Origin of the sequence: Dickeya sp. ws52 (assembly GCF_007210685.1) — a bacterium.
Taxonomy (GTDB): domain Bacteria; phylum Pseudomonadota; class Gammaproteobacteria; order Enterobacterales; family Enterobacteriaceae; genus Dickeya; species Dickeya chrysanthemi.
The window spans coordinates 1-114,183 of record NZ_SZVX01000008.1 but is presented as its reverse complement, the minus strand read 5'-3'; the positions used below and the strand labels follow the sequence as shown (position 1 = coordinate 114,183).

General features: G+C 55.3%; 109 protein-coding genes and 1 other RNA gene. 67 read left to right on the top strand and 43 right to left on the bottom strand.

The window, feature by feature from the left end; translation table 11 throughout:
• Positions 1-11: 11 nt before the first annotated feature.
• Positions 12-413, bottom strand: a complete 402-nt coding sequence (locus tag FDP13_RS09705; protein ID WP_033576625.1) for a hypothetical protein — start codon at positions 411-413, stop codon at positions 12-14.
• A gap of 122 nt (positions 414-535) precedes the next feature.
• Positions 536-1,132 carry a hypothetical protein gene (locus FDP13_RS09700; protein WP_050516127.1) on the bottom strand — a complete coding sequence of 199 codons (597 nt, stop codon included), beginning with the start codon at positions 1,130-1,132 and terminating at the stop codon, positions 536-538.
• Positions 1,133-1,441: 309 nt separating this feature from the next.
• On the opposite strand from FDP13_RS09700, the gene FDP13_RS09695 reads away from it, so the two are divergent.
• Positions 1,442-2,200 carry a hypothetical protein gene (locus FDP13_RS09695; protein WP_231578105.1) on the top strand — a complete coding sequence of 253 codons (759 nt, stop codon included), beginning with the start codon at positions 1,442-1,444 and terminating at the stop codon, positions 2,198-2,200.
• A gap of 89 nt (positions 2,201-2,289) precedes the next feature.
• Here FDP13_RS09695 and FDP13_RS09690 read toward each other — a convergent pair whose 3' ends face one another.
• Together FDP13_RS09690 and FDP13_RS09685 are read right to left on the bottom strand one after the other, a co-directional pair.
• Complete coding sequence (locus FDP13_RS09690; protein WP_033576623.1) at positions 2,290-2,913, bottom strand: LysE/ArgO family amino acid transporter; 624 nt, start codon at positions 2,911-2,913, stop codon at positions 2,290-2,292.
• A 408-nt stretch (positions 2,914-3,321) separates the two neighbouring features.
• Complete coding sequence (locus FDP13_RS09685; protein ID WP_015847971.1) at positions 3,322-4,119, bottom strand: HNH endonuclease; 798 nt, start codon at positions 4,117-4,119, stop codon at positions 3,322-3,324.
• Between the two features lie 208 nt (positions 4,120-4,327).
• On the opposite strand from FDP13_RS09685, the gene FDP13_RS09680 reads away from it, so the two are divergent.
• Positions 4,328-5,725, top strand: coding sequence for an MFS transporter (locus tag FDP13_RS09680; RefSeq protein ID WP_050516126.1), 1,398 nt, complete (start codon positions 4,328-4,330; stop codon positions 5,723-5,725).
• Here the strand turns inward: FDP13_RS09680 and FDP13_RS09675 are convergent.
• A complete protein-coding gene (locus FDP13_RS09675; RefSeq protein WP_033576622.1) occupies positions 5,688-7,151 on the bottom strand; it encodes a PLP-dependent aminotransferase family protein in 1,464 nt (487 codons plus the stop codon). The genes FDP13_RS09680 and FDP13_RS09675 overlap by 38 nt on opposite strands.
• Before the next feature lie 106 nt (positions 7,152-7,257).
• Here FDP13_RS09675 and FDP13_RS09670 point away from each other — a divergent pair, with 106 nt between their 5' ends.
• The 3 genes from FDP13_RS09670 to FDP13_RS09660 all read left to right on the top strand — a co-directional run bounded on the left by FDP13_RS09670 (position 7,258) and on the right by FDP13_RS09660 (position 8,742).
• Complete coding sequence (locus FDP13_RS09670; RefSeq protein WP_143839371.1) at positions 7,258-7,707, top strand: GNAT family N-acetyltransferase; 450 nt, start codon at positions 7,258-7,260, stop codon at positions 7,705-7,707.
• A complete protein-coding gene (locus tag FDP13_RS09665) occupies positions 7,704-8,135 on the top strand; it encodes a carboxymuconolactone decarboxylase family protein (protein ID WP_143839323.1) in 432 nt (143 codons plus the stop codon). Before FDP13_RS09670 ends, FDP13_RS09665 begins: the two co-directional genes overlap by 4 nt.
• 229 nt (positions 8,136-8,364) lie before the next feature.
• Positions 8,365-8,742, top strand: a complete 378-nt coding sequence (locus tag FDP13_RS09660; RefSeq protein ID WP_027713266.1) for an HNH endonuclease — start codon at positions 8,365-8,367, stop codon at positions 8,740-8,742.
• A gap of 66 nt (positions 8,743-8,808) precedes the next feature.
• Here FDP13_RS09660 and FDP13_RS09655 read toward each other — a convergent pair whose 3' ends face one another.
• Complete coding sequence (locus tag FDP13_RS09655; RefSeq protein WP_015847967.1) at positions 8,809-9,600, bottom strand: DeoR/GlpR family DNA-binding transcription regulator; 792 nt, start codon at positions 9,598-9,600, stop codon at positions 8,809-8,811.
• A gap of 345 nt (positions 9,601-9,945) precedes the next feature.
• On the opposite strand from FDP13_RS09655, the gene FDP13_RS09650 reads away from it, so the two are divergent.
• The 9 genes from FDP13_RS09650 (at position 9,946) to FDP13_RS09610 (ending at position 19,179) form a co-directional block, all read left to right on the top strand.
• Positions 9,946-10,749: a transketolase gene (locus FDP13_RS09650; RefSeq protein WP_143839322.1), complete on the top strand. Its 804-nt coding sequence runs from the start codon at positions 9,946-9,948 to the stop codon at positions 10,747-10,749.
• Positions 10,749-11,672, top strand: a complete 924-nt coding sequence (locus FDP13_RS09645) for a transketolase family protein (protein WP_199886318.1) — start codon at positions 10,749-10,751, stop codon at positions 11,670-11,672. Before FDP13_RS09650 ends, FDP13_RS09645 begins: the two co-directional genes overlap by 1 nt.
• Before the next feature lie 13 nt (positions 11,673-11,685).
• A complete protein-coding gene (locus tag FDP13_RS09640) occupies positions 11,686-12,489 on the top strand; it encodes a GolD/DthD family dehydrogenase (RefSeq protein WP_143839321.1) in 804 nt (267 codons plus the stop codon).
• Between the two features lie 92 nt (positions 12,490-12,581).
• A complete protein-coding gene (locus FDP13_RS09635; RefSeq protein WP_033576617.1) occupies positions 12,582-13,517 on the top strand; it encodes a D-ribose ABC transporter substrate-binding protein in 936 nt (311 codons plus the stop codon).
• A gap of 44 nt (positions 13,518-13,561) precedes the next feature.
• Positions 13,562-14,185 (top strand): DUF2291 family protein, encoded by a 624-nt coding sequence (locus FDP13_RS09630; RefSeq protein WP_143839320.1) that lies wholly within the window; start codon positions 13,562-13,564, stop codon positions 14,183-14,185.
• The gene (locus FDP13_RS09625) at positions 14,185-15,783 is read left to right on the top strand and encodes a sugar ABC transporter ATP-binding protein (RefSeq protein ID WP_143839369.1); all 1,599 of its coding nucleotides are present in this window, start codon (positions 14,185-14,187) and stop codon (positions 15,781-15,783) included. Before FDP13_RS09630 ends, FDP13_RS09625 begins: the two co-directional genes overlap by 1 nt.
• Before the next feature lie 16 nt (positions 15,784-15,799).
• Complete coding sequence (locus FDP13_RS09620; protein ID WP_143839319.1) at positions 15,800-16,867, top strand: ABC transporter permease; 1,068 nt, start codon at positions 15,800-15,802, stop codon at positions 16,865-16,867.
• Positions 16,860-18,371 (top strand): FGGY family carbohydrate kinase, encoded by a 1,512-nt coding sequence (locus tag FDP13_RS09615; protein ID WP_143839318.1) that lies wholly within the window; start codon positions 16,860-16,862, stop codon positions 18,369-18,371. The genes FDP13_RS09620 and FDP13_RS09615 overlap by 8 nt, the downstream gene beginning before the upstream one ends.
• A gap of 10 nt (positions 18,372-18,381) precedes the next feature.
• Complete coding sequence (locus tag FDP13_RS09610; RefSeq protein ID WP_143839317.1) at positions 18,382-19,179, top strand: SDR family oxidoreductase; 798 nt, start codon at positions 18,382-18,384, stop codon at positions 19,177-19,179.
• An 84-nt stretch (positions 19,180-19,263) separates the two neighbouring features.
• On the opposite strand, the gene FDP13_RS09605 is transcribed toward FDP13_RS09610, so the two are convergent.
• From FDP13_RS09605 to FDP13_RS09590, 4 genes are all read right to left on the bottom strand, one after another.
• The gene (locus tag FDP13_RS09605; RefSeq protein WP_143839316.1) at positions 19,264-19,926 is read right to left on the bottom strand and encodes a cytolytic delta-endotoxin; all 663 of its coding nucleotides are present in this window, start codon (positions 19,924-19,926) and stop codon (positions 19,264-19,266) included.
• 279 nt (positions 19,927-20,205) lie between these two features.
• The gene (locus FDP13_RS09600; protein WP_143839315.1) at positions 20,206-20,817 is read right to left on the bottom strand and encodes a type-1Ba cytolytic delta-endotoxin; all 612 of its coding nucleotides are present in this window, start codon (positions 20,815-20,817) and stop codon (positions 20,206-20,208) included.
• Between the two features lie 34 nt (positions 20,818-20,851).
• A complete protein-coding gene (locus FDP13_RS09595) occupies positions 20,852-21,451 on the bottom strand; it encodes a type-2Aa cytolytic delta-endotoxin (protein WP_027713253.1) in 600 nt (199 codons plus the stop codon).
• A gap of 70 nt (positions 21,452-21,521) precedes the next feature.
• The gene (locus tag FDP13_RS09590) at positions 21,522-22,157 is read right to left on the bottom strand and encodes a delta-endotoxin CytB (RefSeq protein WP_015847954.1); all 636 of its coding nucleotides are present in this window, start codon (positions 22,155-22,157) and stop codon (positions 21,522-21,524) included.
• A gap of 721 nt (positions 22,158-22,878) precedes the next feature.
• On the opposite strand from FDP13_RS09590, the gene FDP13_RS09585 reads away from it, so the two are divergent.
• From FDP13_RS09585 to FDP13_RS09530, 11 genes are all read left to right on the top strand, one after another.
• Entirely contained in the window at positions 22,879-24,423 is a 1,545-nt protein-coding gene (locus tag FDP13_RS09585) for an ABC transporter substrate-binding protein (protein ID WP_143839314.1), read from the top strand.
• Between the two features lie 45 nt (positions 24,424-24,468).
• A complete protein-coding gene (locus FDP13_RS09580; RefSeq protein WP_143839313.1) occupies positions 24,469-25,386 on the top strand; it encodes an ABC transporter permease in 918 nt (305 codons plus the stop codon).
• A gap of 9 nt (positions 25,387-25,395) precedes the next feature.
• A complete protein-coding gene (locus FDP13_RS09575; RefSeq protein ID WP_015847951.1) occupies positions 25,396-26,322 on the top strand; it encodes an ABC transporter permease in 927 nt (308 codons plus the stop codon).
• Between the two features lie 26 nt (positions 26,323-26,348).
• Positions 26,349-27,398 carry an ABC transporter ATP-binding protein gene (locus FDP13_RS09570; RefSeq protein ID WP_033576609.1) on the top strand — a complete coding sequence of 350 codons (1,050 nt, stop codon included), beginning with the start codon at positions 26,349-26,351 and terminating at the stop codon, positions 27,396-27,398.
• Positions 27,395-28,258: an ATP-binding cassette domain-containing protein gene (locus tag FDP13_RS09565; protein ID WP_143839312.1), complete on the top strand. Its 864-nt coding sequence runs from the start codon at positions 27,395-27,397 to the stop codon at positions 28,256-28,258. Before FDP13_RS09570 ends, FDP13_RS09565 begins: the two co-directional genes overlap by 4 nt.
• Before the next feature lie 35 nt (positions 28,259-28,293).
• Positions 28,294-29,712: a M20 family metallopeptidase gene (locus FDP13_RS09560; protein WP_143839311.1), complete on the top strand. Its 1,419-nt coding sequence runs from the start codon at positions 28,294-28,296 to the stop codon at positions 29,710-29,712.
• A 397-nt stretch (positions 29,713-30,109) separates the two neighbouring features.
• Entirely contained in the window at positions 30,110-31,042 is a 933-nt protein-coding gene (locus FDP13_RS09550) for a LysR family transcriptional regulator (RefSeq protein WP_143839310.1), read from the top strand.
• A gap of 245 nt (positions 31,043-31,287) precedes the next feature.
• Entirely contained in the window at positions 31,288-32,304 is a 1,017-nt protein-coding gene (locus FDP13_RS09545) for a 1-aminocyclopropane-1-carboxylate deaminase (protein WP_027713244.1), read from the top strand.
• Positions 32,305-32,500: 196 nt separating this feature from the next.
• Entirely contained in the window at positions 32,501-32,722 is a 222-nt protein-coding gene (locus FDP13_RS21975; RefSeq protein WP_143839309.1) for a ribbon-helix-helix domain-containing protein, read from the top strand.
• A 170-nt stretch (positions 32,723-32,892) separates the two neighbouring features.
• Complete coding sequence (locus tag FDP13_RS09535) at positions 32,893-33,984, top strand: AAA family ATPase (protein WP_015847945.1); 1,092 nt, start codon at positions 32,893-32,895, stop codon at positions 33,982-33,984.
• A complete protein-coding gene (locus FDP13_RS09530) occupies positions 33,981-34,634 on the top strand; it encodes a DUF4276 family protein (RefSeq protein ID WP_015847944.1) in 654 nt (217 codons plus the stop codon). The genes FDP13_RS09535 and FDP13_RS09530 overlap by 4 nt, the downstream gene beginning before the upstream one ends.
• Before the next feature lie 144 nt (positions 34,635-34,778).
• On the opposite strand, the gene FDP13_RS09525 is transcribed toward FDP13_RS09530, so the two are convergent.
• Together FDP13_RS09525 and FDP13_RS09520 are read right to left on the bottom strand one after the other, a co-directional pair.
• The gene (locus tag FDP13_RS09525) at positions 34,779-35,282 is read right to left on the bottom strand and encodes an Lrp/AsnC family transcriptional regulator (RefSeq protein ID WP_081642349.1); all 504 of its coding nucleotides are present in this window, start codon (positions 35,280-35,282) and stop codon (positions 34,779-34,781) included.
• 190 nt (positions 35,283-35,472) lie between these two features.
• Entirely contained in the window at positions 35,473-36,003 is a 531-nt protein-coding gene (locus tag FDP13_RS09520) for a chorismate mutase (RefSeq protein WP_199886317.1), read from the bottom strand.
• Positions 36,004-36,585: 582 nt separating this feature from the next.
• Between FDP13_RS09520 and FDP13_RS09515 the strand changes: the two genes are divergently transcribed.
• On the top strand, positions 36,586-38,046 hold the full coding sequence (locus FDP13_RS09515) for a TrkH family potassium uptake protein (RefSeq protein ID WP_143839308.1): 1,461 nt from the start codon (positions 36,586-36,588) through the stop codon (positions 38,044-38,046).
• Positions 38,047-38,160: 114 nt separating this feature from the next.
• On the opposite strand, the gene FDP13_RS09510 is transcribed toward FDP13_RS09515, so the two are convergent.
• On the bottom strand, positions 38,161-39,390 hold the full coding sequence (locus tag FDP13_RS09510; RefSeq protein WP_143839307.1) for an MFS transporter: 1,230 nt from the start codon (positions 39,388-39,390) through the stop codon (positions 38,161-38,163).
• A gap of 545 nt (positions 39,391-39,935) precedes the next feature.
• On the opposite strand from FDP13_RS09510, the gene FDP13_RS09505 reads away from it, so the two are divergent.
• Together FDP13_RS09505 and FDP13_RS09500 are read left to right on the top strand one after the other, a co-directional pair.
• Positions 39,936-40,646, top strand: a complete 711-nt coding sequence (locus FDP13_RS09505; RefSeq protein WP_015847938.1) for a phosphohydrolase — start codon at positions 39,936-39,938, stop codon at positions 40,644-40,646.
• 146 nt (positions 40,647-40,792) lie between these two features.
• Positions 40,793-41,599, top strand: a complete 807-nt coding sequence (locus tag FDP13_RS09500) for an IclR family transcriptional regulator (protein WP_015847937.1) — start codon at positions 40,793-40,795, stop codon at positions 41,597-41,599.
• 96 nt (positions 41,600-41,695) lie between these two features.
• Here the strand turns inward: FDP13_RS09500 and FDP13_RS09495 are convergent, their stop codons facing one another.
• The 5 genes from FDP13_RS09495 to rhaB all read right to left on the bottom strand — a co-directional run bounded on the left by FDP13_RS09495 (position 41,696) and on the right by rhaB (position 47,845).
• Positions 41,696-43,285, bottom strand: a complete 1,590-nt coding sequence (locus FDP13_RS09495) for a methyl-accepting chemotaxis protein (RefSeq protein ID WP_033576605.1) — start codon at positions 43,283-43,285, stop codon at positions 41,696-41,698.
• A gap of 449 nt (positions 43,286-43,734) precedes the next feature.
• Positions 43,735-44,049, bottom strand: a complete 315-nt coding sequence (gene rhaM / locus FDP13_RS09490; RefSeq protein WP_015847935.1) for an L-rhamnose mutarotase — start codon at positions 44,047-44,049, stop codon at positions 43,735-43,737.
• Positions 44,050-44,265: 216 nt separating this feature from the next.
• Complete coding sequence (rhaD, locus tag FDP13_RS09485; protein WP_143839306.1) at positions 44,266-45,096, bottom strand: rhamnulose-1-phosphate aldolase; 831 nt, start codon at positions 45,094-45,096, stop codon at positions 44,266-44,268.
• Positions 45,097-45,119: 23 nt separating this feature from the next.
• Positions 45,120-46,376: an L-rhamnose isomerase gene (locus FDP13_RS09480; protein WP_015847933.1), complete on the bottom strand. Its 1,257-nt coding sequence runs from the start codon at positions 46,374-46,376 to the stop codon at positions 45,120-45,122.
• A complete protein-coding gene (rhaB, locus tag FDP13_RS09475; RefSeq protein ID WP_143839305.1) occupies positions 46,373-47,845 on the bottom strand; it encodes a rhamnulokinase in 1,473 nt (490 codons plus the stop codon). The genes FDP13_RS09480 and rhaB overlap by 4 nt, the downstream gene beginning before the upstream one ends.
• 349 nt (positions 47,846-48,194) lie before the next feature.
• Here rhaB and rhaS point away from each other — a divergent pair, with 349 nt between their 5' ends.
• Both rhaS and rhaR read left to right on the top strand, forming a co-directional pair.
• Positions 48,195-49,031, top strand: coding sequence for an HTH-type transcriptional activator RhaS (gene rhaS / locus FDP13_RS09470; protein ID WP_015847931.1), 837 nt, complete (start codon positions 48,195-48,197; stop codon positions 49,029-49,031).
• Between the two features lie 170 nt (positions 49,032-49,201).
• Positions 49,202-50,056: an HTH-type transcriptional activator RhaR gene (gene rhaR / locus FDP13_RS09465; RefSeq protein WP_027713235.1), complete on the top strand. Its 855-nt coding sequence runs from the start codon at positions 49,202-49,204 to the stop codon at positions 50,054-50,056.
• Positions 50,057-50,075: 19 nt separating this feature from the next.
• Here the strand turns inward: rhaR and FDP13_RS09460 are convergent, their stop codons facing one another.
• The 13 genes from FDP13_RS09460 to FDP13_RS09395 all read right to left on the bottom strand — a co-directional run bounded on the left by FDP13_RS09460 (position 50,076) and on the right by FDP13_RS09395 (position 63,163).
• Positions 50,076-50,414 (bottom strand): hypothetical protein, encoded by a 339-nt coding sequence (locus tag FDP13_RS09460; protein ID WP_143839304.1) that lies wholly within the window; start codon positions 50,412-50,414, stop codon positions 50,076-50,078.
• A 295-nt stretch (positions 50,415-50,709) separates the two neighbouring features.
• On the bottom strand, positions 50,710-50,973 hold the full coding sequence (locus FDP13_RS09450; protein WP_143839302.1) for a hypothetical protein: 264 nt from the start codon (positions 50,971-50,973) through the stop codon (positions 50,710-50,712).
• Positions 50,954-51,472 carry a DUF2778 domain-containing protein gene (locus tag FDP13_RS09445; protein ID WP_143839301.1) on the bottom strand — a complete coding sequence of 173 codons (519 nt, stop codon included), beginning with the start codon at positions 51,470-51,472 and terminating at the stop codon, positions 50,954-50,956. Before FDP13_RS09445 ends, FDP13_RS09450 begins: the two co-directional genes overlap by 20 nt.
• Before the next feature lie 67 nt (positions 51,473-51,539).
• A complete protein-coding gene (locus tag FDP13_RS09440) occupies positions 51,540-52,019 on the bottom strand; it encodes an Hcp family type VI secretion system effector (protein WP_040002618.1) in 480 nt (159 codons plus the stop codon).
• Between the two features lie 209 nt (positions 52,020-52,228).
• Positions 52,229-53,929, bottom strand: a complete 1,701-nt coding sequence (locus tag FDP13_RS09435; protein WP_143839300.1) for an ABC transporter ATP-binding protein — start codon at positions 53,927-53,929, stop codon at positions 52,229-52,231.
• Positions 53,926-54,837 (bottom strand): ABC transporter permease, encoded by a 912-nt coding sequence (locus tag FDP13_RS09430; RefSeq protein WP_370512554.1) that lies wholly within the window; start codon positions 54,835-54,837, stop codon positions 53,926-53,928. The genes FDP13_RS09435 and FDP13_RS09430 overlap by 4 nt, the downstream gene beginning before the upstream one ends.
• Positions 54,827-55,792 (bottom strand): ABC transporter permease, encoded by a 966-nt coding sequence (locus FDP13_RS09425; protein ID WP_143839298.1) that lies wholly within the window; start codon positions 55,790-55,792, stop codon positions 54,827-54,829. Before FDP13_RS09425 ends, FDP13_RS09430 begins: the two co-directional genes overlap by 11 nt.
• Positions 55,770-57,398: an ABC transporter substrate-binding protein gene (locus FDP13_RS09420; protein WP_143839297.1), complete on the bottom strand. Its 1,629-nt coding sequence runs from the start codon at positions 57,396-57,398 to the stop codon at positions 55,770-55,772. The genes FDP13_RS09425 and FDP13_RS09420 overlap by 23 nt, the downstream gene beginning before the upstream one ends.
• A gap of 243 nt (positions 57,399-57,641) precedes the next feature.
• Complete coding sequence (locus tag FDP13_RS09415) at positions 57,642-58,184, bottom strand: DUF1440 domain-containing protein (RefSeq protein ID WP_143839296.1); 543 nt, start codon at positions 58,182-58,184, stop codon at positions 57,642-57,644.
• A 620-nt stretch (positions 58,185-58,804) separates the two neighbouring features.
• Positions 58,805-60,016 carry an FAD-dependent 2-octaprenylphenol hydroxylase gene (gene ubiI, locus FDP13_RS09410; RefSeq protein WP_143839295.1) on the bottom strand — a complete coding sequence of 404 codons (1,212 nt, stop codon included), beginning with the start codon at positions 60,014-60,016 and terminating at the stop codon, positions 58,805-58,807.
• Positions 60,017-60,037: 21 nt separating this feature from the next.
• Positions 60,038-61,216, bottom strand: a complete 1,179-nt coding sequence (gene ubiH, locus FDP13_RS09405) for a 2-octaprenyl-6-methoxyphenyl hydroxylase (protein WP_143839294.1) — start codon at positions 61,214-61,216, stop codon at positions 60,038-60,040.
• A complete protein-coding gene (gene pepP / locus FDP13_RS09400) occupies positions 61,213-62,541 on the bottom strand; it encodes a Xaa-Pro aminopeptidase (protein WP_143839293.1) in 1,329 nt (442 codons plus the stop codon). The genes ubiH and pepP overlap by 4 nt, the downstream gene beginning before the upstream one ends.
• A gap of 37 nt (positions 62,542-62,578) precedes the next feature.
• Positions 62,579-63,163 carry a YecA family protein gene (locus FDP13_RS09395; RefSeq protein ID WP_027713219.1) on the bottom strand — a complete coding sequence of 195 codons (585 nt, stop codon included), beginning with the start codon at positions 63,161-63,163 and terminating at the stop codon, positions 62,579-62,581.
• Between the two features lie 290 nt (positions 63,164-63,453).
• Here FDP13_RS09395 and zapA point away from each other — a divergent pair, with 290 nt between their 5' ends.
• From zapA to FDP13_RS09380, 3 genes are all read left to right on the top strand, one after another.
• Entirely contained in the window at positions 63,454-63,783 is a 330-nt protein-coding gene (gene zapA / locus FDP13_RS09390) for a cell division protein ZapA (RefSeq protein ID WP_012883229.1), read from the top strand.
• A gap of 82 nt (positions 63,784-63,865) precedes the next feature.
• A non-coding RNA gene (gene ssrS, locus FDP13_RS09385) (6S RNA) lies at positions 63,866-64,048 on the top strand.
• A 41-nt stretch (positions 64,049-64,089) separates the two neighbouring features.
• Complete coding sequence (locus tag FDP13_RS09380; protein ID WP_033575838.1) at positions 64,090-64,704, top strand: 5-formyltetrahydrofolate cyclo-ligase; 615 nt, start codon at positions 64,090-64,092, stop codon at positions 64,702-64,704.
• A 32-nt stretch (positions 64,705-64,736) separates the two neighbouring features.
• Here the strand turns inward: FDP13_RS09380 and nadR are convergent, their stop codons facing one another.
• The 3 genes from nadR to serB form a co-directional block, all read right to left on the bottom strand.
• Positions 64,737-65,993 carry a multifunctional transcriptional regulator/nicotinamide-nucleotide adenylyltransferase/ribosylnicotinamide kinase NadR gene (gene nadR, locus FDP13_RS09375; RefSeq protein WP_015847915.1) on the bottom strand — a complete coding sequence of 419 codons (1,257 nt, stop codon included), beginning with the start codon at positions 65,991-65,993 and terminating at the stop codon, positions 64,737-64,739.
• A gap of 71 nt (positions 65,994-66,064) precedes the next feature.
• Positions 66,065-67,450, bottom strand: a complete 1,386-nt coding sequence (gene radA, locus FDP13_RS09370) for a DNA repair protein RadA (RefSeq protein ID WP_015847914.1) — start codon at positions 67,448-67,450, stop codon at positions 66,065-66,067.
• A gap of 65 nt (positions 67,451-67,515) precedes the next feature.
• Entirely contained in the window at positions 67,516-68,493 is a 978-nt protein-coding gene (gene serB, locus FDP13_RS09365) for a phosphoserine phosphatase (protein WP_015847913.1), read from the bottom strand.
• Positions 68,494-68,619: 126 nt separating this feature from the next.
• Here serB and FDP13_RS09360 point away from each other — a divergent pair, with 126 nt between their 5' ends.
• From FDP13_RS09360 to FDP13_RS09315, 9 genes are all read left to right on the top strand, one after another.
• On the top strand, positions 68,620-69,300 hold the full coding sequence (locus tag FDP13_RS09360) for a YtjB family periplasmic protein (RefSeq protein ID WP_015847912.1): 681 nt from the start codon (positions 68,620-68,622) through the stop codon (positions 69,298-69,300).
• 376 nt (positions 69,301-69,676) lie between these two features.
• Positions 69,677-71,266 carry a peptide chain release factor 3 gene (prfC, locus tag FDP13_RS09355; RefSeq protein WP_143839292.1) on the top strand — a complete coding sequence of 530 codons (1,590 nt, stop codon included), beginning with the start codon at positions 69,677-69,679 and terminating at the stop codon, positions 71,264-71,266.
• A 357-nt stretch (positions 71,267-71,623) separates the two neighbouring features.
• Positions 71,624-72,280: a molecular chaperone OsmY gene (gene osmY, locus FDP13_RS09350; RefSeq protein ID WP_143839291.1), complete on the top strand. Its 657-nt coding sequence runs from the start codon at positions 71,624-71,626 to the stop codon at positions 72,278-72,280.
• 139 nt (positions 72,281-72,419) lie between these two features.
• A complete protein-coding gene (locus FDP13_RS09345) occupies positions 72,420-72,608 on the top strand; it encodes a stress response protein (protein WP_027713212.1) in 189 nt (62 codons plus the stop codon).
• Between the two features lie 99 nt (positions 72,609-72,707).
• A complete protein-coding gene (locus FDP13_RS09340; RefSeq protein WP_033575861.1) occupies positions 72,708-73,490 on the top strand; it encodes a TatD family hydrolase in 783 nt (260 codons plus the stop codon).
• A 444-nt stretch (positions 73,491-73,934) separates the two neighbouring features.
• Positions 73,935-74,654 (top strand): 4'-phosphopantetheinyl transferase, encoded by a 720-nt coding sequence (locus FDP13_RS09335; protein ID WP_143839290.1) that lies wholly within the window; start codon positions 73,935-73,937, stop codon positions 74,652-74,654.
• 33 nt (positions 74,655-74,687) lie between these two features.
• The gene (locus tag FDP13_RS09330; RefSeq protein WP_143839289.1) at positions 74,688-75,440 is read left to right on the top strand and encodes an SDR family oxidoreductase; all 753 of its coding nucleotides are present in this window, start codon (positions 74,688-74,690) and stop codon (positions 75,438-75,440) included.
• 366 nt (positions 75,441-75,806) lie between these two features.
• Positions 75,807-77,525 carry a methyl-accepting chemotaxis protein gene (locus FDP13_RS09320; protein WP_015847905.1) on the top strand — a complete coding sequence of 573 codons (1,719 nt, stop codon included), beginning with the start codon at positions 75,807-75,809 and terminating at the stop codon, positions 77,523-77,525.
• A 506-nt stretch (positions 77,526-78,031) separates the two neighbouring features.
• Positions 78,032-78,655 (top strand): HD domain-containing protein, encoded by a 624-nt coding sequence (locus FDP13_RS09315; RefSeq protein ID WP_033575834.1) that lies wholly within the window; start codon positions 78,032-78,034, stop codon positions 78,653-78,655.
• Between the two features lie 18 nt (positions 78,656-78,673).
• Here FDP13_RS09315 and FDP13_RS09310 read toward each other — a convergent pair whose 3' ends face one another.
• Complete coding sequence (locus FDP13_RS09310) at positions 78,674-78,916, bottom strand: hypothetical protein (protein ID WP_143839367.1); 243 nt, start codon at positions 78,914-78,916, stop codon at positions 78,674-78,676.
• 244 nt (positions 78,917-79,160) lie between these two features.
• Here FDP13_RS09310 and FDP13_RS09305 point away from each other — a divergent pair, with 244 nt between their 5' ends.
• From FDP13_RS09305 to ahpF, 5 genes are all read left to right on the top strand, one after another.
• Positions 79,161-79,976: an ABC transporter ATP-binding protein gene (locus FDP13_RS09305; RefSeq protein WP_143839287.1), complete on the top strand. Its 816-nt coding sequence runs from the start codon at positions 79,161-79,163 to the stop codon at positions 79,974-79,976.
• A 47-nt stretch (positions 79,977-80,023) separates the two neighbouring features.
• Positions 80,024-80,965, top strand: a complete 942-nt coding sequence (locus tag FDP13_RS09300) for an ABC transporter substrate-binding protein (protein WP_143839366.1) — start codon at positions 80,024-80,026, stop codon at positions 80,963-80,965.
• Positions 80,965-81,963 (top strand): iron ABC transporter permease, encoded by a 999-nt coding sequence (locus tag FDP13_RS09295; RefSeq protein WP_143839286.1) that lies wholly within the window; start codon positions 80,965-80,967, stop codon positions 81,961-81,963. Before FDP13_RS09300 ends, FDP13_RS09295 begins: the two co-directional genes overlap by 1 nt.
• A 104-nt stretch (positions 81,964-82,067) precedes the next feature.
• Complete coding sequence (ahpC, locus tag FDP13_RS09290) at positions 82,068-82,631, top strand: alkyl hydroperoxide reductase subunit C (protein WP_015847899.1); 564 nt, start codon at positions 82,068-82,070, stop codon at positions 82,629-82,631.
• Between the two features lie 73 nt (positions 82,632-82,704).
• Positions 82,705-84,267, top strand: coding sequence for an alkyl hydroperoxide reductase subunit F (gene ahpF / locus FDP13_RS09285; RefSeq protein WP_143839285.1), 1,563 nt, complete (start codon positions 82,705-82,707; stop codon positions 84,265-84,267).
• A gap of 193 nt (positions 84,268-84,460) precedes the next feature.
• Here the strand turns inward: ahpF and FDP13_RS09280 are convergent, their stop codons facing one another.
• Complete coding sequence (locus FDP13_RS09280; RefSeq protein ID WP_027713201.1) at positions 84,461-85,285, bottom strand: DUF1868 domain-containing protein; 825 nt, start codon at positions 85,283-85,285, stop codon at positions 84,461-84,463.
• A 226-nt stretch (positions 85,286-85,511) separates the two neighbouring features.
• Here FDP13_RS09280 and FDP13_RS09275 point away from each other — a divergent pair, with 226 nt between their 5' ends.
• Entirely contained in the window at positions 85,512-86,174 is a 663-nt protein-coding gene (locus FDP13_RS09275) for a DapH/DapD/GlmU-related protein (protein WP_033575830.1), read from the top strand.
• Positions 86,175-86,186: 12 nt separating this feature from the next.
• On the opposite strand, the gene uraH is transcribed toward FDP13_RS09275, so the two are convergent.
• The 3 genes from uraH to FDP13_RS09260 form a co-directional block, all read right to left on the bottom strand.
• Positions 86,187-86,519, bottom strand: coding sequence for a hydroxyisourate hydrolase (gene uraH / locus FDP13_RS09270; protein ID WP_143839284.1), 333 nt, complete (start codon positions 86,517-86,519; stop codon positions 86,187-86,189).
• Positions 86,516-87,016: a 2-oxo-4-hydroxy-4-carboxy-5-ureidoimidazoline decarboxylase gene (gene uraD, locus FDP13_RS09265; protein WP_015847894.1), complete on the bottom strand. Its 501-nt coding sequence runs from the start codon at positions 87,014-87,016 to the stop codon at positions 86,516-86,518. The genes uraH and uraD overlap by 4 nt, the downstream gene beginning before the upstream one ends.
• Before the next feature lie 230 nt (positions 87,017-87,246).
• Positions 87,247-88,185, bottom strand: coding sequence for a LysR family transcriptional regulator (locus FDP13_RS09260; protein WP_143839283.1), 939 nt, complete (start codon positions 88,183-88,185; stop codon positions 87,247-87,249).
• Positions 88,186-88,338: 153 nt separating this feature from the next.
• Between FDP13_RS09260 and FDP13_RS09255 the strand changes: the two genes are divergently transcribed.
• The 3 genes from FDP13_RS09255 (at position 88,339) to hpxO (ending at position 91,586) form a co-directional block, all read left to right on the top strand.
• Complete coding sequence (locus tag FDP13_RS09255) at positions 88,339-89,373, top strand: aromatic ring-hydroxylating dioxygenase subunit alpha (RefSeq protein WP_027713196.1); 1,035 nt, start codon at positions 88,339-88,341, stop codon at positions 89,371-89,373.
• A gap of 14 nt (positions 89,374-89,387) precedes the next feature.
• Positions 89,388-90,356 carry a PDR/VanB family oxidoreductase gene (locus FDP13_RS09250; protein WP_143839282.1) on the top strand — a complete coding sequence of 323 codons (969 nt, stop codon included), beginning with the start codon at positions 89,388-89,390 and terminating at the stop codon, positions 90,354-90,356.
• A 75-nt stretch (positions 90,357-90,431) separates the two neighbouring features.
• On the top strand, positions 90,432-91,586 hold the full coding sequence (gene hpxO, locus FDP13_RS09245) for an FAD-dependent urate hydroxylase HpxO (protein WP_143839281.1): 1,155 nt from the start codon (positions 90,432-90,434) through the stop codon (positions 91,584-91,586).
• A gap of 93 nt (positions 91,587-91,679) precedes the next feature.
• Here the strand turns inward: hpxO and FDP13_RS09240 are convergent, their stop codons facing one another.
• The gene (locus FDP13_RS09240) at positions 91,680-94,037 is read right to left on the bottom strand and encodes a heavy metal translocating P-type ATPase (RefSeq protein WP_234424398.1); all 2,358 of its coding nucleotides are present in this window, start codon (positions 94,035-94,037) and stop codon (positions 91,680-91,682) included.
• 69 nt (positions 94,038-94,106) lie between these two features.
• On the opposite strand from FDP13_RS09240, the gene cadR reads away from it, so the two are divergent.
• Entirely contained in the window at positions 94,107-94,538 is a 432-nt protein-coding gene (gene cadR, locus FDP13_RS09235; protein ID WP_015847888.1) for a Cd(II)/Pb(II)-responsive transcriptional regulator, read from the top strand.
• 16 nt (positions 94,539-94,554) lie between these two features.
• On the opposite strand, the gene FDP13_RS09230 is transcribed toward cadR, so the two are convergent.
• Positions 94,555-95,577 (bottom strand): LacI family DNA-binding transcriptional regulator, encoded by a 1,023-nt coding sequence (locus FDP13_RS09230; RefSeq protein WP_143839279.1) that lies wholly within the window; start codon positions 95,575-95,577, stop codon positions 94,555-94,557.
• 276 nt (positions 95,578-95,853) lie between these two features.
• Between FDP13_RS09230 and FDP13_RS09225 the strand changes: the two genes are divergently transcribed.
• The 13 genes from FDP13_RS09225 to FDP13_RS09165 all read left to right on the top strand — a co-directional run bounded on the left by FDP13_RS09225 (position 95,854) and on the right by FDP13_RS09165 (position 111,203).
• Positions 95,854-97,044, top strand: a complete 1,191-nt coding sequence (locus FDP13_RS09225) for an L-talarate/galactarate dehydratase (protein ID WP_015847886.1) — start codon at positions 95,854-95,856, stop codon at positions 97,042-97,044.
• 492 nt (positions 97,045-97,536) lie between these two features.
• Entirely contained in the window at positions 97,537-98,943 is a 1,407-nt protein-coding gene (locus FDP13_RS09220; protein WP_143839278.1) for an undecaprenyl-phosphate glucose phosphotransferase, read from the top strand.
• Entirely contained in the window at positions 98,933-100,219 is a 1,287-nt protein-coding gene (locus FDP13_RS09215; protein WP_143839277.1) for an outer membrane beta-barrel protein, read from the top strand. The genes FDP13_RS09220 and FDP13_RS09215 overlap by 11 nt, the downstream gene beginning before the upstream one ends.
• Before the next feature lies 1 nt (position 100,220).
• On the top strand, positions 100,221-100,778 hold the full coding sequence (locus tag FDP13_RS09210; protein ID WP_143839276.1) for a polysaccharide biosynthesis/export family protein: 558 nt from the start codon (positions 100,221-100,223) through the stop codon (positions 100,776-100,778).
• Positions 100,779-100,780: 2 nt separating this feature from the next.
• Complete coding sequence (locus tag FDP13_RS09205; RefSeq protein WP_143839275.1) at positions 100,781-102,913, top strand: exopolysaccharide transport family protein; 2,133 nt, start codon at positions 100,781-100,783, stop codon at positions 102,911-102,913.
• On the top strand, positions 102,910-104,121 hold the full coding sequence (locus FDP13_RS09200) for a lipopolysaccharide biosynthesis protein (RefSeq protein WP_143839274.1): 1,212 nt from the start codon (positions 102,910-102,912) through the stop codon (positions 104,119-104,121). The genes FDP13_RS09205 and FDP13_RS09200 overlap by 4 nt, the downstream gene beginning before the upstream one ends.
• Positions 104,118-105,500 carry a hypothetical protein gene (locus tag FDP13_RS09195; RefSeq protein ID WP_033575819.1) on the top strand — a complete coding sequence of 461 codons (1,383 nt, stop codon included), beginning with the start codon at positions 104,118-104,120 and terminating at the stop codon, positions 105,498-105,500. The genes FDP13_RS09200 and FDP13_RS09195 overlap by 4 nt, the downstream gene beginning before the upstream one ends.
• A complete protein-coding gene (locus FDP13_RS09190; RefSeq protein ID WP_143839273.1) occupies positions 105,493-106,482 on the top strand; it encodes a glycosyltransferase family 2 protein in 990 nt (329 codons plus the stop codon). The genes FDP13_RS09195 and FDP13_RS09190 overlap by 8 nt, the downstream gene beginning before the upstream one ends.
• 9 nt (positions 106,483-106,491) lie before the next feature.
• Positions 106,492-107,703 carry a glycosyltransferase family 4 protein gene (locus FDP13_RS09185; protein ID WP_027713183.1) on the top strand — a complete coding sequence of 404 codons (1,212 nt, stop codon included), beginning with the start codon at positions 106,492-106,494 and terminating at the stop codon, positions 107,701-107,703.
• 1 nt (position 107,704) lies between these two features.
• Positions 107,705-108,817 (top strand): glycosyltransferase family 4 protein, encoded by a 1,113-nt coding sequence (locus FDP13_RS09180; protein WP_143839272.1) that lies wholly within the window; start codon positions 107,705-107,707, stop codon positions 108,815-108,817.
• Positions 108,818-108,835: 18 nt separating this feature from the next.
• Positions 108,836-109,243: a membrane protein gene (locus FDP13_RS09175; RefSeq protein WP_033575816.1), complete on the top strand. Its 408-nt coding sequence runs from the start codon at positions 108,836-108,838 to the stop codon at positions 109,241-109,243.
• Positions 109,244-109,281: 38 nt separating this feature from the next.
• Positions 109,282-110,676: a DUF4832 domain-containing protein gene (locus FDP13_RS09170; protein ID WP_143839271.1), complete on the top strand. Its 1,395-nt coding sequence runs from the start codon at positions 109,282-109,284 to the stop codon at positions 110,674-110,676.
• 26 nt (positions 110,677-110,702) lie between these two features.
• Entirely contained in the window at positions 110,703-111,203 is a 501-nt protein-coding gene (locus tag FDP13_RS09165) for a serine acetyltransferase (protein ID WP_015847874.1), read from the top strand.
• A 489-nt stretch (positions 111,204-111,692) separates the two neighbouring features.
• Here FDP13_RS09165 and FDP13_RS09160 read toward each other — a convergent pair whose 3' ends face one another.
• Both FDP13_RS09160 and FDP13_RS09155 read right to left on the bottom strand, forming a co-directional pair.
• On the bottom strand, positions 111,693-112,346 hold the full coding sequence (locus FDP13_RS09160; RefSeq protein ID WP_143839270.1) for an RES family NAD+ phosphorylase: 654 nt from the start codon (positions 112,344-112,346) through the stop codon (positions 111,693-111,695).
• The gene (locus FDP13_RS09155) at positions 112,339-113,058 is read right to left on the bottom strand and encodes a hypothetical protein (RefSeq protein ID WP_143839269.1); all 720 of its coding nucleotides are present in this window, start codon (positions 113,056-113,058) and stop codon (positions 112,339-112,341) included. The genes FDP13_RS09160 and FDP13_RS09155 overlap by 8 nt, the downstream gene beginning before the upstream one ends.
• A gap of 274 nt (positions 113,059-113,332) precedes the next feature.
• Between FDP13_RS09155 and FDP13_RS09150 the strand changes: the two genes are divergently transcribed.
• Both FDP13_RS09150 and FDP13_RS09145 read left to right on the top strand, forming a co-directional pair.
• Positions 113,333-113,626, top strand: a complete 294-nt coding sequence (locus FDP13_RS09150) for a DUF1778 domain-containing protein (protein WP_143839365.1) — start codon at positions 113,333-113,335, stop codon at positions 113,624-113,626.
• Positions 113,623-114,111 (top strand): GNAT family N-acetyltransferase, encoded by a 489-nt coding sequence (locus FDP13_RS09145; RefSeq protein ID WP_143839268.1) that lies wholly within the window; start codon positions 113,623-113,625, stop codon positions 114,109-114,111. Before FDP13_RS09150 ends, FDP13_RS09145 begins: the two co-directional genes overlap by 4 nt.
• The last annotated feature ends 72 nt before the right edge of the window (positions 114,112-114,183 follow it).

Below are 114,183 nucleotides of genomic sequence, written 5' to 3'. Positions count from 1 at the left end.
CTTATATATTTCTATGAAATACTTGTGATACCAAGATGCTTAGGGAATTTAGGTGGTGCGGCAGGTTTATCAACCATCAGACTATTTCCTAGGTGATAGTAAATAAATTTTGGTGTGGTTGTTTCTAACCCTAAGCCATGCTCTGCTGAATAGCAGCCATTATTGCCGACTATTTTAAAGATGATGCTTTTTTTGCCATCTTGGGTTTCTTTTTTGAAATACTCATGGCAGTCGGCACAAGGAAATGCATCTTGAACGATCAGGAATAATGAGCCTTTTGCCTTCTTATCTTCAAAAAGTGCTCGTTCACTGTGGCTGAAAATAGATTTATTAACCTTAGTGACGGCGTTACTCCCCTGACTGCGCCAGCTTCCTGATTCTGTTGGACAGTATATTTCTGTATTAATCGCCATGTCATTATCCTGTTCATGTTGGGGTTTGCAGCACAAACATCTCACAACGTGCAGAGAGCCGCTGTGGCGAAAAAAGGGAATATACCGTGATAATTGAGGAGTGACGGCGGTGAGCAATATCTCTACTTAAATGCAAATTCATAATGTTGAATATGGCTGCCGTAGCGATTAACCTGTGCAACGACATACATGCCATCCATTCCCTGCCTGCGGTTTTCACCGAGTTTGAGTTGTTCTTTGGAGGAGCACAATTCCAGCCAGCGCCCGGTATATTGCTCTTTTATCCAAAGGCCAGCTTCACAGCGGTGTTTACCATTAGATGGACCGGGAAAAGTAACTTTATAGTCGGTGACGTAATCAATAACCTTTTCCGGGTAGAGATAGATATAAACCTCAAATACGTTAATCGTTAATGCGAATCCGAAAGCGGCGCTGAACGTAAAAGAAAAACTCCATTGTTTGAGCATCCCTCTGGCTGGGCGAAAAACATTGGCTATAAAGGTTATGCTGATGCCTGCGGCCAGAGCGACCTTTAATGCGATGCTTTCTTTCGGTAAACCTGTGACTAGAATAGTATTTTGGGTGAGAGTGGAGGACCAGAGGAAATAATATCCGAGAGATAGCGTGCAAGCATTGACAGCTATTATGTACAACGTGCGCATGGAAAAAATGAGATGAGTAATATCTTTTATCGTCAATTCACGTATGGATTTCATCATGAGGAATGCTGGCTATGCCGTGATGGCAACTATTATGTGTATCGACAGAGAGGCTGAAGCGTACTGGTATTCTTTTATGTGTGCAATATTTATGTCTTGTTCGCTGCGATAGCCGAGTGATCAGCTCTCCATTCCCCGCTTGATTGCCGTGTAGCGATGACTCTCTAACTCCCCATTTCACTCCCATTTTTCCCTATTTGTCGCCGGAGGGATTTTCTCGTGCCGAATTATGGTGTGAAGACATCTATCTGTCGGGGAAACACCATGAAAGGCTACCATTTAAAAGAGCAACACCGCCGGAAATCTTGGGTGCGTGATACGAATACGGATGCAGAGGCGGCGTTATTGAACTATCTGCCCGAGCTATTGAACACATTGAGGCTGACAATGCCGGTGTCGCCGTCGGTGATGACTCGCGACATTGAGGGGGAAACCTTTTTCGATATTCTCTATCGGTGCGATTTTAATGCCCGGCAAAACATTCATCAGATTGAGAAGATCTTCTCCGTCAAAGAAGCGTTTACGCCGGAGTGGGTGCCAGGGGCCGATCTGGCGCTGCCGGTGATCGCTAAAGAAAACCACGTATTACCGGATAGCCATTACCTTCTGCTGGGGCTGGATTTATTTGCCGCCGTCGAACAGGGCGAGCTTCGCATTTCGCCGCAAGGCTGGGGAGATAATCACCTGACGGGTAAGGATATGTCGGCAAGCGAGTTTCTGGAACTGAAACCGCGGCCTGCCTGCCTTTATGCCGGCGTGTTGCACGGGCACGCCGGGCAGCCGTTGTCGCCGCCGCAACTGCTGGGATGGCTGGAACTGATGCGTCAGGCGCACGGCCAGCCGTCCTCGACGATGATGCTACTTGCGCCGGTGGCTGAAGCGTCCGGCTTTATCGGTTGGTTCGGTTTGTATCAGCGTAACGGGGGGACGGGAAAGGTGCTGCAGTGGCAAAGCCTGCCTTCATTGGTACAAGACGAACATTTCTGGGAAGCAATGAAGGAAACCGGGCTGGCGCACAACGTGTATGTCAGCAATATGGGTGCCGATACCGATTATCGGGGTAACTAGTTTTCCTGCCTGGCGGGCTCTTTTAGGTTGTGTAGGTCAGCACTGGAGATTGAATAGCGACGCGGCGGGGTGGCCGCGTCAGAATACCTTTATATCTGATACAAAAAACGACACAACTGCAACGCCATAAAAATCATGTAGCAGCCGATCAGGCTGTCGATGATGCGCCAGGTGAGTGGTCTGGCGAAATAGCGCGAGCAGGCGGCGGCCGTGTAACCGATGGTGTAGAACCAGATAAACGACGCGCTGATGGAGCCGGCCAGATAAAACAGTTTCAGGTCGGCGGCGATGCCGGAAGAAATACCGCCGATGATGGCGACCGTATCCAGATAGACATGCGGATTCAGCAGACTGACCGCCAGACTGGAGCCGATCACCGTGCGCCGGCGGCGCAGGCCGTCGCCCTCAGGCAGCGTCAACTGGTTGTTGCCGCGCCAGGCGCTTTTCAGCGCGTTGTAACCGTACCACAGCAAAAACAGCACCCCAGCCAGCGTCAGCGCAGTGATCGCCGGTTTACTGTCGTTGATGATTTTCCCCAGGCCCAGCACGCCAAGCGTCATCAGCGCCATATCACATAAAAAGCACACCGAACTGACCCAGAACACATGCTCCCGTCGCATCCCCTGACGCAACACGAAGGAATTTTGCGCACCGATCGCGACGATCAAACCGGCACTGGTCATAAAACCGGTAATAAAAATAGGTAACGGCATGGGCTCTCTTTTACCCGTCATACTTCAAGTTGCAGGTGCGTTGGCTTTATTACTCGGCCCATCCCTGGGCCTCGCCCTTTCAGGGCCGCAGCACGCTGCGTTCAAATCTGCTCCCGGCAGATTTGTCGCTCACCCCGGTCACTTACTTGAGTAAGCTCCCGGGGATTCGCTGCGTCGCCGCGTTACAAGGCTCTAATGAGCCTTGCCCTGACGGGCCAACGCGTTGCGTTGTTCAACACGCGAGCGTGTTGTCCTGCAACTCGAATTATTTTGGGTATATCAGGAATAAATTTGAGAAAATAAATAATAACAATGGGTTGAGCGGTTTTTTGCCCGTTCCTTTGTTGGGGGTGGATAATGGATAAATTTCGGCGATAAGGCCAATGAATAGATTTAATCTGTAATTAGTCAGGCTAATACAGCAATCGACTCATGTTTGCCGAAGAGATTCTCGCGATGGTGACGAATATGCGCGAGATTGGGCGCATGATGGGGTTCTTTCGGCAAGCGGAGTTGCTTGCCTTCGTATTGTTCAAACTGACTTTGCACTATGTCGCTGGTCAGTGCGTTGAGGCGCGGCGAGAGCAATAACTCCAGATGATCGTTAAACCCGATCAACCCTTGGTCAAAGGCTTTATCGTGCAGCGCAGATAAGCACAGCCCGTTACTCGGGTCTAAGCGGTGCTCGGCGATGTCTTTCCACGGGCGAATATGACTGGCGATCAATAAGATCGGTTCTTCCAATCCGGTAATACAGCAGCGTTCGTCGTATGCCTTCAACACCCGCTTGCGAAACTGTTGCTGACCAACGCGGACGGTAGTGATGGCCATACGCTCGTGCCCGTAGTAGTCGGGCGGCGTGTCTTCCTGCGCATGTAATGGGGCCTCATCCGGCGCGGTTAACGTTGCGATGGCCTGCTGACATTGTTGATTGAAGGCTTGCGGATCGCGTTCCAGCTCTTGCCACAGTTGCCTGTCGGCCTTGGAAGCCTGGCTTAATCCAGTGCGTCCGGAGTCGATGATGACCGGGTCCAGACTGGCGATATTCACCAGTTTCATCGCCAACGCGGAGGGCGTTCTGCCAATCAGCTTGGCGTAGTAGATAATCTCGGGATTACGCGAATGGAGCTTGCCGAACGAAAGCCGGCTGTACAGCGTAAACGCAACCAATAATTGGTCGCGTGTCCAAAGCGTGGGGGCGGCCATGCGTTTTCCCGAAAGTGAATAGATAGTGTTAGTCGAAGCGTTAACTATGCCAGGCGGCGAGGTAAAAATCATGGGGTTCATCAACAGGATGGCGCACGATTTGCCGAGCGTATCAATTGCACCCCCCAACTAAACCCAGTAGGGTAACGGGTACAAAAAACGTGCGGCGTGTGGCCTGCCGTACATTCCACATCTTTCATCTTCGGACATGATTTTGAACGCTGCTGTTACCTCTCAGAGTGCGGGGTCCGCTGTCGACGGATTACCGATGCCGGCGCGTCTCGGCGCCATTTTCGCGATTGCATTCGGCATTGCCATGGCGGTGTTGGACGGGACGTTGGTCAACGTGGCGCTGCCTACCATCGCCGCAGATTTCAACACCAGCCCGGCGTCTTCCATCTGGATCGTCAATGCGTATCAACTGGCGATCACCATGGCGTTGCTGTCGCTGTCGTCGCTGGGCGATATCGTCGGTTACCGCCGGGTCTATTTGGTGGGGCTGGTGCTGTTTACCCTGATGTCGTTTGTCTGCGCATTGTCGGATTCACTGACGACGCTGACGCTGGCGCGCATTCTGCAAGGGCTGGCGGCGGCGGCGCTGATGAGCGTCAACACCGCGTTGATTCGGCTGATTTACCCCAAAGACCGGCTGGGGCGCGGTATGGCGATCAACTCGCTGGTGGTGGCGGTGTCCACCGCCGCCGGGCCGACCATCGCCGCCGGGATTCTGGGCGTAGCGTCATGGCAGTGGCTATTTGCCATCAATGTGCCGTTCGGCTTGGCCGCGATGGCTCTGGGCTGGCGTTTCCTGCCGCATAACGACGGGGTGAGGGCACAGCGCTTCGACGCGCCGAGTGCGCTGCTGAATGCGCTGACCTTCGGGTTGTTCTTTATCGCGCTGGGCGGCGTCGCTCATGGTCAAAGCGTGTGGATGGTGCTGGGCGAACTGGCGCTCACCGTGCTGATCGGCGGCTATTTTTTCCGGCGGCAGTTGAATCAGCCTTATCCGCTGTTGCCGGTGGATCTGCTGCGTATTCCGGTGTTTGCGCTGTCGGTTGGGACTTCGGTCAGTTCGTTCTGCGCGCAGATGCTGGCGATGGTGTCGCTGCCGTTCTATTTCCAAAGCGTATTGGGGATGAATGAAATCGAAACCGGCCTGCTGCTGACGCCCTGGCCGCTGGCGATCATGGCGGTAGCTCCGCTGGCCGGGCGCTGGCTGGAACGCGTCAACGCCGGAGTCTTGTGCACCATCGGGTTGTCGTTGTTCGCGCTGGGGCTGTTCTCGCTGGCTTGGCTGCCGGCTTCGCCGGGTTATCTGGATATTTGCCTGCGTATGGTGTTGTGCGGCATCGGTTTTGGGCTGTTTCAGTCGCCGAACAATCACACCATTATCAGTGCTGCGCCCCGTCATCGCAGCGGCGGGGCCAGCGGTATGCTGGGCACCGCCCGGTTGGTGGGGCAGACCGCCGGCGCGGCGCTGGTGGCGCTGATGTTCAACCTGTTCGGCGGGCAAGGCACCCATGCCGCGCTGATTACCGCCGGGGTCTTTGCTGCGCTGGCGGCGGTGGTCAGCGGTCAGCGGATTTCGCGGTTGAATGTCGACTAGTCAGGGTGCGCTGAAGCGACGGTAAGGCGCAGAGGCGCTGCGTAAGCTGATACGCCTGCTGCGCACTCACCAGATTGGTGAACCCGAGAAGTAATCCTTCCTCGTGGTCCGGCTGTTGCCGCCATTGGCTCAGTGCCTGAATGAATAACCCGGCGCAGGCCGCTTCTGCCGCGATATCTGCATCGTGCGCGCTTCCCGGCGGCAGGCGGGCCAGCAGTTGCATACCGCCCGCACTGGCGTGAAGCTGCAATCGGTGGTCGGCAAGGGTGGTGAGCGCATCTTGCAGATAACGGCGACGCTCGGCGTAGAGCACCCGCATTTTTCTGATATGTCGGGCAAAATATCCCCGTTCCATAAAGTCGGCTGCGGTGGCTTGCGGCAGGATGAACCCGTTACTGTGCAGGAGATGCGCCGTTTGCCGAAATACCCCGAGCTGCGCCTGCGGCACCACCAGATAAGCCAGCCTGAGACCGGGGAAAAACACCTTACTGAAGGTGCCGGTGTAAATAACCCGTTCGTCGTTATCCAGACTTTTTAGTGCCGGCAATGGCCGACCGTGATAGCGGAATTCACTGTCGTAATCATCTTCGATAATCCACGCTTCCCGGCGCGCCGCCCACGTCAGCAACGCCAAACGCCGCGGCAACGAGAGCGCGACGCCAAGCGGGCTTTGGTGGGTTGGCGTGACAACGGCGAAGCGGGCGTGCCCTGCATATTGCTCGCCTGCGGCCACATCAAGACCTTCTTCATCCACCGATACCGGGGCCAGTTGCATACCGGCGTGCAGCAGAAAGCGCCGCGCCAACGGGTAGCCGGGGTCCTCATACCAGCCCAGATCGCCGGGGGTGAGCAGCGATCGACAGATCAAATCCAGCGAGCAGTGATAACCGGCGGTGATGAAAACCTGTTGCTCTGAGCAGGCGATACCCCGAGAGACACCGAGATAGGCGGCAATCGCGCGGCGTAACGGCAGGTATCCCTGCGGGTCAGGGTAGGCCAGCGTCTCACCGGCCAGTGTTCGCAGGCATTGTGCCGTCAGTCGGTTCCAGGTTTTGCGTGGAAAGGCATCCAGCGCCGGTAAGCCCAACTGGAACGGCAGAATCGCCGGAGGTTGCGGTTCGGCTTGCTGGCGGGACAGCGACGGGGCGACGGGGGGATGGCCCGGCGTCAGGTTGGTCAAACCGGGGGAGACGATCGTCCCTGCCGGACCCCGCGGCAACAGGTAACCTTCGCTGGTGAGTCGCTGATAGGCGGTTTCTACCGTGCCGCGCGCCAGATTCAGCTCGCTGGCCAGGCTGCGAACCGAAGGAACACGCTCGCCGGGGCGTAATTGCCCGCAGGCGATAGCATCGCGGATCCGCAGATAAAGCTGTTGATTGAGTGGTGTGGAAGGCGCCGGCAAAAACGGTCTGGTCAGAAAATCCATCGCTATGTCCTTATCAAAATGACAGATCTTGCCTCTGTTGAGTAGGCCATTGTTGGCCTACAGTAGCCCGCATTGCAACCATGTTGAGGGCGTAAGGCTCGAAATGATGGCTGATATTCATCTGGCATCGGCCGGTAGGCAGGCTGAGCAACGGGCGTGTTTTAGTCTGATGCAGGTCTTGCGGCCGCATTTAACCGACCGCGAGCAATTTGTTCGCCAGGTGCAACGGCAGGCGCAGCATGGCTACCAGTTGTTGGTCGCCTGGCAGGCCGATGTTGCGCTTGGGCTGGCCGGCTATCGGGTGCAGGAAAATCTGGTGTATGGGCGCTTTCTGTACGTTGATGATCTGGTATGCCGGGATGAGGTGCGCGGGCACAGCATCGGCGATCGGCTGATGCAGGCGATGTATCAGGAAGCGGCCCGCGCGCAGTGTGCTCAACGGGTGTTGGACTCTGCGTTATCCAATGCGTTAGCCCATCGTTTCTACTTTCGCCAGGGGCTGTTGGCGCGAGCCCTACGTTTTAACGCGCCGATCCACAGTGGAGAAACACTTTGAATACATTACGTTTTCCGTATGCCACGCTGTCGCCGGAGGCCTATCAGGGGCTGTTGACGACCAAAAACGCACTGGAGAAAAGTACGCTTGGCCTTGAACTGATCGAACTGGTTTATTTACGCATTTCCCAAATCAACGGCTGTGCCTTTTGTTTAAACCTGCACGCAGGATGGTTGCGGCGTGCAGGCGTCAGCAATGAAAAAGTGGATAGTCTGGCAGGGTGGCGGGTGTGTTCGTTATACAGCCCACGTGAGCAGGCAGCGCTGGCGTGGACGGAATCACTGGCCGACGTGGCGCAGACCCATGCACCGGATGCGGATTTCGCACCGCTGCGCGACCACTTCACCGAGGCGGAGATCGCCGATCTGTGTTTTGCCATTGCCCTGATGAGCGCGTTCAATCGTCTGGCTATCGGGGCTCGCCAGTAACTAGCTGATACCGGGGGGCTTTGCTGCGCTGGCGGCGGTGGTCAGCGGTCAGCGGATTTCGCGGTTGGCGGTGTCTTGAGGCATGTGTGCGGTAGATCATCGCGCTGGATTATGCAGTTAACGGTATAACCGCTACTTTCATCGAACAGTTAATGCGTTACGCCGATTAACGGATAGTGGGTTTTGACGACAATCCTCCTGCCACTATGTGCAACGAGGAGATCAAACTATGTATGGCAATAATCCAGAGATCGCGTGGGATCAAAGTAATGCAACCAACAAAGGCAAAGTGATCGACCGGGCGATAAGAAATAATCAGTGCCGGGTTATAGATTTCCCGGACGGTGGGCGACGGATCGTGTTCCAGTGTGTTCATTGTAAGAACTGGATAACGGAAGAGGCGGTTGAGGCCGACCATTATCCGGAACCTTCCAACCCTGCCCTGGCGAATAATGATGATATTAGCCGGCTGGTGCTGGCCTGTCGGCCGTGTAATGCGGCGAATATTCAGAACACCCAACAGATGAAGACCAGAGGGCAACTGAAACTGGCGGGAGAAAACCGCAAGTATACGGAAGTCCGCGTTAATGGCCAACGCGTCGGCTAACGGCCAGAGAGCTGGCCGTGTCCCGCAAGGGCGCGGCCATCTCATGGTAATTCCGGGGGGCGGCGCTCATGACGCCACCATCACCGTGACCCCCAGCGCTTCGAACGCGTTGACCGCCTCCTGGCTGATGCCGGCGTCGGTAATCAGGTAGTGGATGTTGCTCCAGTCGCACGGCAGGGCAAACATCGACACCTTGCCTATCTTGCTGGAGTCCGCCACCACATACACCGTCTTGGCGGAGCGGATCATCGCGCTTTTGACTTTGATGTCGGTCTCACTGGGGAAGCTCAGCCCCATGCGCGGGGAGATGGCGGCGGTGGCGAGGAACAGTTTTTCGGCCAGCACGTTTTCGAAAAAGCTGGCGGCCTTTTCACCCGAAGTGGAGAGGGTAGGAAACTTGAAGGTGCCGCCGGTCAGCAGAATGTTGATGCCGGGTTCGCCGCCCAGTTTGAGCGCGATATTGACCGCGGTGGTGATAACCGACAGCCGGTGAATATCCGTCAGGTGTTCGACGATAGCGGTAGTGGTGGTGCCGGAATCGAAAATCACCGTGTCGCCGTTTTCTATCTGCGTGGCAGCCAGCCGACCAATGGCATCTTTCTCTGCCAGATTGATCTGCCGTTCCAGCAGCAAGGCACCGGTATTTTGCTTGCCGGTCACCAGCGTTGCACCGCCGTAATAACGCTGAACGTAACCCTCTTTTTGTAATTCGCGCAGATCGGTGCGGATCGTGGCTTCGGTCAGCCCGAAGGTTTCGGTCAACATTTTCACGGTGACGGTGCCGTCTTCGCGCACCATCTCCAGAATTTTTTCCCTGCGTTGCTGCATATCCGCCAGTTGTTCACTTTTGCTTTTCAATCGAAACTCTCCTGTACCCAAACTGGTGACGATGTTCCGCCGTCAACCCGCTAATTGACAGCAAGTTTACCCTTCACCTGCGCGGAATGCGAGGTGAAGGCGGCGAAAAAGCATGGACATTTTCGCTGATCCTGCGAGGCGATCCCCCCTCTTCTTCCACCGTTCACGCCGGCCGTTCGCGCCTTTTTGCCGGATCACGCCGTTCTCTTCGTGGTGTTATTTTGATCTGCTTTTGTTTGATATTTGATCTCGTCCACAGAATAGGCTAAACAGAGCGTGTATGTTTTCGATCGAAAATCAATTGAAAGTGATCGGGAGCGATTCGTCAGCGATCAGGAGGTAAGGGTGGACGTACAGACAATCAGACAGACAGCGCGACAAGCCCGGCGCTATGTGTTGCAGATGAATCATCGGGCGGGCAAAGGGCACACCGGCGCGGACCTGTCGGAGGTGGATATTATCTGCACCCTGTTTATGGCGGTGATGGATCGTTCGCAGGCGCGGCCGAATCAGGATCGTTTCATTTTGTCGAAGGGCCACGGCGCGGGCGGGTTGTACTGTAGCGCTGCGGCGATGGGGCTGATTGACCCGGTGATACTGGATCAGTTTATGGGTGACGACACGCTGCTGGCCGGCCATCCGATTCACCAGAAACTGCCGGATCTGGTGGAGATCAACTCCGGGGCGTTGGGGCATGGGCTGTCGATCGGCGCCGGGCTGGCGCTGGGTAACAAACTGGCAAGCCGTGCGCATCGCCGCGTTTTTGTGCTGATGGGCGACGGTGAACTGGCGGAAGGCTCCAACTGGGAAGCGGCGATGGCCGCCAGCAAATTCCGGCTGGATAACCTGGTGGCCATTGTCGATCGAAACCGTCTGCAACTGGCGGGCAAAACCGAAGACATCATGCCGCTGGAGCCGCTGGCGGATAAATGGCGCGCTTTCGGCTTCGAGGTTATCGAGTGCGATGGCCATGACCCCGCCGCCATCATCGACGCGGTAAACGCCCCGACCATTGGCAAGCCGCGGGTGATCCTCGCCAATACCGAAAAAGGGCACGGTATTTCGTTTATGGCGAATGTTCCGGCCTGGCACCACGCGGTGCCGAATGATCAACAGCTGGCGCAGGGGCTGGCGGAGCTGGAGGAGTGATGATGCAAGATTTACGTGATGCGGTAGTCGCCGCGCTGCTCGAAGAGCAAAACGCGGGCGCTAATTTGTGCGTCGTGGTGGCGGATTCCACCTCCACGTCGAAAATCGCACCGTTCGAGAAAGCCTTCCCCGAACGGGTGGTGAACGTCGGGATTGCCGAGCAAAACATGGTCGGGATGGCGACGGGTCTGTCGCTGAGCGGCCCGACGGTGTTTACCGCTAATGCCGCGCCGTTTTTGCTGGCACGTTCTAACGAACAGGTGAAGAACGATATCTGTTATACCGACGCCAACGTCAAAATGCTGGGGCTGAACGCCGGGTTTGCCTACGGCCCGCTGGGGGCGACCCACCACTGCATGAACGATATCGCGATTGCCCGTTCGTTCGGCAATTTGCAGATATTCGCCCCGGCGGATGCGATGCAGGCCAGCGCGATCGCACGCTATGCCATTCATCATCGCGGGCCGGTGTATATCCGTATGGACAGCGACAAAGTGCCGGTGCTGCATGAGGCCGGCTGGTCGCTGACGCCGGGCAAGCCGGAGGTGGTGCGGCAGGGGAGCGATGTGGTGGTGTTCTGCCTCGGCACCCTTGTCCATGAGGCGCTGGCCGCTGCGACGGACGCCACCATCGTGTCCTTACCTTCACTGTGGCCTTTGGATGAAATGTCACTGTTGGAAATTATTAGTCAACACCAGTATGTGATCTCGATGGAAGAACACGTACTCAGTGGTGGCCTTGGCAGCATCATTGGTGAATTGTTGCACAAACACCATTTGAGGCAGCGCTTCATTTCACTGGGTGTCCCGCCTTATGAGTTTACCCATAGCAGCAGCCGCAGCGCATTGCGGCGTCAGTTCCATATCGATGCGGCCGGACTGCGCTTAACCCTGGAACAGCTTGCGTTACGCACCATTGCCTGAGGAGAACAACCTGATGAGTCATGACAACGAGTATGACGTGAATTTGCGTTATGGCGTGGATACCGGGCTCAGCCTGAACGACAAGGTGGCGGTGGTCACCGGTGGGCTGGGCGGTATCGCCATGGCGAGCAACGAGATGTTGCTGGAAAAAGGCGCGCGTCTGGCGCTGCTGTATCCCACGTTTGAGCGCGACAAGGCGGCGCAGGCCGCCGAACAGTTTGACCCGACGCGAGTGCTGCTGGTCGAGTGCGACGTCACCGCGCCCGCCGAGGTGGAAAACGCGTTTGCCACCGTCGCGGCGCACTACGGCCAGCTAGATATCCTGGTCAACTGCGCCGGCTACGTGATGCTGCAACCGGTGCTGGAAACCGATTTCGACGAATGGCAAAAGCAGCTTGCCGTCAACCTGACCGGCCCGTTCCTGTGCTCGCAGGCGGCGGCGCGCCACATGGTGGCTGCCGGTCGCGGCGGCAAGATTATCAATATTGCCTCGCAAGCGGCGTCTATCGCTATCGATAACCATGTGGCCTACACCTCTGCCAAGGCGGGGTTGCTGGGGATGACCAAAGTGATGGCGAAAGAGCTGGCGCCGCACCACATCAACGTCAACACGCTGTCACCGACGGTAGTGCTGACGCCGATGGGCGAGAAAGCCTGGCGCGGTGAGAAAGGCGAAGCGATGAAAAAGCTGATCCCGCTCGGGCGTTTTGCCTACACCGATGAAATTGCCGCCGCAGTGCTGTTTTTCGCCAGTAACGGCAGCGACATGATCACCGGCGCGGATTTGATGATCGACGGCGGGTTCACCATCTGGTGATGGCCGGAACACACTACCAATAGATTTAAAAAACAATTGATTACGCTGTTTCGCTGTACCCCGACAATAACGAAAGATAGAGAGATATCATCATGAAATTGCGTTCAATGCTGTTAACTGCCGCCATCACCAGTGCCTTATCGCTGACCGCCCACGCGGCGGAAAAAGGCACCATCATGATTCTGGTCAATTCGCTGGATAACCCTTACTACGCCTCGGAAGCGAAAGGGGCGGACAAGAAAGCACAGGAGCTGGGGTATAAAACCACGGTGCTTTCCCACGGTGAAGACGTGAAGAAACAAAGCGAGCTTATCGACGCCGCCATCGGCAAGAAAGTACAGGGCATCGTGCTGGATAACGCCGATTCCACCGCCAGCGTCGCGGCGATCAAAAAAGCGAAGGCCGCCGGTATTCCGGTGGTGCTGATCAACCGCGAAATCCCGGTGGATGACGTGGCACTGGTGCAGATTACCCACAATAACTTCCAGGCGGGCTCCGACGTTGCCAACGTGTTCGTCGAAAAGATGGGCGAAAAAGGCAAGTACGCCGAGCTGACCTGTAGCCTGGCGGACAACAACTGTGTGACCCGCTCTAAATCCTTCCATCAGGTGTTGGATCAGTACCCCGGCATGGTGAGCATCGCCCGTCAGGATGCCAAAGGTACGTTGATCGACGGCAAACGCATCATGGACAGCATCCTGCAGGCGCACCCGGACGTGAAAGGGGTGATCTGCGGCAATGGTCCGGTGGCGTTGGGCGCGATTGCCGCGCTGAAAGCCGCCGGCCGTAACGATGTGGTGGTGGTCGGCATCGACGGCAGTAACGATGAGCGTGACGCGGTGAAAGAAGGCTCGCTGAAGGCCACCGTGATGTTGCAGGCGCAGGCCATCGCCGCGCAGGGCGTGACCGACCTCGACAACTATCTCCAAAAGGGCGTGCAACCCGCCAAACAGCGCGTGATGTTCCGCGGCATCCTGATCCAACAGGGTAACGCGAGCAAGGTGCAAGACTTCAACTTCAAATCCTGAGTCCATGCCGTCGCGCCCCTGCGGGGGCGCAGAAGGAGAAGAGTATGTCCAGACAAGTCTGGCTGGCGCTGGCCATTCTTGGGTTGGGCGGATGCCGCATCGTCTCGCAACAGGAGCTGGCCGACCTGCGTCATCCCCCCAATCCCCATATGGCGAATATCGGGCAAACCTGGCAGCAGAAGCTGGTGCCGCAACTGGTCAACGAGGCGCGCCCGCTTGCCGCCCTGATGAAAGACCTGCAAAGCAGCAGCGATATGGACGCCGCCTGCAAGCAGTTTGGTTACCGTTCGCAGGATGAAAACGCCTGCGTGTTCACGGCGCGTATTACCGGCACGGTAGAACAAATCGATACCGCCTCGCGCAGCGGCAAAATGCGGCTTAAAGACGCCGACGGCGAGAGCGTGTCGGTGCAACTGGGGCCGACGTTGCGCGGCACCGACTTGCGCGACAGTTATAAAGGCGCCAGTTATCAGGATTTTAACGACCAGGTGCTGTACGGCGATTTCGGCCGGGGCATCAACCAGCAGGCACTGGCGATGATTCAGGCGGCGCACCCGAAAGTGGGCGACCGGCTCGACGTAGTGGGGGTGTTCAGTAGCTGGGATATCCCGCAGGCGGTGCCGGACATCACACCGGCGCAGATAACGCGTGACGGCAAGGGGGGATGATGGCTGACATGAGCATACCGATGAGAGCGGCGATAATGCCGACGGCACCGGCAGTCACCACGACATCGCCGACGACGCAGGCTGAGACCGCGCCGGAGGTGATTATCGAAACCCGCGACCTGTCGCGCGTCTATCCGGGGGTGACCGCGCTTGATCAGGTCAACTACCGGGTGTATCGCAATCAGGTCAACGTGCTGATCGGTGAAAACGGCGCGGGTAAATCTACCATGATGAAGATGCTGGCCGGGGTGGAAACGCCGTCGTCCGGGCAGATTCTGCTGGACGGCAAACCGGTGACGCTGGGCTCGACCCAGCAGGCGGAACGGCAGGGCATCAGCATCATCTTTCAGGAACTGAACCTGTTCCCCAACATGAACGTGATGGACAACATCTTCATCGCCAATGAGTTTTTCCAGCGCGGCGTCATCAACGAAAAATTCCAGTACGCGCTGGCGAAAACCTTGCTGGAGCGGCTGGAGCTGGACGTTGATCCCTATACGCCGCTCGGCGAGCTGGGGATCGGCCATCAGCAACTGGTAGAGATCGCCCGCGCGTTATCCAAAGACACCCGGGTGCTGATCATGGACGAGCCGACCTCGGCGCTGAGCCAGTCGGAGGTAAAGGTGCTGTTCGGGGTGATCGAGCAGCTCAAGCGGCGCGGCGTCACTATCATTTACATCTCCCACCGGCTGGAAGAGCTGATGGAGATTGGCGACCACATCACCATTTTCCGCGACGGCCGTTTCATCTGCGAACGTGAAGTGCGCCACGCCAGCGTGCCCTGGATCATCGAACAGATGGTCGGCGACAAGAAAAAGCATTTTGACTACCAGCCTGCGCCGCAGGAGGACACCGTGCTGACGGTGAGCGGGCTGACGGCGCTGCACCAAAGCGGCGGTTATCGCCTGAACGACGTCTCTTTCAGCCTGCGCAAAGGCGAAGTGGTGGGGATTTACGGCCTGCTGGGTGCCGGGCGTACCGAGCTGTTCAAAGGTCTGATCGGCCTGATGCCGTGCCAGCAGGGTAGCGTGCAACTCAACGACGACTGCCTTGACGGGCTGGGGTTTCGCCAGCGGCTGGAAAAAGGTATCGCGCTGGTGCCGGAAGACCGGCAGGGCGAAGGCATGGTGCAGTTGATGTCTATTCGCGCCAACATGACGCTCTCTTCGTTGAGCCTGCGCGGTTTCTGGCGCGCCTGGTCATGGCTGCGTGAACCGGACGAGGCTCGCCAGGTGGATGAGATGGTGCGCCAACTGGCTATCAAGGTCAGCGACGACGAACTGCCCATCACTTCGCTGTCCGGCGGCAACCAGCAGAAAGTGGTGCTGGGCAAGGCGCTGATGACCCGGCCGCAGGTGGTACTGCTCGACGAACCAACCCGCGGTATCGACGTCGGCGCCAAAACCGATGTCTACCACCTGATTGGGCGTATGGCGCAGCAGGGACTCTCGGTGATGTTTTCGTCGTCCGAACTGGACGAAGTGATGGCGCTGGCGGACCGCATTCTGGTGATGGCTGACGGCCACATCACCGCCGATCTGCCGCGCAGTCAGGTCACCCGCGAAATCCTCATCAGCTCTTCCACCCCTCACGACTAACCGGCCGGAGTTCATCATGAGTCAAAAATACACGCTGTATATGTACCTGCTGAAGGCCCGAACTTTTATCGCGTTGCTGATCGTTGTCGCTTTCTTCAGCCTGATGGTGCCGAACTTTCTCACCCTTTCTAACCTGCTGATCATGACCCAGCACGTGGCGATCACCGGGTTGCTGGCCATCGGCATGACGCTGGTGATCCTCACCGGCGGCATCGATCTTTCCGTCGGTGCGGTGGCCGGTATCTGTGGCATGGTGGCCGGCGCGCTGCTTACCAACGGCATTCCGCTGTGGGGCGGCAATATCCTGTTTCTCAACGTGCCGGAGGTGATCCTGGTCGTCTCGGTGCTGGGGATGCTGATCGGGCTGGTCAACGGTGTGGTGATCACCCGGCTGGTGGTGGCGCCGTTCATCTGTACGCTGGGCATGATGTATGTCGCCCGTGGTCTGGCGCTGTTGTTCAACGACGGCAGCACCTACGCCAACCTCAACGGTATGCCGGCGTTGGGCAACACCGGCTTCGCTTTGTTAGGTTCCGGTACGCTGCTCGGTATTTACCTGCCGATCTGGCTGATGCTGGTGTTTTTGCTGCTCGGGCTGTACCTGACGCGCAAAACCCCGCTGGGCCGCTATATCTACGCCATCGGCGGCAATGAATCCGCCGCCCGTCTCGCCGGGGTGCCGATCGTCAACGTAAAAATCTTCGTCTACGCCTTTTCCGGCCTGTGCGCGGCGCTGGTAGGGCTGGTGGTGGCCTCGCAATTGCAAACCGCTCATCCGATGACCGGCAACATGTTCGAGATGGACGCCATCGGTGCCACCGTGCTGGGCGGCACTGCGCTGGCAGGCGGCCGTGGGCGGGTTTCCGGTTCGATCATCGGTGCGTTTGTGATCGTGTTTTTGGCCGACGGCATGGTGATGATGGGCGTCAGCGACTTCTGGCAGATGGTGATCAAGGGGCTGGTGATCGTCACTGCGGTGGTGATCGACCAGTTCCAGCAACGGCTGCAAAACAAGGTGGTCATGATGCGTCGCCACGAAAAAAAGCAGGCGGTTAACCCGCTGTCGGAGGTGAGCCATGTCTAGAGACATGATCATCGCGCTCGACGAAGGCACCAGCAACGTCAAGGCGGTGGCGATCGACATTCATGGTCAGGTGGCGGCGCGCGCGTCTCGCCCGCTGCGTTTGGTGACCCCGCACGCCGGCTGGGTGGAGCAGGACGGTGAGGCGTTGCTGGCCGGGTCATTCGCGGTGGTGCGCGAGGTGATAGCCCAGGTGGGGGCTGAGCGGGTCGCGGCGCTGGCCGTCAGCAACCAGCGGGAAACCGCCATCGGCTGGCAACGCGATACCGGCCAGTCGATCTCCCCGGCGCTGACCTGGCAATGCTCCCGTTCCGCACCGTTTTGCGAACAGTTACGGCATAACCAGCAGGAGGCCGCCATCCGTGCGGCGACCGGGTTGCCGGTGGCCCCGCTGTTCTCCGGCTCGAAAATGCGCTGGCTACTGGACAACACGCCGGACGGCCACGCCCGCGCGGCACGCGGTGAGATTTGCCTCGGCACCATTGATGCCTGGCTACTGTGGCACCTGACCGGCGGGCGGCAGTTCCGTTGCGATCTCTCCAACGCCGCCCGCACCCAGTTGCTGAATCTGCACCACCTGCAATGGGATGAGGCGATGTTGGCGCTGTTTGGTATTCCACACGCCGCGTTGCCGGAACTGATGCCGTCGGCCGGTGAGTTCGGCGTGACCTGCGGTGTGCCCGGCGTGGCGGACGGCATCCCGATTCTGGCGATGGTGGGGGATTCCCACGCCGCGCTGTACGGCCACGGGCTGGGGCGTGCAGGTGGGGTAAAAGCGACTTACGGCACCGGCTCGTCGGTGATGGCCCCGTTGGGGGTGCCGGATACCCGCATCACCTCGCTGGCGACTACCGTCGCCTGGCACGATGGCGAACGGGCGGTCTATGCGCTGGAGGGGAATATCCCCCACACCGGCGACGGCGTAGCCTGGATGTTACAGGCCACCGGGCTGAACGCCCTGCCGGAGACGGCGCTGAATCAGGCATTGCAGACGTTGCCCGCCAGTATCGAGTCTACCGATGGGGTGTATTTCGTCCCGGCGCTGACCGGCGCGGGCGCGCCCTGGTGGAACGATCAGGCGCGCGGCGTGATGTGCGGGCTCAGTCGCGGCAGTGGTCAGGCGCATCTGGTACGTGCCGCTCTGGAGGCGATCGCCTACCAGATTGCCGACGTGGTGGCGGCGATGAAGCAGCACCCGGATTTTCATCTGAATCGGCTGATGGTGGACGGCGGGCCGACCCGCAACGCCTGGCTGATGCAGTTTCAGGCCGACCTGCTGGGTTGCCCGGTGGCGCGCAGCACCACCACCGAACTTTCGGCGCTGGGGGCCGGGCTGCTGGCGCGGCGCACGCTGGGCTGGTTGAGCGATCAGCAACTGGAGCCGTTACTGCCGACGCACGACAGTTGGTTGCCGGACGAGGCGCGCCATCAGCGTTATCAGGCGAGCCGGCAAGGGTGGCAGGAAGCGGTACAGCGTACCTTGTGGCAGGCGAGTCATCATGAGTGAGGAGCAGACGATGCAACGTGATTTTCATGGGAAGACGGTAGTGATTACCGGCGCCTGCCGCGGGATCGGTGCCGGTATCGCCGAACGATTTGCCCGCGACGGCGCTCATCTGGTGATGGTGTCCAACTCGGAACGGGTGATGTCGACGGCGCAGGAGATACAACACCGCTATGACGCAGAGGTGTTGCCACTGGTGGTGGATGTCACCGATGAAGAACAGGTGCAGACGCTGTATCAGCAGGCGGCAGAGCGCTTCGGGCAGATTGACGTGTCGGTACAGAACGCCGGGATAATCACCATCGATTACTTTGACCGGATGCCGAAGGCCGATTTCGAGCGGGTGCTGGCGGTGAATACCACCGGCGTATGGCTGTGCTGCCGCGAGGCGGCGAAATATATGGTGAAGCAGCAGCACGGTTGCCTGATCAATACCTCGTCCGGTCAGGGCCGCAAAGGCTTTATCTATACGCCGCACTATGCCGCCAGCAAGATGGGCGTCATCGGCATTACCCAGAGCCTGGCACAAGAACTGGCCCCGTGGAACATCACCGTCAACGCGTTTTGCCCCGGCATCATCGACAGTGAAATGTGGGACTACAACGACCGGGTATGGGGTGAAATCCTCAGCACGGAGGAAAAACGCTACGGCAAAGGGGAACTGATGGCGGAGTGGGTGCAAGGCATCCCGCTCAAACGCGCCGGCAAGCCGGAAGATGTGGCCGGGCTGGTGGCGTTTCTCGCATCAAGCGACGCGCGCTACATCACCGGCCAGACGATCAATGTGGACGGCGGGTTGATCATGTCGTGAGGGGGGAGCATGGTGATTACCGGTCGCGCAGCGCCTGCCCCCACGCTGATTTCGCTCACGACGCAGTGGGGGCTGAGGGCGGCGTTATCCTGATAATGCCTGGCTGACTTTTAAGCCATCCAGATTCACGGCATAGCAGGCGTGGGATGAAATGGTGATAAACAGCACTTTTTCTTCGCTCACATCGACGTTAACCAACATGCCCAACGGGATGGCAATGAGCCGTTGGTTTTGTTGAATGGCAAATAATAAGTTGTAGCTATAACTGGTGCTGTTGCTGCTTTCCTTTGACCAAAAGATCCACGCGCTTTCACTGTTGCGGTTCAGATTTAAAAATCCTGTTTTGATGGAGTCCATAATTTTATTCTTGAGCGAATCGGAAATCGAACCGCCGATCACGGCATCAATATGATCGGAAACGATCGCAATGGTTTTTTCAGGAGAATCGCTGGCGACGTGAAAATCAATCACGTGGTCGATGGTTAAGCCAGCCGCATTGGCAACGTCGATGGCTTTGGGTGTATCAAAGCTCAGGGTAGAGGTTAACGCGTTTTGAAATACCCGACTGATGGTCAACGCCTGGGGAATATATTGTGCCTCAACATTGAACAGGGTTTTGAAATGCAGAGGCTGCTCTGCTTCTGTCCGTAAGCCATATCCTGTCATGACGCTTGGCGGCGAGATGATATTCAGTACGATCGGGCTGTTATAGAGAGTCGGATGTAAGTCGTCGGTAATATGCAACATAAAATCCCTTAGAGCCTATCTCAGTAGGTCTATTTCACTTGCCATTTTGGCCCTGGGCAGTGCTCGAAATCCTCACGTACTACGTGTACGCTCCGGGTTACTCGCTGCGCTCGCCCGTTGGGCCGGACAAAGTGCTTTGTCCGTTCAACATGCAACGCATGTTGTCTGCGCGCTGTCCGAGTCCAAACTGGCTGCGCCAATAACGCCTACTGGGATAGGCTATTATTCAGGTTAATTCAATGATGCCAGGCGGAGTCATCAGCCGGAGTGGGTTGCGGATTACTCCAGTGGTGCGACAATCTGAAATCCTTTTATGGATATCGTAATCTCTTCTTTTTTCAAGATTAAACGCCAGTCTTTGGTGCTGAATATATCGGTAATGGCGGTGCTGGGCGTGACGGTGATGATAAGCGGGCCTGCGGCCATCATCGCGCCGGTTTCTTCACCTTGCGCCACAATAAATAAACTGTATGAATAACTGGTTACCTGATGGTTTGCATTGGGCTGGGTATTGATATGAAACCAGGGTTTATCTTTTTGCGTATCCAGGTCGCAGAATGCATGAGACAACACATTTTGAATATACGCATCGTGGCTAATACCCAGCACACCTTCAATTTTCAATTGCTCGGATAACGCCGTGGTTAAGGCGGAAAGTGTGTCGAATGATTTTTTGAGGGTCATATTGTTGGTGGCTACAATCGCCAGATCAGGTTGCGACTGGGCTTTTTTCACCGCCTTCGCCATATCCAACTGACCGTTATCATCAACGTCATGGACAAAAAGCTGAGCCAGACGTATCGCCTGCGCATAATAGCGTTCGTCTTGCAGGTTGAGGAACACCTGATAGGGAAAGGTATTGCCATCGTCTGGATAAATTTCTATGCTCATATTATCACCGTGTATAAATCGTTGCGTTTTTCCGCTATTCGGCCTTCAGCGCCTCAACAATCACCATACTCTTGAAGTTCATTTTTTGGGTAATGGATGAGCCTGCGACTAATGCCAGAACATTCGCACTGGCTCTGGTAATGGTAATGTCGACGCTGGTTAACTGACCCACTATAACCGAGCCGGTATCCGCATTTTGTGTGACATCAAACATATTATATTGATAACTCAATGTGTTTGATTCTTCGCTGAAGATCGTAAAATAATTACCGTTTTTTTGCGCATTCAGGTCGATAAAGGCTTTGGCGGCGATACCGAACGCCATCCAGTTTTCTGTTGCGGCACCTTGTACCATCCGGATGAGGTTTTGAAGCTGGTCAATGGCGACCCAGACCTGAGAGAGGTTACTGTTTCCTTTTACGGTATGTGTGCCGACCACCGCCAGAGTATCGTGACTTTTGGCAATCGATAGCGCTTTTTCGAAACTAATTCCCTCTTGGGGAATACAGGCTTCATTGAAAATATTCGCCATATTGATGGCCTGAGAAACGTATTTTAAATCAACGTTTAGCGTAACGCTGAAATTCTTATTCTCATCGGCGACATTAGTCGGATTTAATGTGATATTGTTCATCTCAGTGCCTTAGTGAATATCCAATTAGGATAAGAGTAAAAATGCCATGCCGGGCATGGCATTTTCAGCGTCAGGATTTGAGTGCTTCAACAACAGTGATGGATTTCACATTAACAGAATAATTGTGTTTATCTTTTGTGGTAATCCACAGTACCTGTTGTTTATCGACATCGACGGTAATGGTCAGGCCGATAGGTGCGGCAGCCATGACGGAACCGGTATCCTGATTGGCAACGGCAAATAAGATGTTGTAAGTGTATGTGGTTTTCGATTCGCTTTCTTTATTCCAGAAAATCCATTTACTTTCTTTTTGCGCATCAAGGTTGGTAAAACCTTGTTCAATGGTATTGGCAAATTTTTTATAGGTGGGACTGTCTTTATCCAGAACGACGCCGACAACGGTATCCAACAGCTTCATGACGTCATCCACCATGGCCGATACCTGATTGTTTTGCTTGGTAATAGATTGATTTATCGTACCGATAATCGCCATTTCCGGATGGTTTTTTACCAGATCGATGGCTTTATCAAAATTAAATTCGAGGTTATCTCCATTAATAGCATCCTGAAATACTCTCGACATGGCAATGGCCTGACCGACATATTTTGCAGGCATCTGGAATAACGTATTGAAATTGAGATCTGAATTTGAATCTTTTGCTATTAAGTCACTGCTGTTAAGCACGACAATATCGTCGAATTTCATTGTGATATTCTCCAGAGAAAAATATGTATACCCGTTATAATTCAGGTTGCAGGAAAAAATGCGTTGAGCGTCAGGGCAAGGATCGAATGCGCCTTGTAACGCGGCAATGCAGCTTGCTACGGCCCTAAAAGAGCAAGCAATAAAGCCAACCTATCTGCAACTCGAATTATTTTGGGTATAGATCGGTAATAAATATTTGCCATTTAAAACTAGGATTCATTTTTATAAATATCAAGCCGCGGTGAAGATATTTTATTCTTAACTGATGATTTGTTTTTTGCTAATCATTTGTTAGTTATATTTTAGCTTTAAATGAATTGGTGTTTATGTGGATAATATATTTTATTTTTCATGGTGATAAGGTTTTTTGATTTTTATTATTACTTTCAATGAAAGTGACTTTCTAAAAACAAGAAATAAACTTTGCTTATCATTCATCACGCAAATGGTGCAATCTGGTTGATTTTTTGCACTGAAATAGTACCTGCCGTTGTCAATCCGGCGTCGGCACTGGCTCGTCGCGTAGTCGCGTTCCCTCTCTTTTTATTATCGTCAGGGCGAATGAATCCCATACATATCAGTGCTTTCTCTTTTTGAGAAAGCGTATGTCGAAAATCGGTAACGAGAATAATCCTTATTTGGCGCTGCTCTTGCAACGTAACAGACGAATGTTTTTGTTGGTGACCATTTTTATTCGTCCTTTATTGTGGTGGAGAACAGCATGGCTCGTAATCTGGCAAGACATATTCGGAAATCTGTTCGGAAATATGCATTAACCGCATTACTGGCAGGTGTTTCTTGCGCCAGCTATGCCGGCAAACAAAACGACACGCTGGTTTACGCCTCCGACAGCGAGGTGGAAAACGTCAGCCCGTACCACAATAACATGCGCGAAGGGGTGATTCTGGCGCATCTCGCCTGGGATACGCTGATTTATCGCGATCCGAAAAGCGGAGAATACAAAGGCGAGTTGGCGACCGACTGGCAATGGGAATCGCCCACGGTATTACTGCTGCATCTGCGTAAAGGCGTGACCTTCCATAATGGCGATGCCTTTAGCGCCGATGATGTGGTGTATACCTTTCAGAGCATCGCCGGGCCGAATACCGCCTCGGTCATTCCGCAAAGCGTGGACTGGATCGATAAGGTGGAAAAAGTGGATGACCATACGGTACGCCTGCACCTGAAAAAACCGTTCCCGGCGGCGCTGGAATATTTATCCGGCCCGACGCCGATCTACCCCGCCCACTATTTCCAGCAGGTGAAACTGGAGGGCTTTAGCAAAGCGCCGGTCGGCACCGGGCCGTACAAGATAGTCAAGGTCACGCCGGGGCAGGGCGTGTCGATGGTGAAAAATCCGGGCTATTTCAAAGACAGCCCGATAGGGCAACCCAAAATCGGCAAGATGCAGTTTGTGGTGATCCGCGATCCGGAAGCACGAGTAGCGCAGTTGATGACCGGCCAGGTGGACTGGATCTGGCGCGTGGCGTCGGATCAGGTCGACTCGCTGTCGGCGATGCCGAATATCGCGGTGAAAAGCGGCGAAACCATGCGTGTCGGTTTTCTGCAACTGAACATCAATGCCGGTGGTGCGGAAGGCGCGCCGCTCAAAGACTTGCGTGTGCGTCAGGCCATCAACTATGCCGTCAATCGCCAGGCGATGGTGGATAACCTGGTGCGCGGCGGCAGTAAGCCGGTCTATTCCGCCTGTTTCCGTACCCAGACCGCCTGCGATACCAGCCAGGTGATCTCCTATCCCTACGACCCGGCCAAAGCCAAACAACTGCTGGCGGAGGCGGGTTATCCCAATGGCTTCGACACTGACTTGTGGGCCTACCGCGAGCGCGATTACGCCGAGGCTGTTATTGGCGATTTGCGCAAAGTCGGTATCCGTGCGCGGCTGCATTTCGTGCAGTACCCGGTGATGGCGAGTGCGCTGGCGTCCGGTCAGGCGCCGATGTCGTTCAGCACCTGGGGGTCTTTCTCCATCAATGACGCCACCGCGTTCGTTACCCCCTATTTCGGCGGCAAAGGCAGCGATATCTGGAAAGATCCTCAGGTGATCGCCGAACTGGCGCAGGCCGATGCGGTGGTAGACCCGCAACAGCGCCGTGCGCTGTACGCTACGCTGTTGGGGCGCATTTCCGCTCAGGCTTATATGGCACCGCTGTTCTCCTATTCCACCCATTATGCCTTTACTGCCGACCTGAATTTTCAGGACTGGCCGGACGAACTGCCGCGCTTCGCCGAAGCGAGCTGGAAGTAATCGCCGCCGGGGAACCGGCCTGCTTAAGGGGTAAGGAGCTCGCTTATGGTGAAGTACGTTTTTCAGCGGTCACTGGTGGCGCTGGCGGTGTTGTTTACCGTGGCGGCGGTCAGCTTTTCGCTGCTGCACCTGTCCGGCGACCTGGCGACCGCCATCGCCGGGCCGGACGCCACCGCCGAAACCATCGCCCAGATCCGGGTACAAAACGGGTTGGATCAGCCGCTATTGAGCCAGTTCTCCCGTTGGATGTGGTCGGCGCTGCAACTGGATTTCGGGCGCTCGTTCTATTTTGAAAATACGGTGATGGAGCTGGTCGGCCAGCGTATGCCGGTCACCCTGAAGCTGGGCGGGGCGGCGCTGTTGCTGGCGCTGGTGGTGGCGATCCCCCTCGGTGTGCTGGCGGCGGTATTTCGGGATACCTGGGTCGATCGTTTTGCCATGTTGGTGTCGGTTATCGGTCAGGCGATGCCCAATTTCTGGTTTGCGCTGGTGTTGATCCTGGTGTTCGCCGTTGGGCTGAAGTGGCTGCCGGTGGCGGGTAACACCGGCTGGCAACACTTCGTACTGCCGGCGGTGGCGCTGGGGTATTACGCCATGCCGTCGCTGATGCGGCTAACCCGCTCCGGCATGTTGGACGTGCTCGGCTCCGACTATATCCGCACCGCGCACGCCAAAGGGCTGAGTGCGTTCAAGGTGGTGGTCAAGCACGGCCTGCGCAACGCCATCATTCCGGTAGTGGCGCTGGCGACGGTGGAACTGGGGTTCATGCTCGGCGGTTCGGTGGTGATCGAATCGGTGTTTTCGTTGCAGGGGCTGGGACAGTTGGCGTGGGATTCCATCGCCCGTAACGACTTTCCGGTGGTGCAGGCCATCGTGCTGATCATCGCCGTGTTTTATATCGGGCTGACGTTCCTGGCGGATGTGCTCAACGCGCTATTAGACCCACGACTGCGCAGCAGATAAGGAGCGGTGATGAAGACAGCAATGGCACGACTGGCCGTGATGATGAAAACCGCCCCGGCGCCGGGCCTGTTGCCGGAGCCTGGGCCGTGGCAGCGCTGGCGACGCAAGATTCTGGGGCACCACGGCATGACGCTCGGATTGGTGATTCTGGTGGCGATTGTGGCGCTGGCGATACTGGCGCCGCTCATCAGCCCGCACGACCCCTACGCGCAGGACGTTAGCCGACGGTTGATCCCGCCGGTGTGGCATGAAAAAGGCAGTTGGGCGCATCTGCTCGGCACCGACAAGCTAGGGCGGGATTACTTCAGCCGATTGCTGTTCGGTGCGCGGGTATCGCTGACCATCGGTCTGGTGTCGGTGATGCTGGCAGGCACCATCGGCATTGCGCTGGGGGTGCTGGCGGGCTATTTCGGCGGCCGGGTCGATGCGGTGGTGAGTTATCTCCTGACCGTACGTCTGGCATTGCCGGTGATCCTGGTGGCGCTGGCGCTGGCGTCGTTGGTGGGCGGTTCGGTCAAGGTGGTGATTATGCTGCTGGGTTTACTGTTGTGGGACCGCTTTCTGATTGTCTCGCGTTCGGTGACGCGTCAGCTACGCGAAGCGGAGTTTATCGCCGCAGCCCAGACGCTCGGCGCCTCATCGCTGTTCATCATGCTGCGGGAGATCCTGCCCAACCTGCTGGGGCCGCTGACCGTAGTGGCGACGCTGGAAATCGCCCATGCCGTTTTGCTGGAAGCGACGTTGTCATTCCTCGGCCTTGGCGTACAACCGCCGATGCCGTCCTGGGGGCTGATGGTCGCGGAGGGTAAAGCCTACATGTTCTTCCAGCCGTGGGTGATTGTGATCCCAGGCGTGGTGCTGGCGTTGCTGGTGCTGAGCATCAATCTGGTGGGTGACGGCCTGCGCGATGTGACCGCGCTGGATGGACGCAATTGAGCGCCTTAGGCTCTGAGGATAACGCTATGCATACAGCTATTGAGACTACCGGTGGGGCCAACCCGTCGGCCGGAGGGCCGAGCGAGGGGCAGGCCGAAATCGTGCTGGAGGTGAAAAATCTGCGGGTCGATTTGGCGACGCCGCGCGGCACGCTACACGCGGTACGCGGCATCGATTTTTCGGTACGGCGCGGTGAAATGCTGTGTCTGGTGGGGGAATCGGGGTGCGGCAAGTCGATGACCTCGTTGGCGCTGATGGATCTGTTGCCGCGTAATGCGGTGCGCCGCGCCGATACGCTGCGCTTTCGGGACGCCGACTTGTTATCGCTGAGCCCGCGTGAGCGCCGGGCGTTGCGCGGCAGCCGGATGGCGATGATCTTTCAGGAGCCGATGACCTCGCTCAACCCTTCATTCACGCTGGGTGATCAACTGTGCGAAACGCTGCTGGCGCACCGTAAGGTCTCGAAAGCCGAGGCGCGCGACCGGGCGGTGTATCTGATGGAGCGCGTCGGCATTCCAATGGCGGCGGATCGGCTGCGGCAGTACCCGCATCAACTCTCCGGCGGCCTGCGCCAGCGCATTATGATCGCCATGGCATTGATGTGCGGCCCGGAGCTGATCATCGCCGATGAACCGACTACCGCGCTGGATGTCACCATTCAAGCGCAGATCCTGCGGATGCTGCGCGAGCTGCAACAGGAGTTCGGCACGGCGGTGGTTTTCATCACCCATGATCTGGGCGTGGTGGCGCGTATCGCCGATCGGGTGGCGGTGATGTACGCCGGGCAGGTGGTGGAAACCGCGCCGGTGATGGAGCTGTTTCACCAGCCTTGTCACCCGTATACCCGCGGGCTGCTGGAGTGTATTCCGATAGCCGGGCGCACCGTGCCGGGCGAGCCGTTGCAGGCGATCCCCGGCGTGGTGCCGAGCCTGATCGGGCCGCAACAGGGCTGTGCGTTTCGCAACCGTTGCAACCAGTGTCACGCACGCTGTGCGCAGGAACCGCCTTATGTCGCGGTGACAAGCCAGCACGCGGTGCGCTGTGTCGATGCGCTGATGGCGGAGGAGCCGGTATGAGTCAGATGACAGAAGAACGCGGCCGCCCGCTGCCGCACATTCCGGGCAACGACGATATCGCGCTGGAGCTGTGTGCGCTCAGCCGGGTGTTCCGGCTTAATCGCGGGCTGTTCTCCCGGCCCGGCGAAATCCGCGCGGTGGACAACGTGTCGCTGCGTATTCGCCGGGGCGAGACGCTGGGGCTGGTCGGCGAGTCCGGCTGCGGTAAGAGCACACTGGCGAAAATGCTGCTCGGCCTGTTGCCGCCGACCTCCGGCAATGTGTTGATTGAAGGGCGCGAGATCGACGCCGGCGAGCGGCGTGAATTGGCTGGCCGCATCCAACCGATCTTTCAAGATCCCTACTCCTCGTTGAATCCGCGCCGTACGGTGGCGGATATCGTGGAAGTGGCGCTGCGGCTGCATCGCATCGGTACGCCAACGGAGCGTAAACAGCGGGTACGCGAGATGCTGGACTGGGTGGGGATGCCGGTGCGTACCCACGGCCAGTACCCCGGCCAGCTCTCCGGCGGCCAGCGCCAGCGGGTGGCGATTGCCCGCGCCTTAATCCTGCAACCGGCGATCCTGATTTGCGACGAGCCGACCTCGGCGCTGGATGTGTCGGTACAGGCACAGATCCTCAACCTGTTGCTGACGCTGAAAAAAGAGCTGGGCCTGACCTATCTGTTTATCAGCCATAACTTGTCGGTAGTGGAATATCTGGTGGATCACGTGGCGGTGATGCGCAAAGGCGCGATTGTCGAACAGGGCACCCGCGAGCAGGTATTCGGCGCGCCGCAGCATCCTTACACCCAGGCGCTGCTGGCGTCGGTGCTGACGCCGGAGCCGGGGTTGGGCATTCCGGATATCGCGTTGGCGTAAACCCAACGAAGACGTGAACAGAACAAGGACAAACCATGACACGTGAAGAGATGATGCAGCGTGCGGCGGCGTATTTCGACTCCGGCGCATTCCGTGATGCGCTGGCGCAGCGGGTGGCCTGCCAGACCGAAAGCCAGAACGTAGAACGCGCCCCGGCTTTGATGGGTTACCTGACCGATGAGATGATCCCGCTGCTCAACGAGATGGGGTTCGAATGCCTGATTGTGCCTAACCCGGTGGCGGAGCGCGGGCCGTTCCTGCTGGCGCGGCGCATAGAGCCGGATGCGGCACTGACGGTGCTGACTTATGGGCACGGCGACGTGGTGATGGGGGACGCGGCGCGCTGGCGTAGCGGCTTATCGCCGTGGACGTTGACGGCGGAGGGCAACCGCTGGTACGGGCGTGGCACCGCCGACAATAAAGGCCAGCACACCATTAATCTGGCGGCGCTGGCATTGGTACTGAATGCCTGTGATGGCCGGCTGGGTTACAACGTGAAGCTGATTCTGGAAATGGGCGAAGAGTGCGGATCGCCCGGTCTGGATACCGTGTGCCAGCAATACCGCGACTGGCTGGCGGCGGATCTGTTCATCGCCTCGGACGGCCCGCGCGTCAGTGCTGACCGGCCGACGCTGTTTCTCGGCTCGCGCGGCGTATTCAACTTTGGCCTGCAACTGACGCTGCGCGACGGCGCGCACCATTCCGGCAATTGGGGCGGGCTGCTCAGTAATCCCGGTATCCGGCTGGCGCACGCGATCGGTTGTCTGGTGGATGCCAACGGCCGCATTCTGGTGCCGGAACTGCTGCCGCCGCCGCTGTCGGCCTCGATTCGCCACGCGTTGTCGAGCCTGCAATTGGCGGGGGCACCGGGCGACCCGGCCATCGATCCGCACTGGGGGGAACCGGGGTTGAGCGCCGCCGAAAAGGTGTACGGCTGGAATACGCTGGATGTGCTGGCGTTCGTCACCGGCGACCCGGATAAGCCCGCGCACGCCATCCCGCCGACGGCCCGCGCCCAGTGCCATATGCGCTATGTGCCGGGCAGTGATGTGGAACACTTTGCCGGGCACATTCGCCGCCGTCTTGATGCCTGCGGGTTTGAGGATGTCGAGCTCGTTAAACCGGAGAACTGTTTTGAAGCCACCCGCATCGACCCGGACGACCCCTGGGTGCATTGGGGTGTCGCTTCGATCGAACGTTCGGTCGGCAAACAGGCGGCGGTGCTACCCAACTTCGGCGGCGGCCTGCCCAACGCCTGTTTCCTGCGCACGCTCGGCCTGCCGACGCTGTGGGTGCCGCACTCGTACCCCGCCTGTTCCCAGCACGCCCCCAACGAACACCTGCTGGCGGACGTCGCGCGCGAAGCCCTGCACATCATGAGCGGCCTGTTTTGGGATTTGGCACAGGAGGGCAGCAAGGTGCAGCAATCCCGACAGCACAATGCCAGGGGATAGCCCCTGCACCCCTATGGTCTGTTTACCGCATTCATGCAGGGGATGTGGTGATATTTCGTGCGTAATAACCGGCGCTGTTTCTCAGCAACTTCGGCGCACGCACGACAAGGAGAGGCTCAAACGCCGCCTCTCCTTGACCACTGGCTGGTGGCTAAACTATGCCGCTTCGCGGTCCCTTCGGTGTTCGCCCCTGCTGTTCGGGCCGCCCGTGACGCGCTCCCGGCGCGGCACGGGCTTTCGCCGCGTCCGTGCGGCTCACCCGACAGGGGCGCACGCCTCAGCATAGTTTTTAACGCCAGAAAAACCAAAACCCTAAAAACACGCTCGCAGAAGGTTTCTCGTTTCTCTTGTCAGGAATACGGCAGTAACGGCTCACGCCATATTTGGGAGATGATCCATGCACAATAGTGAAATTCGTTACTTTATGGCGGTAGTGAATGCCAGCTCCATCAGCGCCGCCAGTCAGCAGTTGTTTGTGGCGGTGTCCGCCATCAGTCGGCAGATCCAGCGGCTGGAAACCCGGCTGGGAATGCCGCTGTTTGAACGCAGTACCCGCGGCATGGTATTGAACGACGCCGGGCATATTCTGGCGAATCATGTGCGGCGCAGTATGGCCGACATGGAACTGGCGATGGCGGAAATCGAAGGCATGAAATCGGCGCGCCAGACCACGTTGCGGGTGGTCTGCACCGACGGGTTGGCTTTCAACCTGCTGCCTGCCCTGCTGGCGCGTTTTCGTGAGCTGCACCCCCGCGTCAATTTTTATCTGACGGTCGGCAGCGCCCGGCAAGTGCCGGAACTGCTGCGTAACGGCGAGTGCGACGTCGCCTTGAAATTTAGCCTGTCGCCGGAACAAGGGGTGGACGTGCTGGCGTCGTTTCCGGCACCGGTACTGGTGTTTATGGCGCAAGACCATCCGCTGGCTAACCGGGATTTCCAACTGGCGGATCTCAATGCCTGGCCGGTAGTGCTGCCGGACCCGTCCGCCACCATCCGGCAACTGTTTGATCTCTCCTGTCGCATGAACAACGTCTTTATCGAGCCGGTATTCACCTGCAACCATTTCTCCAGCCTGTATGAGTATGTGCGTACCACGCCGGAAGCAGTCAGCGTGTGCAGCCATTTCTCTATCTTGTGCAGCGCCCGGCGTGACGGCCTGACGATGAAGGCCGTCAATCTGGACCAACTGAGCCAGCGTACCTTGCAGTTGCAAACCGAAATGGGCAGGCCGCGTACCGCGCTCCTTGAGAGCTTTTTTGTCTTCCTGAAGCAGGCGTTACAGCAGTATGACCAGCAATGTCGGCTGGATTTCGGGCTACCGTTACGCTGAGCTGCATCGGTTTTATCACGCCGAGGTTTTTAATTAATTTTATTTCGTATTTTTGTTTTATTTTTAAATTTAAGTCTTTATAAAAATAAAATTTGTTAATTTATTAAAAAATAAACAGCTAAAAACGCAATTTAAATCACTTTGGTTTTCTGTAGTATCAAGGGTAAGCGATGACGCGGTTTTCCTGTCGGAAAGCGCCCATCCGACGCCTGATCGATCCACGTTAGCTACCCCGGAGCCTGACCATGAATCTGGAAAAATTCCCGCGTTACCCTTTAACTTTCGGACCGTCGCCGATTACCCCGATGAAACGCCTGAGCGAATACCTGGGCGGCGATGTGGAAATTTATGCCAAACGTGAAGACTGCAACAGCGGGTTGGCGTTCGGCGGCAACAAAACCCGCAAGCTGGAGTACCTGATCCCGGAAGCGCTGGCGCAGGGCTGCGACACGCTGGTGTCGATTGGTGGCGTGCAATCCAACCAAACCCGTCAGGTGGCGGCTGTTGCGGCGCATCTGGGTATGAAATGTATTCTGGTGCAGGAAAACTGGGTGAATTACGCCGATGCGGTGTACGACCGGGTGGGCAATATCGAGCTGTCGCGCATTATGGGCGCCGATGTGCGTCTTGATCCGGCCGGTTTCGACATCGGCATCCGCGAAAGCTGGAAACAAGCGATGGAAGAAGCTGCGCAAAACGGCGGCAAACCATTCCCGATCCCGGCCGGCTGCTCCGAGCACCCGTACGGCGGTCTGGGTTTCGTGGGCTTTGCCGAAGAAGTGCGCCAGCAGGAAAAAGAGCTGGGTTTTAAATTTGATTACATCGTGGTGTGCTCGGTCACCGGCAGCACCCAGGCGGGGATGGTGGTGGGGTTTGCCGCCGATGGCCGCGCCCGCAACGTGATCGGCATCGACGCTTCCGCCAAGCCGGAAAAAACCAAGGCGCAGATCCTGCGCATCGCGCAAAACACCGCCGGGCTGGTGGAGTTGGGCCGCGAGATAACCGAAGAAGACGTGGTGCTGGATACCCGTTACGGCGGCCCGGAATACGGCTTGCCGAACGATGGCACGCTGGAAGCCATCCGCCTGTGCGCGCGTCTGGAAGGGGTACTGACCGACCCGGTGTACGAAGGCAAATCGATGCACGGCATGATCGACATGGTGCGTAACGGCGAGTTCCCGAAAGGCTCTAAAGTGCTCTACGCCCACCTTGGCGGCGCACCGGCGCTGAATGCTTACAGCTATATTTTCCGCAATGGTTGATTACCGTTATAACGTCCAGGTCACGGTATAAGTTCGCTAATAACAAACCAATGAGGCTGTTTGTCGGCAGCCTCGGTTGCAGGCTTTAGACATTGATAATGTGTTGCAATATTTGCAATGCGTTATTTTCAACAGCGGTCGCAAAAGCGGCCTCTTTTTTTTAGTGGCATAACAGATTTTTACATCAAAGTGATGCATGATTCATACATGTGATGCTTCGGTTCAGATCCCCGCCATGAAATCAACTCGTACTACAGTTTCTCTAACCGTCGAACAGCTTCAGTCATTGCAAGAGATGGCTGATATGAATGGGTTGTCTATCTCCTGGCTTATCAGGCAGGCTGTCAGTGATTTCCTTGCTCAATATTCTGATAAGAAATTTGAGCCGTTGCGGGTTACTCGCAAGGAGTCTGAGTGATGCATTCAGAGCGGTTGGCGCAGGAAGATAACGCTGAAAACTCAATGATTCAGGCGATTGCGGGGTTTGTGTTGATATGAGCCCGCATCAGGTTAGCGATGGATACACTGACTATCCCTTTTATTCACAATTCGTTGGCAGTTAAATTTACCAACAGAAGGTAATCGTTTATGAAACACGTGACCAATCCTGACCAGCTCAGTAAGTTGCTGATTGAAGGTTACAAGTCTATTGAACGTTGTGAGTTGCAAATGGGCAGCCTCAATGTACTGATTGGCGCTAATGGTGCAGGTAAATCGAACTTTATCAGTTTCTTCCGTTTGATTGCGACGTTACTTGACCAGCGCTTGCAATCGTTAGTCAGTAAAGCTGGCGGGCCTGATGCCATGTTGCATTTCGGGCGTAAAAAAACGCCACATCTGAAAGGCGAACTTTATTTTGGCAATAACGGTTATAAGTTCGAGCTTGAGCCAACCAATGACAACCGGATGATGTTTTCACGTGAAGCGTTATGGTGGAACATGAGTGGCGATAAAGGTGTTGTTGCTGGTCATTTCGAATCGCGGGCAGAAGAACATAATACAGGTATTAAAAAGTACACATTGCCAATTATGCGGCGCTGGCGCGTCTATCACTTTCATGACACCAGCGAATCAGCTCGTGTAAAGCAGATACACCGTATTAATGATAATGACTATTTAAGAGAGGACGGTGCGAACCTTGCAGCATTCCTGTATCGGTTGCAGAAAAACCATGCTGCACACTATAAGCGAATCGTTAAAAGTATTCAGATGGTTGCGCCATTTTTTGGTGATTTCTACCTGCGCCCAACGTCAGATAACCCTGATACTATTCAGCTTGAGTGGACAGAAAAAGAGCAGGACGTTCCGTTCAAAGCCAATGAACTGTCGGACGGCAGCTTGCGTTTTATTCTCCTGGCAACGGTGTTATTGCAACCAGAAGAGTACAAACCGAGTGCGATTATCGTAGATGAACCAGAACTGGGTTTACACCCATACGCGATTGCCGTGCTGGCAGATTTAATTAAAAGCGCCAGTCACGAACATCAGTTAATTATCTCAACCCAGTCGGTAGAATTGGTCAATGAATTTGATGCGGAAGATCTGATTGTCGTTGATAAGAAAGGTGGCGCATCAACATTCAAACGGCTTGAGTCCGGCTCATTGGAAGAGTGGTTGAGTGATTATAGTCTGGGTGAGTTGTGGACGAAAAATCTGTTGGGCGGGAGGCCACAACGATGATTCGGGTCAATATCTTTGTGGAAGGACAAACAGAAGAAACCTTTGTCCGTGATGTTTTGGCACCGGCATTTGCGTATAAACAAATTTACTTTACCCCCATCCTTGCACAAACCAGTCGAGGTCATAAAGGCGGAATTGTGAGTTATGGCAAGGTGAAACATCAGATAGAACGATTGTGTAAGCAGGATCCGCAGGCATGGGTGACAACCATGATAGATTATTATGGTTTACCGACGGATTTTCCGGGGCAAGATGGGAGTCCGGTTCAGAATGCCGATATTTACGTCAGAATTGGTCGTTTGGAGCAGGCATTTGAGCAAGATATCAATCAGCCTAATTTTCTCTCAAATTTTATCGTGCATGAATACGAGGCACTGCTGTTTTGCCAGCCTGAAAAGTTTATTGATTGGATCGATGACGAAACCTCGGTAAAAAAACTCCTGGCGATGAAAGCCGAGTTTCCTACGCCTGAGCAGATCAATAACAGCCCGCAAACCGCGCCGTCTAAACGTATTCTGGCGACTATCCCTACATACAAAAAAACATTACATGGTCCGTTGATTGCGGCTGATATTGGGCTGGATAGTATGCGTCGACAATGCCCGCATTTTCACCGCTGGCTTTTGCGTATTGAAGCTTTGGCTGATTAATGTATTTGGTAAAAATCGGATAATGAAGGTGCCGAAACCGTAACTGGCATAATGGGGAAGGAGCAACGTTCCCGCCTCGAACCCTGTGTTTTTCTGGGGCTGCCGGAACAGCAATAGGCGGGATACGGCCCGGCTTCCCCACCCTTAAAACACCAACTGCGTCGTCGATAGCACTTCCCGCAGGCCGATAAAGGAGCGAATCTGGCGCACGCCCGGTAGGAACAGCAATTGCTCGGCGTGCAGTTTGTTGAAGCTCTGGTTGTCTTTGGTGCGTATCATCAGGATGTAGTCGAACTCGCCGGTGACCACGTGGCATTCCATGCAGCCGCTGATCTTTTGCACCGCCGCTTCGAAATCTTCAAAGCTTTTCGGCGTCGATCGGTCAAGCACCACGCCGATTAACACCACCATGCCGACATTCAGCGCCTGTGGGTTCAGCAGGGCGACATACCCTTTGATTAATCCTATCTGTTTCAGCCGTTCTACCCGCCGCAGGCACGCCGGCGCACTGAGCTTGACCTTTTCCGCCAGCGCCACATTCGAAATAGACGCATCGGACTGGAGATAACGCAGAATAGCCAGATCGAAACGGTCAAGATTGAGGTTTTTTTCGTCGGGGTTGTCGGCGGCGGTGGTTTTGGTTTTTATGGCAGCGGTTTTGGTTTTCATGGTGATTGAATCTCAACAGGCGCAAACGGCGCAGTAAAATTGCGTATGCAAGGAGTATGACGCAATTTCCTGCAACGGAGTACGGTAGTTTTCTGTGCGGCGCGTGGTGGCGAAAACGAAGCGTCGGGGGGAAGGTAAAACGGCGCGCGCAGTGGCGCGCCGCCTGAGACTATTGCTGTAATTTAGCCTGTTTCAGCGCGTCGAACAGCCGCGCCTTGTCGTGCTCGCTGAGATTCTTCTGGGTGACGGCGTGCATAAACGCCGTGTGATTCAGCCGGCTCAGGCTACCGCCCTGTTTGTGCAGCGTATCGGCGAGTTGCTGTAGCAGTACGCCGTTCAGTTTGGCTATCTGCACGCGCACTTCGTCCAACGGGTGCGGCTGCCAGTTCTTCTCGGGCACAGCCAGCCAGTCGGCACGGTAACGGTATTGAATCGCCTTAGCGGCATCCATCTGTGCCTGAATAAACGGCGTTACGGAGTCCGCGTCCAGCCCGTACTGCGTTGCCTGCTGTCGGCTGGCTTTCAGTACGTTGTCTTCTTGTTGCAGGTCCTCAATCGCCAGGTGATGAGCCGCTTTGTAGCCCGCCACATCTTTCATATAGCTGAGGCGTTGGTTAACCAGTGAGGCCAGATCGGTGCTTTCCGCTGCCAGCACGCTGGTGCTGAACAGGCAGGCTATCAGACACATTGTCCGTAACATATTTTCTCCCGGTGTTTGAAAGTAAAGGACAAAGCTGTTGTATAGGCTCTGTCGTTACCGCCGGCAGCGGCGCGGCGGGTAATGCGCAACTTATCTTACGTGTATGGCATTCTATTATGCGTTATGTGGCGGAGACGGATTCGTAACCAGACGTGCCTATTTTTTGCATTCTGTGCTGTAGTTACAAAGAGTTATTTTATGTTTTCGTGTGATTTGTCGAGCCGTCAGCCCTGACGGCATGTGCTCTGGCATGGTGGTTTGGCCTGCATACGCAGACGGCGGCTTGCGAAACGGACAAAGAAAGCCGCTTCATTTTTATAAATTTTTTATACTTTTTGACATACGCTGAAATGCCCAGTCCAAAATGTTGCCGCAGGAGGCGGGTGAGTTTCTCGCCAGACATTGAGAGAGGGCGTTATCGTAGCCATACTTTAATATTGTTGATGTGATGGGCAGATTGCCCGAACCATAAATGTTGTTTTGCTCCTATGCGTACCTGACGTGTTGCAGGGTTTTAAACGTGGGCGTTTTTTCTTTCTATTGAAGTATGACGGGTATAACCGATTGCGGTAAGGGTAGGTAATGATTACAAGAAACCAGCTTATGGTGATTACGCGTCTCTGTAGCTTCCTCATCATGCTGTATAGTCTTTCCATGCTGCCGCCGTCACTGGTTGCGCTCTGGTTTAGGGAAAAGAGTTTTTTCGCTTTCTTATATACCTTCTTGCTGGTATTTCCGGTTGGCGTCGCGGGGTGGATGTCTACCCGACAGCAATTTTCACGGGTATTTCCCCGCGAAGGGTTTCTGATCATCGTGATTTTCTGGTTGTTATTCTCGTTGATTAGCGCACTGCCCTTGACGATTAGCAGCGATCTGAATATTTCATTTACCGATGCCATGTTTGAAGGCGTGTCCGGGATCACCACAACCGGCGGCTCGGTGCTGAGTAATATCGATAACTTGCCTAAATCAATCTTGTTTTACCGCTCTCAACTGAATTTCATCGGTGGATTAGGCGTGATTGTGGTGGCCGTCGCCTTGCTGCCGATGCTCGGTATCGGGGGAGCCAGACTGTACCAATCTGAAACGCCGGGACCGTTTAAAGAAGAAAAATTAACCCCCCGGCTGGCCGATACCTCACGACAACTCTGGGGTGTTTACTCGCTGCTGGCGATAGCCTGTGCGGTGGCTTACTGGCTGGCGGGTATGCCCTGGTTCGACGCGGTATGCCATGCGCTCTCTACCGTATCGCTGGGCGGATTTTCCAGTAAAACGGATAGCCTCGGTTATTATGCCAATACCAATATTGAAATGGTCGGCGGGGTGTTTTCTCTGTTGGCCGGCGTGAACTTTATTCTGTATTACGTGGCGTTACATCGGCGTAGCCTGAAGCCGCTCATGTATAACCCCGAACTGCGTTTTTACCTGCTGATATTCGGGCTGGTGGCGGCGGTGGTGTGCGGTGAATTGTATCGTCTGAATGTCTTCGATGCGCAGGGCGCCTTTGTGCACGGTTTTTTCATGACGGCGTCCATCATGACCGACAATGGTCTGGCAACCAGCGGTTATGCCAAATGGCCGGAGCATGTGGTGATTTTTCTCATGGCTTCCAGTTTTTTCGGCGGCTGTATTGGTTCGACTTGCGGTGGTATCAAGGCATTACGGCTGTTGATTCTCTATAAGCAAAGTAAGCGCGAACTGGAGCAACTGGTTCGGCCGAATGCGATTTGTATGGTCAAGATCAACGATGTCACCTTACAGGAAAATGTCATCCGTTCAGTGTGGAGCTTTTTCTTTCTCTACATTTTTTTCAGTTGCGTGTTTATTTTCTCACTGAATCAGATGGGGTATGACCTGGTCACGTCATTTTCAACCGTAGCGGCGTGTATTAATAATATGGGCCTGGGTCTGGGGGCGACCGCCGATGGTTTCGGCGGCCTGAGCAACGGTGCTAAGTGGTTAATGTGTCTGGCGATGGTAATGGGACGACTGGAGATTTACCCGATTCTGGTGCTGTTCTCTTCATCTTTTTGGCGTAGCTGAATATTGGCGTAGCTGAAGAATCGGCGCTGGGCCGCTGTCATCCTGTCTCCCGGTATGGCGGGAAACAGGATGGCCTGCCGACGCTCCTCTACCCTCAGCGGGGACCCGGAGAGGCTACTCGCAGGATGGGCTGGGCGCATCTGCCCGAGAGGGGGCCAGCCTGCGCCGCAGGCCAATCAGTAACCCGATGCCGGCCAGCAGCGAGAGCGCGATGGCAATATACATAAATCGGGTCAACGGCCAGTCATAATGGTCGGATAAAAACAGAAATACCCCCATCAGCGGCAGCACCGACTGGTTCAGCGTCAGAATCAGCGACGAGGTGCTGGCCAGATGCTCGTAGGGGATCAGCGTCAGGCGCAACGTACGCATGATATTACCGGTAAACACCTTACCGGCAATGCCCAGCGCGTAGAACGTCAGAAACGGCCCCAGTTGGTTGAGCGTGGTGGTCAGCAGCAGCGAGGCGATGACAATCAACCCTAGCCCTATCGTCAACAGCGCTTCGCGACTCAGACGATTGAGGGCCGCACCATAAATCAGCGTGGATAAAAATCCTGCCGCACCGGCGCAGATATCAATGAAACCAAAATATTTCACTGATAATCCCATATTATTTTCAATCAGGGCGGCACCGCTGGATTCGACTAATCCATCAAACATATTATTTCCCAGCGCCAGGGCGATCATCAAAATAATAAATGGATTTTTCAGAATTATCAGTAAAGGGAATAATCTCGTTTTTTCCGAATTCGGTGGCCTGATTTTATTTTTCGGTGAAAAATCCGGTGTAAAATTAAACAAACGAGAGGTAAGGAAATAATAGGCATTGCATAAATAGAGCGTCGCCGCGATGTACAACAGCGTCAGAAAACCGTATTCATATAACAACATGCCGACCAGCGGCCCCAGCACCATGCCCAGCAAATCTAACCGGGTCAACAGATTGGCATCCCGATCGATATGACGGCTGTAGGCGGCGATCAGCTTTTCCACCGCCGTTATCGTTTGTGCATTGCCGATGGACACGCCGGCACCCAGCAACCCGCAAGTGAGCGCCAGTATCAGTGGTTGTTCGGCAAAATTCAGCACCAGGCAGAGCAGCAGGCAACCAAACGCTTTGATCGCATCGGAGGCGATAGAAACGGGGCGAACGCCCAGACGGTCAATCAATACGCCGAGTACCGGCGTCAAGACAATTCGCGGTAACCACCATAGCATGTAAGACAAACCGGAATAGGTCAGGCTTTGCGTTTCAGCATAGACCAGTACCGGAATAAGGAACACCATCAGGCCATCAGCGATAAACACCAATGTGAGAAAAAATAGCAAAACCGGACTCATGGGATAAATACCCCTGACAGTATTACCCGCCATACTGCAAGTGTCGGGTACATCGGCTTTCCTTGCCTATCCTGGGCGCATGTTCCTACGCCAGGGGATTAGCTGCGTTGCCGCTGTCCTGCTGCTTGAATTATTGGGGGTATATCAGGTCATGTTTTGTAAATTAAAAAAATGACGTAAGCGGAGATAAAAAATAAACGCTACGACACCATATATACCCAAAATAATTCGAGTTGCAGGAAGGCGGCAAGAGAGAGAATCCCGATGAGCTTACTCAGGTAAGTGATTCGGGTGAACGAACGCAGCCAACGCACCTGCAACTTGAAGTATGACGGGTATAAGCGCCTAAATATAATAATGTGTGGCTGCGAAAGTAAATGTTTATTTATTGACAAAACGGGTAATAAACATTTTTTGTCTCAATAATTTTACCGCTTATTATCAATATCGAAGGGTAGCGCTGAGCGTATCAGTCATGTTGCTGTCATGACTTTTTGGTTATTCTTTGATGACAGACAGGGATTGATGCAGGAGAAAAGTACGGTATGGATTTACTCGGTTTTGAACAGGCTCTTAGTCAATACGTGGCCCGACATCTGGCGGATTCCGTGGATAGCGCGCATGACCATCATCATCTGGTGCGGGTAGCGAATAGCGCCCGGCGAATCCAGCAGCAGGAAGGCGGCGATTTGCGGGTGATTATCGCCGCGGCGTACCTGCACGACATCGTGCTGGTGCCGAAGAATCATCCTGATCGTTGCCGGGCGTCGCGTATGGCGGCGCAAGAGGCTTTGCGTATTCTGTCGCAGGATTTTCCCGACTTTCCCCACTCGTTGCATCCGGCGCTGTGTCATGCCGTCGAGGCGCACAGTTTTAGCGCCGGCATAACCGCGCAAACGCTGGAAGCGAAAATCGTACAGGATGCCGATCGGCTCGACTCGCTGGGCGCGTTAGGGTTGGCGCGGGTGTTTTATGTCGCGGGCATGATGGGGCGATCGTTGTTTGATCCGCAGGATTTGTTTGCCTGCGAGCGTGAGCCGGATGATCGTCTCTACACGCTGGATCATTTTCGCATCAAGCTGATGAAATTGCCGGAAACCATGAACACGGCGGAGGGCAAACGTATCGCTGAAGCCAACGCGTCCTGGCTGGTGGATTTTCTTGCCAAGTTGTCCGGGGAGATCGGCGGCGATCCGACGCGGTTGGACCCGCAGGTTCGGGAGTACTTTAGCGCCTGGCATCCCTGGTTGGCCTGATGCGGGTGGCGGGTAATCCCGGCGTCTTTTTTCTGTCTCTGTGATGCAACGCGGCGGCGATGTAACGCAGAGCGGCAGGGATCACGTCATATTATGTCAAATCATGCTATCGATAAGCGAAACTATTCAGTCAGAGGGATGGATGGATGGGCGCGCTGTCGCATGGTCATGATAAACCCACAGGCAACCAAAGCCTGCTGCGGGGATTTTTGCTGCTGGAGATTTTAAGCAATTACCCTAACGGTTGCCCGCTGGCGCATTTGGCCGGGCTGGCTCAGCTTAATAAAAGCACGGTGCATCGCTTGCTGCAGGGGTTGCAGGCATGTGGCTACGTGACCCCGGCGCCTGCGGCGGGCAGTTATCGTTTAACCACCCGATTTATTACCGTTGGGCAGACGTCGCTGGCGCCGCCCGCGGTTCTTCGGTTGATTGCGCCGTCGTTGCAGGCGTTGAATGCAGTGACCGGAGAAACCGTCAATTTCTCCAGGCGCGACGGTGATTACGGCATTCTGATCCACAAGCTGGAACCGACTATCGGTATGTTGCGCACCCGTGCTTATTTGGGGCAACAGATGACGTTATTCAGCTCGGCGATGGGGAAACTGTTTCTGGCCGACGACAGTGAAGAGGCGTTCTTTTCGTACTGGGGCCGCCATTACCCGTACATCCGTAAACTGACCCCTTATACCATTACCGACCCTGGGCACATGAAGCGCGAACTGGAAGATGTTCGTCAGCGTGGGGTGGCGTTTGATCGGGAAGAGCATGAGGTTGGCGTCTCTTGCATCGCCGCCCCGGTATTTGGTGCGCGTCAGCGGGTGAAATACGCCATTTCATTATCGCTCTCTTCGGTCAAGCTGCACCAAATCGACGAAGATACCTTGTTGACGCCATTACGTCAGACGGCTGAGGCGCTCTCTCAGGCCTTGAAAACCCTGCCTAATGACGAGTGAATATTCTCATGCCTTGCAGCGGAGCATAACGGAACACAACGGATAAAACAGGGTGAAAAAAGACGGGCCGTCATGTGTACGGCCCGTTTGTTGACGTCAGTTAAGACGGAATGCGGATTGCTGATTGGCTAACTGGAAGAAACGAACCGAGTCGCGCAACTGCTCGCCCTGTTCCGTCATGGATTGGGCGGCGGTGGCGGCTTGCTCAACCAACGCGGCGTTCTGCTGCGTCACGCGGTCCATCTGGTCGATGGCGACGCTGATTTCCTTAATCCCCTGATGCTGTTCGTTAGACGCCATCGAGATTTCCGCCACGATATCCGTCACCTTGGTGACCGACGAGACGATCTCTTCCATCGCTTGGCTGGCGGTATCGGCATGACGTGAACCATCGGTAATTTTTTCTACCGTGCCTTCGATCAGCGTTTTGATCTCTTTGGCGGCGTTGGCGCTCTTCTGCGCCAGATTACGCACTTCTCCGGCGACGACGGCGAATCCTTTGCCTTGCTCACCGGCACGGGCCGCTTCCACGGCGGCGTTGAGCGCCAGAATGTTGGTCTGGAAGGCGATGCCTTCAATCACCGAAATGATATCGACGATCTTCTGCGAACTGTCGGAGATTTCATGCATACGCTTGAGCATGTCGTCTACCACGTTACCGCCGTGCACCGCCGTTTGCGACGTCTGGCGCGCCAGTTCACTCGCCTGATGGGCGTTGTCGGCATTGCGTTTTACGGTTTCGGTAATCTGCTGCATGTTGGACGATGTTTGCACCAGTGACGCGGCCTGCTCTTCGGTGCGTTGCGACAGGTCGCTGTTGCCCTGGGCTATCTCGCTGGCCGCCAGTGAGATGGATTCGCTGCCGTTTACGATAGCGTGAATGATAGCCGCCAGCTTTTCATTCATGTTTTTTATCGTTGCCAGCAAGCTCTGGGTATCGCCCGCCCGCAGATTGATCAGGGTGTTGAGGTTGCCGGCGGCAATCTGGTTCATGATGTCGACGGCATACGCCGGCTCGCCGCCCAACTGGCGGGACAGGTTACGGGCGATCAGCGTAGCGATAACGCCGGTTGCGATCACCGCCAGCAGTAACAAGCCGGCCAGAGTATAAGATGCGCTGCGATAGCCATCATCCGATGCGGCCGCCGCCTGATCGCCGCTGGCGATTTCCATCTCCACCAGTTTCGCCAGATCTTTCATCAACTGGGAACGGTACTTAGAGGAAACTGCACCGCTAATTTTACTGGCTTCGTCCAGTTTTGCCGCGTTGACCGCCTCAATGACTTTGGCGTTCACATCGACGAAATTCTTAAAGTTGTCGGTTATCTGGCTGAATAAGGCTTGTTTATCCTGCGTGTCGTTTTTCACCAATTTGGCGTAATTTGCCTGCGCGGTTAAAAATATATCCTGATTCTGCAACAGCTCTTTGCGGTGGCCTTCTCGTTCATCCGGTGTTTGGGAGGAGATGTATTGAATTTGCTGCAAACGCAATTCGGACAAGACGCCGCGCATCTCCAGCGTGTAGCGCACCCCCGGCAGGCGATTATCGCGATAATCTTTGATGCGCTCGTTGTTGGCGCCGAGTTGATAAATAGAGACCGCGCCAATAAATAGCATCATAACGATCAGTATGGAAAATCCGAACAGCAGCTTGGAAAAGACAGTTAATTGCGAGAATTTTTTCATCATGGTGTTCTTGGCAAGGGAAAGTATCTTTAATTAACGGCATGGTAATTCAAAAATTTATTCCCTTCATAGGGGCAAGTCGTCATTTTGATGAATTGTTTTTTTATTTTTGGAACAGCGGTTTTGTGACGATAGTGTGTGACTTTTTACTGTTTCTGTGAATAAAGAAATTGTCAGCGGGGTGAGATAATTAAAAAAGAAACGATTCGTTAACGATGCGGTTTCATAAAAATAATAATCGCAGGGTGGTGAGCGTTAATTATCGCGGGCGGTTGTGCCTGAATGCGGTTGTGTTCCGCATCATGGCGGGACACAACCTGTATACCCGTCATACTTCAAGTTGCAGGTGTGTTGGCTGCCCTCGCTCACCCCAGTCACTTACTTGAGTAAGCTCCTGGGGATTCACTCAGTTGCCGTCTTCCTGCAACTCGAATTATTTTGGGTATATATTATGCCAGGTGAAAAACCTCTTTCAGCTCGGCGCTGACCGGGCTGTTATCCGGATTGGCGGGCATCACCTCTTTCATGTATTTCCACCAGCGCTGGCAGGCGTCGGTCTGGGCGATGGCATTCCAGCGTGCTTCCGATTCGATTTCCACATACGCGAATAACAGGTTGCGCGTCGGGTCGAGGAATATGCTGTAACTGTGCGCGCCGTGTGCTTTTAATTCCGCCTCCAGCTCAGGCCAGATCGGGTTGTGGCGACGCTGATATTCGTCGTGACTCTCAGGAAAAACCTGCATTACAAATGCTTTTCTCAACATGTTTGTCATCCTGTGGCGCATCATCGGGCACAACAACGCGCGTTTATACCCAGCGGGAAACATCCTTGTGTCCCATGCCGACAGCGGCGATAACCCGGTTTCACCCGTCATCACCATTACTGTTGAACCCGGCGGTCGCTGTTGCCGGCATGGTATTCTGCGGGCGTGCGTGCCTATTCGTTATGGCGCGATATCGCCAACGCCTTACGTTGCCGATTATCCGGCATGGTGTAAGGCGGACGCCATCGGCGTAACCCCAAAGCGCTGGCCGAGTGCGATCAGTTCCTCGGTCGAGATAGTCTGTTTTTTCCCACCCATCGAACGCACCTTGACCATCACTTCCGCCGATTTCTCCGCGGTATCGATCAGGCCGAAGGCATCATCCAGCGAGGGGCCGGTGCCGAAAATACCGTGGAACGGCCACAAGACCAGCGAGTGGTGTTGCATTTGTTCGGCCGTCGCATCGCCGATGGCGTCCGTACCCGGCACCATCCACGGGACGATCCCGACGCCGTCCGGGAATACGACCAGGCATTCGGTACTGCCTTCCCACAGTTCACGGGTGAAGGCGGCGCTGTTCAGTTCCAGCACATAGCTCAGCGCGATCAGGTTGGTGGCGTGGCAATGCATGATCACCCGATCCCGCCCGCCGCTGACCTTCATACGCACAATGTGCGACTGGAAATGGGCCGCCAGCTCCGAGGTCGGCAGGCCGCCGTTAGTCAGCCCCCAGAAAATACGATAACCGCGGCCGTCGGCATCCACTTGCAACAGAACCAGATTGTCCGCCGGGTCCAGTTGTACGTTACGGAAAAACTTGCCGGACCCGGTGACGATAAACCAACAACCTGCCAATTCCGGCATGGGCTGAGACAGCGCTTCATGGCGCGGCTGCGGATAGAAATCGCTTTCAAACGGCGTCACGTCGTCTTTGGTCAGGCGCAGGCTGATGTTGCCGCCGTTGCGCTCATCCCAGCCTTTAAGCCACATATCGCTGGTGGCTTTGATCATTCCCTGTACAAACCAGGAGGAGAGAATTGATTGCATGATGAATCCTTAACGTTGACAGATTAACGTTGACAGAGAACGGTGTTTTCGTAGTGACGAACGGATTGCAGCCAGTCGCTGCCGGGCGTGACGTCATGCTGCTGGCAGTAGTGTTCCCACACCGCCTGCCACGGCAGCGATTTCTGCTCTTCCAGCAGCGCCAGCCGGGCGGTGTAGTCGCCGTTTTGTTCCAATGTGCGCAGGGTTTCGGTCGGTTCCAGCAGCGCGCGCAGCAACGCTTTTTTCATGTTGCGGGTGCCGATAACCCAGGCGGCGATACGGTTGATGGAGGCGTCGAAGAAGTCCAACCCGATGTGTACCCGATCAAACAGGTTATGACGCACGATTTCATGGGCGATGGCCTGAGTTTCGTCATCCAGCAGCACCACGTGGTCGCTGTCCCAGCGTACCGGGCGGCTAACGTGCAGCAACAGGCGCGGCACAAACAGGCTGGCGCTGGAGATTTTGTCGGAAATCACTTCGGTGGGGTGGAAGTGGCCGGCATCCAGACAGAGCGCCGTCTGGCGACTGGTGGCGTACCCCATGTAAAACTCGCCGGAGCCGACGGTAAAACTTTCCGCGCCTAATCCGAACAGCTTGCTCTCTACGGCATCGATATGGTGGGCCGGATCCAGTTTCTCGGCGATCACCTCATCCAGTGACGCCAACAACCGCTGACGAAACGCCAACCGATCGACGGTCAGGTCTTTCATGCCGTCCGGGATCCAGATATTCATGACCGAGGCGGTGCCTAACTCACGGCCGAACCAGGCGGAAATACGGCGGCTGGCCTGGCAATGTTCAATCCAGAAACGACGCACGTTTTCATCCGGATGCGACAAGGTAAAGCCGTCGCTGCTGAGCGGATGCGAAAAACAGGTCGGGTTAAAATCCAGTCCCAGTTGGTGTTCTTTGGCCCACGCTACCCAATTGCTGAAGTGCTGTGGTTCGATGGCATTACGCGCTACCGGCGTTGCTGATTCCAGATAGATGGCGTGCAGATTGAGGCGTTTCGGGCCGGGGATTTGGCGAAATGCCTGCTCCAGGTCGGCGCGTAATTCGGTGGCGTTGCGCGCTTTGCCGGGATAATTGCCGGTCGCCTGAATACCGCCGGTCAACGCACCGCTGCCGTGTTCAAAACCAGCCACATCATCGCCCTGCCAGCAGTGGATGGAGACCGGGATTTGATCGAGCTGGCGCAGTGCGGCATCCACATCGATATTCAGTCGGGCGTAACGTTCTCTGGCCAAACGCCAGGCGGTTTCTATCGCGGTATTCATACGGTGAGCTCCTCGTTAATCTGACACAGCGCCTGAAAGCGGCGCCAGTGATCAGCAAAATCACAATTCTGTCGGGGGACGAAAGTGTGCAGCGGTATGTTGTCGGTCAGCAGACGGCGGAAGGCTTCCTGGTCCGCCACGGCGCCCTCTGCTATCAGCTGGCAGCCGATATTGCCGAGGGTGGAGGCTTCAACCGGGCCGGCCAGCACCGGCACCTGGCAGACGTCTGCACATAGTTGGTTCAGCAGGCTGTTGCGGCTGCCGCCGCCGACCACATGTAAATGACGTAACGGCGCGCCGCGCAGTACACCCAGCGTCAGCAAGCCCTGGCGGTAAGACAGCGCCAGGCTATCCAGAATGCAGCGCACCAGCGCCGCGGTGCCAACGGGTTGCGGCTGGCCGTGTTCACGGCAGAGTTCGAGTAGGGCGTCGCTCATGGAAGGCGGATTAATCAGCCGTTCGTCGTTCGGATTAATCAGGCTGACAAATCCCGGCTGCGCGGCGGCCTCATCAAGCAACGCCGGCAGATCCGTGACCTGCTGCTCCTGACAGACTCGCTGCAACAGCCAGAGCCCCATAATATTTTTCAGTACCCGGTAGCGGCCGCCGACGCCGCCTTCATTGGTGATGTTGGCGGCCAGCGCTGCCGGGCCGGTCAGCGGTTCGCGGCTTTCAATGCCTATCAGCGACCAGGTGCCGGAGCTGAGATAAGCGCTGTCTGCATCGGTCAGCGGGGCGGCGACGACCGCACTGGCGGTATCATGCGTGGCGACGGTCACGACCGGTACGGCACGACCGCTGGGCGCCACCCAGTCACCGACTCGCTGGCCCGGCTGATGCGGCGTAGCGAGCCAGTTGGGCGGCACGCCGAGATAATCCAGCAAGCCGTGGTCCCAGTCGCCGCTGTGTAGATTCAGTAATTGCGTGGTACTGGCGTTGGTGTATTCGCACGCCATGTGGCCGGTCAACCGGTAGTGGAAATAGTCCGGAATCATCAACAAATGGGCTATCTGCCCCCAGACTTCCGGTTCTTGCCGGCGCAGCGCCCGCAGTTGGTAGAGGGTGTTGAACGGCAAAAACTGAATGCCGGTTTGTCGGTAAAGGCGTTCGCGGCCCAGTTCGGCGATAACCTGCGCCATTTGACCGTCGGTACGATGGTCGCGGTACGAGTAGCTCAGGCCCAGCCGGCTACCCTGCCGGTCCAGCGGCACCATATCTACTCCCCAGCTATCGATGCCGATACTGACCGGGTGAATGCCGCGAGCGTCGACGGCTTCAAGCCCGTGCCTAATCTGGCTCTCCAGCTCGTCCAGATCCCACAGGTGATGTCCCTGCCACTGCCGTAGCGGATTACTGAAACGGTGAATTTCCTCCAGCGCCAACTGGCGGGTTTCGGTCTCCAGCGACGCCAGCATCACTCGTCCGCTGGATGCGCCAAGATCGACTGCCACATAATACCTGACCGCCATTGCCGTTCTCTCCGTGGTAATTAGGGTGTGTTGGTGACGATAGTCGGCAGTGTAGGAAAGTTGAGGCGGCGGCACCTTTGGGTGAGTGCCATCTGAAAAATGGGGTTGGCAAAATGGCAAAGTTGACTGTGAAGCGGTTCACGATTTGTGGAGATAGCCGTTGGATAAGCGCCTCGGCGACGGCGGCAAACGCTTGTGATCCTAACCACATTTCAGTGATTTAACGGCTGGATCTTGAAAAAATGACCTCGCGGCGGCAATGTCGCGGCGCTATTTTAAGGCGCAGGGGCTTCCCTTCTGATTACTATCCTGACAGGCGGATCAGTCAGGCGGAAGGGGGAAAGACGACATGACACAACTTCATGGCGAAGAGTTTTTTGCTTCACAGGCGGCGACGGTAGCCGTGGAACCCCGGATGCCGCAGGGCGCATTTCCTGAACATTATCATGACTTCTGGGAAATCGTGCTGGTGGAACAAGGCGCCGGTGTGCACGTGTTCAACGATCAACCCTTCGCGTTATGCAGCGGGGCGGTATTTTTCGTACGGGACAACGATCGTCATCTGTTTGAGCAGGTGGAAGAGTTGCATCTGACCAATGTGTTGTATCGGTCGCCGCGCGGTTTCCGCTTTTTGTCGGATATTGCGCCGTTTCTGCCGTATGGCGCGAATGGCGAGTGGCTGGGGCAATGGCAGTTGAACGCCGCGACTCAGCAACAAGTCAAACAGCTGATTTTGCAACTGGCGGCGCTGGCGCATCGCGACCGACCGGAAGATATCGCAACCAGCGAAAGCCTGTTCCTGCAGATCCTGGTTCTGTTGCGGCAAAAGAGTTTCCAGACTCAGGGCGACGGCAGTGAACTCCTGGGAATTCAGGCGTTGCTGGGCTGGTTGCAGCATAACTATTGCGAAGAGGTGGATTGGGAAACGCTGGCGGATCGCTTTTCATTGTCGTTGCGTACGTTGCACCGGCAGGTGAAGCAGCGTACCGGTATGACGCCGCAACGCTATCTGAACCGTTTGCGTTTACTGGAAGCGCGGCGTCGGTTGCAGCACAGCGATGACTCGATTACCACCATCGCCCATGATTGCGGTTTCAGTGACAGTAATCACTTCTCCACCCAGTTCCGCAAAGCCTTTTCGCTGGCCCCTAAAGCGTTGCGCCATCAGGCGCTGTGTGAGGACTAAGCGCCTATCCCATTAGGCGTTATTGGCGCAGTCAGTTTGGACTCGGGCAGTTGCGGAGAGCCCAGAACGTACACGGAGTACGTGAGGATGTCGCGCACTGCCCAGGGCCAAAATGGCCGGTGAAATAGCCCTAATGGGATAAGGCTCTAACGTGACAGGGGCGACAGGCTGTGCCATCCCGCGGGTTGAAGTTACGAACGGAAGATTACTTTCTTACCGATAAAAATACGGTCACGGTAGCGGAGCGCAGCCCGCAACCGGCGTTTCCGTTGCATCATCACGATTTCGACGAGCTGGTGATTGTCTGGCGCGGCAATGGCCTGCACCTGTGGAATGACGTGCCTTACCGCATCACCTGCGGCGATCTGTTTTATGTCTCCGCCCGCGATCGTCACAGTTACGAATCGGTGCATGATTTGGAGCTGGACAACATCCTCTATATCCGTGATCGCCTGACGCTGCCTACCGACTGGCAAAACCTGTTGCCCGGCGGCGAGGTGCCGCAGCAGCAGCGTTACTGGCGTCTGGCGACCCACAGCATGGATACGCTGCGCGACAAAGTGGAAAATCTGGCGCAAGAGTGCATGAAGTCGGACCCACTGTCGTTACAGCTCAGCGAAGTGCTGCTGTTGCAGATTGCGCTGCTGGCGCTGCGTTATCGCTACGCGCCGGAAAGCACCCAACTGGCGGATGCCCAGCAACTGGACCTATTGATGAATGCGCTACGCGCCAGTATCGCCCGGCCGTTTCGGCTGGAGGATTTCTGCCAGTTGCACGGCCTTAGTATGCGTAGCCTGCGTAGTCGCTTCAAACAACAGACCGGCATGAGCGTAGCGCAGTATTTGCGTCAGTTGCGGCTCTGCCGGGCGATGGAATTACTGCGCCATAACCGGCAAACCATCAGTGAAGTGGCGGCCGAATGCGGTTTTGACGACAGCAATTATTTTTCCGTGGTATTCCATCAGGCGTTCGGCGTCACCCCCAGCGGTTACCGGCAGCGTTTTCAGTCCGGCGCTAAAGTGTGAAGAGGTGGGGCGGTTATTATTATTTCGAAGAAGATTGCCGTGTTGAACGCGAGGTGCGGTAATAACGCCAGAGTTTTATGAGCGCTAAGTAAACGAGGGTGGCGGCGATCAGATCGATAATTGACATTACAGCGATGTAGAACAATTCAGGGTCTTTCCAGCCGGCCTTTTCCGATAGTGTTACTAACAGATCGGTTTGTTTCCGAGTCAGTGGGACAGGGTAAGTATGGACATAGCGAATAGCCAGAAGGAATAAAGCAATAAATAAGAGTGCCTTTAGAGTGTAATGGAATATTTTTTTAGATTTAATAGTCACCTTGATGATGTTGTTAAATAATGTGGTTTTAATAAAAATCATAAATTTCCATCAGTTTTTTTTTGTTATTATATCGTTGCCATGCTTTCATGATTAAGATATAGGCCGCTATTGTGGTTATCAGCTCAATAATCAACATGGACGAGATATAAAGATCTTCTGGATCACGAATACCTAATGCGGCAGACAACTTGAAAAGCAGCGTAACCTGCTCTTTGGGCATAGGGATCGGGTAAGTGTGCACATAACGTACCGAGAGAAAAAATAAGACAATAAATAGTAGAGTTTTTATCATCCTGTGAATAAATGTGGTCATCGGCAATTTTTTATTTTCTGATTAATATTTCATCGATTGATAGTATTTCCATGCTCGTATACTTAACCCGTATAGCACCACGGTGATCATCATATTAATCATTAACACCGCCAGCAGGTAGAACCATTCCGGATCGCTAAATCCCAGATAGTTGGCAACGGTGACAAGCTGATCGGTCATGCTGCGGGTAAAGATTATCGGGTAGGGATGAATATACTGTAGTGATAGGTAATAAAGGACGAAAAATAACAACGTCTTAAATACTCTACGGGCAAGTGTTGCCATAAGTGACTACCTCAATTGTTCCGTATGACTTCAAACCAGTATTACGTACAGGCTGCATTCTTGTTCTTAACAAAGCTGCACGAATAGCAGCAAAATCAGAATAATGTCGTAGCGTGATACATCCTTGAGAGATTCCCCTCCCTCCGACTGGATGCAACCGGAAGTTACCTCGTTCCACACCATTGATCCACGTGTAATCATCAATTTTCTCATCATCTCTATATAGAGCAAACCACTCGGAATGATCGGATGGATTCCCTAATATAGAGTTTAGCTTGTCCTTAGACCAGGTAATAACCTGTGAGCGCATTCCTCCTGTAGGACGATCCACAATCCAATAACGGCCAGCTGGAATAGGGCCATTTTCTGGTACATCAGTACATCCACCACGATTACGATAAATTTTGTTACCAGAAAACGCCATAAACGTCCCCACACCCAACAACGTTAATGGTGAGTAGTCAGCATTGTTGACGATAAACTTTCCTTGCAACGCCATAGAATTCCTTTTTCAGATGTATGGTCTATTTTGGTGAGTTGATAGATAACTGAATCATTGCTGTCTGTTAACTCGCTGCGTCTTTCCAGAACAGGTATGAGTTAGTTCTGGCGACAACATGCTCCCATTCAATAGTATGGAACTTGAAGTGTACGCTTTCGTGTGGTTGTTCATCATTGTGCGTCAACGAATGTGGGTAAACGTAACTGATATCAGTAATGATGGAACCGAGTAGTTTGATTTTGAAATACAGCTCATTGCCACCCGTCGTGCTGGTACGATAAAAAGAGAACTCGCAGGTGAGCGTTTCATTATCGTTGAGTGCTTGTGCAATTAATGGTGTGGACTTATCAATCGGTTTTTTTATCTGGATGGGGAGAAAAGAAACATTATCGGCACGGCTTAAATGACCAAAGAATTCATAAATGAAAATTTCGTCTTCATGGCCGGATTGATATTTATTACCTATTGATGACGATGTGGAGCATCCCGCAGAAATCAAACCCTGTTTGTCACCTTGCAGTGTCAGGTAAATAATGTTGGCCATATATATCCCAGTGGTTGTGTTAGAAGTCCATTTGTAAGTGTTTATATCAGAATGCGAATATTAGTATCAATGAAATTATTGTTTTCTTGATGTGATTATTTCCTTTTGATTAATAAGTGTTTTTATAAGTGGAGGGAAGTACGCCATCATAAATAACATGTTCCTGTTAATTGAAAATGTCATTTTCATGATGGCGCATTGAAATAACGTCAGGCGTAAATATCGTTATTTTGCCGATTAATGACTACCGGGGCGACGGTGGACAGTAATTGTCGGGTATAAGGGTGCTGTGGTTGATTGAAAATCTGTTCCACGGTGCCGCGTTCCACCACGTCGCCGTCTTTCATCACCGCAATCCGATGGCTCATGTGTTGCACCACGCCCAAATCGTGGGAGATAAACACCATCGACAAGTGCAGACGTTGCTGCAACGCGACCAGCAGGTCCAGCACCTGTGCCTGTGTGGTGACATCCAGCGCCGATACCGGCTCGTCGCAAATCAGCACCTCCGGCTCCGCCGCCAGCGCCTGAGCGATGGAGATACGCTGGCGTTGCCCGCCGGACAATGATTGCGGCCGTCTGGCGAGCAACGTTGGCGACAGCCCCACCAGATCCAGCAGGGCAAGAATACGCTGCTGGCGGGCTTGTGGGCTCAGATCACGTCGTAGCCGTAATGGCTGCAGCAGGATCTGTTCAATGGTGAACTGTGGATCGAACGAGCTGAGCGGGTCTTGGGTAATGGTTTGAATCCGGGCGCGTAACGGACGACGCTCCCGTTCAGAAAGCGTGCTCCAGGGGCGGCCGGACAAGCGAACTTCACCGCTGTCTGGTGACTGTAACGCCAGCACCACCTTCCCGAGCGTGGTTTTGCCGGAACCGGACTCGCCGACGATACCCAGCGTTTCTCCGCGTTCTACCGTCAGCGAAATGTTATTCACCGCCGTCATGCGGCTGCCGTCCGGGCGTTTGAACGAGACGGATACGCCGTCGACTTGCAGTGCCGGCCCACTCTTTGCGCCTGACTCGCCGGCGGAAGAGAGCAGGGCCGATGCTTGCGGGCTGAGTGGGTTTTCTCCCGCCAGCCAGTTGCCGCGGGTGGCGGCGGTCGGAATGGCGGCCAGCAGCCGGCGGGTGTACGGGTGTTGCGGCGCGGACAGCACCTGCCGTGCCGGACCGCGTTCCACCAGTGCGCCTTTCTGCATCACCATGACCCGATCGGCGACTTGCGATACCACCGCCAGATCGTGGGTGATCAGCAGTACGCCGTGCCCAGCCTGCGCCAATGCGGTAAACAGCTTGAGTACCTGTTGCTGCACGGTGGCATCCAGCGCGGTGGTGGGTTCATCGGCGATCAACAGTTTTGGCCCGGCCGCCAGCGCCGAGGCAATCAGCGCTCGCTGGCGCAAACCGCCGGACAGCTCATGCGGGTATTGTGCCGCGCGATTAGCCGGATCGGGAATACCGACCTGCGCCAGCAGCTCAGCGACGCGGGTCGCCACGTCGTTACGCGCCGCCAGTTTATGGGTCAGCAACGGCTCCGCCACTTCCTGCCCGATGCGCCGCAATGGGTCGAGCGAGACCAGCGCATCCTGCAGCACAAAGCCGATTTCCCGGCCGCGTACCTGTTGCCATTGGCGGGTACTCAGTTGTTGAAGATCGCACGGGCTGCCGTCGTGGCGCACCAGCTCAATGGCATTGGCCTGAATCTGCGCCCGTTCACCCGCCAGCCCGACCAACGTGCGGGCGGTGACCGATTTACCGGAGCCGGATTCCCCCACCAGCGCCAGAATTTCACCGGGATTAACCTGGAAAGAGAGGTTACGCACCGACTCTACCGGCCCATGCGGGCTGGGGAAGGTGACGTTTAGCCCTTCGACGCGCAACAACGGCTGTGAAGCAGACTGACTCATGCCGCCCCCTTGGCCAGAATGGCCTGCAAACGCCTGCCCAGCAGGGTGATGACGATGACCGACAGTGCTACAACGCTGGCGGGAAACAGGCTGACCCAAGGCGCGATATCCAGAAAGTTGCGGCCGTCGGCCAGCAGTGCGCCCCATTCAGCGGTAGGCGGCACCACGCCAAGCCCGAGGAAACTCAGCGCCGAAGCAGACAACACCGCATTGCCCACGCCGATGGTCGCCAGAATCAACAACGGCCGTAAGGTGTTGGGAATGATATGGCGGACCACGATGTACAGCGGATGTTCACCCAGCGCGACGGCGTGCTCCACGTAGCCGGACAGCTTCACCTGCAACACCTGTGAGCGTACCAACCGGGCATAACCGGCGACGCCGGCCAACCCGACCGCCAGCAGTGTGTTTTCCGGGCCGCGGCCCAGCACCGCGATCACCAGCAGCGCCAGCAACATTTCCGGGAACGCCAGCATGATATCCAGCAACCGCACCAGTACGCGGCGTACCGGCAACGGCGCCAGTGCCGACAACGCGCCCAGCAACACACCGCCGAGGCAGGCTGTGAGCATCGCACCGACGCCGATACTCAGCGACAGCGAAGTACCGTACACCACGCGGGTGAACACATCGCGCCCGAGCGGGTCGGTGCCGAACCAATGGTCTGCGCTGGGGGGCTGGAGCACCGCCTCCATGTCCATCTCATCCGGCAGGCGGTGCGTGAACAGCGACGGGAAAAACACCGCCAGCAGCAACAGCAGCACGGCGGCGGCCGGCAGTAACGTCGCCGGCGCCAGCCAGGGGCCGCGATAAGCGGTGCGATGGAACGTACGTATCCGCATCAGAGGCTCACGACCTGTTACAGGTTTCGGGGATAATGGCTTATAGGTTAAAGGTTCACTGCTCATGGGCGCTCGCCTTTTTTCTCAAACGGGGGTCGATCAGCAGATACAACGCATCCACCAGCAGGTTGATGACGACAAACAGCAGGGCGGACAGCATCACCAGTCCCAGCACCAGCGGCATGTCGCGGCTTTCGATGGCGTGCAGGGTAATCTGGCCGATGCCGGCGCGGCCGAACACGGTTTCGGTCAGTACCGAACCGCTCAGCACGCCTGCCAGTAGCGTGCCGGTCAGCGTTGAGGCCGCCAGCGCGCCGTGGCGCAAACCATGGCGCAAGCGCAGCCAGCTTTCGCTGACGCCACGGGTACGCACCGTCAGTGCGAATGGCTGCGACAGCGCCTCTTCCAGCCCGTCGCGCAGCACCTGGCTCAGCAGCGCCGCCAGTGGCAGACTCAGGGTGACGACCGGCAACACCAGCGATATCAGCCCGTCGTTGCCCATCACCGGAAACCATTGCAGGCGGAAACTGAACACGCTGAGCAGCACGATGCCGACCCAGTAGACCGGCGTACTGAGCAGCGTCAGTTCCAGCCAGGACATCAGCGCTCGCAGCCGGGCATAACGCCCGGCGGTCAGCAACGCGTTGAGAATTGACAGCAGCAAAGCCAGTGCCAACGCGCTAATCGCCAGTTGGATGGTTTCTCGCATGGCATCGCCAATCAGTACGACTACCGGTTGGCGGTACTGATAGCTGATGCCGAAATCGCCTTGCAGTGCCTGTCCGCAGTAACGTAAGTATTGCATCCACAGCGGCTGATCGAGCCCAAACTGCTTGATCAGCGCCGCCCGATACGCCTCATCCACCACGTTATCGCCGCCGCTCAGGATAGCCACCGGATCGCCGGGGATCAGTTTGACGGCGATAAACGTCAGTGTGGCTGCACCCCAGAGCACAGCCACGATGGTGAAGAGTCGCTGGAGAGCCGTGACTGCCAGGTTACGGTTTAATCCAGACATCATAGAAGTTCGGTTTGGCGTTGGTGGCCCAGCTAATGCCCTGCACTTTCTTCGACAGGCCCAACTGGTAGGCTGGAACGAACAGCGGCACCGCGTAAGCCTGATCAAGCAGTTCACGCTGGATTTCGCTATACAACTGCTGGCGTTCGGCATCGCCGGCGCCGATGGCTTTTCTCAGCTTGTCATCCAGCAAGTGGGTGCGGGTGAAGTTGTTGCCGTTGGGCGGAATATAGTTAGAGTCGAACACCGTGCGCAGAATATCCGGTTCGGCGCGTACAAAGTAGTTAGAAGCGATGTCGTAGTCGTTATCGTTGGTGCGGCTGGTAAAGCCTCCGCTGTCTACCGGATTGAGCTGGATGTCGATACCGGCTTTTTTCACCTGGAACTGTACCGCCTGGAACAGGGTTATCTCCGCCGCTTCCGACGAACCGGTACTGTAGACGAAATGCACGGTCAGGCGTTTGCCGTCTTTGGTGCGGTAACCTTCGCCGTCTTGGGTTTTCCAGCCGGCCTCGTCCAGCAACTGATTGGCTTTTTTCAGGTCAAACCCCCCCAGTGCGGCGGCGGATTTGTCGTAATACAGCGTGGACGGGCCGAGAACGCTATCCGCGGCTTTCAGCGTGCCGAAGAACGCGACTTTCGTTGCCGAGGCGGCATCCACCGCATGTAAGAAGGCGCGGCGTACGTTGACGTCCTGGAACGGGCCTTTAGAGGTGTTGAGGTAGAGCACACGGTTAACGCCGGGGTTTTCTCGGGTGATCACATCCAGGCGGGTATCTTTTTTCAGTGCGGCAGCATTGGCCGGCGGCACGGCGTCAATCGCCTGTACCTGGCCGCTGCTCAATGCGCCAAGGCGCACGGACGATTCCGGCAGGTATTTGAATTCGATTTTATCCAGATACGCCGGGCCAGTATGCGCGGCATAACCCGGCCCCCAGTGGTAATCCGGACGTTTTTTCAGGCGGCTACCGCTGCCTTTGACGAACGATTCCAGAATAAACGGCCCGGAGCCGACCAGCGTGTTGCTGGTATTCGGGGTATTTTTCAGGTACGTCGACGACTGAATGCCTAAATACGGCAGGCTCAGCCCCTGTAACAGTGCGGCAAACGGGCTCTTATAGCTGATCACCACCGTGTAGTCGTCTGGCGTGGCGATGTTATCGATCGGCCCCAGTAGGGATTTCGCGTAACTGGAGGTGGTTTTCGGGTCGAGAATACGGTCCAGATTGTATTTCACCGCCGCTGCGTCCAGTTTAGTGCCGTCACTGAACGTGACGTCTTTACGCAGGTGAAAAGTATAACGGGTGTTGTTGTCGTTGATTTCCCAGCGTTCCGCCAGCCAGGGGGTAAAATGGTTGTCTTCCGCCTGACCAACCAGCGAATCTACCACGTTGCGAGCGACCAGCGCCGCCACGGAGTAAGCGGTAATCGAGGGGTCGATCACCGGGGTGTCGCTGCCGAGCCCGATATTCAGCGTACCGCCCTGCACCGGGGTTGTGGTCGCGTCTGCCGCGTTGGCGAAAGGCGATGCGCTTACCGCCAGGGACAGCAACCCTGCGGTGAGTAAGGCGTGTCGTGATGTTTTGTTTGCCACAGAGTGTGTCGCCATTCCCTGAATCCTCAAAAATCAGCGTAGAAAGAAGAAGTGTAGCTATAACCACGTACTCTAGGGAGGGGAGCGTATGATGTAAAAGCATAAAAAATTATTTTTAATGCCAAAAAAGGTATAAAGATAGGATGACGGCTAACGTACCTGTTTTCCGGCGCTTTTGCATAAAGGCCCGGTAAACCAGATAGCGTATTTATAAGCGAGCAGGCCACCCGTTCGGATGGCCGGTGATGACGACGATGATTACTGCGCGTGCTGTGCCGTCAGCGTATTGTCTTCTGACTGGTGAGTGAGGCGGTTACGCAAGTCACACCGTGCCAGTTCCGCCACCCAGAAACAGAACATGTGGCCGAAGATTTCGGAGAAGTGCTCGGCAAACGGTTGGTCCCACGGTGCAGGGACAGTACCGAATAACGGCAGCAGCACCACGTGAAAGACCACCCACAGCACCAGACCGTAAAAAGCACCTTGCCAGAGTTTGATGCGTGGCCAAAATTCCGCCGCCACACAATACAGCACAGTAAACGTAATCGAGAAGCCGAAATGCATGATGAAACTCATGATCGGCCGAGGATTGCCGTTGAACAGATAAGTCAGATGCGAAAGATCAAACGACATGCCAAGCTGTTGTAATAATTGCTGGGGCGGGTTGGTGAGATCTCTTTCCGGGGTACGGGGCGGGAAGGGAATTTCCCAGCCGAATTTGGCAATCGCGCAAATGATGCCGGCAATAATGCCAACCACCACCGCCAGTATCATTTTTTCCTTAATAGTACGAGCTTGCATAGTCTTTCTCCTTGGAATAAAAACGAAAAGACGAACAGTGAATAATTCACTTTCCTTTAAATGATTACGATCGTCTTTGTGAAAATCATACGCCTTTATATTCCGATGTTCGAGTATTACCCATTCGTATTATCCATCTGATATACCCGTCATACTTCAAGTTGCAGGTGCGTTGGCTTTATTACTCGGCCCCTCCCTGGGCCTCGCCCTACGGGCCGCAGCAAGCTGCGTTCAAATCTGCTCCCGGCAGATTTGTCGCTCACCCCAGTCACTTACTTGAGTAAGCTCCTGGGGATTCGCTGCGTTGCCGTCTTCCTGCAACTCGAATTATTTTGGGTATATATGAAAATAATATTCTGGACAGTCGGTGACGCTGATGAAAATAGGTGTGTAATAAATGAAGGATGCTTTTCTTTAATTTGGATGGTTTTAATTTGGATAGTTTTAATTTGAAATAATTAGATTATATCTCATTAATAAAAAATAATGGGTGTTGTTTGTTTCTTAATATATTCAGGGGAGGTTGGTTGATATTCAGACAACCGCCATGAAAGGAAGAAAATGAAACGAATATCGGGCGACGGACTGCGCCGGAATGCACGCAGTCCGATCGGGTCAGCTTATCCGGCGTGATCCAGCCATTCCGGCAAGTCATTCAGCCCCATCGCCTGGCGTACCAGTGTCGGCTTGATGCCCGGCAATGTATCCGCCAGTTTCAGGCCGACATCGCGCAGCAGGCTACTGACCGGGTGGGAACCGGCGAACAGGGTACGAAAGCCCTGCATACTCGCCAGCATCATCGCGGCACTGTGCTTGCGGCGCCGCTCGTAGCGCCGCAGATACAGATGCTGGCCGATGTCTTTGCCCTGAGCCTGCAGGCGTTTTAACTCGGCAATCAGTTCCGCCACGTCCATAAAACCAAGGTTGACGCCCTGGCCTGCCAGCGGATGAATGGTGTGTACCGCATCGCCCGTCAGCACCAGCCGGTGGGCGGCAAAACTGCGGGCATAACGCGCGGTGAGCGGGAAGGTTTGCCGGTCGCTCTCCAACTGACACAACCCCAGCCGCATATCGAAGGTGATGGCCAGTTGCCTGACAAATTCTTCGGCAGGCAGTTCGCGCAGTTGTTGCGCGCGTTGCGGCGGCAGCGACCAAACAATGGAGCTGAGATGCGGGTCGCTGAGCGGCAGAAACGCCAGAATACCTTCGCCGTGAAATACCTGACTGGCGGTAGCGCCGTGCGGCTGTTCAGTACGGATGTTGGCGACCAGTGCATGATGGCCGTAGTCCCAAAAGGTCAGCGGAATGTCGGCGTGTTGTCGCAGCCAGGAGTGCGCGCCGTCTGCTCCGACCACCAGCCGGGCGGTGAGCATGTCGCCGTCTTCCAGCGTAATGAAAGCTTCGCTCTCGCCCCAGGCGACCTGCCGTAGCGCAGCGGGCGTCAGCAGGGTGATATCCCGCGACTGGGACGCTTGTTGCCACAGCGCCCACTGGATAACGTCGTTTTCGATAATGTGGCCGAGGCGGGAAAAACCGAACTCTTCGCCGCAAAAACGAATATTGCCGAAGCTGTCTTTATCCCAGACATACATGTCGTTGTAAGGGCTTAGCCGCTGCGCGGCAATGCCCGGCCAGACGTTGAGCTTGCGCAGCAGCGCTTCGCTGGCGGCATTAATGGCGGATACGCGAAGCGCATGTGGGCCGTTTGCCAGCGGTTCGGTCGCGGCCTGCTTTTCCAGCACCGCAACGCTCAGCCCGCTGCCTTGCAGACCGCAGGCCAGCGCCAGCCCGACCATTCCCCCACCGGCGATAACCACATCAAATGATTGCATAGAGCATGAATTCCTGTCTGTTTAACGTTCCACCCAGCCCAGCGTACGCCGTGCCAGCACGTCACGCAGCAGCGGCAGATTGTTCATCGCCATTAGCCCCAGATTCCGCCCGACTTCCATCGGGAACAGGCGGTTGGAAAAGACACGCACCAGCCCGTCGGTCAAAGCGACGGTGGTGTGCTGATCCGGTTGGCGGCGGTGTTGATAGCGTTGCAGTACGGTTTGGCTGCCGGGATCTTCCCCTTGTTCAACCGCCGTCACCAGCGTCTCCGCCAGCGTCATCACGTCGCGCAGGCCGAGGTTGAATCCTTGTCCGGCGATGGGGTGCAGGGTTTGCGCCGCATTACCTACCAGCGCCATACGGTGGCTGACATGCTGATTAGCGGCCGACAGCGCCAGCGGGTAGCTATGGCGCTTACCGATATGGGTGATGGCGCCGAGCCGCCAGCCGAATGCGTGCTGTAACCGCTGACGAAATTGCGCATCACTCCAGCCGGCTATTTCGGTCTGTTGCGATAGCGGGTGGCACCACACCAGCGAGCTACGGCCTTTACTCATCGGCAGTAGCGCCAGCGGGCCGTGGGCGGTGAAGCGCTCATAAGCCCGGCCCTGATGGGCTTGTGCCGTAGCAACGTTGGCGATAATCGCTACCTGGTCATAAGGCGTGTGCTGCCATTGAATGCCTGCGTATTGCGCCAGCCGGGAGCGCGAACCGTCGGCGGCCACCAGTAGTTGCCCGTTCAGGCGAGTACCGTTATCCAGCCGCAGTGAGACGTTATTTTCTTCCCGTTGCAGGCTGTCTACCGTTGCCGGGCAGTGCAACCGCACACCGGGCGCACGTTGTAATAACGAGAACAGACGTTTGCCGACGTCGTGCAGTTCGACCACGTGACCTAACGCCGGCACCCGGTAATCGCCGGCTTGCAGCTGTACCCGCCCGGCGTGGCCCTGATCGCTGACGTGTACGCGGGTGATCGGGGTCGCGATGGGGGACAGCGTTGACCAGACGCCGATGGCGTCCAGTTGCATACAGGTGCCCTGCGCCAGTGCAATGGCGCGGGCGTCAAAACCGGGGTGTTGGTCTTCCTGCGGCGAGCGGGTTTCGATCAGCGCCACCGGGAGCCGCCCGCCGGACAGATGGGAGATCGCCAGCGCCAGCGTCGCACCCGTCATTCCGCCGCCGACAATCATGATGGTCATGAGACGCGCCCTGCCGCCCTTGCCATCAGTGCTTCGATTTCATCGGGATCTTTGACGACGTCACCGGTCAGCACCTCATTACCGGTTGCCGTGATCACGATATCGTCTTCAATACGAATACCGATGCCGCGATATTCCGCCGGCACGTCGGCATCCGGCGCGATGTACAGACCCGGTTCCACCGTCAACACCATGCCCGGCTCCAGCGTGCGGCCGCGATCGGCGGTGCCGTAGTCGCCAACGTCATGCACATCCATACCCAGCCAGTGGCTCAGACCGTGCATGAAAAACTGACGGTGGGCTTGCTCGGCGAACAGCGTGTCGACATCGCCTTGCAGAAGGCCAAGTTTGATCAGGCCGCGCAGCATAATGCGCACCACTTCTTCATTCACTTCGCGGATGCTGCAGCCCGGCGCGAACATCTCGATAGCGCGCACTTCCGCCGCCAGCACGATGTCGTAAATAGCGCGCTGCGCCGGCGTAAATTTGCCGTTAACCGGGAAAGTGCGGGTGATGTCGCCTGCGTAGCCCTGGTATTCACATCCGGCATCGATCAAGACCAGATCGCCGTCGCGCATCTGGCATTCATTTTCGGTGTAGTGCAGGATGCAGGCATTTTCGCCGCTGCCGACAATGGTGTTATACGACGGGTAACGTGCGCCGTGGCGGTTGAATTCGTGGTGGATTTCGCCTTCCAACTGATATTCGAACATGCCGGGGCGACATTTTTCCATGGCGCGCGTATGGGCCAGCGCGCTGATTTCGCCGGCGCGGCGCAGGATGTCGATTTCCGCCGGAGACTTGAACAGACGCATTTCGTGTACCCACGGGCGCCAGTCGGTCAAGGTCGCCGGTGCGCTAAAGCCTTTGCGCGTACCGCCGGTACGCAAGGTATCGAGCGCGGCGAACACCAGTTTGTCGGCGTAGGCGTATTCGCCCTGCGCATGGTAGACCACATCCAGACCATTAAGCAGCAGATGCAGTTGTTCGCCGATTTCGCTAAACGGCAGCGCGCGGTCTACGCCCAGTTTGGCGGGGGCCGCTTCCTGGCCGAGACGTCGGCCGAACCAGATTTCAGCGGTGACGTCGCGCACCCGGTTGAACAGCACGGTATGGTGGTGATTTTCGTCGCTCTTGATCAGCAGCAGGGCGGCTTCCGGCTCGTTGAAGCCGGTGAAATACCAGAAATCGCTGCTTTGACGGTACGGATACTCGCTGTCCGCGTTACGTTGCGCTTCCGGCGCTGCGAACAGTATCGCCGCGCTGCCGGGGACCATTTTATCCAGTAGAGCCAGACGTCGGCGGAGGTACTCTTGTTGGTTCATTACCTGCTCCTGAAAAGGGCATCAATGCAGCATGGCGTTAATGCAGCGTCGGTTTTTTTTGCTCCGGCGCAGTCCGCACCGGGCGGGTAAACTCGTTATGGCACATGATGGCCGCCACCCGCACGTATTCAATCACTTCTTCCAGCGATTGCGCCAGTTCGTCCTTGTCTTCATCCTCGTCGTAGCCGAGTTGAGCGATGTCGCGTAGGTCATTAATCGCTTCTTTCAGCTCGCCCTGCGTTTTGCTCAGGCGAGGCTGAACGACGCCGAGGCCAAGCAGGAAATGGTTGACCCATCCTGCCAGCGCATCGGCGCGGTCAAAGACGCTGACGTGTTCCAGCGTGTCGTCCGGCAGGAATAACTGGAACATAAAACCGTCGTCTTCCAGCGTATCGCGGGTAACTTGATACAGTTGTTGCAACGGCTGGGCCAGCGTTTGCGGGAAGGCCATACCGTCGTTGGTCAGTTCAAACGTCAGCGTTTTCCAACTGTCGTCGTGGTTGCCGCCGCATAACATGCCGCTTAACAGGCCGTGCATTTCGGCAGCGGTCAGCGCAATCTGATGCTGTTTTAATAGCTGGTCGATAGCGCCGTAACCGGGGAGTGTATTCTGTATAGACATGAGCATTCATCGTCGTTGGCAGGTCGTTCGTGTTATGCTACCACCAAGCTCCGTTGCTATACCAGCAAGCTCCGTCGCCAGACTTATACCCAATGGATTCAAGCGACAGGACAACCGGCTTTCGTTTTGAGCAACGTCCCTGTCACTGACAATCTTATGGCTATAATAAAGGGCTTGTATCTTCTATTTTGGATATATATAGTAGCGCCCGCTTTTTCCCGGCACCGTCACGGGCCGCGCAGCGGATGTCCCTCACGCGGGCGTGAAACGAAATAAGGCAGGAAGGTGACATGTCTGCACAACCGGTAGATATTCAGATTTTTGGCCGTTCGTTAAGAGTTAATTGTCCGCCAGAACAGCAGGATGCGCTGAATCAGGCTGCGGAGGATCTTAACCAGCGGTTGCAGGACCTCAAGGTGCGTACCCGGGTGACGAATACCGAGCAACTGGTGTTCATCGCCGCACTTAATGTGTGCCATGAGCTGGCGCAGGAGCGGTTGAAAACCCGCGATTATGCCGCCAACATGGAGCAACGTATTCGCATGTTGCAGCAGACGATAGAACAGGCGTTGCTGGAGCAAGGCCGTATTACCGAGCGTCAGGGCGCGCAATTTGAGTAGCGCGTCTCGTTTTGACAAAAGTACGTTTTTTTTGGGTAACACATCGCTGCCAGACGTGATAAGGTAGCTTTGAAAGAACAAAATTTCTCTGAGATGTTCGTCAGCGGGCAAGTCCCCTGAGCCGATATTTCAACCAACAGAATGTAACGATCCGTAGTTGGTGAGCACGCTCGGTTCGGCCGAGAAGCCTTAAGATTGCGACGTTGCGTTCACCTTGAACCAAGGGTTCAAGGGTTACAGCCTGCGGCGGCATCTCGGAGATTCCCTCTCGTTTATTTCCTGTTAATTGCATGACAGTGACTGCGCATGAATTCAGCCGGTGCTTCTTCCGATCTCTCTAGCGTTGCATCGTTACGCCAACACATTCGTCAGCAGGTTCGTCAGCGTCGTCGCGCGCTCAGCCCTGAACAGCAAGCGTTTTTTGCCCATCAGGCGGCTGAACGGGTGATGGCGAATACGCGTTTGGCTGATGCCGCACGCGTCGCGGTGTTTTTGTCGTTTGACGGCGAGCTGAATACCCGGCCATTGATCGACGCGTTATGGCAACGGCAAAAACAGGTTTACTTGCCGGTGTTGCACCCGTTTTGCGCCGGGCATCTGCTGTTTCTGCGCTATGCACCGGAAACGGAACTGGTGTGGAACCGGTTAAAGATTCAGGAACCGCGGCTGGATGTACGCGACGTATTGCCGGTTGAACAACTGGATGTACTGCTGACGCCGCTGGTGGCGTTTGATGCCGCCGGGCAACGGTTGGGCATGGGCGGCGGTTTTTATGACCGCACGTTGCAACACTGGCGCGCGCGCGGTCCTTATCCTATCGGGCTGGCGCATGACTGCCAGCAGGTAGAGGCGTTACCGGTGGAAAGCTGGGACGTGCCGTTGCCGGAAATCATCACGCCTTCTCAGCACTGGCGCTGGTAACGCGAGTTGCGAGTCTGTGAGCGGCGGCGAGGTTAGCCTACCGCTGGTATCGGTGTTTGCTGGTCGTGACCGAGCATCTGTTGCACCAGCTCCACGCAGCGCAGAAAACGGCTGTCGTAGTCGGATTCGGTGACATGAACGTACGGCACGTCATTTTCCGCCAGCATATTCTTGAGCACATCCTGAAACGCTTTGCGATCCGCCGCGCTGCCAAGACTGCGCAAGCCATCCGCCACCCAGGGGGTGTTGTTTTCCAGCAGAATCACCAGATCAAAGCGGTACTCTTCAACCAGCGCCTGCACGAACGGGTGTTCACGGCCTTCATACTTTTTGCAAAACGCCTGCGTAGTGATGAAATCGGTATCGATAAACGCCACCTTGTTGGCGTATTTCACAGCGAAATCAATGTACTGAGCCTGGCCGAGGGCGATTTTGTCGTAATCCGAATACTGTAGCGCCATTTCGTCGCCGCCCAGATGGGAGAACACGTAATCCCGGCCGTATTCCCAGGCGCTGGTGGTGTTGAAAATATTGGCTAATTTGTTGACCATCGTGGATTTGCCGCTGGACTCTCCCCCCAGAATTGCCACGGTGCGCACGAAGAACGGCTTCACCTCGGTGGGGATATACTCCCAGTAGCGGAACGGGTCCTGGCGGATCTGTGCGCCGCTGATGCTCATAAAGGAGCGCTTCGGGTCGATCAGTACGGTTTCAATGCCGAGGTGTTCTTTGTACTGCGGCGCGTCCTGCTCTTCACTGGTATAGACGTATTGAGGATCGATACCTTTTTCCGCCATGAATTGTTTGATGCCGCGGCTCCACACGTCCCAGCCGTGCGGGTAGGGTTCCATGCCCTGTTCGTTGAAGGCATGAATATGGATATTTTTCTGATACTTGAAGGTTTGCAGCAGCCAGCGCAGGCGATCGCTGACGGTGGGTTGTTGCGACATGGAGCTGTGTTCAAACAGCAGGCGGTCGCGCGGTTCATCGTAGCCCAGAATCACGTGCAGTTCGTCCACCTGGCTGCAAGCGCGCTGAATCAGGTAAATGTGGCCGGTATGCAGCGGGTAGAACTTGCCGAACACCACGCCGATGCTTTTTTGCTGATAAGGGAATTCCAGCCCCAGGAAGCGGTGCAGCGACTCGAGTTTCTGCGCGCTGGGACTCTTGATTTTGGCATTGAGCAACTGGCTCAAATAGCCTTTGGTCATACCCGCGGCGTCGGCGACCTGTTGCAGGGTGCAGCCTTTTTGTCTGATGGCTGTTTTCAGGTAATCGTAGGGGGACATGGTCTGATACTCCGATGTAGCGGATAACGCTCTGCCATATTAACGTTCCGGCAAGTAAAGCCTAATGGAAATTACAGATCATCCAGGATCGCCAGTGCGTCCGAGAGTTTTTTCGCGCCCATCACCTGCATATTGGCGGGCGGTTTTTTCGGCATATTGGCAAACGGCACGATAGCGCGCTTAAAGCCATGTTTGGCGGCTTCGGTGATACGCTCCTGGCCGCTTGGCACCGGGCGGATTTCACCGGCCAGCCCGACCTCGCCGAACACCACCAGATCCTGCGGCAACGGCCGATCGCGGAAGCTGGAGACCAGCGACAACAGCAGCGCCAGGTCGGCGCTGGTTTCCGTGACCTTGACGCCGCCCACCACGTTGACGAACACGTCCTGATCCGACATCTGCAACCCGCCGTGACGGTGCAGCACCGCCAGCAAGATAGCCAGACGGTTCTGTTCCAGCCCGACGGCGACCCGACGTGGATTCGCCATCATCGAGTGGTCCACCAATGCCTGAATTTCCACCAGCAGCGGCCGGGTGCCTTCCCATACCACCATCACCGAACTGCCCGACGTGATTTCATCGCCCCGGCTCAGGAAAATGGCGGACGGATTATTCACTTCCCGCAGCCCTTGCTCGGTCATGGCGAATACGCCCAGTTCGTTGACGGCGCCAAAACGGTTTTTGTGGCTGCGCAGGGTGCGGAAACGGGAATCGGCGTCACCGTCCAGCAGTACCGAACAGTCGATGCAGTGTTCCAGTACTTTCGGGCCGGCCAGCGAACCGTCTTTGGTGACGTGGCCGACCATGACGATCGCCACGCCGCGGGTTTTGGCGAAGCGCGTCAGGTAGGCGGCGGTTTCCCGCACCTGCGCCACGCTGCCGGGAGACGACTGGATATCCGCCAGATGCATCACCTGAATGGAGTCGATCACCATCAGTTTCGGCTGTTCCTGCTCGGCAATCAGGCAAATCTGCTCAATGCTGGTTTCCGACAGCATATTAATGTGCTGGGCGGGCAAACCGAGGCGGTGGGCGCGCATCGCCACTTGCTGGAGGGATTCTTCGCCGGTGACGTACAGGGTTTTCATCTGTTCGGCCAGCTTGCACAGGGTTTGCAGCAACAGGGTACTTTTACCGGCGCCGGGGTTACCGCCTATCAGGATCGCGCTGCCGGGCACCACACCGCCGCCCAGTACCCGATCGAACTCCTGAAAACCGGTGGAAAAGCGCGGCAACGCTTCCAGGCTGATGTCAGAAAGTTTCTGCACCCGGCTGACGCTGCCGCTGTCTCCGGCGTAACCGGAGAAACGGTCGCTGCGTGATGAAGAGGACGCGGCGGCCAGGCGCACCTCGGTGATGGTATTCCAGGCGTGGCAGGCACTGCATTGCCCTTGCCAGCGTGGGTAGTCGGCCCCGCATTCATTACAGACAAAGGCGCGTTTGACGGCTTTGGCCATGAATTCCCTCCTGTTTACTGCGCTGGCTTTTTTACTGCGTGTTATCGCCGGTTGTATGCTGTGGCTCAGCTCTTTTCATGCCGCAGGCTGCCGCTGAGAATGCACAATACGCCGGTCAGGTCGGCATGGCGAATGCTGACCGCGCTCTGTTCGTTAACCTTGGGTTTGGCGTGATAGGCAATGCCCAGCCCGGCTGCTTTGATCATCAACAGATCGTTGGCGCCGTCGCCGATGGCAACGGTTTGATGCGGTGGGATCGCCAGCTTTTCCGCCAGTTGACGCAGCGTATCGGCTTTGTATTTCGCATCGATGATGGGGCCTGTCACTTCACCGGTCAGTTTGCCGTCGCGCATCCCCATTTCGTTGGCGACCGCCGCCACCAGCCCGAGTTCATCACGCAGATAGTCGGCGAAATAGGTGAAGCCGCCGGACGCGATGGCCAGATGCCAACCCGCCTCCTGCAACTGTTTAACCATGTTTTTCAACCCCGGCATCAGCGGCAGCGTTTCCCGCACCTGACGCAGAATATTGGCGTCGGCGCCTTTCAGCGTGCCGACGCGCTGGCGCAGGCTGGCGGCAAAATCCAATTCGCCGCGCATGGCGCGTTCGGTCACTTCCGCTACCAGCTCGCCGGTGCCGGCCAGTTTGGCGATTTCATCGATACATTCGATTTGGATGGCGGTGGAATCCATGTCCATCACCAGCAGGCCGGGCGAACGCAAACTCGGCCTATCGCCCATCGGCGCGACATCCAGCCCCAGCTCGTGAGCGACTTTGGTGATGCGCGGCGTCAGAGTGCCGGCCAACCGCACCACTTGATAGTCGTCCACGCTCCAGGCGCTGACAACCACCAGCGGATCATCCAGACGGCGCTGGATACGGGATAACAGATATTTGTCGAGCACATCGCCATACATCAACCAGCCGGTATTGCCGGCGCGGTAGTCGAGCGGCATGACTTCATCGTCACTCAGCGATAGCGGTAAATTTGGCCAGCAGTTGATCTCATCGGGCAGATCGCTATAGGTCAAACGGTTCGACATGGGTTAAATATCCTTTCCTGCGGGTAGTGGCATGACGGGGTGGATGGTCACAAATCAACGCAACAAGCTATCCTATCGCCAACGCTTCTGGCAACATGAAAGTATCCAAATCGCGCAGGTATTCCCATGGTTCGGGCCCGGATTAAATTTCGCTTACATCGCACGGTCATTGTGCTGATCTGTCTGGCGCTGCTGGTCGTTTTACTGCAAGGGGCGTCTTATTTCAGCCTGAGTCATCAGATGGCGCGTTCCGAGCAAGTAGAGGAGCTGGCGCGTACGCTGGCGCGGCAGGTGGCATTTAATCTGACGCCGTTGTTGGAAAGCAACGTCGATAACAGCAGCAAAATTGAGGAAACGTTGCAGCAACTGACCGATCACAGCCGTATTCTCGATGCTGCCTTATACTTACAGGATGGCACGCTGGTGGCTCATGCGGGCGAGCAGGTCGCCGTGCGTGACCGGCTGGCGCTGGACGGGAGCCGCGCCGGCAGCTACTTCAATCACCAACTGGTGGAACCGCTCAACAGTAAAGAAGGGCCGATCGGTTTTCTGCGTATTACGCTTGATACCCATGTGCTGGCGACCGAAGCCCGTCAGGTGGACAACACTACCAACATTCTGCGGTTGATGATCCTGATGGCGCTGGCGATAGGGATTATTTTGGCCCGAACCCTGTTGCAGCATCGCCGTTCCCGCTGGCAACAATCGCCTTATCTGCTGACAGCCAATGCGTCGGTTCAGGATGATGAGCCCGCCAATGACGATCACCCGGCCGTGCCGGACGACAATAAAACCCATCAACCCTGAGGTAAGGCTTGCCGGTCACCGACGTCGCGTCGCCACCATAAACAGGCGCGGGTAGGTCGTTTGCGTTACCTCCGCCGTGTTTCCGTGATGATTGATTGTGCCGGGCCGCTAAATCGGAGAAAATGCTGCGCTTATCCATCTGTCGCTTCGATGCCTGTCACTTAAGCCTGTGTGGGGGAAAACGCGTGTAAAAGTGCTTAGAGGAATCTTTCAGCCGTTCGGCCGCGCTTACCGCGTGCCCTGATGGCTTAACTGATTGGCATCAGACAGGTTTATCTGTCTCTGTTTTCTATTTTGTCTGGTGCGGCATTCCTTATGTGATGAGTTATCACGTGGTGGGTGCTGGCGCCTCACTAGCTAAAGAAGCCTGAATAACATGTCTCCAAGTGAATACGCCCGCGAAGTCTCGAAACGTCGGACATTCGCCATTATCTCTCACCCTGACGCCGGTAAAACCACCATTACGGAAAAAGTGCTGCTGTTCGGACAGGCGATTCAGGTCGCCGGTACGGTCAAAGGGCGCGGCTCCAACCAGCACGCCAAATCCGACTGGATGGAGATGGAAAAACAACGTGGTATCTCGATAACCACCTCGGTGATGCAGTTCCCTTACCGTGAATGTCTGGTCAACCTGCTGGATACCCCAGGGCACGAAGACTTCTCGGAAGATACCTACCGTACGCTGACCGCCGTCGACTGCTGTTTGATGGTGATCGACGCCGCCAAAGGCGTTGAGGACAGGACCCGCAAGCTGATGGAAGTGACCCGTCTGCGCGATACGCCGATCCTGACGTTCATGAATAAACTCGACCGTGATATCCGCGACCCGATGGAATTGCTGGACGAGGTAGAAAACGAGCTGAATATCGCCTGTGCGCCGATTACCTGGCCGATTGGCTGCGGCAAGCTGTTTAAAGGCGTGTACCACCTCTACAAAGACGAAACCTATCTTTATCAGAGCGGTGTGGGGCATACCATTCAGACGGTGCGCATTGTCAAAGGGCTGGATAACCCGGAGCTGGATCAGGCGGTCGGTGAAGATCTGGCGGCGCAGTTGCGCGAAGAACTGGAACTGGTGAAAGGCGCATCGCACGAATTCGACGGCGATGCGTTCCTGAATGGCGAGCTGACGCCGGTGTTTTTCGGTACGGCGTTGGGTAACTTCGGCGTCGATCACATGCTGGACGGGCTGGTATCCTGGGCGCCGGCGCCGATGCCGCGTAAGACCGACGCACGCGTGGTCAGCGCCGACGAAGAAAAATTCACCGGCTTTGTGTTCAAGATTCAGGCCAACATGGACCCGAAACACCGTGACCGCGTGGCGTTCATGCGCGTGGTGTCCGGCCGCTATGAAAAAGGGATGAAGCTGCGTCAGGTGCGTACCGGTAAAGACGTGGTGATTTCGGATGCGCTGACGTTCATGGCCGGCGATCGCTCCCATGTGGAAGAAGCCTATCCCGGCGATATTATCGGCCTGCACAACCACGGCACCATTCAGATTGGCGATACCTTTACTCAGGGCGAAGATCTGAAATTCACCGGTATTCCCAACTTTGCGCCGGAGCTGTTCCGTCGTATCCGCCTGCGTGACCCGCTCAAGCAGAAACAGTTGCTCAAGGGGTTGGTGCAGCTTTCCGAAGAGGGCGCGGTGCAGGTGTTCAGGCCGCTTATCAACAACGACCTGATCGTCGGTGCGGTCGGGGTGTTGCAGTTCGACGTGGTGGTCGCGCGCCTGAAAACCGAATACAACGTGGAAGCGGTGTACGAATCGGTTAACGTCTCTACCGCCCGTTGGGTTGAGTGCGGCGACGTGAAGAAATTCGAAGAGTTCAAACGTAAGAGCGAGCTGAATCTGGCGCTGGATGGCGGCGACAACCTGACGTATGTAGCACCGACGATGGTTAACCTCAATCTTGCGCAGGAACGTTATCCTGACGTGAAATTCCACAAAACCCGCGAGCATTGATCGCCGGTTTGCCGCCCACGCCGTCTGGCGTGGGCGCGCTTTTCGTATTAGCCAATCATCAGATAGGCGCTGAGTAGTCAGTGCATTGCCGGCTTTTTCCCGTTGTTTTCCCGCCACAGACAAATCCGAAATCACCGCTTGCCGCGCTCCCGGCGCTGGGCTTTTGACTGCCGTTGTCTATAGTTAACGCTGTGTTACTTTTTTGGTTTATTTAACTTTTACCTTGTTCAATAGCAGCTTGTTGTTTTTATTTTATTGGATTGAATGACTGAATAATCTGATGTCGGTGTGGCGAAACGTTCCGGGTTGAGCGTCGTCGCCAGGGTGAAGCCGGCTACAACGATAAGGAAGGTATCGATGAAAAAGACCAAGATTGCACTTTCGACGAAATATGTCTTTTCGGCTCAACATGCACTTTCACTGGCGGCGGTATTACTGGGTACGGTGCTGATGAGCGGCCAGGCTCAGGCGGAGCAGGAAACGCTGGTTCAGCAGGCGCAGCGCATCGCGGATACGGCCGGTAAAAAAATCGATAGCTCCATACAACAGGCCACGAACTATGTGGATGACAGCACTCTCACGGCCAGGGTGAAAAGTGCGCTGATGAAAGATGAAACGCTCGACAGCAACGATATTTCCGTCGCTACCCACGATGGTGTGGTGACGCTCAGCGGTTTTATCGCCAGCCAGCAGATGGCAACCAACGCGGTGAAAATCGCCGCCCAGACCGAGGGTGTAAAATCGGTTAGCGATAAGTTGCAGATCAAAGACGGCAGTGGCGTGCAGTCGGTTACCGGGTATGCAGACGACGCGCTGACCACCAGCACCATCAAAGCCAAACTTCTGGCGGATGACATCGTGCCCTCCCGTCACGTTAAGGTGGTCACCCAGGATGGTGTGGTGCTGTTGACCGGTCAGGTGGCGAATCGGGCGCAGGCCGATCGGGCGGAGGCCATTGCCAAGGCCGTAAGCGGCGTCAAAAGCGTGAAGAACGAGCTGACGGTGAAATCTTAAGCGTCGTCCCCGCCAGTGAGTTCTTCTGGTCATTGAGGCCGGGTCCATACGTTTGTCATATTGCGCCGTCACACTATTTGCGTCGTCACATTATCGGCGTGGTTGTTCTCCGACGTTTGACTGGCAGGGGGTCATCATGATGAATCTGGATGTCGCTATTGGCAGATGGAAGCAATGGAAGGGATGCCTGTGGGAGCTGTGGGCCGAGTGCGTTGACAGCGATGGCGCCTGGGTATCGGGAAACCACGATTTTCTGGCGGGTGTGATGCAGGAATATTACGGAAAAGAGCAGGACAAGGTATCCTCGGAACATGATGGCGTGCATTGAGGATAGCCCTTGCCCACTGATTCTTTCTCCGACGCGGTATCCGCTAACGTAACGACGGCCAGCGAGCCTGATCGCCGGCAGGCGGCGGCCGTTGGTTTTATTGATACCCATTGCCACTTTGATTTTCCCCTGTTTGCCGACGATGCGGCCGGCAGTCTGGCGCTGGCGGCGCAGGCAGGCGTCGGCCGCCTGATTGTACCGGCCGTGGCCGCCGAGCATTTTGACCGGGTCATGACGCTGAGTCGGCGTTGGCCTGCCTTGTACGCCGCGTTGGGGCTGCATCCGCTGTATATCGCCGGACATCAGGAGGCGCACCTGGCTGAACTGGCATCGTTACTGGCCCAGGCACATCCCCGGTTGGTGGCGGTGGGGGAGATTGGTCTGGATTTATACATGCCGGAACCACAATTCGAACGCCAGAAAGCGTTTTTGGGCGCACAACTTAAGCTGGCGGACAGACATGATCTGCCGGTTATCCTGCATTCTCGCCGTAGCCATGACCAGCTGGCGCAGATGCTGCGTCGTTATCCACTTGCTTGTACCGGCGTGGTGCATGGCTTTGCCGGCAGTTACGATCAAGCCATGACGTTTATTCGTCTGGGTTACTATATCGGTGTCGGCGGCACGATCACCTACCCCCGCGCCAACAAGACCCGTCAGGCGATTGCGCGCCTGCCGCTCGACCGGTTGTTGCTGGAAACCGATGCACCGGATATGCCGGTGTGCGGATTTCAGGGGCAGCCCAATCGCCCGGAGCGGATTACCGCCGTGTTCGACACCTTGTGTGAGTTGCGCCCGGAATGGCCGCAGGTCATTGCAGGAACTCTGCTTGCCAACACACTGCGGTTGTTTCCCGGGTTGCAATCACCCGCATCGCCCTAATCAGCCTGCCGTCAGACGGCATCGTTTTTATTCCGGTCTTATTTTCTGGTTTGTCACGGCTGGCGCTTATCGCATTAATTGCTTTACTTAACGCTATTCCCGACGGCGTTGCCCGGCTGGCTCATCGTATCGGCGTGGCGTGATATCGCCTGACGCGCGATGGTTGCTATTCTGGCTGACACGGTTAGGCTATTGGCGCTGTTGCGTCAGGATATCGCCCGTTTCGGGTTGGAAGCGGCGTCGGCGGGCAGGTAAACGGATAGTTTGGCGGATAAATTGCCCCGTTGAGCGTCGGTATCGCCGGTTTCTTTCCGGCGCTGGCATAACCCTCGTCGGTGTTTTACCGGTTGCATTGGATTGACAGGCCGTTGGTGAAACATCGTCTTATTTTACCGGGTGGACGGAGAGGTAAACGATTCGCACCCGGCCGCAGAGTGCAGTGACATGTTTTCTTCATTTATTAAAGATATTGAGTGGTTAACGATTTATCAGGCCGGGAATACGGCCGTTTACCCTGGACATTGCGCTCGCTGCCATTTTGATTTGTCGGCATACCGTGATGAGTTGTTCGCTGTGGCGGGCCTTCCCGTGCCGGCGGAGATTGCGCGCTCGGTGCCGAAACGTCGCGCCGAGTATCTGGCGGGGCGTTATCTGGCGCAAACGGTGCTCTCCCGACTCGGCGTGGCGGGGTATGTGCTGACCAGTGCGCGCGATCGCTCGCCGCAGTGGCCGCAGGGGATCGCCGGTTCCCTGAGCCATAATGCCGACAGCGTGCTGTGCGCCGCGCATCCGTGCAATCAGGCGATGACGTGCGTGGGGCTGGATATCGAAACCCGGATGAGCGCCGAGCGTGCCGACAATCTGTGGCCCGGCATCGCCGACGAGATTGAGTACGACTGGCTGCACACCCACGATCCGATCAGTTTCGCCAGTATGCTGACGCTGAGCTTTTCGGCCAAAGAGAGCTTGTTTAAGGCGCTGTATCCACAGGTGAAACGTTACTTCGATTTTCTGGATGTGCGTATGGTCGAGCTGGATACCGTGCAGCAAACGTTCACGCTGCAACTGTTGATCGATCTGTCGCCCGATTACCTGATGGGGTGCCGCTTTTCAGGGGCTTACCAACTGCGGGAAAGCGATATCACCACGTTTCTCTTTAACTGAATGCCATAACCCGCAAAGCAGGGAGCGATGAATATGAACATGACGGGCAACACGATACTGATTACCGGAGGTGGGTCCGGCATTGGGCTGGGGCTGGCGGCGGCATTTTACCGGCGAGGTAATCAGGTGATCATCGCCGGGCGGCATGAAACGACGTTGCGGCAGGCGGCGGCGCTTTTCCCCGGCATGGTCTGGCGTGTGCTGGATCAGCGTGATCCGCTGGCCGTCAGCGCATTTGTCGCCCAACTGACGCAGGATTACCCGGCACTCAATGTGCTGATCAACAACGCGGGTATCCAGCGACATGAAGACCTCACCCAGCCGGATCCGCAACTGATCAACGACACGATATCGACCAATCTGCTGGGGCCGCTATGGTTAACCAGCGCATTAACGCCGCATCTGCTGGAACAATCACAGGCGGCGGTGCTGAATGTGACGTCGGAACTGGCGTTTTTGCCGCAGGCCCTCACCCCGACGTATTGTGCCAGTAAGGCCGCGCTGCATTCTTACACCGAGGCCCTGCGCTGCCAATTGCGGCAAACCTCGGTCCGGGTGGTCGAGATTATTCCGCCTTGGGTACAAACCGGTTTGCAGGGCGCCCACGGTTATGACCCCCGGGCGATGCCGCTGCCGGATTTTATTGATGAAACGTTGGCCTTGCTGTCACAACAGCCGCAGTTGGATGAGATAGTCGTTGATCGTGCGCGTGCATTGCGGTTTGCCGAGCGTGACGGGGTGTATGCCGAGCGCTTTTGGGCATTCAATGTCGAGCCGGGGAGCTGACGGCTAAAACAGCCGTCGTCACGTCATAGCCTTTGGGGCGATGAATATCTCCGCCTGTCGTCCTGCCGTGATGTGGTATCAAAATGTAATATTTAATGTTTTTTGATGTATTTGGGGCTGTGCGCTTGCCAGAAATTTAGCCCCCCGGCCGTGGTAATTTTCCTGCAATGCTACGGTGATTTTATTTTTCCTATTTAAAATTAACGAATTAATATTCGTGAAATTCTCGCTATCTTGCCCGCGTATGCGATTTTCGCTGATCTCTTTTACTTTACATTGACTAATCTCTGAGGTTAACACGCCGATAACCAATGTAATGTTTTGTATAACTTTAGCGATCACGTGCTCTCTGAAAGGAAAAAAATAATGCATACCACAGCCCTGCCTTCCTCGTCGTCTGGTGTGAGTTCCTGGCACCATTGGCGGCTGATGCCGATGTTCAGTTCGATCATCGGCGTCATCCTGATCCTGTTCGCGCTGGCGATAGGGTTTTCGGTTCATTTCCTGATGCGCAGTAACAGCTCCCTCAATGACGTGACGGCGGAAATTCAGGTTCGTCTGGGGGTATCCAACAGTTCCAACCACTTGCGTACTGCCCGGCTGATGTTGATTCAGGCCGCGGCGGCAGCCAAAGAGGGAGATAAAGACACCGCCAACAGCAGTATCCAGCAGGCGGAAGGACGCCTGAAGCAATCGGCGGATAGCTTCGCGGCTTATCAGAGCCGTGAAGTTAAAACGCCGGCGGACCTGGCGCTGGATGATGCGCTGCAACAGCGCTACAACGACTACGTCAGCAATGGCGTCAGGCCGATGCTGGAGGCGGTGAAAGCCGGCCGTTACGACGATGTGGTGGCTATCGAATGGAAACAGACCCGCAAACTTGATCTTGCCTACAATGAGGTGTTGCTGAAAGTGGTGGCGATCCGCACTCAGCGGGCGGAAGCGCTCAACAGCGAGGCGCAGCAGGAGTCGGTATTTGGTTACAGCGTGATGGCCGCCAGCTTTGTGGTGGCGGTGCTGGTGTCGTTGTTTACCTACCTATGCCTGCGCCGGGTGATTATCAACCCGATGCGGGCGTTGGTTGAACGCATCGAGCATATTGCTTCCGGCGATCTCACCATGCCGCTGGCGCAATGGGGACGCGGTGAAATCGGCCAGTTGGGCCACTATTTGCAAAACATGCAGCAGTCGCTGGCGCGCACCGTCAGCAATGTACGTCACGGGGTTGAGGCCATTTATCAGGGGATTACTGAAATTTCCGCCGGTAACAGCGATCTCTCCTCCCGTACCGAAGAACAAGCCTCTGCGCTGGAGCAGACTGCCGCCAGTATGGAACAACTGACGTCCACGGTGCGCCATAACGCCGACAACGCTAACCATGCCAGCCAACTGGCGGGTAATGCTTCCGGCAAGGCCCGACAAGGCGGCGAACTGGTGGGCGGCGTGGTGAAAACCATGGGCAACATCCACCAGAGCTCAAAAAAGATTTCTGAAATTACCAACATTATTAACGGGATTGCCTTCCAGACGAATATTCTGGCGCTTAACGCGGCGGTAGAAGCAGCGCGTGCCGGCGAGCAAGGGCGTGGTTTTGCGGTGGTGGCGGGCGAGGTGCGTTCTCTGGCGCAGCGCAGCGCCCAGGCGGCCAAAGAGATCGAGGGGTTGATCACCGAATCGGTGGCATTGGTGGAAACAGGCTCCGATCAGGTCAGCCGCGCCGGGGAAACGATGCAGGATATCGTCGACGCCGTGACCAGTGTGACGGACATTATGGCGGAGATTTCGGTGGCATCGCAGGAGCAGAGCAAAGGTATCGATCAGGTAGGTCAGGCGATTAACTCTATCGATAACGTTACCCAGCAGAATGCGGCGTTGGTAGAGCAGGCGACCGCGGCGGCGACGTCACTGGCTGAACAGGCCGCCGGCTTGAACGAGGCGGTGTCGGCGTTCCGTATCGACGGTATGGAGCGTCAGCCTGCGATGAGTCCGGCATCCCGTTCTGCGGCGGCTCACACTGCGCTGCCCAAAACGCTCTCCGGCGCAAAAAAGGCGAAAACCAGCAACGAGGACTGGGAAACGTTCTGAGTGACTGAGGTGAAAAAATAGTAACGGGTAGCCGGCGGCTACCCGTTTTTTTTTTGCGTGAACGTTTTTTTCAGTGAAAAGCCGTCGATAAACAGGTTATACCCGACTGAAATGAAGCCGGAATAAAACAGGGCGAAATGTTCCTTAATACGAACGAATTCGCTCCGGGCGAATAATAGCGACGAGGGTAACAACGCTATATCGGCGCGGTTTTTAACGGCAACTGTTCTGAAACTCGAATTATCTGAAGGATCGGTTATTCTTCAATAAAAGGCAGCAAGTAGTCTGGCGACGCTTTTCAACATCGTTTATAGCCGTGTCTTTTTATGGCTATGTCTTGTTATGACTATGTCGTATTTATAACTGTGTCGCGTTTATAACTGCGCCCGGTTTATAGCTATCCCCAAATAGGGTGAGGGCGGGCTGGGTTTTATGATGGGGCCGGTTTGATAATGATGTTGCAACGATATCGCGCCAGACATTGACTCCTTTTAAGGAGCGGAAAAATGACGTTGACTGAACGAGCCCGGGTATTTGCTACCGAGGCGCATACCGCCTGCGAGCAGAAGCGGAAATATACCGGCGAGCCCTATATTGTCCACCCGGCGGCGGTGGTCACTTTGCTGATGCAAATAGAGCCGTCGCAGGAGATGATTGCTGCCGCCTGGTTGCACGATACGGTGGAAGATACCCCCGTAACGCTGGAACAGGTGTCAGCAATGTTTGGCGCGCAGGTGGCTCGCTATGTGGAAATGCTGACTGATGTCCATACCCGGCAACATGGCGGCGAGCGTATTCATCGTAAGAATGCCAATTTGCTGCACAGTGCGGTTGCCTGCCCGGAGGCGCAGAGCATCAAGCTGTGCGATCTGATTGATAACAGTCGCAATGTCCTGGAACAAGACCCGGCGTTTGCCCGGCCGTATATGGTGGAAATGCGTCGTTTGCTGGCGGTGCTGACGCAAGGAGACCCGCGGCTGTACGCCGCTGCGACCCGTCAGTGCGACCACACCATCTTGTGCATCCACCGTGAGATGGGCGACGACAGCTGGTATCAGCAGCTATGGCAGCAGTATGACGCTCACCTGCCGCTGAGCACGGTGCTGGAGCGAACGCAGGAATGGGTGTGAGCCTGTGCCCACGGCGTTTTAACGCCCGAGACTTCTCAACTGGGTGCAAAACGGGCAGTTGCAACCACTGACCGAGGCGGCATCACAGCTCCCCAACAGCCCCGCTTGCTGACCGGTAGCGATATGGCCGTTGCTGAAGGCCGTTTCCACCTGCGCCAGTTTCATGGCGTCATTCGGGTTGACAGGCGCCAGTTTGGCCTGAAACGCCGAGGCGTTGGCCGCCGCAAACGAGAGAAAAACCAGCGACATCCTGAGTTTCATGACCGACCGCCTTGTCACGCAACGCGTGTTGAAAAGGAAATATTGCCGCCTGTTATAACATAACCTTTTCAGCCCTACATCCCCGGTTGTTGTTGGAACATCGTACAGTTTGTAAGCGTTCATGACGGCTATGATACCGCGGGCATTTGCGACAGGTTTGACAACACTTACGGGTTTCTTTATTTTTCCCTCCCCTGATTGTTATGTTATAACATAACATATTTGATTCGGGAGGCGTTATTCTATGTGGCAGACCATGCCGCCGTTATTGCGGGTAGAGCATCTGAACGTGACGCACGCCGCCGGCCAATCGGTACTGAGCGATATTCACTTTTCGGTCGGCGAGCGTGAGTGTCTGGCGATTGTCGGCCCTAACGGCAGCGGTAAATCCACGCTGTTGCGTGCGCTGCTGCATGACCCGCCGCCTGCAAGCGGCGGTGTCTGGTTGGGGGATAAACCGCTGGCGCAGCTGTCTCGCCGGCAACGTGCGCGGCGTATGGCGCTGATGAGCCAGCATGATGCTCCCAACCTGACGCTCACGGTAGAAGAGTATGTGTCGCTCGGCTGCCTGCCGCATGTGGATGTTCTGTCGGCGGCGGCGGCGCAGGACACGGTGGCGCAAGTACTGGAGGAGACCGGCTTGTGGCCGTTGCGGCTGCGCAAGCTGGCGGCGTTGTCGGGGGGAGAGCGTCAGCGGGCGTTTCTGGCGCGTGCGCTGGCACAGCGCCCGGAAGTCCTGCTGCTGGACGAACCGACCAATCATCTGGACCCGCTCGGGCGAGCGGCATTGCTGGCGCTGGTGAAGCAACGCGGTATTGCCGTGGTGGCGGTACTGCACGATTTATCGCTGGTGGAGCCGTTTGCCGACCGGGTACTGGTGTTGTGCCGCGGCCGTCAGGTGAGCTGGGACGTTCCCGCACGGGCGCTGGCCAGTGAGTGCATCTACCCGGTATTTGGTGTGCACAGCTTCACCGTGCCGCATCCCCAGAGCGGGCGGCCGTTGCGCCTGTTTGACGTACCTGCCGGTACGAGTGGATTCATAACCAGAGGAACGCTATGAAAAGAGCGAGTATTAGCCCATTGCCGTTCGGGCGAGTTGTCTGCCTGATGGGGTTTTTGTTGGGATTCGGCGTCAGTGTGGCGCAGGCGTCGGGGTTTCCGGTGACGGTACAGAGTTGCGGCAAGCCGCTGACCTTCACCCAGGCGCCGCAGCGCGCCATCATCAACGATCTCAATATGTCGGAAATGGCGTTTGCGCTGCATCTGCAACCGCAGGTCGTCGGTCTGACCGGCATCAGCGGTTGGTACAAGATGACGCCGGAATTTCGCCGGCAAATGGGCGCGATCCCGGAGCTGTCGCCGAAATACCCGTCGCTGGAAACCCTGCTGGGCGCCAACCCGGATTTTTTCTTCGCCGGCTGGAATTACGGCATGAAGGTGGGCGGCGAGGTGACGCCGGATACGCTGGCAAAATACGGCATCAAGACGCTGGTGCTGAGCGAAAGTTGTATTTTCGAAGACCCGCATCGCCCGCGCGCCGGCATGGTGCTGCTGTATGACGATGTGCTGACGCTGGGGAAAATTTTCGGCCGTGCCGAACAGGCTCAGGCGCTGGTCGAACAGTGGCAGGCTCGGCTGGCGGCGTTGCCGAAACCGCCGTCAGGCCAGGCTCCGCTTAAGGTGTTTGTGTATGACTCCGGTGAAGACAAGCCTTTTACCAGCGGTCTGTATGCGATGCCGACCGCGATTATCGACGCGGCGGGCGGGCGTAATGTGATGGATGGTATGACGGCGAGTTGGGCCGCTACATCCTGGGAAACGGTTGCGGCGGCGGAGCCGGATCTGATCATTTTGCTGGATTATCAGAACGGCGGCGGTGCCGCAGCGTTACAGCATGTTCTGGAGTCACATCCGCTGATGAAACACACCCCGGCGGTGGAGCGTCAACGCTACCTGAAGCTGCAATACGCGGAACTGACGCCGGGGCCGGCCAATATCGCGGCGATTGAAAAACTCGCGCGTACGCTTTACCCGGCTGGCGGCCAATAATGCGCGAAGGCCGTCATTACGCGGCAGTTTGCCTGCTGGCTGTGCTGGCGCTACTGGCGACGATGCTGTTCAGCACGGCGGTGGGCGCCATTCGGATTCCATTCTTGCAGGTGCTGGCGTCGCTGATGCCGGAGCACGGCGGTGTACCGGATAATGTGCGTCGCATCGTGCTGGAACTGCGTTTGCCACGCACCCTGTTGGCGGCTATCACCGGTGCCGGGCTGGCGATAGTCGGTGCCTTGCTGCAAACCACCACCCGCAACGATCTGGCGGACCCCTTCCTGTTCGGTTTATCTTCCGGCGCTTCGGCCGGGGCCGTGTTGGTGATGACCCGCTTTGGCGAAGGGTTCGGCGCTTTCACGCTGCCGGTTGCGGCGTTTGGCGGCGGCATCTGTTCGGCGTTGGCGGTGATGCTGTTGTTCTTCCTGCGCCAGGGGCGGCAGGCGGAACATCTGGTGATTTGCGGGCTGGCGATTTCCTTCCTGTTCGGGGCGTTGACCAGCTATCTGGTGTTTTCCGGTGATCAACGCGCCGCCAGTGCGGTGCTGTTTTGGTCACTGGGCGGGCTGGGGCTGGCGCGTTGGGATAATTTGCCGGTGGCGTTGTGCAGCCTGCTGCTATTAATCGGGGTTGTGCAGGCGCGCTGGCGGTCGCTGGACGGCCTGTTGGCCGGCGAACAGACGGCGGCGTCGCTGGGGGTGGATGTCAACCGGCTACGCCTTGAGGTGTTTCTGTGCTGCGCGCTGGCGACGGCGCTGCTGGTGTCGCTGACCGGCGTGATCGGGTTTGTCGGGCTAATGGTGCCGCATTTATGCCGTCCATTAACCGGGGCGCGCCATCGGCGGTTGATCCTGCTGTGCGGCTTGCTGGGGGCGGTGTTGCTGGGTATCGGCGATACCTTCAGCCGCGTGTTGTTGCCGTCGCAGGAACTGCCGGTGGGGGTGGTCACCGCCGGGTTAGGCGGCGTTTTTGTCATGGTGCTGATGGCAAAACGTTAGGTATTGCTTATTGATTTGATAAAGACAACGCATTAGCGACAAGCGTCACATTTCTGTACCTTACATTTCAAGCCAAACACATTGAGACACTTGAGGAAACAGAGATGTCCGTTATCAACACTAAAGTTAAACCGTTTAAAAATCAGGCTTTTAAAGATGGTCAGTTCATCGAAGTCACCGAGCAGAACATCGAAGGCAAATGGAGCGTGTTCTTCTTCTATCCGGCTGACTTTACGTTTGTCTGCCCGACTGAATTGGGTGATGTAGCGGATTATTACGACGAATTCCAGAAAATCGGCGTCGACATTTACTCTGTATCCACCGATACCCACTTTACTCACAAAGCCTGGCACAGCAGCTCCGACACCATCGCCAAGATCAAATACGCGATGATCGGCGACCCGACCGGCGCGCTGACCCGTAACTTCGAAAACATGCGTGAAGATCAGGGCCTGGCTGACCGCGGTACTTTCATCGTTGACCCGCAGGGCATCATTCAGGCGGTGGAAATTACGGCTGAAGGCATCGGTCGTGACGCATCCGACCTGCTGCGCAAGGTGAAAGCCGCTCAGTACGTCGCTTCTCACCCAGGTGAAGTGTGCCCGGCCAAATGGAAAGAAGGTGATGCCACGCTGGCGCCGTCTCTGGACCTGGTCGGCAAAATCTAATCCCGACTCTCCCTCTGATGTTTTTATCGGGTGCGTTGCACCCGATTTTTTACGCCAACGCCAAGGATAATCTATGCTCGACAATAATATGCAGCTCCAGTTGAAAGCCTATCTGGAAAAATTAACCAAACCTGTTGAGTTAGTGGCGACGCTGGACGACTCAGCTAAGTCCGCGGAAGTTCGTGCATTATTGACCGAGATAGCCGGTCTGTCCGACAAAGTCAGTTTCTTTGAAAATAACGAGCTGCCGGTACGTAAGCCGTCGTTTCTGGTGACCAATCCCGGTGCCGCCAATGGGCCGCGTTTTGCCGGTGCGCCGATGGGGCATGAATTTACCTCGCTGGTGCTGGCATTGCTGCAAACAGGTGGTCATCCGTCGAAAGAAGCGAAAGAATTACTCGATCAAATCCGCGATCTGGACGGTAAATTCCACTTCGAAACCTATTATTCGCTGACCTGCCACAACTGCCCGGATGTGGTGCAGGCGCTGAATTTAATGTCCATCCTGAACCCGAATGTGACTCACACCGCGATTGACGGCGGCGTGTTTCAGGATGAGATCAAAGACCGCAATATCATGGGCGTTCCCACGGTATTCCTGAACGGCGAGCATTTCAGTCAGGGCCGTATGAGCCTGGCGGAAATCGTCGGCAAGGTAGACACCGGCGCGACTGCCCGCGTGGTCGACAAACTCAACAGCCGCCCGGTGTATGACGTGCTGATCGTCGGCAGCGGCCCGGCAGGGGCGGCGGCTGCCGTGTATTCGGCCCGTAAAGGCATCCGCACCGGCCTGATGGGCGAGCGCTTCGGCGGCCAGATCCTGGATACCGTCGATATCGAAAACTATATTTCTGTGCCGAAGACCGAAGGCGCCAAACTGGCGACCGCGCTGAAAACCCATGTGGACGACTACGATGTCGATGTTATCGATTTGCAGAGCGCGCAAAAACTGATCCCGGCCTCTGAACCGGGCCAGCCGCACCAGATCGAAACCGCCTCCGGCGCCGTGCTGAAGTCCCGTAGCATTATCATTGCCACCGGTGCGCGCTGGCGCAACATGAACGTGCCGGGCGAAGATCAGTACCGCACCCGCGGCGTCACCTATTGCCCGCATTGCGACGGCCCGCTGTTTAAAGGCAAACACGTGGCGGTGATCGGCGGCGGCAACTCCGGCGTGGAAGCGGCCATCGACCTGGCGGGCGTGGTCAAACACGTCACCCTGCTGGAGTTCGCATCGGAGCTGAAAGCGGATTCCGTGTTGCAAGACAAGCTGCGCAGCCTGCCGAATGTGGACGTGATCGTCAATGCGCAAACCACCGAAGTGCTGGGCGACGGCCAGAAAGTCACTGGCTTGCAATATAAAGATCGCACTACCGACAGCATTCACAAGCTGGCGCTGGAAGGGATTTTCGTGCAGATCGGCCTGCTGCCGAATACCGGTTGGTTGGAAGGCGCGGTTGAGCGTAACCGCATCGGCGAAATCGAGATCGATGCCCGTTGCGAAACCAGCGTGAAAGGCGTGTTTGCCGCCGGCGACTGCACCACCGTGCCTTACAAACAGATTATCATCGCCACGGGCGAGGGCGCGAAAGCCTCCCTGAGCGCGTTTGACTATTTAATCAGAACGCAGGCGTAACAAGCCTCCGGCCTGAACCCTATTCCATCCTGTGGCCTGACCGGCCATTTTGGGGCAGTTACCCTCATATACCAACCTGACCCGCCCCTTCAGTATCTCTGAAGGGGTTTTTTTTATGCGCGATACGACGATGACGCGATAAGGCGATATGACGATAAGGCGATAAATTGTTGCACTACGGCGCTTATGCCCGTCAGGCGGTTAACGGCACGGTGGCGACCGGTTGGCCGATGTTGAATTGCGTGTCGAAGGCGAACATGTCGTTGAACACGCAGAACTCCGGCACACCCAGTTCCAATACCGGCACCTGTTGTTGCAGGTAACGCAGGCACGCCTGCTGGGTTTTCAGATACGCTTGCGATTCTTCTTCCGTCATCCAGCGCGTCAGATACCCCAGCGTAACGTGAAAGCCATAGGTGTCGTGGTCCGGCGCGCGAATAGCCAGCCGCTCGGATAACCGATCACGCAGTGTGCGCAATTTACGTTCCTCGTTGTCATCTACCGGCGTCAGGCGAATTGTGGCGCCGGAATCCCGCTGCGCATTGAACTCGGTGATGCGCATTTTAAACGGTAGCGAGGCTTGCAGAGAGAATTCCGTCAGCTTACGTGCCAGATAGTCGGTACAGATCTGTAACGGCGCATCGGTGGGCAGGCCGGCAGGCCAGAACGGCAATCGGCGTTTGGATTCGGTCACGCCTTCAAATACCGTCATGTGGTAGCTGGAGGGTGGGGTGAACGTCAGGCAATGACTGAAGTCCTGCTGTTTGAGCGTATCACGAACGGTCATCAACGCATTCGATGCGGCGGACCCCAGCGGGATGTGGGAAATAATGGTGTTGCCGGGGAAACGACGCACGCTGCCGTCGGGATTGAATTTGCCGCCGATATCGCGCGGCGTCGGCACCAGAGAACCGGATGGACGCATGGTGTTGAACGTGTCGTCGGCGCGGGCAAATAACGACATGCCGTAAGCCAGTAGCGGCAGTTGTAGGACGAGGCGGCGGCGTAACGGGTTCATCATTCCTCCCAGAACGTAGATGGACGAAAAACGTATGCATTGGCCTAGGGTAGGCGCACTTTGATGACGGGTAAATTTCATTCCCCCGTGGAGTTGTAAGCGGATCTTAATCGCACGGGCCTGACATATGGCTGTCATCGGTCGGTGACAGAGTGGATTTTGGGCTTCGTCATGCGTGTTGACGCCAACGTCTTCATCGATTTCACCACAGCAGGAAAAACCGATTATGTCTCCTCAACCGCCATCGCCGGTACTCAGCCCGGAACCCCGTCTTGCCAGCGATGTAAAAGCTCACCATATCGAACTGGGACGCTGGACGGAAGTGGCCGAACGTACTGTGCTCAACCACGTTTTGCTGGGTGACTACAGCTACATCATGAATGACTGCGACCTGATGTTCACCCGCATTGGTAAATTTACCTCGATCGCTTCGCATGTGCGCATCAATCCCAGCAATCACCCGTGGTGGCGACCGACGCTGCACCATTTTACCTACCGTCCCGGCAAATACCGGCTGAGCGACAACCCGGCGGCGGTGGACGAAGACATTTTCAACTGGCGGCAGCAGGATGAAGTGGTAATCGGCCATGACGTCTGGATCGGTCATGGGGCGATTGTGCTGCCGGGCGTGACCATCGGCAACGGTGCTATCGTCGGGGCGGGGAGTATCGTGACCAAATCGGTGCCGGCCTGGACGGTGGTGGTCGGCAATCCGGCGCGGGTGCTGCGCCCGCGCTTTGACGATCCGGCGGTAGCGGAAAGGCTGGAGCAGTTGTGCTGGTGGGATTGGCCAGACGAAAAAATCCGCCAGCATTTGCACCTGTTCCAGCAGGAGGTGACCGAATTTGTCGATTATTTCTACCGCGACAATTTATACCGCGACAATTAACTAACGCGACAATTAACTGCCGCGATAGGTTGACCACGACCAGGGCGAAATCAGAAACGGCAGGTGGTAGTGCCCGGCGTCGCCCAGTCGCACGTCGATTTGTGCGCTGACGTATAACGCGTCGCGCTGGCCGGCGGCAAACCAGCGGCCGATGTCCGCAGTCAGCCGGTAGTGACCGGCGGGCAGCGGGTCGGGCGTGAAGGCGGTAATGCGGCCGTCATCGTCGGTTTGCCGTTGCACCACCTGCTGCCAGGCGTCCTGGACGCATCGTTCCAGTACAACATCGACGCCGACGGCCGGCCGGCCCAGCGCGGTATCCAGAATATGGGTGCTGAGCGTACTCATTCGCCAACCGTTCCTTCCAGCCTGAGCAGGGTGATTTGGCGCAACTGTTCCAGCGCCTCCGCTGTTTCCTGCTGGTCATTGTTTTGCAGACGGCGGTGCAAAATTTGCAGGATTTCCTCGCCGCTGCGCCCTTTGGCGCGAATTAAAAACACCCGGCCAAAGCGGGATTCATAACGGGCGTTGCCCGTGCGCAACGCGGCGGCCAGCGAGCTGTTGCCGGTCTGCACCACCGCCTGTTCCTGACGGGAAAAGCCGGCCTCCGGCGTGGTTCCCGGCGCGTGTTCGCCAATGCGCGGATGGGTACGCAGCGCCTGAGCCAGCTCTTCTTCCTGCCAGCCTTGCGTGGCTTGTAACCCGGCCGCCAGCAGCGCGGCGCGGTTGCCATACGGCCGACCGGCAGTGACCTGTTTTGCCCAGCCGGGCAGCGTTACGCACGGCGTCAGCAACGTCACCGCTTCGCTGACGTTAAGTAGGTTAAACTGTTCCAGCGTGATCATTGTCTCTCCTTGTTCGGTTGTATTGACGCAAGACGGCGTGAAGTCCCTGTTGTCACGCCGGTTTTACAGGATAGGATGTTGTCTGCGCTCTGAATTTTGCAACTATCGTGCCAGTCATAATCTGACCGGTGGGTCAGAAAACGCTGTGGTGTGAGGCGTACAGCTGATACATGCTGGCGCAGCGGGTTGCACTTTTTTGGTGCGATTTTTTGGGTGCGGCTGGCGCACGCTTACCCCAATGATGCCGGACGACGACTTGCGGTATCCGCTTCCAGTTGTTCAATCACCTGGGTGAAGTGAGTAATCACTAATTGAGCGGCCCGCGACAACTGGCGACTGGGCGCGACGCACAGTGCCAGCGTCAACGGCCGCACCGCCTGATGGGCGAACGGCACGAACGCCAGCGACCCCTCGTTAACCTCAGTATAGACATCCAGCAAGCTCAGTACGCCGACCCCCGCGCCCTGATGCACCAGCGATTTCATCACCCGCAGGTCGTTGCATACCATGGTTTGCGCTGGGTTCAGGTTGTGGCGGTGGTACAACGCTTCGGCTCGCTCGTGCACCATGAGCGGTGCGGCAGGCAATAGCTGACGATCCGCCGTCAACTGGCTAATAGTGAGCGCTTGCTCGCTTGCCAGCTTATGTTGCGGAGGCATCACCGCGCCGATGGGGATTTCAGTAAACGCACGCACTTCGATACCCCGTCCTTCCAGCGGCTCGAGCAGCAGGCCGATATCCACCTCAGCCTGCGCCACCAGATCGTTGATGGTGTGGCTTTCGTGGGTGCGAATATCAAAGGTCAGGTAAGGGTATTGACGGCCGATCGACGCCAGCGCCTGAATCATCGGCCCGTCGCTCAGCGCGGCGATCATCGCCACCGATACGTGGCCGCGCCGTAGTCCTTGCAGGTCATCAAACCGCTGGCGAGTGAGCGCGTACTCCTTTTTCCAGCGGCGTAAATCGCTATACAGCAGTTCGCCGGCGGTGGTCAGCCGCAGTCCGGCGGGTAACCGCTCGAACAGCAGCGTTTCCATCTCCGCTTCCGCCATCAGGATCTGCCGGTTGATGGCGGAACTGGAGACATGCAGCGTCTCGGCGGCCTTGCGCAGGCTGCCGCTACGGGCAACCGCCATGAAGTAGTGGGAAAAACGGGAAAAAGGGTCCATGCCTGTCACCGAATGAATGTTGCCGCCTGTACGAATTTTTGCAGCGAAGATGTTAAAAATCTATTATGGACTGCAACACTTACTGTTATCCACAATAACCTCACCTGATGATTTTTCCGATAGCCGGCCGCCGCCGGCCTGAAAGGTGATGCGATGAAATCCACACTGACTCCCCCTGCACACTGCTCTTTTGACGTCGATGACTGGAGCCGTCTGGCGCGCTGCTGGCACCCGGTCGCTCTGGCGAGCGAGGTCGGCCCGGCGCCGATATCGGTCACATTGTTGGATGAACAACTGGTGGTGTACCGCATCGATGACGAGATCGTGGTGGCGCGCGATATCTGTCCGCACCGCGGCGTGCCGCTGAGCATGGGGTCGCACGACGGCGAGGGCGTCGTCTGCCCCTATCACGGCCTGCGTTTCGGTGCCGGCGGCCGTTGCAACCGGGTGCCGGCCAGCCCCCATCAGCCGGTTCCGGCCAAATTGCACCTGAATACGTTTGCTGCGTGCCAGCAGTACGGGCTGGTGTGGGTCTGCCTTGATCCGCCGGACGGCATTGCACCGGCGCTGCCGTTTATGCCGCACTGGGACGAGGCCGGATTTCAGCAGATTGTCTGCCCGTCGTTTGATATCGCCGGGTTCGCCGGTCGCCAGATTGAAGGTTTTCTGGATGTGGCGCATTTCGCCTGGGTACATACCGATACCTTCGCCGATCCGGACAATCAGCAGGTGCCGGACTATCAACCGGTGGAAACGCCGTACGGCTTTTACGTTGATTACCTCAGTTCGGTGTCGAATTTCGCCCGAGGCTCCGGGCGTCAGGCACCGGAGGGATTTGTCTGGCAGCGTCATTTCGAGATGTTCCTGCCGTTTACCGCGACGCTCACCATCCATTTTCCCGAGGAGGGACGGCTGGTGATCATGAACGCCGCTTCGCCGGTATCGGCGCGTAAAACACGGCTGTTTGTGCCGATCGCCCGTAATTTTGATCGGCATATTCCGGTGGAGGAGGTCCATGCGTTCAACCTGCGGGTGTTCGAGGAGGACCGGGTCATGGTGGAAAGCCAGCGGCCTGAACGTCTGCCGTTGGACCTGACGTTAGAGGCGCATATTCCGGCGGATCGCAGTTCGATTGCCTACCGCCGCGGCCTGAAAAAGTTAGGGTACGGCGAATTCTTTCTGGCGTGACGGGAGCGTGAATCATGAACACCCTGAATGTGGTTGTCGATGCCTTGTCCCGTCAGGGCGAGGGTAACCTGGCATTACGGCTGACGGCGGCGGATGAACAGCCATTACCTGCCTTTGAGGCCGGCGCACACGTCGATTTACACTTGCCGAATGGGTTAACGCGGCCCTATTCGCTGGCGGGCGATCCGTCGGATCGCAGCCACTATCTGCTGTGCGTGCGGCATGACGCGGCATCCCGCGGCGGCTCTCGTTATGTGCATACCGCGTTGCGGGTCGGTCAGCGGCTGATGATTTCTGCGCCGCGCAATGCTTTTGCGCTGCAACCGGCTTGCGGATACCTGCTGCTGGCGGGCGGTATCGGCATCACACCGTTGCTGGCGATGGCGCACGCGCTGGATCAGGCCGGGTTACCGTTCGAACTGCATTATTTCGTCCGCCACAGGCGCGAGCTGGCGTTCCGCGAGCAACTGAGCCGGGGTTTTCGCCATGGCCGTTGCCGGATCGGGTGCGCCGACGAAGGCGGCAGCCCGCGGAATCAATTGCCGGACAGCCTGCGCGACGGCGCGGAGGGCCGCCGTTTGTACCTGTGCGGGCCGGCCGGGTTTATGGCGCATGTGACGCGCAGCGCGTTGGCACATCACTGGCCGGCGTCTGCGATCCATACCGAGGCATTCGGCGCGCCGGTGCCCGCCTCTCGCGGCGATACCGACCAGCAGGCGTTCACCGTCGAACTGGCGTCCAGCGGCCGTGTGTTTACCGTGCCGCCGGAGAAAACCATCGCCGGCGTGTTGCAGGAACATGAGGTGGCGGTGCCGCTGTCTTGCGAGATGGGCATGTGCGGCGCCTGCCTGACGCCGGTATGCGCAGGAACGCCGGATCACCGTGACAGCGTGCAGTCGGAAGCGGAGAAAAACGCGCCGCACCAGCAGATTGCGCTCTGCTGCTCACGCAGCCGTTCGGCGCATCTGGTGATTGGGTTGTAGCGGATGTCACCACACAGGGTTACCTACACAGGGCTGGTTACCTACACAGGGTTACCTACACAAGGAGCGGCACAGATGAAAGCGCTGGTGATTGGCGCCGGTATCGGCGGGTTATGCGCGGCGGCGGCGTTGAAACAGGCCGGAATGGATTGCGAGCTGTTTGAAGCGGTCGCCGAAGTTAAACCGGTGGGCGCGGCGATTTCGGTGTGGCCGAACGGCGTGAAGTGTATGCGCGCGCTGGGCATGGGCGACATTCTGGACAGCGGCGGCGGCCCGATGCAGTTTATGGCCTATCAGGATGGACGGCTGGGCGACACGTTGACCCGGTTTAGCCTGCAACCGCTGGTGGAGCAGGTGGGGGAGCGGCCCTGTCCGGTGGCGCGAGCCGAATTGCAGGGGCAGATGTTGGATCACTGGGGGCGCGATCGGGTGCGGTTCGGCAAGCGCGTCAGCAAGGTGGAGGCGCAGGCCGACGGAATTGTGGCTCATTTCACCGATGGCAGCATCGCACAGGGCGCGTTGCTGATCGCCGCCGATGGCACACATTCGGCGGTGCGGCCGTATGTGCTCGGTTATACGCCCGCGCGGCGCTACGCCGGTTACGTCAACTGGAACGGGCTGGTGACGATAGATGACGCCATCGCGCCCGCCAACCAATGGACGACTTTCGTCGGTGAAGGTAAGCGGGTGTCGTTGATGCCGGTGTCGGAGGGGCGTTTCTATTTCTTTTTCGATGTGCCGCTGCCGGCCGGGCTGGCGGAAGATCGCTTTAGCGCTCGAAGGGATCTGCAACGTTATTTTGACGGCTGGTGCCCGGCGGTACAGCGGTTGATCGCACACCTTGACCCGCACAACATCAACCGGATTGAGATTCACGATATGGATCCGGTTGATCAACTGGTGCGGGGGCGGGTGGCGCTGCTGGGCGACGCCGGTCACAGCACGACGCCGGATATCGGCCAGGGCGGCTGCGCGGCGATGGAGGATGCGGTGGTATTGGGGCAGGCGTTGGCGGCGCATCGCTCGGTCGAAACGGCGTTGCAGCATTATCAGGCGCAGCGTGTAGAGCGGGTACGCGATCTGGTGCTGAAAGCGCGTAAACGCTGCGATCTGACCCACGGCAAGGTATGGGAGCAGACGCAGGCGTGGTATCGGGAACTGCGGCAGGAAACCGGCGAGCGCATCATCGCCGGATTGCGCGATACCGTACTGGGCGGCCCGCTGGCGTAGGGGGAACGACGGCGCTTTTGGGGCTGCAGCACGCCGGTGCCGGCTCGCCATCGGCATCCTGCCGGGGATCCACGTCTTGCGGCGCGGATCGTGTTACGCAGAGTGCGGCTGATGCGCGGCAACCGGCGACAGGCGCAGCAAGCGCAACCCGTTGCCCACTACCAGCAGGCTGGCGCCCACGTCGGCGAACACCGCCATCCACATCGTGCCCAGCCCCAGCAAGGTGAGCGCCAGAAACAGGGCTTTGATGCCAAGCGCCAATGCAATGTTCTGGATTAATATGATGCGGGTCGATTTGGAAATACGCACGAATTCCGGGATCTTGCGCAGATCGTCATTCATTAACGCCACATCGGCGGTTTCAATCGCGCTGTCGGCACCCATCGCGCCCATGGCGAAACCGATGTCTGCGCGAGCCAGCGCCGGGGTGTCGTTGATACCGTCACCCACCATACCGGTTACGCCCTGCGCTGAGAGCCGTTCGATTTGCGACAGCTTATCTTCCGGCAACAGATTGCCGCGCGCTTCGTCAATGCCCACTTCTCGGGCGATGGCCTGCGCCACGTGCTGGTTGTCGCCGGTGAGCATCAGGGTTTTGATACCGGCCTGATGCAGTGCGTTGATAGCCTCCTGACTGGATGGTTTCACGGTGTCGGCCACCGCCATCAGTGCCAGAACGCGTTGTTCGTCGCCCAGAATGATCGTGGTATTGCCTGCCTGTTCCAGCGTGGTTAAGCGCCCGACAATACCTTCGGCCGTCTCGCCCAGCCGCTCGCGGGCCAGCCGCAGATTGCCGAGAAAATAACGTTGGCCTTGCAGCGTACCGATGACACCCTGCCCGGCGACGGCACTGAAGTTATCGACGTCGATCAACGGCGTGCCGGCGTCTTGCGCGGCTCTCGCCACCGCCTGCGATACCGGGTGGTCTGAACGGCCGGCCAGGCTGGCGGCCAGTTGCCGGCAGTGGGCCTCGTCAAGGTCGGCGACCGCTTCAAAGCCGGTCTGCACCGGTTTGCCGTGAGTCAGCGTGCCGGTTTTGTCCAGCGCCAGCCAGGAGAGCGCATGGCCTTTTTCCAGAAAGACGCCGCCTTTTATCAGAATACCGCGCCGTGCCGCCGCCGCCAGCCCGCTGACGATGGTCACCGGGGTGGAGATTACCAGCGCGCACGGACAGGCGATCACCAGCAGCACCAGTGCCTTGTAGGTCCACTCCAGCCAACTACCGCCGGTAAACAGCGGCGGCAGTACGGCCACCAGCAGTGCGCCGAGAAAGACCAACGGGGTGTAAACGCGGGCGAACTGATCGACAAACCGCTGGGTCGGCGCTTTGGTGCCTTGCGCCTGTTCCACCGCGTGGATAATCCGCGCCAGTGTGGTGTTGGCCGCGGCCGCCGTCACCCGATATTCAAACGAACCGCTTTCATTGATGGTGCCGGCAAATACGCTGTCGCCGACGCGTTTATCCACCGGCAGGCTTTCACCGGTAATCGGTGCCTGATTGACCGCGGAATGGCCGCGGGTGATGTCGCCGTCCAGCGCGATACGCTCGCCGGGCCGTACCCGCACGATGCAGCCGGGGGTGACGGTGTTGGCCTCTTGGTCGCGCCAACTGCCGTCCGGCTGCTGTACCGTGGCGGTGTCCGGCGCCAGATTCATCAACCCGGCGATGGCGTTGCGGGCTCTGTCCAGCGAGCGCGCCTCAATGTGCTCGGCAAGCGTAAACAGCACCATCACCATCGCCGCTTCCGGCCACTGTTGCAGGAAAAGCGCGCCGGTTACCGCGATGCTCATCAGCGCATTAATATTCAGGTTGCCGGTACGAAGGGCGATCCAGCCTTTGCGATAGGTGGTCAACCCGCTGGAAGCGACGGCGAGAATCGCCAGTACCGCGGCCCACCATTCCGGCAGCGCGCTCCACTCCACCGCTTCCGCCGCCCCGGCAGCGACCACCGCCAGCCCCAGCGGCCACCAGGATTTTTTCGGCTCCGGCGGCAGAGGCTCGCGCGCATTCCCGGTGCGGACTTCGGGTTCGAACCCTAGCGAGCGGATCGCGGCCAGTACCTTGTCCAGCGCGTCGTAATGGTGGGTGACGGTCATCACCCGTTGCATCAGGTTGAATTCCAGCGCGCTCACTTCCGGCAGGGTGTCGAGTTTTTTACGCAGCAGCGTTTCTTCGGTCGGGCAATCCATCTGCATGATGCGAATAGGCGTACGCTGCTGGTCGCCGGTGCGCTCTGCCGCTGCCAGCGCTGAGACGGGAACAGTCGGCGTCGCCTTGTCGCAGCAGTGGTGGGCGCATGACTGATCTTTCGGGGCTTGCTCGTGGCGATGCGGCACCCGCTCCGGCATGGCATGTGCCTGCGGCTGTGGCCGGAACAGAGCCTTGCCCGGTTTTCCCTGCGCCACGGGGTGGAACTGACGCGCAGACGTGGAGGAATGTTTTGCTGACATGGTTGATTCCTGTGCGGGGTTTTGTTGTAGTAAAAACCCTGTAGTAACTATAGGGTCAAGGGGAATCACATGAAAATCGGCGATCTGGCGAAAGCGACCAACACCACACCGGAAACCATTCGTTTTTATGAGAAGAAAGGGCTATTGCCCGAACCGGAACGCACCGAAGGAAATTACCGTCATTACCATCAGTTTCATGTCGACCGGCTACGGTTTATCCGTAACTGCCGTTCGTTGGATATGAACCATGATGAAATCCGCGCGTTGATTGCGCTTAGCGAGCAACCGGCCGCCAGTTGTGAAGGGGTGAATGCGTTGCTGAACGAACATCTGGGGCATGTGGAAGCGCGTATCGCCGAGCTACAACAGCTGAAAGCGCAGTTGATGCACATCAGCCAGCGTTGTCAGGTGACGCAGACGGTGGACGGTTGCGGCATCCTGCACGGTTTGTCGGCGCTGGAGCTTGAAGAGCGCGGCGCCGGCCATACGCATTTGGGGTGAGCGCTCACCCACTCGGTTACGCCGATTCCCGCTCGATAAGCTGAAAGCCGATGTCGACAATCGCCTCGCCGTGCGTATTTCCGGCCAGGCTGTCTGCCAGCAAGGTCGCGGCTCGGCGGCCCATCTCCCGTCTGTCGATACCGACCGTGGTGAGAGAGGGGCGGTTGCTGGCGGCAAAATCCAGATCGCCGAACCCTATCACCGCCAGATCCTGGGGAACGCGCAGGCCGCGGCTTTCCGCTTCCATAATGGCGCCTTGCGCCAGCGTGTCCGAGCTGCACAGGATCACGTCGGGTGTGCCCTCAAGCAACCGGCTGACTCCGTGGCGGCCGAATGCCAACGTGGCGGGCAGCGGCGCGTCGATGCAAACCGGCTGAGGAACGCCATAGCGGGCCAGCGTTTCGCCCAAACCGGCTTTGCGCCTGGTTGCACGCGGGTCTGTCGTCCAGATCAGGCCCGGTCGCCGATATCCTTTGCGGTGGATGTACTCGCCGATCGTCTGCCCGACTTTTTCATGAGAAAACCCCACCAGCATATCCAGCGGCGTTGGCGTGAGATCCCAGATTTCCACCACCGGAACCGCGGCGTTCAGCAGGATTTTTTTGAGCGCGGGCGAATGATGAATACCGGTCAACACCACGCCGTCGGGGCGGCGCGACAGCAACGTCGCCACCAGTTCTTCCTCGGTCTGCGGCGTGTATCCCGCCACACAAAGCAGCATGTGATAACCGCGCTGCGCCAGTTCATCGCTGAGGGCCTGAATAGTATCGACAAACATGTTGTTATTGATTTGCGGCACCACCACGGCGATCAGTTTGCTGCGCCGCGAGGCCAACCCACCTGCCAGCGCGTTCGGAATATATCCGGTAGCACGCACCGCTTCCTGCACCTTTTCAATGGTTTTGGCACGGACCAGCGCCGGGGTGTTGAGGGCGCGGCTGACCGTCATGGAAGAGAGCCCCGCCGCCCTGGCGACGTCATCCAACGTCGGGGAGCGTGTCGCGGCGGCATATCGCGTGGTTTTTTTGGTACTCACCATCGGCCTGACCTTTGGGTTATCTGGTGGCGTTCATGGCGTGGATTATTCGTGAAGTCGTCTTTTTTTTCCAGCCTGGCGCGCGGCATATGCAAGGGGGAGGTTTGTATCCGATTTGATGCGGCAACGTTTTTATGTTTGCGCTATCATTTTTTATGCATTTCTACAGAAATCTCTGGATTGTGATCGTTTGTACAAAATAGATTCGCTATGGTGGTGCTTCATCGATATCTTCGCTATTAATGTTAGCGCAAACATTTTATCGATGAGGGCCATGACATGTCGTTAAGTGCGAATTCAGATGCCGTTTCCTATGCCAGCGTTACCGGCGTTAAAACGGCGGCGGAAACCGGCGACCGTATTGAGTGGGTTAAGCTTTCGCTGGCGTTTTTGCCGCTGGCAACGCCGGTGAGTGATGCCAAGGTATTGACCGGGCGTCAGAAACCGCTGACCGAAGTGGCGATTATTATCGCAGAGATTCGTTCCCGTGACGGGTTTGAAGGCGTGGGGTTCAGCTACTCCAAGCGCGCGGGCGGCCAGGGGATTTATGCGCACGCGAAAGAGATTGCCGATAATTTGCTGGGGGAAGACCCAAACGATATCGATAAAATCTACAGCAAGCTGCTGTGGGCCGGTGCCTCGGTGGGGCGTAGCGGCATGGCCGTGCAGGCTATTTCTCCTATCGACATCGCGCTTTGGGATATGAAAGCCAAACGCGCCGGATTGCCGCTGGCGAAATTACTGGGCGCGCACCGGGATTCGGTCCGATGCTACAACACCTCCGGCGGTTTTTTGCATACTCCGCTGGAACAGGTGCTGAAAAACGTGGCGCTCTCGCGGGAAAGCGGTATCGGCGGCATCAAGCTGAAAGTCGGGCAACCCAACACCGCAGAGGATATTCGCCGTCTGACCGCGGTGCGTGAAGCGCTGGGCGATGATTTCCCGCTGATGGTGGATGCCAACCAGCAATGGGATCGGGAAACGGCCATCCGCATGGGGCGTAAGATGGAGTCATTCAATCTGGTCTGGATTGAAGAGCCGCTGGACGCCTACGATGTGGAAGGCCACGCGCAGCTTGCCGCGGCACTCGACACGCCGATCGCCACCGGCGAAATGCTCACCAGTTTCCGCGAACATGAACAGTTGATTCTGGGCAACGCCAGTGACGTTGTACAGCCGGATGCACCGCGCGTCGGCGGGATTTCCCCGTTCCTGAAAATTATGGATTTGGCGGCTAAACATGGCCGCACGCTGGCGCCGCATTTTGCCATGGAAGTGCATTTGCACCTGGCCGCCGCTTACCCGCTGGAACCCTGGCTGGAGCACTTTGAATGGCTCAACCCGCTGTTTAACGAACAGCTCGAGTTGCGCGACGGGCGTATGTGGGTGTCGGATCGCCACGGTCTGGGCTTTACCCTGAGCGAACAGGCTCGCCGATGGACGCAGCTCAGCTGTGAATATGGCAAATAGGCCGGGTATTACAGCGTTGAGTCACGTTTGATGTACCGCGGTGGGCCGCTGTTATCGGGCGGCGGCCCACCGATTGAGAGCCTTATCCCATCAGGCTATTCTGCTTGCCGTGTTGGCGCCGCAGTACCCGAAGCCCTCACAATACTGCGCTAATGACGCCTATTCAGATCAGGGCTTATGACTCTCCTACCTTTTTACTCTCCTACCTTCTCGCCCGACTCCGTTATCGTCAATCAGGTCTCGTGAAATAATTTCAGAAAATATCATTATTAATGCAAATAATGATTAATTTAATGATTTTAAAATGAATAACTAACACGATCATTTATGTATTTAATTTAATAAACATTGTATGAAACTCTGGAAATTTTGCTTGTTCCAATATATTTTTTTTGCGATTTTTCCGATTGGCATTTTAAAATTTTTTTACGTGATATATCATGCCGGACGGGGAAGTGTCAGTGATAAAATCTAATGGACTATGATTAAAAAGTGTCTAGCAATCAGATAAAAATTTCCTATGGAAATGACTTTTTCGTTATTAAGTTGATGGATTTCTTATCAATCAATTTGACATTGATAGTGAGCGCCAGGCTATTTTTAATGGGCGCTTTCGATGATGTCATTATGATTAGTCTGCTATTTTCTACTTCCTTTTTGCTTATCGGGGAGTACAGCGGCTTATATCACCATCGACTTAAGAACATACAGTTTCGTGCTCAGCGAAGACTCTGGGGTACCGCATTATTGTCTATTTCTTTTGTCGAAATGGTCAGGGGATATGCCGGTACATTGTACTCGCTGGGGTTATTGCATCGTCTCGATAATATCTATTTTTCCGCGACGCTGTACTGGTATACCCTTTCGTTATGCATTCTCTATCTGATGCGTTTAATTACGTTCAAATGCATGGCCAAAAAGCGAATTCGTGTCGCGATTGTAGGGTTAACGCCAGGCGGTTTGGCGGCGGAAAAAGCGTTGCTAAAAGAATATGCCAATATGCAATTGGATTTGGCTTTTTATGATGACCGCCACCCTTCCCGGTTCGGCTATCTGACAAAAAGCGAATTTAAAGGCAAGGTCAGCGCATTGGTAGAGGAAGCCAAGTCCGGTCGCATTGATGAGATTTATATCGCGCTGCCGATGGTCGCCTTAAAACGTATTCGCTATTTTCTGTCAATGATGTCTGATACCACCGTGGATACTTACATCATTCCCGATCTTTATTCTTACAGTTCGTATGTATCGCAACTTCGCTCCATCAATAATATTCAGACCATCAGTATTTTCAGGTCGCCTTTTGACGGCATCGGGTCTGTGATCAAACGCGTGGAAGATTTGCTTATCGGCGGCATTATTACCTTACTGATTTCACCCTTGCTGCTGATGATTGCCATCGGTATTAAGCTGACATCTCCCGGGCCGGTGTTCTTCAAACAGGATCGTTACGGTTTGAGCGGTAATAAAATTAAAGTGTGGAAGTTTCGCTCAATGCACGTGATGGAGAATAGCGACGTGGTAAAACAGGCGACTAAAAACGACCCGCGCGTCACCCGGTTCGGCGCCTTTCTGCGTCGCACGTCGCTGGATGAATTACCACAGTTTTTCAATGTGTTACAAGGAACGATGTCAATTATTGGGCCTCGTCCCCATGCGGTCGTGCATAACGAGCAGTACCGGCAGTTGGTCGAAAATTACATGATTCGCCATAAGGTGAAGCCGGGGATATCAGGGCTGGCACAGGTGAATGGTTATCGTGGAGAGGTTGATACGCTCGATAAAATGGAAAAGCGGGTGTACTACGATATCGCTTATATTCAAAGCTGGTCTCTTTGGCTGGATATCAAGATTATTTTTAAGACCATTTTCAAAGGCTTTGTCGGTGAGAATGCGTACTGAATTAATCATCGCCGCAGGAATGATAATACCTTCTTCTTCCTGGGCGGAGCTGACGCCCAAATCGCATATTGGCATTGCCGGTATTGATTTTCAGAGTCAGCTTGGTCTGGATTATGGGCATGAGAATAACATAACGTCTCAGGCTGATGATCGAGACAGGATAAATTCTGATTTTCAGGGTATGAAGCCAACGTTTAAAGCTATCGGTAAACGTTATCAGGACCAATATTTATTGATGTATTCCGGCGATTATCGTCGGTACGAGAGCGACCCGGCAGATAATTATGCTGACCATCTCCTTCGTATTAATAGCGAATGGCGTTATGGGCAGAAGCATGGGTTAGCACTCAGCCTTGATGATTCCTTCGGGCATGAAGCTCGCGGGCGGGGTATTACGGAAGGTTTTCAGCCACAACAGTTGCGCGATTTTGGTATTCACTCGCCATTGAGTACCCGGCTTTTTAACAGTGAATTACGTTACAGCTATGGTACGCCCGGCGGGCGAGGTAAAGCGGATGTTGCGTTACTGTTTAGAAAACTACGGTTGGGAAATACCAGTGAGATTAAAAATACCGACCTCGATTTTTATAATTATGTTCTCGGTCAGGAATGGCACGAGAACCGTTTACTTACCGAGCTTTCCGACCAATATTCACCGACGACGCGCTTTAGCTACCGTATTATTAACAGCCAGCGCCGTTATGAAATCGATTCGAAAAAAGACAATGATGAGTATTATCTGGAATACGGCGTTAAGTCGCGCCTGACAGACAAAACCCGCATTGATGCAAATTTGTCCTGGTTATACAAAACGTTTAATAATAATCCAAACGCCAAAGATTTTAGTGGAATCAACTGGGACGTGCAGGCTGAATGGAAGCCGCTTAAACAGTCTATTTTTACCGCACATACGGCGCAGCGTATCAAAGACCCGACGGAAGTCGGCGGTTATATTATGGTGTCGGAGTACGGCCTTTCTTATCAGCATTTTTGGCTGGCAGAACGCTTTTCCACCACATTGGATTACGCACTCCAGCGGGAAGATTACAAGAATTATCTGGATGATCGTAAAGACTGGAACCGGGTATTCACCTTCGCGATGAACTATCGCTTCAGGCCCTCTATTAACATTGAAGTCAAGTATCAACTGAACACGCTGCATTCCAATAAAAATACCGATTCTTTCTTTATCGGCCCTGATGTGAATCGCCAGGTCATCAGAACGCTGGGCCATGATAACGCTCTGATAATGTTAACAACTAAGGTACAGATCTAACGTGAGAATAATAAAACTGTGCATTTTTCTGTGCCTGAGCGCTCTGCTGGCCGGATGCACGCTGTCCGGTTCGCAACAGATGGATAAACCGGATAATGAAACCATCGGCTATCAGTTAGATGAAGGCGATGCCGTCAATATTCTGGTGTATGGCGAGCCTGAAATGACGATGAAATTCATACTGGATAAAAGCGGCGCCATTACTTTTCCCTATATTGGTCAGTTGGTGTTGAAAGGAAAAACGCCTGGGCAGGTGAGTGATGAGCTGACTCGTCGCCTGCGCGGCGATTATCTGCAAAACCCGATGGTGACGGTCAGTGTCGCTGAATTTCGTAAGTTCTATATCACCGGCGAAGTGGAAAAACCGAATGGTTATAGCTATGAGCCGGGGTTGAACGTTGAAAAAGCACTGGCGCTGGCCGGCGGCTTTACCGACCGCGCAGACCGCAAAGACATCGCCATTCGCTTGTCGAAGAGTAATCAACTAATTGAAAACGTTGATGTAAGATACAGCGTTCATCCTGGCGATACCGTGATTGTCGGTATGAGCTTTTTCTGACCATGAGCTTATCTATCGTAGAAAGCGGCAAAAAACTGGAAAGTACTATCGATTTCTCCAGATTTGCCCAGGCGCTCAAAAAGAACGGCTGGAAGGTCATTCTGTCCGGGGTGATTGCGGCGGTGGCGGCGTATCCGCTGATTAGCATGATCACGCCCAAGTATGTGTCGACGGCAACGGTCCTGCTGAAAGCGCAACAGGACAACGTGTCGCCTTTACCGCAGGTCGATAGTTACGATTCCACCCGCAGCGGCTATTACGAAACCCAGTATGCGCTGATGCAGTCGCGCATTGTGCTGGAACAAGCGGTACGGGATATCCATCTTTATCAAAACAAAGCGTTGGGCGGTGAGGCGGCAAAAGACGGCGAAGACACCGGCGATGAACAGCAACAGGTCGAGCGCACGCTAAAAACGATGTTGCCAAACCTGACGATTAACGGCGTACGTACCACTCATCTCGCCACCATCACTTACGAGTCGGCATCGCCTGAGCTGTCGGCTGAAGTGGCGAATGGCGTGGCGCAGGCGTTCATTAACTATACGGCGAAGCAGAAGCATCTAAAGACGCTCAAAGCCAGTGCGTTGAACCAGAAACAGATGGAAGAGGTCTGGCAGCAGGTCGTCGATCAACAGGCCGCCATCGACCAGTTTCTGAAACGGGAAGGGTTGTTGACGTTTCGTGGCGTTGACGGGTTCGAAACCGAACAATTGGGTATCGTCACGACCAAGCTTGCCGATGCAACCCAGCGTCGCATCGCTGCGGAAACCAACTACAACAGCGTGCGGTTGAATGCGGGCAAGTCGCTGGAAAATGTGATCTCGCTGCCCGATATTTCAAATCACGCCCAAATTCAGGATTTGCGTATCGCGATGATTCAGGCGCGCCGGTCTTTATACGATTTGCGCAAGCGCTATGGCATGAAGCATACCAAGATCCTCGAGGCTGAAGCCCAGGTTCAGGCGATTGAAGAGCAGACCCGCACCGTGCTCCTCGAACTGGAGTCGGGGTTGAATAAACAATATCAGGCGGCGCTGAGGGATGAAAAATACTACCAGCAGTTGTTGGAACAACAGAAGGCGGCGTTCCAGACGCTGGCGTCTAAACGTGATGAGTACAACAACCTGACCACTACGCTTGAGAAAACGAAAGAACTCTATAAAGCGCTCTACCAGCGAGCAAAAGAGCAAGCGCTCGCCGGCAACTATTTAGAGCCGGATGCGGTGCTGTACGACCCCGCCGTACCGGCGGATCGGCCGTCGAAACCGAATAAAGCGATGCTGCTGGTGATGGTCGTCATGCTGACGCTGATCTTCTCGGTAGTGTATTTCATCGTGAAGGCGGCGCTGGATAATTCAATCAACAACATCAGCCAGATGAAAAAGCGCCTGCACGTCACACCGGTGGGAGAAATTCGAAATTTTGCCAATGGATTAGCCAGAAAGCAGGTTGCGCGCCTGATCACGGAGTCGCCGCTGGATGCGGATATCGTCCACAGTATGCGAACCCACATTTTGCTATCGCATCCGTCTTGCCAGGTGATCGGCATTGGTTCTACCGAGCAGGGCGAAGGCCGCTCGCTGCTGGCGCATGTGCTGGCGACATCGTTCAGCGCCGACCAAAAAACGTTGCTTGTCGATCTGGATTTCTTTAACGGCAACGGGTTAACGCAAGATTTGGCGCCGCCAGCGGCGATTGGCGTGGCTGAGTTGTTGAGCGATCTCTCGCTGCTGGAGTCCGCCCTGGTGCCGATCAGCGAGAATTTAAGTTTTCTGCCGCGGGGCCATGCGCAGATGTCCTCTTTACTGATGCTCTCTTCGGAGCAGATTGTGACATTGATGACGGCGTTGCGTGCGCGTTATCAGCGCATCGTTATTGACGTGGCCGCCGCAAATCAGGCGCAGGATATTCAACTGGTTAACCGGGTCATCGACGGGCTGATGTTTGTGTTAAAAGCCGGTACGTGGCGCACGGGCGAGGTGCTGAGCGCACTTGAGAAAGTACAGCACCATCAGACGGTGCTGATCGGTGCGGTATTGAACCGGGTGACGGATAAAAATCTGGAAACCAAAGAGGGAATTCGTTCCCTGAATCATCACATGACTGCGCTTATCAACAGCACGGGGCATCTATGAGTTTACTGAAAAGCGTATCGACCATTGCGGGTTCATCGGTGCTGTCGCAACTGATTGGCGCGTTGTCCATCTGGCTGATTTCACATAAATACGATATGGCTGAGGTGGGTATTTATGCGCTGAACTACAGCATCGTGCTGGTCGGGGCGCAGGTGTGTACGTTTGCATCACAATTGCTGATCCCAAAACAGCAGGACAGCGAGCTGGCGCAGAGTGTGGTATTCAGTACGCTGCAAAGTCTGGTGATTGCCGCGCCTTACGCGGCGCTGACCGGCTGGATCTTCCAGCAAAACGTCTTCTTTCTCTATCTGCTTACGCTTGCTTATGCGTTAGTGTTGATTGCCGAGAATTTGTCGCTGCGTGTGGGGAATTACCGTTTTCTGGCCTTTCAGCGACTCTCTGTTTCGGTGGTGGTCGTGTTGTCGATCATGCTGACTTCGCACACCGATGCATTTTATTGGAGCTGGGCCGGCGGCATGATGGTGCTTATCAGCGGGTGTATTTTACGCTCGTTTAATATTCACACGCTTACGTTCGGGCACTTTAGCCTTCAACGTAATGCGGCTTTCTTTACTCAGCATTACCACCACCTTACCCAGGTCGGCAGTGCAGAAGTATTGGCGATGGTAAATAATAATTTACCGATCATGCTGATCAATTTTTGGTTCTCATCGTTGACCGCCGGTTATTTCTCGGTGGTGAGCCGTTTTTGCCTGTCTCCGGTGGTGATCATCGGTAATGCGGTGCGTAACTCTATTTTTTCGTCATGGTCCGCTGATTTCAGAAATAAGCGATTTAACTATAGCGAGTTTAAAAAGGTTCGTTTGGTTCTGCTGGTGTCAGGCATTGTCTGTACATTAGGGGTGTTTATCTTCTATCCGTTGGTAATGAATCTTTTTTTTAGCGAAGAGTGGATCAATTCTATTCCTACTTCGCGCTATATGTTACCTTATTTATTCCCATCGCTGGCTATCTGCCCATTGACGGTGATCGAGTTAATCTTCGGCTCTCATCGTTATTTTTTACGTATTCAGCTGGAACAATTAGCGATTGTATTGATTGCTTTTGTGATTGTCCCTTATTTTTATAATCACTATGCTACATCCCTGATTATTTTTTCAGTACTGACGTTGGTTCGTTATTCATTCATTTATTTAACCGTGAATAAACGTGCCAATTCGTTGAAGAATATGATGATGGCATCATGATCTTGAATACCGGGTTATATTTGCAGGGCTATGTTTTTATTACATTGATGTTCTGCGGGCTGACGCAGTATTTCACCGGTGTATTGGCGGTGTTGTGGCTGCCCTTTGTATTGGTTCTGGTTATGACCGGGTTGCTGATTATGCAAACCCGTTATGATGCGCTGCGGCTGGATACGCAGGAGCTGATGGTTATCACGCTTTATCTCTCTTTTCTGGCTATGGCCGGTGTTTCTACGCTGTTGCAAGGTGGAATAACGGTCACGATCGTTGGTTTTAAAAATGAGATTGCGCTATCGCTTCTCATGTTTTGCCTGTTGCTGGGTTTCTGCCGGGAGTCGCAAATATATCGCGTGACTTGTCGGTTGTATTGGGTGTTTTACGCACAGTTTCCGGTTGTCATTTATCAGGTGCTGTTCGTTTTGCCTAAACGGGTAGCCTTGCGTGGTGAAGATGAAAAGTGGGACTCGGTGGTCGGTACGTTTGGCGGCGATCCTATGGGGGGCGGCAATACGGCGGCGATGGGGTTATTTTGCCTGCTGATTATGCTGCTGAAAGTGTCGGAATTTAAGCATGGGCTGTCGTCATTTAAATCTACCGCGTTGCATATCATTCTGGGCTTTTGCCTGTGCATTCTGGGGGAAGTGAAATTCGTGATCCTGATTTCACCGTTATTACTGGCCTGGGTGTGGCTGATGCCCGGTTACATTAAAGGCATGAATAACGTTAATCTGAAAGCGATTTTGCTGATTTTTATCGGTATGGCATTGCTGATTACCGTGGCGATTACGATTTTAGCATCGGGGTACTCCTCGGCATTTGGTAGTGATCCGACAAAAAGCGCCGCCAGCGTATTTTTGGATTCTTTAGGTTATATTTTTGATACCAATTATATTATGGAGTCAGGAGAGCTTGGGCGCCTGACTACAATATTCTTTTGGCTAAAAAATCATGATATGTGGGGGCCTTCCGGCACCTTATTCGGCTATGGGCTCAATGCGACAAATAGCGGCAGTGCCGTGTCTCCCGGGTTTTTAAACATAATCTATAACCTGATTATTGATTCGACATCATTAAGCGTGTTGCTATGGGAAGTGGGCGTGGTGGGAACGCTCTTTTTTATCGGATTAATTATTTATATTCTGATTATAGCGCAGCCAAAACCGGTACTGGATCGTAATACGCTAGACAGAAATGATTTACGACTGCTGAGCTTCTCCCCGGCGTTTAATGTTTTTGCCGTGGGTTGCCTGTTGAGTCTGCCGTATAGTCAGATCTTAATGATTATTCCCATGTTGCAATTCCTTTTTTATTTGTCATTAGGTTCCAGCCTGGTGATTCGTCATTCTGTCCGCCGTTATATCGGGAAATCGTATGAGTGATAAACCTTTTATTTCAGTGAGCATTAAAACATTTAATGAGGCGGAATGCGTTGAGCAAACCATCGACAGTATTCGCCGCCATATTGCGGATTACCCTCATAAAATTATTGTCGCCGATAGCCTATCCACCGATAACACCCAGCAACTGGCCAGCGCTAAAGGCGTTACCGTGGTATCGCTGACGGAACCCTCTGAACGCTGTTGCGGCGTGGGGCATCAACTGGGTTATCTCTACAGCGAAGGAGATTATCTGCTGTTGATGGATGGCGATATGGAGCTGGAGGAAGGGTTTATTGAGCACGGTATCGCATTTCTGGAAAACCATCCCGATTACGCCGGCGTAGCAGGCACAGTAGAGATGGATGGCGCGGCAAATTATGAATTTAAGTCCCGTAAGCAACGCATTCATAAAATATATCCGTTAGGTGATTGTGGTCATTTAGGCGGCGGCGGTTTATACCGTCGTGCGGCAATTGAGAAAATCGGTTATCTCACCAACCGCAGCTTGCATGGTTATGAAGAAGCGGAATTAGGTATGCGTTTACTCTCTGCCGGCTATAAATTGCATCGCCTGAATGTGCCTTATTTCCGCCACACATCGTACACCATGCCGACGTTTACCATGCTGCGATACCGCTGGAAAAACGGTTTCCTGTGGGCGCCGGGTGAACTTTTACGTAGTGCCTGGGGGACGCCTCATTTTCGTGAAGCATTAAAGATTGTTAAAAATGAAGCAATCTTCGCGGTTTATCTGGTGGCGTTGTTACTGGCGATATTGACGTTTAACGCCGGTGTTATTAGCGCGGCGCTGTTGCCGTTATTGGCTTTTGTGGCGTTAAAAACCATCAAGAATCGGTCATTACTGAATGGGTTACACAGCGTGATGAACCTGGCTGTCTTTTCTGCGGGATTGGTCAAAGGGTTAACCCGGCCAATGCGTAATCCGATGACGCCGCCAGACAGCAAGGTTATTCAGGAATAGGCAGGCATAATGAAAGTATTATTGGTCAATAAATTTTTCTACATCAAAGGTGGGGCGGAAACGGTTTATTTTCAGGAAAGCGAGAGGCTGAAAGCGGCCGGGGTTGAGGTCGTCGATTTCTCTATGCAGCATGAAAATAATTTCCCGTCGGATTATGCCGCTTACTTTGTCGATAATGTGGATTACCATCAGCATAGCGGTGTTGCGGGGGCAATAAAAACGGCGGTTAACTTTATTCATAATTCGCAGGCATGTAAAAAATTGCTGGCGTTATTACGTAAAGAAAAGCCGGATATCGTTCATTTTCATAATATCTACCATCAGCTGACGCCGTCGTTAATTCATGTCGCCAAGAAGTTTGGCTGCAAAACCGTATTAACCGCACATGACTATAAAATTATCTGCCCTTCATACACGATGCTGCGTGATGGGAAAGTCTGTGATGCCTGTTTAACCGGTTCGGTATTCAATGCGTTTAAATACCGTTGCCAGCAGGGGATTGCCTCGAAAAGCCTGCTGCTCTCGTTAGAAGCCGCCTGGCAGAACATTGCCCGGAATTATCAGGCGCTGGATGTCATTATTTCGCCCAGCGAGTTTTTACGAGGCCAGTTAATTCGCAAGTTGCCGAATGCGCGTATTGAGGTCATTGTTAACGGTATTGATGATGACCTGACCAAAGAGACGGTAGAAGATGAAGGTTATTTTCTGTTTATTGGCCGTTTGAGCCGGGAAAAGGGCGTTGCTACGCTGGCTCAGGCTCATCAGCAGATGCGCAATAAGATCCCGCTGAAGATAGCCGGAAATGGGCCGCTGTATAACGACCTGGTCGCCCGGTTTCCGAATGCGGAATTCCTGGGATATAAACAGCAGGGTGCAGAGCTTAATACGCTGATTAAACAGGCTCGCGCGGTGATTGTGCCTTCCGAATATTATGAAAATTGCTCAATGTCGGTACTGGAGTCGATGGCATTCGCCAAGCCGGTAGTGGGCGGACGTATTGGCGGTATTCCCGAGCAAATCCGCGATAATATCGACGGCGTTTTATTTGAACCGGGTAACGTTCAGGCACTGGCCGATGTGCTGGATGACCTGGCGTTGCATCCACAAAAAGCCCAAAAAATGGGATTGAGTGCGCGCCAGCGCCTTAGCGAAAAATATTCACTCGATAAACACACAGCATCTTTATTAGCGCTTTATCAGGAAATCATCAACGAAAAATAATATGACGACTAAAATTACCGTTCTGGGTACACGTGGTATTCCAAACGTGTTAGGTGGTGTGGAAACGCATTGCCAAAATTTATACCCGACTATAAAACAGCAATTTGATGTGGATATTTGCGTTCTCGCACGTTCACCTTATGTCTCTTATAAAGAATCACACTATCGGGGGGTAACAACACGCGCGTTATTAGCACCGAAAAAACGCTCATTAGAGGCCATCGTCCATTCGGTACTCGCTGCATTTACGACTTGTTTCGATAAGTCTACGGTAGTGCACGTCCATGCCATTGGGCCTGGGCTGGTGGTGCCGCTGCTGCGTTTATTGGGTAAAAAAGTAGTGTTTACGCATCATGGGCCGGATTACGAACGCCAAAAATGGGGCTTTCTGGCGAAAAAGGTGTTGTTGCTGGGTGAAAAAGTGGCGGTGAAATACGCCAATGAAGTGATTGTGATCTCAGAAGTTATTAACGAGATGATCAAAAGAAAATATGGTCGGACTGATGCACATCTTATTTATAATGGTGTGAATATCTCTGAGCAATTAACACCTGAAGCCATACATCAAACATTGTCGCGATTTTCTCTTCAGCCCAAGAATTATTTGGTTGCTGTCGGTCGTTTCGTGGAAGAAAAAGGTTTGCATGACCTTATCTGTGCGTATCGACAATCCGGGCTTACCATACCGTTAGTATTAGTTGGCGATGCTGATCACCCAACGGCCTATAGTGAGCGCTTGAAACAGTTAGCGCGTGAAACCCCGAATGTGGTGCTAACGGGATTTTTAACCGGCCATCAACTACAAACTGTCTTTTCACAGGCTAAACTGTTTGTGATGCCTTCATACCATGAAGGATTACCGATTGCGCTACTGGAGGCGATGTCATTTTCATTGCCCGCCGTGGTGAGCAATATTCCAGCCAATCTGGAGGTGAAATTAACGCCGGATACGTATTTCAATGTAGGAGACGTGGCAGATTTATCTGAAAAAATCGTGCAGCGTTCTAAATCGTTATCTATTGATTACTCTGAATATTTACAACGGTATAATTGGCAAAATATCGCGAAACAAACGATGGCCGTTTACACCGCAGTAAATAAGCCAATGAGTTAATAAATCAATAGGTTAATAGTGAACGAATCTAATAAACGTCCGTTAGTCATCGAACGCTTCTACGAGGCGCTTGATGGAAAAACCGACACGGAGCTGACTTCGGAACAACGGCTGGCCGTTGAGCAGGCGGTGCTATCGATTACGGCAGCCTCCATGCATTGGATTGATGTGCGTAAAAGCTTCCCTTTTTTAACCCGGCGTTATTACTTCGTTTTTCTATTCGGTCTGGACCACCGTAAACGTCCGCGCAAAGAATCGACGCTATTCCGCCTGTTGCTGACGGCGTTGATTCTGTTCATCACGTTGTTCTGCACGCTCGCAGCATTATTGACGCTATACATGATTAAGTCTGCCTTGGGTATTGATATTTTCCCACATTTCCACTTAGGAATTTGGGATTGGTGGCTCAGCCTGAAGGATCACTGACCTCCGGTTTCTGCTGATGTGGAAATAAGGAGTCATAAATGCGTTTTAACGTGATTGCGTTGGGAGGTTTGCTATTTGCTGTATTGAGTGTGGCCGAAGCATCAATGACGACCGTCACTCCTCGCGGACTCAGTGGTCCGTTAACGAATCCGGGCACTGGCGTTGCCAGCTTTAACAGGGGCAATGGCACTGTTTTGTCGTCGGCGGATTATCCTGACACGGGTATCGAGTATGATCGCTTTTACTGGAGCGAACTGGAGCCGGTGGAGGGGCAATATAATTTTCAGCTTGTCGATGCCGTTTTCGACCAGGCACGTCAGCATCAGCCGGCAATGAATGTCGGGTTGCGTTTTATGGCGCTTGATGAGCCAGCCAGCGGCTCGAAAATCCCCGATTGGTTAATCCAAAAAGGCATCAAGGGCGAATGGACGCCGGATAAAAAAACGTTTGTGCCGGACTGGGATGATCCGGTGTTTATTGAATATAGCCAGCGTTTACTTAACGCATTTGGCCGTCGCTATGACGGTAATCCGAATCTGGCTTATATCGATATTGGGCTGGTCGGTTCATGGGGCGAGTGGCATAACAGTAATTTTCCCACTATTACGCCGTTATTGAAACGCTATACGTCACCCCAATTAAATACGTACGTAAATATGTATTTTTCTGCGTTCCCCAATAGCCCCAAAGTGATGTTGATTAATGGTGGCGACTCGTTGGCCTATGCGGTGAAACACGGTGCGGGATGGCGTGCAGATTGTTGGGGTGACTGGCATAATTTTTCGGCAACCTGGAGCCACATGAACGATGATTATCCACAGTGGCTGAAAAATGCAGCAGCGATTTATCCGGATTTTAATGCTGCATGGCAGCGATCGCCGGTGAGTCTGGAGATATGCGGTTATATGTCCGAGTGGCAGAGTATCCAGCATTATACCCGCGAGCAAGTACAGGCGACGTTTGACTGGGCGCTGGCGCAACACGCCAGCACTATTAATCTGAAATCGCGCATCGTACCGGCGGAATATCGGGATATTGTGGATAATGCATTGACTAAACTGGGCTACCGTTTCCGCCTGGCTTCTTTGACGCATGAATCCGAATTAGTGATGGGGCAGAGCCTGACGTTGAGCAGCCAATGGTTTAACGACGGTGTTGCGCCTATCTATCTGAAATATGATGTGGCTTATCGTCTGGTGAATGAGACTAATAGCGTGATGGTCATGGAGAAAACGGCTGCGGATATTCGCACCTGGCTACCAGGGCAATATACCGTCAACTGCCAATTGTCCATACCGGAATCATTGCCTGCTGGGCAATATAATATTGATGTGGCGATGCTGGATAAAAAAGGGGTATCGCGTATTAATCTTGCCAACGAAGGCAAACAGGCTGATGGGTGGTATCGAGTTTCCACCGTCATGGTGCGTTGAACAGGGAATGGAAAATAGATAGGTATATGTTGAAAAATATCGGCCATGTGTGGCGTGAAGTTAATACGGCAGGCAGTCTGAAGGCCAAGCTGGTCATTCTGCTATTCCGTCTTTCTACCATTTATCAGTCATCAAATGCGCTGCTGAGAATGTTCGGCATCCCTTTTGTTATCCTGAATAAAGTGGTTAATGAGTGGCTGTTTTGTGTGGAGATCCCGCACCGGGCCCAAATCGGTTTTGGGCTGAAAATATATCACCCGCACTGCATTGTGCTGAATGCCGATGTTGTTATCGGGGAAAACTGTACCTTACGGCAGGGTGTGACTATTGGCAGCGTGATAAATCGTGATGGTCAGGTTACCCAAAGTCCGGTGCTGGGTAATCAGGTAGAACTGGGGGCGAATGCCATTCTGCTTGGCGGTATTACCGTGGGTGATAACGTAAAAGTGGGAGCCGGAACGGTAGTCACCAAGAGTCTGGCGGCGAATAAAATCGTCGTGGGGAATGGATTCCGGGAATTAAATTGAGTCTGTACGTTCATTGCCATACGAGCAACTCAAACGGCAGTTGTATTTAAAGAAAAAACGCTTCGAAAATACACTGACAGTAAAATACCAAACAGACGCCTTGAGCGTCTGTTTTTGAATAAGTGCTGGTGCTAATTAACGTTGCAGTCATTGAACAACGCGCCCCTCGCGCCGGCCAGTGGGGAGAAACGAGCCATCGAACGCAGTTCGGCGCAGAGGCGGTAATCTGAAAAGCAAAAACCCGCCTTGCGGGCGGGTTCTTTAGAATAGTGGTGCCGGACTCGGGATCATTCAGCTTTCTATTAAGTTGAAATGCAGCATAAAATTTAACCGTGGCTGTTGTCAAGACCCATGGGTTGACCCGTATTTGCTTGCAAATTAAACTGCGGGGATTGCTCTTCGAAAATAAACTCAGTCAATTTTTTCGGTTCTATTACGTCTACAGCATTAGGTTTTTAATGAAATGACTAAGCGATAGTCTTGTTTTATCTACGCCAAATCCTTGGGGATCAGAACCAATGCCATTTCATCGGCCAGAATTTTCAGGTCGTTATTTACCGCTATTGACGTTGATGCCAGTTCGGAATTAATCGTAACGTCAAGATCGTTAGTATTGATGCGATCCCCAAACAACATAACAGCCTTATCGCCATGCTGTTTGGAAGACCACTGGATCCCCTGTGCCTCGGGATTATCCGCATGAATTTTTTCAGCCCATTTGCGTGTCTCGGGATAGTTATCTGCAGAAGACCCCAGTAAATCGGCTTGTGTGATGCCATGTTTCTTCATGAAACGGGGGTTGAGGTCAACAAGCTGAATATCCTCTTTGGGAGATATCTGGCTGCGGGTAAGTTGGTCCAGAGCAGAAAGTTCAACCGGTGCGCCTTCGCAGGGCGTAGGTAGGTCATGCAACACTGTCTCCATCAGTGCGACCAACAGACTTTCCCCACCATACAATGTCGAAATGTTTTTTCCCTCACTGTTATTGATGGGACTGAACCTGCTTTTCCCTTTTCCTGGGTTAAATTCTGTCGCACCAAATTGCGTTGAGTGGATGCGCTCGATAATTTTTCCCTTTGCCCATGTTATCCGATTGGCTAAAAGGTTATCGTTTTTACTAGGAGTTTTAATTTTCTTAGCCATGTACAGGCCCTTCCTTCGCCCTTAATGCGGCTTCCAGCACCTGTTCCGGTGCTGATATCAGGAGGTCTTTGGGTTTTTTATTACCCAGCCAGCTATTGGGGGAGCCAAACCAAAGGGCGAGCGACCACGGCGTTTTTGTTTCACCGAACACTTGGATGATTTTCTTTAACAGTGGCAGCGGTTGCCCACCAATATCCAGAGCATAGGCTGGATACAGGTCTCTGCCTTCTGATGTTATAGCAAAAATCTTTCCTGTCCGTTTCCAGCGATTTGGTAATCCGCTGGGATTTTTCACTCCGCCGCCGGCTCCAGCACGGCGTGAAACCTCTTGGGCAGGCAACCACTCACTGTCATCTAGGATAGTGTTTTTCAGTTTCTCCAGCCGTTCTGTGTTTGTTATACCGGTGTTCTTTCGCTCGTCTCTAACTTGAGATTCTACTGTATAACGCCATACCAGTTCGGTTGAGGGGGAGTGAATCAGACCAGTTACTGCCCGAAAAGCTGCTTCGAGTGCTACTTTAAAAGCAGTGTCATCAATGGAGGCAGGGCGTTTCAGTACATAGTACAGTTCTACCTGATTTTCCTTGTCATCATGGACGTCTGGTACTGAAATGGTGATATCAGCATGTCCATCTTCCGTTTTAAAGTATGAGATATTGTCTGCAGGGACTGCAATAACTTCAAAATTAGAGCCTTTTTCTCGTGTAATCATGAATTGACTCCTTTTAACAACTTAATTACATATCGAATATATACAATATAGCTCTAATACCAATAATACACCATGTCATTGAGTGAAAAACCAGCACAAGATCGGATTAAGTACCGCAAAAAGTCCAGCCAGAGCCAACCTTCGATATACAAGCTAGTGTTGACTACATACCAGGAAACGGTTTTTGTCACCCTGTGATGTCGATAAATCGTAATGACATTAGCGTTACAGTGCCTGTATGATTAATATCCAGAGTGTAGGCCGGAGGAACACCATGCCAGCGACGAACAGCGTTTCTAAGAAACGCGAAACATTGAATTTACGCATCAAGCCCGCCGATCGTGACCTTATCGACCGTGCGGCGAAGGCCAGAGGGAAAAATCGCACTGATTTTGTGCTTGAAGCTGCGCGTGCCGCTGCACAGGAAGCGTTGATCGATCAGCGCATCATCATGGCAGATCCCGACGCTTATCAGGAATTCCTTGCTCGCTTGGATCAGGCTCCTTCACCGAATGCCGCGCTGCGTAAAACCATGCAAACACCTGCACCGTGGGAACAGAAAAAATGATCTCCGCTCCTGAGCCACTCTACGCCGAACATGTACTATCTGCATTCTGTTGCGGTGTGGAGTCTATGGATAACTGGCTGAAACAGCGGGCGATGAAAAATCAGGTCACTGGCGCATCAAGGACTTTCGTCAGTTGCGATGGTTCAAAAGTGCTGGCGTATTACTCATTGGCCTCCAGTGCCATGATGACAAACGCTGCGCCCGGACGCTTTCGCCGCAATATGCCCGATCCGATCCCGGTGGTGGTGCTGGGTCGTCTGGCGGTGGATGCATCATTGCATGGTCATGGCATTGGCCGGGCGCTGGTACGAGATGCTGGGCTGCGGGTGATTCAGGTTGCTGATACTATCGGCATTCGCGGGATGTTGGTTCACGCGCTGTCTGACGAAGCGCGGGAATTTTACCTACGTGTGGGGTTTGAGCCTTCACCGATTGACCCGATGATGTTGATGGTAACGTTGGGGGATTTGGTGGGGAGTCACTAGGGTGTGTCCCGTAACTGTTTTTTGTACAATCAGGGACATGATTTCATCACAAGAAGTGCTTTAATTTGGCTC

What these genes read in the sequence shown, in the direction of transcription:
- FDP13_RS09185 (WP_027713183.1), top strand. Translation starts at nt 106,492, where the DNA reads ATGAAAGTATTATTGGTCAATAAATTTTTCTACATCAAAGGTGGGGCG.
- prfC (WP_143839292.1), top strand. Translation starts at nt 69,677, where the DNA reads ATGTCTCCAAGTGAATACGCCCGCGAAGTCTCGAAACGTCGGACATTC.
- rhaB (WP_143839305.1), bottom strand. Translation starts at nt 47,845, where the DNA reads ATGGCGGTCAGGTATTATGTGGCAGTCGATCTTGGCGCATCCAGCGGA.
- osmY (WP_143839291.1), top strand. Translation starts at nt 71,624, where the DNA reads ATGAAAAAGACCAAGATTGCACTTTCGACGAAATATGTCTTTTCGGCT.
- FDP13_RS09685 (WP_015847971.1), bottom strand. Translation starts at nt 4,119, where the DNA reads ATGGCCGCCCCCACGCTTTGGACACGCGACCAATTATTGGTTGCGTTT.
- FDP13_RS09440 (WP_040002618.1), bottom strand. Translation starts at nt 52,019, where the DNA reads ATGGCCAACATTATTTACCTGACACTGCAAGGTGACAAACAGGGTTTG.
- FDP13_RS09415 (WP_143839296.1), bottom strand. Translation starts at nt 58,184, where the DNA reads ATGCAAGCTCGTACTATTAAGGAAAAAATGATACTGGCGGTGGTGGTT.
- FDP13_RS09205 (WP_143839275.1), top strand. Translation starts at nt 100,781, where the DNA reads ATGAGCTTATCTATCGTAGAAAGCGGCAAAAAACTGGAAAGTACTATC.
- uraH (WP_143839284.1), bottom strand. Translation starts at nt 86,519, where the DNA reads ATGAGTACGCTCAGCACCCATATTCTGGATACCGCGCTGGGCCGGCCG.
- FDP13_RS09535 (WP_015847945.1), top strand. Translation starts at nt 32,893, where the DNA reads ATGAAACACGTGACCAATCCTGACCAGCTCAGTAAGTTGCTGATTGAA.
- FDP13_RS09195 (WP_033575819.1), top strand. Translation starts at nt 104,118, where the DNA reads ATGATCTTGAATACCGGGTTATATTTGCAGGGCTATGTTTTTATTACA.
- FDP13_RS09345 (WP_027713212.1), top strand. Translation starts at nt 72,420, where the DNA reads ATGAATCTGGATGTCGCTATTGGCAGATGGAAGCAATGGAAGGGATGC.
- FDP13_RS09240 (WP_234424398.1), bottom strand. Translation starts at nt 94,037, where the DNA reads ATGTCAGCAAAACATTCCTCCACGTCTGCGCGTCAGTTCCACCCCGTG.
- FDP13_RS09505 (WP_015847938.1), top strand. Translation starts at nt 39,936, where the DNA reads ATGGATTTACTCGGTTTTGAACAGGCTCTTAGTCAATACGTGGCCCGA.
- FDP13_RS09250 (WP_143839282.1), top strand. Translation starts at nt 89,388, where the DNA reads ATGAACACCCTGAATGTGGTTGTCGATGCCTTGTCCCGTCAGGGCGAG.
- FDP13_RS09600 (WP_143839315.1), bottom strand. Translation starts at nt 20,817, where the DNA reads ATGAGCATAGAAATTTATCCAGACGATGGCAATACCTTTCCCTATCAG.
- FDP13_RS09260 (WP_143839283.1), bottom strand. Translation starts at nt 88,185, where the DNA reads ATGGACCCTTTTTCCCGTTTTTCCCACTACTTCATGGCGGTTGCCCGT.
- FDP13_RS09165 (WP_015847874.1), top strand. Translation starts at nt 110,703, where the DNA reads ATGTTGAAAAATATCGGCCATGTGTGGCGTGAAGTTAATACGGCAGGC.
- FDP13_RS09705 (WP_033576625.1), bottom strand. Translation starts at nt 413, where the DNA reads ATGGCGATTAATACAGAAATATACTGTCCAACAGAATCAGGAAGCTGG.
- FDP13_RS09515 (WP_143839308.1), top strand. Translation starts at nt 36,586, where the DNA reads ATGATTACAAGAAACCAGCTTATGGTGATTACGCGTCTCTGTAGCTTC.
- FDP13_RS09660 (WP_027713266.1), top strand. Translation starts at nt 8,365, where the DNA reads ATGTATGGCAATAATCCAGAGATCGCGTGGGATCAAAGTAATGCAACC.
- pepP (WP_143839293.1), bottom strand. Translation starts at nt 62,541, where the DNA reads ATGAACCAACAAGAGTACCTCCGCCGACGTCTGGCTCTACTGGATAAA.
- FDP13_RS09585 (WP_143839314.1), top strand. Translation starts at nt 22,879, where the DNA reads ATGGCTCGTAATCTGGCAAGACATATTCGGAAATCTGTTCGGAAATAT.
- FDP13_RS09305 (WP_143839287.1), top strand. Translation starts at nt 79,161, where the DNA reads ATGTGGCAGACCATGCCGCCGTTATTGCGGGTAGAGCATCTGAACGTG.
- FDP13_RS09330 (WP_143839289.1), top strand. Translation starts at nt 74,688, where the DNA reads ATGAACATGACGGGCAACACGATACTGATTACCGGAGGTGGGTCCGGC.
- serB (WP_015847913.1), bottom strand. Translation starts at nt 68,493, where the DNA reads ATGTCGAACCGTTTGACCTATAGCGATCTGCCCGATGAGATCAACTGC.
- FDP13_RS09430 (WP_370512554.1), bottom strand. Translation starts at nt 54,837, where the DNA reads ATGAGCAGTGAACCTTTAACCTATAAGCCATTATCCCCGAAACCTGTA.
- FDP13_RS09530 (WP_015847944.1), top strand. Translation starts at nt 33,981, where the DNA reads ATGATTCGGGTCAATATCTTTGTGGAAGGACAAACAGAAGAAACCTTT.
- FDP13_RS09590 (WP_015847954.1), bottom strand. Translation starts at nt 22,157, where the DNA reads ATGAAATTCGACGATATTGTCGTGCTTAACAGCAGTGACTTAATAGCA.
- FDP13_RS09480 (WP_015847933.1), bottom strand. Translation starts at nt 46,376, where the DNA reads ATGAATACCGCGATAGAAACCGCCTGGCGTTTGGCCAGAGAACGTTAC.
- FDP13_RS09595 (WP_027713253.1), bottom strand. Translation starts at nt 21,451, where the DNA reads ATGAACAATATCACATTAAATCCGACTAATGTCGCCGATGAGAATAAG.
- FDP13_RS09605 (WP_143839316.1), bottom strand. Translation starts at nt 19,926, where the DNA reads ATGTTGCATATTACCGACGACTTACATCCGACTCTCTATAACAGCCCG.
- FDP13_RS09610 (WP_143839317.1), top strand. Translation starts at nt 18,382, where the DNA reads ATGCAACGTGATTTTCATGGGAAGACGGTAGTGATTACCGGCGCCTGC.
- FDP13_RS09445 (WP_143839301.1), bottom strand. Translation starts at nt 51,472, where the DNA reads ATGGCGTTGCAAGGAAAGTTTATCGTCAACAATGCTGACTACTCACCA.
- uraD (WP_015847894.1), bottom strand. Translation starts at nt 87,016, where the DNA reads ATGATCACGCTGGAACAGTTTAACCTACTTAACGTCAGCGAAGCGGTG.
- FDP13_RS09625 (WP_143839369.1), top strand. Translation starts at nt 14,185, where the DNA reads ATGGCTGACATGAGCATACCGATGAGAGCGGCGATAATGCCGACGGCA.
- FDP13_RS09420 (WP_143839297.1), bottom strand. Translation starts at nt 57,398, where the DNA reads ATGGCGACACACTCTGTGGCAAACAAAACATCACGACACGCCTTACTC.
- FDP13_RS09500 (WP_015847937.1), top strand. Translation starts at nt 40,793, where the DNA reads ATGGGCGCGCTGTCGCATGGTCATGATAAACCCACAGGCAACCAAAGC.
- FDP13_RS09580 (WP_143839313.1), top strand. Translation starts at nt 24,469, where the DNA reads ATGGTGAAGTACGTTTTTCAGCGGTCACTGGTGGCGCTGGCGGTGTTG.
- FDP13_RS09620 (WP_143839319.1), top strand. Translation starts at nt 15,800, where the DNA reads ATGAGTCAAAAATACACGCTGTATATGTACCTGCTGAAGGCCCGAACT.
- FDP13_RS09280 (WP_027713201.1), bottom strand. Translation starts at nt 85,285, where the DNA reads ATGAACCCGTTACGCCGCCGCCTCGTCCTACAACTGCCGCTACTGGCT.
- ubiH (WP_143839294.1), bottom strand. Translation starts at nt 61,216, where the DNA reads ATGACCATCATGATTGTCGGCGGCGGAATGACGGGTGCGACGCTGGCG.
- FDP13_RS09315 (WP_033575834.1), top strand. Translation starts at nt 78,032, where the DNA reads ATGACGTTGACTGAACGAGCCCGGGTATTTGCTACCGAGGCGCATACC.
- FDP13_RS09640 (WP_143839321.1), top strand. Translation starts at nt 11,686, where the DNA reads ATGAGTCATGACAACGAGTATGACGTGAATTTGCGTTATGGCGTGGAT.
- FDP13_RS09560 (WP_143839311.1), top strand. Translation starts at nt 28,294, where the DNA reads ATGACACGTGAAGAGATGATGCAGCGTGCGGCGGCGTATTTCGACTCC.
- FDP13_RS09645 (WP_199886318.1), top strand. Translation starts at nt 10,749, where the DNA reads ATGATGCAAGATTTACGTGATGCGGTAGTCGCCGCGCTGCTCGAAGAG.
- FDP13_RS09575 (WP_015847951.1), top strand. Translation starts at nt 25,396, where the DNA reads ATGAAGACAGCAATGGCACGACTGGCCGTGATGATGAAAACCGCCCCG.
- FDP13_RS21975 (WP_143839309.1), top strand. Translation starts at nt 32,501, where the DNA reads ATGATTCATACATGTGATGCTTCGGTTCAGATCCCCGCCATGAAATCA.
- FDP13_RS09435 (WP_143839300.1), bottom strand. Translation starts at nt 53,929, where the DNA reads ATGAGTCAGTCTGCTTCACAGCCGTTGTTGCGCGTCGAAGGGCTAAAC.
- FDP13_RS09670 (WP_143839371.1), top strand. Translation starts at nt 7,258, where the DNA reads ATGGCTGATATTCATCTGGCATCGGCCGGTAGGCAGGCTGAGCAACGG.
- FDP13_RS09335 (WP_143839290.1), top strand. Translation starts at nt 73,935, where the DNA reads ATGTTTTCTTCATTTATTAAAGATATTGAGTGGTTAACGATTTATCAG.
- rhaD (WP_143839306.1), bottom strand. Translation starts at nt 45,096, where the DNA reads ATGCAATCAATTCTCTCCTCCTGGTTTGTACAGGGAATGATCAAAGCC.
- FDP13_RS09300 (WP_143839366.1), top strand. Translation starts at nt 80,024, where the DNA reads ATGGGGTTTTTGTTGGGATTCGGCGTCAGTGTGGCGCAGGCGTCGGGG.
- FDP13_RS09510 (WP_143839307.1), bottom strand. Translation starts at nt 39,390, where the DNA reads ATGAGTCCGGTTTTGCTATTTTTTCTCACATTGGTGTTTATCGCTGAT.
- FDP13_RS09180 (WP_143839272.1), top strand. Translation starts at nt 107,705, where the DNA reads ATGACGACTAAAATTACCGTTCTGGGTACACGTGGTATTCCAAACGTG.
- FDP13_RS09200 (WP_143839274.1), top strand. Translation starts at nt 102,910, where the DNA reads ATGAGTTTACTGAAAAGCGTATCGACCATTGCGGGTTCATCGGTGCTG.
- FDP13_RS09225 (WP_015847886.1), top strand. Translation starts at nt 95,854, where the DNA reads ATGTCGTTAAGTGCGAATTCAGATGCCGTTTCCTATGCCAGCGTTACC.
- FDP13_RS09630 (WP_143839320.1), top strand. Translation starts at nt 13,562, where the DNA reads ATGTCCAGACAAGTCTGGCTGGCGCTGGCCATTCTTGGGTTGGGCGGA.
- FDP13_RS09215 (WP_143839277.1), top strand. Translation starts at nt 98,933, where the DNA reads ATGCGTACTGAATTAATCATCGCCGCAGGAATGATAATACCTTCTTCT.
- FDP13_RS09190 (WP_143839273.1), top strand. Translation starts at nt 105,493, where the DNA reads ATGAGTGATAAACCTTTTATTTCAGTGAGCATTAAAACATTTAATGAG.
- FDP13_RS09675 (WP_033576622.1), bottom strand. Translation starts at nt 7,151, where the DNA reads ATGGATTTTCTGACCAGACCGTTTTTGCCGGCGCCTTCCACACCACTC.
- FDP13_RS09460 (WP_143839304.1), bottom strand. Translation starts at nt 50,414, where the DNA reads ATGATTTTTATTAAAACCACATTATTTAACAACATCATCAAGGTGACT.
- FDP13_RS09170 (WP_143839271.1), top strand. Translation starts at nt 109,282, where the DNA reads ATGCGTTTTAACGTGATTGCGTTGGGAGGTTTGCTATTTGCTGTATTG.
- ahpF (WP_143839285.1), top strand. Translation starts at nt 82,705, where the DNA reads ATGCTCGACAATAATATGCAGCTCCAGTTGAAAGCCTATCTGGAAAAA.
- FDP13_RS09635 (WP_033576617.1), top strand. Translation starts at nt 12,582, where the DNA reads ATGAAATTGCGTTCAATGCTGTTAACTGCCGCCATCACCAGTGCCTTA.
- FDP13_RS09275 (WP_033575830.1), top strand. Translation starts at nt 85,512, where the DNA reads ATGTCTCCTCAACCGCCATCGCCGGTACTCAGCCCGGAACCCCGTCTT.
- FDP13_RS09155 (WP_143839269.1), bottom strand. Translation starts at nt 113,058, where the DNA reads ATGATTACACGAGAAAAAGGCTCTAATTTTGAAGTTATTGCAGTCCCT.
- FDP13_RS09145 (WP_143839268.1), top strand. Translation starts at nt 113,623, where the DNA reads ATGATCTCCGCTCCTGAGCCACTCTACGCCGAACATGTACTATCTGCA.
- FDP13_RS09295 (WP_143839286.1), top strand. Translation starts at nt 80,965, where the DNA reads ATGCGCGAAGGCCGTCATTACGCGGCAGTTTGCCTGCTGGCTGTGCTG.
- FDP13_RS09230 (WP_143839279.1), bottom strand. Translation starts at nt 95,577, where the DNA reads ATGGTGAGTACCAAAAAAACCACGCGATATGCCGCCGCGACACGCTCC.
- rhaS (WP_015847931.1), top strand. Translation starts at nt 48,195, where the DNA reads ATGACACAACTTCATGGCGAAGAGTTTTTTGCTTCACAGGCGGCGACG.
- radA (WP_015847914.1), bottom strand. Translation starts at nt 67,450, where the DNA reads ATGGCCAAAGCCGTCAAACGCGCCTTTGTCTGTAATGAATGCGGGGCC.
- FDP13_RS09395 (WP_027713219.1), bottom strand. Translation starts at nt 63,163, where the DNA reads ATGTCTATACAGAATACACTCCCCGGTTACGGCGCTATCGACCAGCTA.
- cadR (WP_015847888.1), top strand. Translation starts at nt 94,107, where the DNA reads ATGAAAATCGGCGATCTGGCGAAAGCGACCAACACCACACCGGAAACC.
- FDP13_RS09160 (WP_143839270.1), bottom strand. Translation starts at nt 112,346, where the DNA reads ATGGCTAAGAAAATTAAAACTCCTAGTAAAAACGATAACCTTTTAGCC.
- FDP13_RS09150 (WP_143839365.1), top strand. Translation starts at nt 113,333, where the DNA reads ATGCCAGCGACGAACAGCGTTTCTAAGAAACGCGAAACATTGAATTTA.
- FDP13_RS09550 (WP_143839310.1), top strand. Translation starts at nt 30,110, where the DNA reads ATGCACAATAGTGAAATTCGTTACTTTATGGCGGTAGTGAATGCCAGC.
- FDP13_RS09450 (WP_143839302.1), bottom strand. Translation starts at nt 50,973, where the DNA reads ATGGCAACACTTGCCCGTAGAGTATTTAAGACGTTGTTATTTTTCGTC.
- FDP13_RS09545 (WP_027713244.1), top strand. Translation starts at nt 31,288, where the DNA reads ATGAATCTGGAAAAATTCCCGCGTTACCCTTTAACTTTCGGACCGTCG.
- FDP13_RS09310 (WP_143839367.1), bottom strand. Translation starts at nt 78,916, where the DNA reads ATGAAACTCAGGATGTCGCTGGTTTTTCTCTCGTTTGCGGCGGCCAAC.
- FDP13_RS09380 (WP_033575838.1), top strand. Translation starts at nt 64,090, where the DNA reads ATGAATTCAGCCGGTGCTTCTTCCGATCTCTCTAGCGTTGCATCGTTA.
- hpxO (WP_143839281.1), top strand. Translation starts at nt 90,432, where the DNA reads ATGAAAGCGCTGGTGATTGGCGCCGGTATCGGCGGGTTATGCGCGGCG.
- FDP13_RS09565 (WP_143839312.1), top strand. Translation starts at nt 27,395, where the DNA reads ATGAGTCAGATGACAGAAGAACGCGGCCGCCCGCTGCCGCACATTCCG.
- FDP13_RS09520 (WP_199886317.1), bottom strand. Translation starts at nt 36,003, where the DNA reads ATGTTACGGACAATGTGTCTGATAGCCTGCCTGTTCAGCACCAGCGTG.
- FDP13_RS09425 (WP_143839298.1), bottom strand. Translation starts at nt 55,792, where the DNA reads ATGATGTCTGGATTAAACCGTAACCTGGCAGTCACGGCTCTCCAGCGA.
- rhaM (WP_015847935.1), bottom strand. Translation starts at nt 44,049, where the DNA reads ATGTTGAGAAAAGCATTTGTAATGCAGGTTTTTCCTGAGAGTCACGAC.
- FDP13_RS09690 (WP_033576623.1), bottom strand. Translation starts at nt 2,913, where the DNA reads ATGCCGTTACCTATTTTTATTACCGGTTTTATGACCAGTGCCGGTTTG.
- FDP13_RS09360 (WP_015847912.1), top strand. Translation starts at nt 68,620, where the DNA reads ATGGTTCGGGCCCGGATTAAATTTCGCTTACATCGCACGGTCATTGTG.
- FDP13_RS09615 (WP_143839318.1), top strand. Translation starts at nt 16,860, where the DNA reads ATGTCTAGAGACATGATCATCGCGCTCGACGAAGGCACCAGCAACGTC.
- FDP13_RS09320 (WP_015847905.1), top strand. Translation starts at nt 75,807, where the DNA reads ATGCATACCACAGCCCTGCCTTCCTCGTCGTCTGGTGTGAGTTCCTGG.
- FDP13_RS09495 (WP_033576605.1), bottom strand. Translation starts at nt 43,285, where the DNA reads ATGAAAAAATTCTCGCAATTAACTGTCTTTTCCAAGCTGCTGTTCGGA.
- FDP13_RS09680 (WP_050516126.1), top strand. Translation starts at nt 4,328, where the DNA reads ATGATTTTGAACGCTGCTGTTACCTCTCAGAGTGCGGGGTCCGCTGTC.
- ubiI (WP_143839295.1), bottom strand. Translation starts at nt 60,016, where the DNA reads ATGCAATCATTTGATGTGGTTATCGCCGGTGGGGGAATGGTCGGGCTG.
- ahpC (WP_015847899.1), top strand. Translation starts at nt 82,068, where the DNA reads ATGTCCGTTATCAACACTAAAGTTAAACCGTTTAAAAATCAGGCTTTT.
- zapA (WP_012883229.1), top strand. Translation starts at nt 63,454, where the DNA reads ATGTCTGCACAACCGGTAGATATTCAGATTTTTGGCCGTTCGTTAAGA.
- FDP13_RS09255 (WP_027713196.1), top strand. Translation starts at nt 88,339, where the DNA reads ATGAAATCCACACTGACTCCCCCTGCACACTGCTCTTTTGACGTCGAT.
- FDP13_RS09570 (WP_033576609.1), top strand. Translation starts at nt 26,349, where the DNA reads ATGCATACAGCTATTGAGACTACCGGTGGGGCCAACCCGTCGGCCGGA.
- nadR (WP_015847915.1), bottom strand. Translation starts at nt 65,993, where the DNA reads ATGTCCCCCTACGATTACCTGAAAACAGCCATCAGACAAAAAGGCTGC.
- FDP13_RS09700 (WP_050516127.1), bottom strand. Translation starts at nt 1,132, where the DNA reads ATGATGAAATCCATACGTGAATTGACGATAAAAGATATTACTCATCTC.